At 34.6% G+C, this 115,343-nt stretch carries 84 protein-coding genes (1 of these 84 cut by a window edge); 26 read left to right on the top strand and 58 right to left on the bottom strand.

Translation table 11 applies throughout. The features are described from left to right. Nucleotides 1-32: 32 nt before the first annotated feature. The 18 genes from ACFSR1_RS01760 to ACFSR1_RS01675 form a co-directional block, all read right to left on the bottom strand. The gene (locus ACFSR1_RS01760; RefSeq protein ID WP_378289026.1) at nt 33-1,352 is read right to left on the bottom strand and encodes a DUF4302 domain-containing protein; all 1,320 of its coding nucleotides are present in this window, start codon (nt 1,350-1,352) and stop codon (nt 33-35) included. A 19-nt stretch (nt 1,353-1,371) separates the two neighbouring features. After that, the gene (locus tag ACFSR1_RS01755; protein WP_378289024.1) at nt 1,372-2,298 is read right to left on the bottom strand and encodes a substrate import-associated zinc metallohydrolase lipoprotein; all 927 of its coding nucleotides are present in this window, start codon (nt 2,296-2,298) and stop codon (nt 1,372-1,374) included. A gap of 8 nt (nt 2,299-2,306) precedes the next feature. Continuing rightward, entirely contained in the window at nt 2,307-3,785 is a 1,479-nt protein-coding gene (locus ACFSR1_RS01750) for a RagB/SusD family nutrient uptake outer membrane protein (protein WP_378289022.1), read from the bottom strand. A gap of 11 nt (nt 3,786-3,796) precedes the next feature. Continuing rightward, complete coding sequence (locus ACFSR1_RS01745) at nt 3,797-7,246, bottom strand: SusC/RagA family TonB-linked outer membrane protein (protein ID WP_378289020.1); 3,450 nt, start codon at nt 7,244-7,246, stop codon at nt 3,797-3,799. A 545-nt stretch (nt 7,247-7,791) separates the two neighbouring features. Beyond that, complete coding sequence (locus ACFSR1_RS01740) at nt 7,792-8,586, bottom strand: sugar-binding protein (protein WP_378289018.1); 795 nt, start codon at nt 8,584-8,586, stop codon at nt 7,792-7,794. A gap of 221 nt (nt 8,587-8,807) precedes the next feature. Further along, nucleotides 8,808-11,087 (bottom strand): starch-binding protein, encoded by a 2,280-nt coding sequence (locus tag ACFSR1_RS01735; protein WP_378289016.1) that lies wholly within the window; start codon nt 11,085-11,087, stop codon nt 8,808-8,810. 825 nt (nt 11,088-11,912) lie between these two features. Beyond that, complete coding sequence (locus ACFSR1_RS01730; protein ID WP_378289014.1) at nt 11,913-13,736, bottom strand: T9SS type A sorting domain-containing protein; 1,824 nt, start codon at nt 13,734-13,736, stop codon at nt 11,913-11,915. Nucleotides 13,737-13,763: 27 nt separating this feature from the next. Then, nucleotides 13,764-17,735 carry a galactose-binding domain-containing protein gene (locus tag ACFSR1_RS01725; protein WP_378289012.1) on the bottom strand — a complete coding sequence of 1,324 codons (3,972 nt, stop codon included), beginning with the start codon at nt 17,733-17,735 and terminating at the stop codon, nt 13,764-13,766. Between the two features lie 383 nt (nt 17,736-18,118). Then, nucleotides 18,119-19,936 (bottom strand): acyl-CoA dehydrogenase family protein, encoded by a 1,818-nt coding sequence (locus ACFSR1_RS01720; RefSeq protein WP_378289010.1) that lies wholly within the window; start codon nt 19,934-19,936, stop codon nt 18,119-18,121. A gap of 59 nt (nt 19,937-19,995) precedes the next feature. Beyond that, nucleotides 19,996-20,355, bottom strand: coding sequence for a four helix bundle protein (locus ACFSR1_RS01715; protein ID WP_378289008.1), 360 nt, complete (start codon nt 20,353-20,355; stop codon nt 19,996-19,998). A gap of 48 nt (nt 20,356-20,403) precedes the next feature. After that, complete coding sequence (locus ACFSR1_RS01710) at nt 20,404-21,594, bottom strand: acetyl-CoA C-acyltransferase (RefSeq protein WP_378289006.1); 1,191 nt, start codon at nt 21,592-21,594, stop codon at nt 20,404-20,406. A 92-nt stretch (nt 21,595-21,686) separates the two neighbouring features. Continuing rightward, nucleotides 21,687-24,092, bottom strand: coding sequence for a 3-hydroxyacyl-CoA dehydrogenase/enoyl-CoA hydratase family protein (locus tag ACFSR1_RS01705; RefSeq protein ID WP_378289004.1), 2,406 nt, complete (start codon nt 24,090-24,092; stop codon nt 21,687-21,689). 17 nt (nt 24,093-24,109) lie between these two features. After that, nucleotides 24,110-24,565, bottom strand: a complete 456-nt coding sequence (locus ACFSR1_RS01700; RefSeq protein WP_378289002.1) for a MarR family winged helix-turn-helix transcriptional regulator — start codon at nt 24,563-24,565, stop codon at nt 24,110-24,112. A gap of 193 nt (nt 24,566-24,758) precedes the next feature. Then, nucleotides 24,759-26,531, bottom strand: a complete 1,773-nt coding sequence (locus ACFSR1_RS01695; protein ID WP_378289000.1) for an AMP-dependent synthetase/ligase — start codon at nt 26,529-26,531, stop codon at nt 24,759-24,761. A gap of 277 nt (nt 26,532-26,808) precedes the next feature. Beyond that, nucleotides 26,809-29,220: a M14 family zinc carboxypeptidase gene (locus tag ACFSR1_RS01690; RefSeq protein ID WP_378288998.1), complete on the bottom strand. Its 2,412-nt coding sequence runs from the start codon at nt 29,218-29,220 to the stop codon at nt 26,809-26,811. Nucleotides 29,221-29,390: 170 nt separating this feature from the next. Beyond that, a complete protein-coding gene (purL, locus tag ACFSR1_RS01685; protein ID WP_378288996.1) occupies nt 29,391-33,059 on the bottom strand; it encodes a phosphoribosylformylglycinamidine synthase in 3,669 nt (1,222 codons plus the stop codon). A 153-nt stretch (nt 33,060-33,212) separates the two neighbouring features. After that, nucleotides 33,213-35,036, bottom strand: a complete 1,824-nt coding sequence (locus ACFSR1_RS01680) for an endonuclease (RefSeq protein ID WP_378288995.1) — start codon at nt 35,034-35,036, stop codon at nt 33,213-33,215. Nucleotides 35,037-35,056: 20 nt separating this feature from the next. Next, nucleotides 35,057-36,265 carry an RsmB/NOP family class I SAM-dependent RNA methyltransferase gene (locus ACFSR1_RS01675; protein WP_378288993.1) on the bottom strand — a complete coding sequence of 403 codons (1,209 nt, stop codon included), beginning with the start codon at nt 36,263-36,265 and terminating at the stop codon, nt 35,057-35,059. 76 nt (nt 36,266-36,341) lie between these two features. On the opposite strand from ACFSR1_RS01675, the gene ACFSR1_RS01670 reads away from it, so the two are divergent. After that, on the top strand, nt 36,342-37,403 hold the full coding sequence (locus ACFSR1_RS01670; protein WP_378288991.1) for a WD40/YVTN/BNR-like repeat-containing protein: 1,062 nt from the start codon (nt 36,342-36,344) through the stop codon (nt 37,401-37,403). A 231-nt stretch (nt 37,404-37,634) separates the two neighbouring features. On the opposite strand, the gene ACFSR1_RS01665 is transcribed toward ACFSR1_RS01670, so the two are convergent. From ACFSR1_RS01665 to ACFSR1_RS01625, 9 genes are all read right to left on the bottom strand, one after another. Continuing rightward, on the bottom strand, nt 37,635-38,078 hold the full coding sequence (locus ACFSR1_RS01665; protein WP_378288989.1) for a sensor of ECF-type sigma factor: 444 nt from the start codon (nt 38,076-38,078) through the stop codon (nt 37,635-37,637). Between the two features lie 10 nt (nt 38,079-38,088). Continuing rightward, nucleotides 38,089-38,733 carry a hypothetical protein gene (locus ACFSR1_RS01660; RefSeq protein ID WP_378288987.1) on the bottom strand — a complete coding sequence of 215 codons (645 nt, stop codon included), beginning with the start codon at nt 38,731-38,733 and terminating at the stop codon, nt 38,089-38,091. A 31-nt stretch (nt 38,734-38,764) separates the two neighbouring features. Beyond that, nucleotides 38,765-39,307, bottom strand: a complete 543-nt coding sequence (locus ACFSR1_RS01655; RefSeq protein ID WP_378289674.1) for an RNA polymerase sigma factor — start codon at nt 39,305-39,307, stop codon at nt 38,765-38,767. A 984-nt stretch (nt 39,308-40,291) separates the two neighbouring features. Continuing rightward, on the bottom strand, nt 40,292-42,121 hold the full coding sequence (locus tag ACFSR1_RS01650) for an ABC transporter ATP-binding protein (protein WP_378288985.1): 1,830 nt from the start codon (nt 42,119-42,121) through the stop codon (nt 40,292-40,294). A gap of 30 nt (nt 42,122-42,151) precedes the next feature. Beyond that, nucleotides 42,152-43,879, bottom strand: a complete 1,728-nt coding sequence (locus ACFSR1_RS01645) for a phospho-sugar mutase (protein ID WP_378288983.1) — start codon at nt 43,877-43,879, stop codon at nt 42,152-42,154. Nucleotides 43,880-44,005: 126 nt separating this feature from the next. Next, nucleotides 44,006-44,953, bottom strand: a complete 948-nt coding sequence (locus ACFSR1_RS01640; protein ID WP_378288981.1) for a glycosyltransferase family 2 protein — start codon at nt 44,951-44,953, stop codon at nt 44,006-44,008. A 1-nt stretch (nt 44,954) separates the two neighbouring features. After that, nucleotides 44,955-45,464 carry a DUF4199 domain-containing protein gene (locus ACFSR1_RS01635; protein WP_378288979.1) on the bottom strand — a complete coding sequence of 170 codons (510 nt, stop codon included), beginning with the start codon at nt 45,462-45,464 and terminating at the stop codon, nt 44,955-44,957. Nucleotides 45,465-45,581: 117 nt separating this feature from the next. Further along, nucleotides 45,582-46,109, bottom strand: a complete 528-nt coding sequence (locus tag ACFSR1_RS01630) for a DUF4199 domain-containing protein (protein ID WP_378288977.1) — start codon at nt 46,107-46,109, stop codon at nt 45,582-45,584. Nucleotides 46,110-46,430: 321 nt separating this feature from the next. Next, nucleotides 46,431-46,961: a DUF4199 domain-containing protein gene (locus ACFSR1_RS01625; protein WP_378288975.1), complete on the bottom strand. Its 531-nt coding sequence runs from the start codon at nt 46,959-46,961 to the stop codon at nt 46,431-46,433. A gap of 233 nt (nt 46,962-47,194) precedes the next feature. On the opposite strand from ACFSR1_RS01625, the gene ACFSR1_RS01620 reads away from it, so the two are divergent. The 3 genes from ACFSR1_RS01620 (at nt 47,195) to ACFSR1_RS01610 (ending at nt 49,578) form a co-directional block, all read left to right on the top strand. Then, on the top strand, nt 47,195-47,677 hold the full coding sequence (locus ACFSR1_RS01620) for a hypothetical protein (protein ID WP_378288974.1): 483 nt from the start codon (nt 47,195-47,197) through the stop codon (nt 47,675-47,677). Between the two features lie 140 nt (nt 47,678-47,817). Beyond that, entirely contained in the window at nt 47,818-48,069 is a 252-nt protein-coding gene (locus ACFSR1_RS01615) for a type B 50S ribosomal protein L31 (protein ID WP_025741669.1), read from the top strand. A gap of 327 nt (nt 48,070-48,396) precedes the next feature. Beyond that, nucleotides 48,397-49,578: a GlmU family protein gene (locus ACFSR1_RS01610; protein ID WP_378288972.1), complete on the top strand. Its 1,182-nt coding sequence runs from the start codon at nt 48,397-48,399 to the stop codon at nt 49,576-49,578. 58 nt (nt 49,579-49,636) lie between these two features. On the opposite strand, the gene ACFSR1_RS01605 is transcribed toward ACFSR1_RS01610, so the two are convergent. Both ACFSR1_RS01605 and ACFSR1_RS01600 read right to left on the bottom strand, forming a co-directional pair. Beyond that, complete coding sequence (locus tag ACFSR1_RS01605; protein WP_378288971.1) at nt 49,637-50,707, bottom strand: hypothetical protein; 1,071 nt, start codon at nt 50,705-50,707, stop codon at nt 49,637-49,639. A gap of 119 nt (nt 50,708-50,826) precedes the next feature. After that, entirely contained in the window at nt 50,827-52,452 is a 1,626-nt protein-coding gene (locus ACFSR1_RS01600) for an ABC transporter substrate-binding protein (protein WP_378288969.1), read from the bottom strand. 137 nt (nt 52,453-52,589) lie between these two features. On the opposite strand from ACFSR1_RS01600, the gene mtaB reads away from it, so the two are divergent. Beyond that, nucleotides 52,590-53,906 (top strand): tRNA (N(6)-L-threonylcarbamoyladenosine(37)-C(2))-methylthiotransferase MtaB, encoded by a 1,317-nt coding sequence (gene mtaB, locus ACFSR1_RS01595; protein WP_378288967.1) that lies wholly within the window; start codon nt 52,590-52,592, stop codon nt 53,904-53,906. A 226-nt stretch (nt 53,907-54,132) separates the two neighbouring features. Here the strand turns inward: mtaB and ACFSR1_RS01590 are convergent, their stop codons facing one another. Further along, the gene (locus tag ACFSR1_RS01590; protein WP_378289672.1) at nt 54,133-54,435 is read right to left on the bottom strand and encodes an N-acetyltransferase; all 303 of its coding nucleotides are present in this window, start codon (nt 54,433-54,435) and stop codon (nt 54,133-54,135) included. A gap of 296 nt (nt 54,436-54,731) precedes the next feature. Here ACFSR1_RS01590 and ACFSR1_RS01585 point away from each other — a divergent pair, with 296 nt between their 5' ends. The 3 genes from ACFSR1_RS01585 to ACFSR1_RS01575 all read left to right on the top strand — a co-directional run bounded on the left by ACFSR1_RS01585 (nt 54,732) and on the right by ACFSR1_RS01575 (nt 56,852). Further along, nucleotides 54,732-55,391: an alpha/beta hydrolase gene (locus ACFSR1_RS01585; protein WP_378288965.1), complete on the top strand. Its 660-nt coding sequence runs from the start codon at nt 54,732-54,734 to the stop codon at nt 55,389-55,391. A 72-nt stretch (nt 55,392-55,463) separates the two neighbouring features. Beyond that, a complete protein-coding gene (locus ACFSR1_RS01580) occupies nt 55,464-56,411 on the top strand; it encodes a lytic transglycosylase domain-containing protein (RefSeq protein WP_378288963.1) in 948 nt (315 codons plus the stop codon). Nucleotides 56,412-56,483: 72 nt separating this feature from the next. Continuing rightward, complete coding sequence (locus ACFSR1_RS01575; RefSeq protein WP_378288961.1) at nt 56,484-56,852, top strand: sulfite exporter TauE/SafE family protein; 369 nt, start codon at nt 56,484-56,486, stop codon at nt 56,850-56,852. A gap of 5 nt (nt 56,853-56,857) precedes the next feature. Here the strand turns inward: ACFSR1_RS01575 and ACFSR1_RS01570 are convergent, their stop codons facing one another. The 3 genes from ACFSR1_RS01570 to ACFSR1_RS01560 form a co-directional block, all read right to left on the bottom strand. Further along, the gene (locus ACFSR1_RS01570; RefSeq protein WP_378288960.1) at nt 56,858-57,514 is read right to left on the bottom strand and encodes a hypothetical protein; all 657 of its coding nucleotides are present in this window, start codon (nt 57,512-57,514) and stop codon (nt 56,858-56,860) included. An 18-nt stretch (nt 57,515-57,532) separates the two neighbouring features. Continuing rightward, nucleotides 57,533-58,345, bottom strand: a complete 813-nt coding sequence (locus tag ACFSR1_RS01565) for a TlpA family protein disulfide reductase (protein WP_378288958.1) — start codon at nt 58,343-58,345, stop codon at nt 57,533-57,535. A 148-nt stretch (nt 58,346-58,493) separates the two neighbouring features. Beyond that, entirely contained in the window at nt 58,494-59,009 is a 516-nt protein-coding gene (locus tag ACFSR1_RS01560) for a DUF2892 domain-containing protein (RefSeq protein ID WP_378172242.1), read from the bottom strand. A 172-nt stretch (nt 59,010-59,181) separates the two neighbouring features. On the opposite strand from ACFSR1_RS01560, the gene rpmH reads away from it, so the two are divergent. Next, the gene (gene rpmH, locus ACFSR1_RS01555) at nt 59,182-59,340 is read left to right on the top strand and encodes a 50S ribosomal protein L34 (protein ID WP_081414554.1); all 159 of its coding nucleotides are present in this window, start codon (nt 59,182-59,184) and stop codon (nt 59,338-59,340) included. Nucleotides 59,341-59,449: 109 nt separating this feature from the next. After that, complete coding sequence (gene carB / locus ACFSR1_RS01550) at nt 59,450-62,302, top strand: carbamoyl-phosphate synthase large subunit (protein WP_378288956.1); 2,853 nt, start codon at nt 59,450-59,452, stop codon at nt 62,300-62,302. Between the two features lie 79 nt (nt 62,303-62,381). On the opposite strand, the gene ACFSR1_RS01545 is transcribed toward carB, so the two are convergent. The 13 genes from ACFSR1_RS01545 to ACFSR1_RS01485 form a co-directional block, all read right to left on the bottom strand. Beyond that, nucleotides 62,382-63,479, bottom strand: a complete 1,098-nt coding sequence (locus tag ACFSR1_RS01545) for a T9SS type A sorting domain-containing protein (RefSeq protein ID WP_378288954.1) — start codon at nt 63,477-63,479, stop codon at nt 62,382-62,384. Between the two features lie 100 nt (nt 63,480-63,579). Next, nucleotides 63,580-64,713, bottom strand: a complete 1,134-nt coding sequence (locus ACFSR1_RS01540; protein WP_378288952.1) for a T9SS type A sorting domain-containing protein — start codon at nt 64,711-64,713, stop codon at nt 63,580-63,582. 182 nt (nt 64,714-64,895) lie between these two features. Then, a complete protein-coding gene (locus ACFSR1_RS01535; RefSeq protein ID WP_378288951.1) occupies nt 64,896-65,576 on the bottom strand; it encodes a bifunctional 4-hydroxy-2-oxoglutarate aldolase/2-dehydro-3-deoxy-phosphogluconate aldolase in 681 nt (226 codons plus the stop codon). 1 nt (nt 65,577) lies between these two features. Next, on the bottom strand, nt 65,578-66,582 hold the full coding sequence (locus ACFSR1_RS01530; protein WP_378288949.1) for a sugar kinase: 1,005 nt from the start codon (nt 66,580-66,582) through the stop codon (nt 65,578-65,580). A 19-nt stretch (nt 66,583-66,601) separates the two neighbouring features. Beyond that, a complete protein-coding gene (locus ACFSR1_RS01525; protein WP_378288947.1) occupies nt 66,602-67,363 on the bottom strand; it encodes an SDR family NAD(P)-dependent oxidoreductase in 762 nt (253 codons plus the stop codon). A gap of 56 nt (nt 67,364-67,419) precedes the next feature. After that, a complete protein-coding gene (locus ACFSR1_RS01520; RefSeq protein ID WP_378288945.1) occupies nt 67,420-68,730 on the bottom strand; it encodes an MFS transporter in 1,311 nt (436 codons plus the stop codon). A gap of 4 nt (nt 68,731-68,734) precedes the next feature. After that, a complete protein-coding gene (locus ACFSR1_RS01515) occupies nt 68,735-69,103 on the bottom strand; it encodes a cupin domain-containing protein (RefSeq protein ID WP_378172263.1) in 369 nt (122 codons plus the stop codon). Nucleotides 69,104-69,106: 3 nt separating this feature from the next. Continuing rightward, nucleotides 69,107-71,368 (bottom strand): alginate lyase family protein, encoded by a 2,262-nt coding sequence (locus ACFSR1_RS01510; RefSeq protein WP_378288943.1) that lies wholly within the window; start codon nt 71,366-71,368, stop codon nt 69,107-69,109. A gap of 34 nt (nt 71,369-71,402) precedes the next feature. After that, nucleotides 71,403-72,953 (bottom strand): IPT/TIG domain-containing protein, encoded by a 1,551-nt coding sequence (locus ACFSR1_RS01505; RefSeq protein WP_378288941.1) that lies wholly within the window; start codon nt 72,951-72,953, stop codon nt 71,403-71,405. An 18-nt stretch (nt 72,954-72,971) separates the two neighbouring features. Then, nucleotides 72,972-75,389, bottom strand: a complete 2,418-nt coding sequence (locus tag ACFSR1_RS01500; RefSeq protein WP_378288939.1) for a polysaccharide lyase 6 family protein — start codon at nt 75,387-75,389, stop codon at nt 72,972-72,974. After that, entirely contained in the window at nt 75,389-76,882 is a 1,494-nt protein-coding gene (locus ACFSR1_RS01495; protein ID WP_378288937.1) for a RagB/SusD family nutrient uptake outer membrane protein, read from the bottom strand. The genes ACFSR1_RS01500 and ACFSR1_RS01495 overlap by 1 nt, the downstream gene beginning before the upstream one ends. Nucleotides 76,883-76,966: 84 nt before the next feature. Next, entirely contained in the window at nt 76,967-80,059 is a 3,093-nt protein-coding gene (locus tag ACFSR1_RS01490) for a SusC/RagA family TonB-linked outer membrane protein (RefSeq protein WP_378288935.1), read from the bottom strand. 361 nt (nt 80,060-80,420) lie between these two features. Then, entirely contained in the window at nt 80,421-81,140 is a 720-nt protein-coding gene (locus tag ACFSR1_RS01485; protein WP_378288933.1) for a FadR/GntR family transcriptional regulator, read from the bottom strand. Nucleotides 81,141-81,936: 796 nt separating this feature from the next. Here ACFSR1_RS01485 and ACFSR1_RS01480 point away from each other — a divergent pair. The 13 genes from ACFSR1_RS01480 to ACFSR1_RS01420 all read left to right on the top strand — a co-directional run bounded on the left by ACFSR1_RS01480 (nt 81,937) and on the right by ACFSR1_RS01420 (nt 95,211). Beyond that, nucleotides 81,937-82,578: a GNAT family N-acetyltransferase gene (locus tag ACFSR1_RS01480; protein ID WP_378288931.1), complete on the top strand. Its 642-nt coding sequence runs from the start codon at nt 81,937-81,939 to the stop codon at nt 82,576-82,578. Next, nucleotides 82,566-83,756, top strand: coding sequence for an argininosuccinate synthase (locus ACFSR1_RS01475; protein WP_378288929.1), 1,191 nt, complete (start codon nt 82,566-82,568; stop codon nt 83,754-83,756). Before ACFSR1_RS01480 ends, ACFSR1_RS01475 begins: the two co-directional genes overlap by 13 nt. Continuing rightward, nucleotides 83,753-84,730 (top strand): N-acetyl-gamma-glutamyl-phosphate reductase, encoded by a 978-nt coding sequence (gene argC / locus ACFSR1_RS01470; RefSeq protein WP_378288927.1) that lies wholly within the window; start codon nt 83,753-83,755, stop codon nt 84,728-84,730. Before ACFSR1_RS01475 ends, argC begins: the two co-directional genes overlap by 4 nt. Before the next feature lie 113 nt (nt 84,731-84,843). Continuing rightward, nucleotides 84,844-85,638 carry a pyrroline-5-carboxylate reductase gene (gene proC, locus ACFSR1_RS01465; protein WP_378288925.1) on the top strand — a complete coding sequence of 265 codons (795 nt, stop codon included), beginning with the start codon at nt 84,844-84,846 and terminating at the stop codon, nt 85,636-85,638. Between the two features lie 81 nt (nt 85,639-85,719). Beyond that, complete coding sequence (locus ACFSR1_RS01460) at nt 85,720-86,859, top strand: aspartate aminotransferase family protein (protein ID WP_378288923.1); 1,140 nt, start codon at nt 85,720-85,722, stop codon at nt 86,857-86,859. A 2-nt stretch (nt 86,860-86,861) separates the two neighbouring features. Next, nucleotides 86,862-88,058 (top strand): glutamate-5-semialdehyde dehydrogenase, encoded by a 1,197-nt coding sequence (locus ACFSR1_RS01455; protein WP_378288921.1) that lies wholly within the window; start codon nt 86,862-86,864, stop codon nt 88,056-88,058. Next, complete coding sequence (gene proB / locus ACFSR1_RS01450) at nt 88,042-88,854, top strand: glutamate 5-kinase (protein ID WP_378288919.1); 813 nt, start codon at nt 88,042-88,044, stop codon at nt 88,852-88,854. Before ACFSR1_RS01455 ends, proB begins: the two co-directional genes overlap by 17 nt. A gap of 142 nt (nt 88,855-88,996) precedes the next feature. Continuing rightward, a complete protein-coding gene (locus ACFSR1_RS01445; protein WP_378288917.1) occupies nt 88,997-89,941 on the top strand; it encodes an N-acetylornithine carbamoyltransferase in 945 nt (314 codons plus the stop codon). Between the two features lie 59 nt (nt 89,942-90,000). Continuing rightward, nucleotides 90,001-90,786, top strand: a complete 786-nt coding sequence (argB, locus tag ACFSR1_RS01440) for an acetylglutamate kinase (protein ID WP_378288915.1) — start codon at nt 90,001-90,003, stop codon at nt 90,784-90,786. 40 nt (nt 90,787-90,826) lie between these two features. Next, entirely contained in the window at nt 90,827-91,987 is a 1,161-nt protein-coding gene (locus ACFSR1_RS01435) for a M20 family metallo-hydrolase (protein ID WP_378288913.1), read from the top strand. Between the two features lie 102 nt (nt 91,988-92,089). Continuing rightward, the gene (gene argH / locus ACFSR1_RS01430) at nt 92,090-93,367 is read left to right on the top strand and encodes an argininosuccinate lyase (protein ID WP_378288911.1); all 1,278 of its coding nucleotides are present in this window, start codon (nt 92,090-92,092) and stop codon (nt 93,365-93,367) included. Nucleotides 93,368-93,591: 224 nt separating this feature from the next. Beyond that, a complete protein-coding gene (locus tag ACFSR1_RS01425) occupies nt 93,592-94,473 on the top strand; it encodes a carbohydrate kinase family protein (protein WP_378288909.1) in 882 nt (293 codons plus the stop codon). Between the two features lie 228 nt (nt 94,474-94,701). Further along, on the top strand, nt 94,702-95,211 hold the full coding sequence (locus ACFSR1_RS01420) for a hypothetical protein (RefSeq protein ID WP_378288907.1): 510 nt from the start codon (nt 94,702-94,704) through the stop codon (nt 95,209-95,211). A 16-nt stretch (nt 95,212-95,227) separates the two neighbouring features. Here ACFSR1_RS01420 and ACFSR1_RS01415 read toward each other — a convergent pair whose 3' ends face one another. From ACFSR1_RS01415 to ACFSR1_RS01380, 8 genes are all read right to left on the bottom strand, one after another. Next, complete coding sequence (locus tag ACFSR1_RS01415; RefSeq protein ID WP_378288905.1) at nt 95,228-96,028, bottom strand: 3-keto-disaccharide hydrolase; 801 nt, start codon at nt 96,026-96,028, stop codon at nt 95,228-95,230. A 14-nt stretch (nt 96,029-96,042) separates the two neighbouring features. Further along, a complete protein-coding gene (locus ACFSR1_RS01410) occupies nt 96,043-96,741 on the bottom strand; it encodes a hypothetical protein (protein ID WP_378288903.1) in 699 nt (232 codons plus the stop codon). 72 nt (nt 96,742-96,813) lie between these two features. After that, complete coding sequence (locus tag ACFSR1_RS01405) at nt 96,814-97,875, bottom strand: sugar phosphate isomerase/epimerase family protein (protein ID WP_378288901.1); 1,062 nt, start codon at nt 97,873-97,875, stop codon at nt 96,814-96,816. A 126-nt stretch (nt 97,876-98,001) separates the two neighbouring features. After that, entirely contained in the window at nt 98,002-99,150 is a 1,149-nt protein-coding gene (locus ACFSR1_RS01400) for a Gfo/Idh/MocA family protein (RefSeq protein ID WP_378288899.1), read from the bottom strand. Between the two features lie 2 nt (nt 99,151-99,152). Next, nucleotides 99,153-100,385: an MFS transporter gene (locus tag ACFSR1_RS01395; protein ID WP_378288897.1), complete on the bottom strand. Its 1,233-nt coding sequence runs from the start codon at nt 100,383-100,385 to the stop codon at nt 99,153-99,155. Nucleotides 100,386-100,397: 12 nt separating this feature from the next. Continuing rightward, on the bottom strand, nt 100,398-101,393 hold the full coding sequence (locus ACFSR1_RS01390) for a sugar phosphate isomerase/epimerase family protein (protein ID WP_378288895.1): 996 nt from the start codon (nt 101,391-101,393) through the stop codon (nt 100,398-100,400). A 28-nt stretch (nt 101,394-101,421) separates the two neighbouring features. Next, a complete protein-coding gene (locus ACFSR1_RS01385; protein ID WP_378288893.1) occupies nt 101,422-102,060 on the bottom strand; it encodes a gluconate 2-dehydrogenase subunit 3 family protein in 639 nt (212 codons plus the stop codon). Between the two features lie 10 nt (nt 102,061-102,070). Next, nucleotides 102,071-103,762 (bottom strand): GMC oxidoreductase, encoded by a 1,692-nt coding sequence (locus ACFSR1_RS01380; RefSeq protein ID WP_378288891.1) that lies wholly within the window; start codon nt 103,760-103,762, stop codon nt 102,071-102,073. Between the two features lie 334 nt (nt 103,763-104,096). Between ACFSR1_RS01380 and ACFSR1_RS01375 the strand changes: the two genes are divergently transcribed. Continuing rightward, complete coding sequence (locus ACFSR1_RS01375) at nt 104,097-104,987, top strand: hydroxypyruvate isomerase family protein (protein WP_378288889.1); 891 nt, start codon at nt 104,097-104,099, stop codon at nt 104,985-104,987. Between the two features lie 6 nt (nt 104,988-104,993). On the opposite strand, the gene ACFSR1_RS01370 is transcribed toward ACFSR1_RS01375, so the two are convergent. The 4 genes from ACFSR1_RS01370 to ACFSR1_RS01355 all read right to left on the bottom strand — a co-directional run bounded on the left by ACFSR1_RS01370 (nt 104,994) and on the right by ACFSR1_RS01355 (nt 109,124). Further along, nucleotides 104,994-105,350: a hypothetical protein gene (locus tag ACFSR1_RS01370; protein WP_378288887.1), complete on the bottom strand. Its 357-nt coding sequence runs from the start codon at nt 105,348-105,350 to the stop codon at nt 104,994-104,996. A gap of 250 nt (nt 105,351-105,600) precedes the next feature. Then, the gene (locus ACFSR1_RS01365) at nt 105,601-107,142 is read right to left on the bottom strand and encodes an acyl-CoA carboxylase subunit beta (protein ID WP_378288885.1); all 1,542 of its coding nucleotides are present in this window, start codon (nt 107,140-107,142) and stop codon (nt 105,601-105,603) included. A gap of 3 nt (nt 107,143-107,145) precedes the next feature. Continuing rightward, nucleotides 107,146-108,588, bottom strand: coding sequence for an acetyl-CoA carboxylase biotin carboxylase subunit (gene accC, locus ACFSR1_RS01360; RefSeq protein WP_378288883.1), 1,443 nt, complete (start codon nt 108,586-108,588; stop codon nt 107,146-107,148). A gap of 50 nt (nt 108,589-108,638) precedes the next feature. Beyond that, nucleotides 108,639-109,124 (bottom strand): acetyl-CoA carboxylase biotin carboxyl carrier protein subunit, encoded by a 486-nt coding sequence (locus tag ACFSR1_RS01355; protein WP_378288881.1) that lies wholly within the window; start codon nt 109,122-109,124, stop codon nt 108,639-108,641. Between the two features lie 249 nt (nt 109,125-109,373). On the opposite strand from ACFSR1_RS01355, the gene ACFSR1_RS01350 reads away from it, so the two are divergent. After that, complete coding sequence (locus tag ACFSR1_RS01350; RefSeq protein ID WP_378288879.1) at nt 109,374-111,017, top strand: tetratricopeptide repeat protein; 1,644 nt, start codon at nt 109,374-109,376, stop codon at nt 111,015-111,017. Nucleotides 111,018-111,270: 253 nt separating this feature from the next. Next, on the top strand, nt 111,271-115,343 hold the 5' portion of the coding sequence (locus tag ACFSR1_RS01345) for a BspA family leucine-rich repeat surface protein (protein ID WP_378288877.1). The gene runs 2,710 nt beyond the window's last position; 4,073 of the gene's 6,783 nt are visible here — the first part of the coding sequence; the start codon lies at nt 111,271-111,273; the stop codon falls past the right edge of the window.

The following is a 115,343-nucleotide window of genomic DNA, read 5'->3' as shown; positions in this document are numbered from 1 at the left end:
GATTTTAAAAAATAGGCTAACTCTCGTTTTTACTATATTCCGTAAACAGAGAAATTAAGATTTGGTGCAGCTACACTTGTGAATTTATAAGATGGATTGCTACTAAACTGACTTTCATTTGTTTGTGTCATGTAAAATCCATCGGCGCTAAATAACAAAGCGAATATGTTAATAAGACCATCCGGGTCTCCAAAGAATTCAGAAAAAGTAAAAACTACTCTCTCATTTGCTATAACTTCTCTGGTGAATGTAGCAAAGTTGAAACTTCCATCATTCATATTAAAAATAAAATATGATTGATTAGAAAAGAAAGGATCATCAAGAACCATATCCACTCTATACAGGTCACTTACCTTAGCTAGGTTTATAAAATTCTCTGAAGTTTGACTAAGAAAAGTGCTTCCAAAAGATTCATCAAAGTAAGAGTAGGTTGAAAAATCCACTCCAAAAGAATTTACATCAGCAGAAGCAAGTTCAGGGATGATTTCGGTAGCTACAGGAGCTAAGTCATATCCGATGATGGTAGTCACACCGCTATCTGTAGAGGTATAAGTGCCAAAGTCTTGGTCATATACAAATGTAGTAATGCTTAAATCTCCAAGAGTTAATGGTTGTAAAAAACGAAATCCTTCATCGGTTACCGCAATAGGTAAAGTTTCTGTAGAAATAGATCCAGTTGCCGCATCAAAATTGGTAACACCTGCAGTTCTTTCTAAATCATCAAAATAGGTAAAGGTTCTATTATACAATATCTCATTAGCTTCATTTAATACAACTAAATTTCTAATAAATCTGAAAGTATTATTCTCATCTTCTAATTGTGAATAGAAATCTCTTAAATTTTCAATGATCTCCTGATCTTGTGCAGATGCTTTTTCGAAAATTATTTCTGTTGGATCAGAAATATCTGTTTTACTTCTAAAAATAATCTGATTATCATTAACTTCTTCGAATATAAACTCAAATTCAGCACCAAGACTAAAGTTTTGAGCTTCGAATAAAGCGTGGAACGTAGTATAATTTTCGAATACTAATTCAGGGAATTGGCTAATTCCTACTCTAAAGGTTGTTTCTAAATCATTCTGACCACCTAATACATCTGAAACAATATCTACTGTGTTATCTTCATTAAAATTTAAATAAATATTATTTCCTCCAAAATTGCTTCCTGGCTGATATACGGTTTTCCATCCAAATTCTGAATTAATTAAGGTCTCGCGATAAGATTCTAATAATAGATTTACTCTTGTGTCAGAATCCTGTTCGAATAAGGGTTGAACATCATCATCACTACACGCAAAAACTGCTAATAGTAAAAACAATAATGAACTAATTTTTATATTTCGTAACATATTATTATGTTTTGTATTATTAATTAAGGGTATTTAAAAATTCGTCTCTCACTATTAATAAATCAATACCAACATCTTCCTTCATGTATCGTAAAACAGCGTTATATTTCTCTTGAATTCTTTGACGTCCAATATTTCTTTGAAAACAAGCTTCATCTCCACCGGCACAACTTTCAAGAGTTAAATATGTGTTTTCAAATTCAACCGGATCCGTAGTAATTATTCTGGCAACAATCTCTGCAAAGTCTTCAGCTACCGAAGAAGTACCGTAAGGTGTAACCATACCGCGTGAAATAGCATTGTTTATGGATTGAGTACTGTTTTCACTTCCGGAAATCAAGGTTGTCCAAGTACCTGGAGAAGTGTAATCTTCTCCTGAGATTTCGTAGAATGATTCTACATCAAAATTGAAATTTTGATCAATAATGTGAGCAAATTCGTGGTGTAATGTCCTAAATGATTGTATAATCCATTCATTGTTATCAGGACTATAATCATTAACCTGAGTTAAAGTCACTCGTACCCCGGCATCTGCCGTACCTAAAGTAATAGTACCGTCGCCATTATAGAGAGGAGATCCTAAAAATACAATCTCTGCAGGAAAATATCTCTTCAAAAATTCTTCTCCTTGATCAGATCCCATATTGTACGGCTCTATCCAGGCTTGTTTTATTAATTCTGCAACAGGTTGCACTACATCTCTCCTTGGAGGAACTGCAGTTCTGTTTGGATCGATATAGCGATCTACAAACTTGTAAATAATAACACTTCCGTAAGGGTCTCTAAATTCCTCTTTTAAATAAATATCCAAAGGGTCTGTAGACTCTTGCTCTTGTTCAAAAATACTTTCGGCAGTAATGCTTTTTTCTCTTTCACAACTAATGAGTGTAATACTTAACAAAGAGATTGTAAAAAGCTTTTTTATAAAATTATTTGTTTTCTTCATGTCTAATATTATCTAGGATTAGGTGCGATTCCAAAATCTATTGCACTATCTGGGATTTGAATTGCTTTTCTTAAATCATCTGTAGAAAGCTCTAAGGTCTCTCCTCCAAAATTTTCAGGAAGTCTATGTGATACAGAAAGATTAAATCTTTTTATGTCAAACCAACGAAGACCGTGATCCCAAAATTCTTTTTTTCTTTCGTCCAAAATTAATTGTTCAATGGCATCAATTGCATCAGAGGCATTGTAATAAGTGATTATCTGATTGATATCGTTATATTCTTGATTGTTATATCTCAATCTTGCAAGCACATTGATGTCTGATAAAGCATCGTCTTGCGCTCCAGTAAATAATAATGCTTCTGCACGGTTTAGTAAAACCTCTTCACCTTTTAATTCTATAGAAACGTGATATGGTAATCCAGAGTTAGAACTTAAGTTTTCTCTGAAAAAATATTCTCTTAATCTAGCCGTGTATCTTGCGTCTGTTCCCACATTCCAAATACCTGTTGAAGTCCTTTGATCAAAAGCATTTAATGGATTGTTAAATAATACACTTAAATCAGTGATGTTAAGTCTAAAACCTGTTCCTACTCTTTGATGATTACTGAATTTTTGCATTACTAATACGTTGCTGTCATCAGTTGTTTCATTGTATTTATCTGCAATGTCATTGTATGTTGATCCTTGCAGTTCATCATAATTTTTCACATACAACTCTGGATTTCCATCAAAGAAAAGGTCACTATATTTAATACAATTTACATAATCTCTTTTCCATAGATAAAAACGTGAGGCAAAAGCTAATCCTGCCTTTTTTGTAAAATGATATTTTTTTGATCCAGAGAAAAACTGATCGTTTATTAGGGATAATCCTTCCAAAAGATCTTTTTCTACGAAATCATATACTTCTTGTACCGTGTTTCTTTCATAGGTCGGAAGAAAACGGGTTTCCGGCTGAAGCACATAAGGGATACCCAAATTTGTTGATGCGTTTTGATCATAATGTAAGGCAAACACATTAACCAACATAAAATGGCTATAAGCTCTGGATAATAATGCTTCTCCTTTAATAGCGTTTTTAAAATCAGTACTTCCAGGTAAATCATCGATCACAGCAAGCACCTCATTCGTTTGTGCGATAGCTTCGTAGGATCTGTCCCAGAAATAAGTAGGAGTATCCTGCGAGATTCCGTCAACGTCTTGCCAAGAATATAATTGAAGTGAATTTTGATCGATAAAATTACCTCCGGCATTGGCTATGACACCGCCATTTTCTAATCCGGTTGGACCAGCTAAATCTGTGTACATATCTGTAAAGGCGTAACTACCTTGTGAATAAGAATCAGCAACTACTTTTGCTGCTTTTTCTGCAGTGTCGAGTTCTAATCGGTCATCTGGTAATTCATCTAAATAGTCATCACACGATGTGAATGACAAAATAAATGAAACCAGTAGTATATATGGTGTTAATTTATATTTATTCATTTTTTTAATTTTTAGAAACCAACGTTAAGTGAAAATGTAAATGATCTAGCTATCGGTAGTGCTGTTCCTCCCGAATTGAAGAATTCTGGATCCTGACCATTAAGTGCTTTATCAGAATAAATAAGGAATAAATTCTCTCCCTGAATTCTAAATTGCGCAGATTCAATTCCTAAGCCTTCTATATAGCTTTTAGGAACATCTAATCCTAATGACATAGATCTCATTCTAGCATACGTACCATCCGCAACTCTTGCGTCACTAATGTTATATAGATCATAGGCATTGTCAGCACCAAGTTGATTTTGTATCGTTCTATCGCTTAAGATAGCAGGTATATTGGTTGTGTTTTCATCTCCTGGAAGTCTCCATCGGTTAACCAAATCACCAGATAAAGAGTTGAAATCAGTATAGGAAGGGCCAAAATTACTATTAAGGCGTATTTTATAATCAAATTTAAAGGTGATATTAGCACTTAATGTAAGATTTTTATACTTGAAAGTGTTATTAAAACCACCTGCACCTCTTGGTTGTGTAGGACCTTCGTACTTTAAAATCTGTTCTAGATTTTCTCTTTCCTGAAGATTGATATTTGTTACTATGTTATTATTTTCATCAAAAAATGTTGGAATACCAAACTCATTTAATCCCGCGAACCTGGTTGAATAAAGAGCAGATATCTCTCTTCCAGAGAATGGAGCTCCTGATGGCTGCGTTAACTGAACTAAAGTTGGATCAAAAAGTAGTTCTGTTATTTGCTCCGTATTGTACCCAACGTTAATATTTGTATTCCATTGGAAGTTGGATGTTTTGAAGTTCACTGTAGAAATTCCAAATTCATAACCTTCGGTCTTAAGATCTGCATAATTTCCACTCTGGAACGCCTGTCCACCAACACCACTGGTTTTTACTATCCCAATCAAGTCAAATGAATTTCTATTGTAATATCCAATTTCTCCGCTAAGTCGATTATCGAAAAATGAAAATTCTAATCCTGTACTAAATTCTTTCAGCTTCTCAAACGTTAAATCGTCATTTGCCAATGAATTAATAGCTATTACAGTTTCTTGATCAGTTGGTCTTAAAGGAACTCTACTACGTAAGTCCAATGTCGCACTGGTTAATGGTCCTCTTCCTCCAGAAAGTCCATAAGTAGCTTTTAATCTTAACTGATTAATCCAGTCAGCTGTAATGAAATTTTCTTTATGAATATTCCAAGCACCACTTACATTATAACTTGTAAGATATCTTGATTTTGAACTAGTTCCCTGTAAATTAGATCCGTCGTAACGTAGAGTACCGTTTAAGATGTATTTGTTTTTTAGGGTGTATCCCGCGTTTGCAAAGAATCCAACAAATCGGTCTCTTAGATTACTTATTCCAAAATATTGATCATTCTGATTAGTTAATTGATCAATAGCGTCAGGATCTGTATTTACGATATATCCGTTATCATAAGAAATACCAATACCTGTATACTCTCTGGAATTTCTTGTAGAAGATTTTATTTCCTGTCCCAGAAGAAAAGTAAATTGATTGTCATAATTAATTTCAGGGTTCCAAGAAATCGAATTTCTTATGTAGAAATAGTTTAATACATCTTCGTTATAAATATTCAATCCTCCTTCAGGTAGAATTGAATATGGCGGTCTTGTAGGATTGTCCGGATCTTGATATAAGAAAGGATTAATATCTACTAAAACACCTTCGTCTGCTCTAAAAGCTTCTGCTTGATTAGAATTATCTCCAATTACATGCTCTCTTCTGGTGATAGCTTGTCTGTAATTTACAATAGAATTGAAGGTTAAATTATCCTTTATTTTATAATCTAGGTCAAGTTGTGCAGAAATATCTGCTACATCAATATTAATTCGATTATTATTTAATTCGTTTATAATATTGAAGGGAGCATAGTTTTTTCTAAAATACTCTAAATTACCATTTTCGTCATAAGGAGTAACACTACGACTGTTTGTAAGCGAGTAATTGTACGGATTAATGTCAAACTCACGATTATACTCACCGGTAATTGGATTAAAAGTTCTGTTGTTCGTTCCAGGAACAACTTGATCTCTAATACTAAGCGCCAAGGTTGTACCTAAGGTTACTTTTTCTGAAACCTTAAAAGTATTTCTTAATCTAGTTGTCAATCTTTCTGCTTGATCCCCGATCGTAACACCTTCATCCTTTAAATATCCTAAAGAAAATAGATATGTAGCATTATCAGACCCTCCGGATAAGCTTACCGAATGATTCTGAACCGTAGTTATGTCAGAAAAAAGTACTTTGAACCAGTCTGTATTAGCGGTTTGGTATCTTCTAAAAAAATCATCAGATAATTGTCCATTAGCTCCAATTTCTACATCATTTGTTCCTCTAAGATTAAAATAACTTCCTAAAACCCCATAAGATTCAGCAAATTGTGCTGTAGTAAGATCAATTAAATTTTTATCTACTAATTCTGCGTAAACAGATAATTCTTGTTGTGAGTTTAAGACGTTAAACTGCTCATATCTTGGTCTTAATCTATAAGAGAAGTTACCCGAGTAGTTTATTTTTAAGGCGCCATTTTTACCTTTTTTCGTAGTAATAACGATCACACCGTTTTTTGCTCTTGCACCATATAAAGCAGTTGCAGAGGCATCTTTCAGGATAGAAAATGATTCTATGTCATCCGGATTTAATCCAGCTATCGAAGATCCAATTACAGAACTAATATCTCCTGATCCTAACTCGTTTTGAGATAATTCTACATTATCTTCTAATATAACTCCATCAACAACCCAAATAGGATTATTATTTCCGTTTAAAGAAGTGTTACCACGAATTCTAATACGAGGAGAAGCTCCAAAAGTTCCTGATAAATTATCAACAACTACTCCGGCATCTCTACCTTCTAGAAGTCTAGATGCGTCTCTTGCTCCGTCGATTTTGATATCCTCAGCGTTTAGTCTGGTTGCAACTCCGGCAAATAACTTTTTATAGCTTTTTCTATATCCATCAGTGATAATTACTTCATCCAGAGACTCGACAGCTGATTCCATCTGAATAAAATATTCTTTTTTATCTCCTGTTAAGAGTATTTCCTGATCCAAGAATCCTAAACTCTGAATTTTAATAGTTTCTCCTTTAGAAACAGAAATGGTGAAATTTCCATCAAAATCTGTAATCACTCCGCGTTGGGTACCAACAACCGAAACTGTAGCTCCGGGAAGAGGCATGCCTCTATCATCCGTGATTTGTCCTTTAATTTCAAATTTTCCCTGAAATAGAAATATTTCAGCAGTGCTAAAAGAGTTTTTAGCGGTTAATGAAAATCGTTCTGAATTGTTCATTTCAGTAATACGACTTTCTCCCTTAATTACATTTAGACAACATAAGATAAAAATAGCAGTGAGTAAAGGCTTGCTATATTTTATGCTTAGATTAATTCCAAAATGAAACTTGAGTAGTTTTTTTTCCATAAGCTTTGTTAAGTTTTAAAAATACATTTAGAAATTGGGTGTGCGTAAAAAACTACAATTAATATTTAAAGTTTTATTAGTGCTTTTTTAACGCGGTTGCGAATTTAGCATATTTCATCAATATTTAAGGGTTTTTTGCACATTAAATTTACTGAAAAACCGTAATTAACAATTGTTTGATTGTTTTAATGACACAATAAATCTGTTGAATGTATTGTAAATAAACGGTTATTTGTGTTGTTTTGGCGAAAGAAGTTAAAACCTGTTTATTGTAAAAATTTTGAACTTTTATTGTTGTAATAAGTTAGAATTCTGTTGATTTAGTATTAAACGGGAGGGATTTCATTGCTAAAAAAGATGAATAACAATTGATTGTTTTTACTTTTAAAAAGGTAAATCAGATTTGATTTTGAGAAGTATCTTAGAGAAGTGTTTTAATGATAACCAGTCCCAAATAATCTGTTTTTATTATTTGGGACTGGTTATTATTAAGATTTAGAAGAAGTTAGATTAGGAAAAAGTATTTTAGGTATTTTTAGAATTTTTTACTCCACAAGAACTATAGTCCCAAAGATATCAGCATTGATCCAGCCTTGATTTTTATCTTGTCCGGGAACAAAAACAGAACCCATAAAGTTCTCTCTTTCTTTACTACTGTCATTATCATTGTAGGCAATAGCAAACCCTAGTTTTTGGTCTTTAGATAAAACTACCGGATCATTTGTCTTTCCTTCTTCATAAGTATCATCGTAGACGATTAATTCAAATTCCCAGACGGTAACGTCTCCATCAGTTATACGTTTTGTTGTAACGTGGTTATTATAGAGAACAGGTTTTTTTTGTGAATCCAGATCTACGACATTGCCATCTAACGCAATGTGATACGCAAAAGCATTGTTGTTATACTGATGCTCACCACCAGAGTTGTCTGCGTCTATAAATATCTCTACACAATCATCATCCCACCATAATTTTAAAGGATCTTTATGTTGATCGTACAATATATCATCTTTGATTTCTACCAAAATATATAGAGCTTCTGGAGTCCAGGTCATTTTATATCTGCCTAAAAAATCTTTAAAATCCGGAAATTCTCCAATCCAATTTTGATCCATAGGATACCATTTGGTTTCATTCCAGATCGGGTCATCCATATTGCCATCTACATTTGGAGCTATTTCGGCTTTTTTTATCTGTCGGATTTGGTGATCTTTTTTTTCTTGTTTCTTGAGGGTCGTTTTTTTATTAACATCAGCAATTACTTTTCCTGAATTACTATTACCTTCTTTTTTACAACCTATGATGAAAGCTAAGACTAGTATAATGGTCAATTTTTTCACGATATTACTATTTTGTTTTTTGAATTTACTTTTTAGAATTAAATCGAAAGATATTAAAAACTACTTCTATTTTAGGAAGAATATATTAAAGTTAAGATTTTGTAAAGTTAAAGAAGAGGTAATTACAAACATCATAAAATAAAAAAGCGGTCGTTTTGTGCTAAACGACCGCTTTTTGAATACACTTTTTAAAATGTATTAATGGTTATAGGGACAAAAAATTATTGTTTCACAACTTTTAACTTCTTTAGCATAGTACCATTTAATTTTATTGTACAAAAATAGATACCGGATTCACCTAAATCTTTTGCGCCGATTTCTATAGTCTGATTTCCAGCTTGAGTATTTTGACTGTATACCGTTTTAGTTTGCCCTAATATATTAGAAACAGATACTTCTAAAACACCATTTTCTATTGTGTTTATATTAAGAGTACCTCTATCTAAGATAGGATTAGGCCACATAGTGATATTATTTTCAAATATTGAAGCGTTTTCTTTATCTGCTTGATCCGCTAATTCCATAGCTCGGTTAGAAGGACAATTAGTTGGGCAATTAGTTGACCACGTTCCTGTTCTTTTTCCATTACTCGTACCAGTAACTCTAAACCATCCATCTGTGCCTCTGGTTAGGTCTACAGTTTGATCTCCATTTCCATTATTGAATACAACACCAACATTAGTAGCAGATACTCCGTTTGGTAATGTAAATGTTTTTCTGGACCATGACGTTCCACTTAGGTTATTCATAATCGTTCCTGGCCAACCTGCTGTACCAGAAAGTGTCTGATTGGTAGACTTATTATATAAATATAGGTTTGTATTACCGCCCCATCCACTTGGCTTTAGGAAGTTTAGTGTTACATCATTAGATGGTCCAGGGCCACCAGTACAATCGCTTGGGCATGTATCAGACCAACTGTTGCCTCTATACCATCCATCAGTACTTCTGGATAGGTCATCAGTTTGATTGTTTCCGTCATTGAAAATAACTCTGAGGTTATTAGCAGATACTCCCGCCGGTGGAGTAATGGTAAATGAATACCAGTCTGTTCCAGAAATGTTGGTCATACTATTTCCTGGCCATCCACTAGTTCCTGGTAATGTAGCATTAGCTCCGGCATCATATACATATGCATTGATGTTTGATCCCCAATCTGAAGGTTTAAAGAAGTTAACCGTATAAGGCGGTACTTCTTCAGGAGGAGTTCCACCTTGTGTCCATACTGCATAATCAGTACCCGAAGTTTGTAATGTCCATCCACTACCATTTGGAGACCAGTTTCCGGATCCTAATTTCATAGCAAGTGTTCCTGATTTTCCATCGATATATGCTGCATAAAGATCTCCTCTGGCTTCAGCAATACTTATAGATGAACCAGAATGTACTCTTACACTTTTTCTGGCAGCGATAAGATCTTTAATAGCATTTTGTACTCCTGATCCTCCTTCAAAAAAATGCGTCCAAAATACCATAGGATTTCCTGGATGTGTTAGAATATAAGCATATCCTTTTCTAAGATTTGTTTCTCCACCTGGGAACACATAATTAGATCCACAACATTGTTGTGCAAATCCGGTATCGTGATTATCCAAGAAGGTAACAGATTTAGAAGGGTTGATACCGATCATACCAGAAGGTCTTCCCTGACCGTCTCTCAAATACGATAGATTATTATCTCTAATTGCATTTTGAAGACTTACTTTAGTATTAAAATCAAAGGCAGAAGAAGACTGTTGCGTTCTGTTTACAAAGTTATTAGTCTGAACTCTACTACTTTCTAATAGTTCACCTACTGCAAAATAAGGATTGGTAGCATCATTATATTCTTTATTGTAGATAGGATCATATCCGTGTACGAAATCATATCTCCATCCATCAAAACCAAGATCGTTTTGTAGTTTCTTCATCCATTTAATGATCTCTGCTCTTACTGCCGGGTTTTTATGATCTAAGTCTCTGGCAGCTGCAAAACCACCACTAGAACCATCGGATTTAAGTTCAAAACCTGGAACAAAATCACTATTAATACTAAACTCTACAGGACCATTAACGAAATTTCTACCTTCATCATCCGCAACAATATAAAAAGTTGGCCAAGCTGGATTTGTAAAAGTAACCGCATCATTGGTACCAACTCTATGGTTGACAACAATATCACTAATTACTTTTAATCCCAAACTATGGTATTGATCGATTAGAGTTTTAAGCTGTTGTGTAGTACCGTATGCACTGTCAAAATTGTTAATTTCTCTTGGTAAATATCCTTGAGGCGCCGCAGAATTACTTGGAGGTGGCATCCATATTAAATCAATTCCTGCGTCACTAATGGTATTTCTGACGTTAGAAACAACATTATACCAAGTCTGACCTGCTGGTTGATTTTGCACATTCCAGTCAAATGCCTGAAACATTACGTCCTCATCTTGTGCCTGTAATCCAATAAAAGGCAGGCAAAACAGAAGACTAACTAAAGTTTTTAGAAGGTTTTTTCTTTTCATTTTTAGATTTTTTGTGTTCCATATAGGAACAATAGTTTGTAATAAGTGAGTGTGTGTTCTCTCGCAACTTTTCGTTGCGGGAGGATAATAATCTGAAGAAAAAACTTAGAAAAGTCTCGTACGGAAGTAAAGATGTCTTTTTCTAAAAATGAAAATTGTTTTTAGCTCGTTTCATCAACTACTAAGAAAGATACTGGTTTGAGTATTGTTTTTAGTACCGTAGTATTAATTATGACGACTTTTAAACAGATTTTTTTTCAGGGACTTAGAGTTTAGAAATTAATCTTTGGTTTTCTAACTATTGATATAAAGATTAATCTAATCTCAATTAAAGTAGCTCAAACAATTTTGAAATTTTCGGGAGAGGATAAATTGATTTCATAATTCATAATTTTTAGTTTATAAAAGTGTCTCTTGTGTTATTATTGTACTAAGTTATTACGAATTATTCAATTTGGTTGTTTTGAAAAGCTACTACAACGTTTTCGTGTTGATAAATTCTTATCATTTCACATAATATGTTAAAAAACAAGCTTTAATTAACAGTTGTTTATCTAATTTGTCAGAGTTTTATAGTAATTATTCATGTCATAACTATAATAAGAAGGACTGATGAAATAACGCTGAGAATGATTTTCAATTATAGAATTATTTGATTAATTATAGAGAGAAAACTCTGTTCTTATTATGAATCTGGTTGCGAAATAATGTAAATAAAAAACCGCCTTTCCCCCACAGAAAGACGGTTTTCTTAAATCAAAATATCTTGTTCTAAAATAGCGTTACACCAAAATGTTATTTATGGAATCACACATAATAATAGTTTTACTGTTTAATGATTTTACTAGTATGTACTTTTGATCTATTGGATACTTTTAAGAGGTATAACCCTTTCGCCAATCCATTGATATCCAAAGAAACGGATCCTTCATTGATCACACCTTTAAGTATGGTCTTACCATTCATATCACTGATGGTATATGTAGATGTTTCATTCGTGCCTGAACTAATCGTAAACTGATCCGCTACAGGATTTGGATAAATAAGGACTTCGTTAGTATCTATAATATCAGGATCTTTATTGCTTTCTATTGGAGTAATAATCCAATGCAAGTTTTGACTATTACTTGACGAATCCCAAAGTGCTATATTTTGACTATCTGATCCGCCCGAACCTCCGTCTAGAGCAAATCCAGATGCATTTCGTTTTATTAGTTTAAACGCTCCACCGCCAACATCTACTTTTTGCCATTGCTGGTTTTGGTTATTTTCATAACAAGTCCATAAATATACATTCTGACGCGTCCCTCCACTGTAATTTCCATCAATACAATGGTTAGTTCCTATTTTTTGGTAAGAATAATAACCATTTCCACGATCGATCTCAATCCATTGTTGATTAACATTATTAGGGTTAGCTGACCATAAGTATACATTTTGTCCGTCTGCACCACCTTGATTACCATCTATAGCAAAATTAGAAGCATTGCGTTTTTGAATATGAACTAATGAACTGCCCCCAGTAGTACTACCATCACTTTCAGCGATTTTAATATTAGAAATCGTATATACTTCATCAGCGTAACTCGTTTTGGCTTGGATAATAAGTTCTAATTTATTACCACTAATATTAGCAACTGAAAGCGTTTTCAAAGCAAAAGCATTTACATTTTTAGCAATGGTTTTTTGAGGACCTCCATCTACTTTATAATACACATTGATATAATCCGAATCTTCCATGTTTCCTTCCCCCTTTATATTCAGGCTGATGTCCACTTTTGAAGCACAAGAAATATCGATGGCTCCAGAACTGTAGTTTGCTGTCTCATTAGAAACCGTGAAGTTATTATCTTTCCAAGGTAAACTACATCCAGGAGGAGTAACATCAGAAGGATTTACTATATCATATCCATCTGGACCATTCCAAAGAGTAACATCATCGTAAGTAACCGTTCTTGTCTCTCCACTTACGTACTCTTCATTAGCATAATTATACATACCCCATGAGCCAGGTGTAGAATAGGACTGATTATACTGACCATTTTCGTTCTGATCTCCAAAACCAATAGTCTGACCTGTTTTATTGAGCATTAGTTCATCATCTATCCAAACCTGAACGATACCGTCACTAACATTTTTTAATTTCACATGAATAACCACTTTTACAAATTGATCTTTTGGAAAGTCAGGATAAATAACATATCTGGTAAAGTTTTGTCCCATATTATAACGGTGTTGCCATCTAAGCGACCCATCACCAAAATATTGAAGCATAAAATAATGGTTTGCAGCTCCTTCTCTAAAACCCCAAGTTTGCATTAAGGACATTTCAGTATTTGGATTGTTAGCCAATGTGTTGCTATGTACTTTTAACCAAAACCCAGTCCAGAATTCCTGTTTAAATACATAGGCATTATCCTTAGCTCTAAATTCTGTTTTTTTAGAAGATGTTCCGGTACCGGTATAATCACTAGGTTTCCAGGTACATTCGAGAGCACCATCCTTAAAGGTCATTCTGTTGAGGTTTGTAGTTTCAAATGGTCCCAAAGTACCATCATCGAAGTCGTGTTTTAAGAAATCTTGAGCACTTAGAGTGGAGACTAAGCCTAAGCACAGTGAAAATGCTATTAGATAAAATGATCGTTTCATAATTTATTTGCTATATTTTTTTATGGCTTATTTTTTAATGATTTTACCGGTAAATACCTTGGACCTATTGGATACTTTTAGGAGGTATAAACCCCTTTCCAGTCTATTGATATCTAAAGAAACAGCTCCTTCATTGATCATACCTTTAAGTATGATCTTTCCATTTATATCACTGATGGTGTATCTAGATGTATCTGTACTGTCTAAACTAATATTGACCTGATCAACTACAGGATTTGGATAAATAAGAACTTCGTTAGTATCTATAACATCAGGATCTTTATCGCTTTCTATTGGAGTAATGATCCAGTGCAAGTTTTGACTGGTACTAGATGAATTCCAAAGTCCAACATTCTGAAGATTTGATCCACCAGAAGCCCCATCTAGGGCAAATCCAGGTGCATTGCGTTTTATTAACTTAAACGCTCCACCACCAACATCCACTTTTTGCCAATGCTGGTTTTGGTTATTTTCATTACAAGTCCATAAATATACATTCTGACGAGTCGCTCCACCATTGCCTCCGTCCATACAAAAGTTAGTATCCTTTTTTTGGTAAGAATAATAACCATTTCCCCGATCAATCTCAATCCATTGTTGGTTTTCATTATTAGGATTTTGACTATATAAATATATATTTTGACCATTATCGCCTCCCCAATTTCCATCTATAGCATAACCTTTGGCATTACGCTTCGTAATATGTACTAATTTGGTGTTTGAGATACTAGTCCCATAAACTTCAACCTCAGCTAAATTCATAGTAGGTATTTCATTGGATTGCACTCTAACAGTCTGACCAGTAGCTGATGGAATCTCTATAATCATTAAAGGATTGGGAATATCGGTGAATGTTTTTGAATATGTTGTATTACCGTCACCATCAAAAACTGATACAGTGAAGTTTGTTAATCTTCCGATACAACAAGCATCGGTTCTATTGTACACATGAATCTCATCAATGCTGAATTCATTTCCTAAATCTACTTCCCACCAAGCATTAGGACCCGTAGCCGCAATTACTGAATCTGCACCAAAAGATCCATTAGTATTGCCATCAATTGCATACGCAGCAACTCCACCATTTTGCGTTCCTGATTGCGAGGCTGTTCCATTTAAAGCTAAATTGTCCCCATTATCGATAGAATCTAAAGTAGAAATATACTCAGAGGTTGCCATATATCCTTGTGTGTCAGTAACTGCAAAAAATATTAATTCAGCATTCGTAGGAATAGCTGCAGAAATAGTATTACCGGAAATAGTTGCATTGATTGATTCCCACGATTTGTCATTTAAGTCTATAGTATCACCATCATTGGTATAAAATAATTGAGCACTATTTATTCCAATAGCTGAACTAGCAGTCACATACCCTATGTTTGAGTTAATAGAAATATTTTCTATTTGTGGTAATGCGGTACCTCCATTAACAACAGCATTAGCAAATCGATATACCTCATCACGATTTCTCCATGTTAAATGGCCATGTGCAAAGTTATCTACAAACAATAAATTAGCAGGTCCGTTAACTGCTTGTGAAGATTTCTGGTTTACAGATAGGGAAAAATGAAAATCATTAAGTCCGTTGAGCCACAAAGTAGGAAAGGTTACGTTATCAAAATACGCACTTCCATCGTAATAGGTGTTTACAAAGTCCGCCTCTTCTTGGCTTGTTATAGCATCTCCTTGATGTCCATCTGATTCGGATAAAAACCCTCCGCCATAAACCGGTAAAGCCCAAGCAAGTCGATTATCTACGCCCATGACAGTACTCGTAATGGTTCCGCCCCAGCTAGAACCCATAACTCCAATTTTACTGGCATTAACCTCTGGGAAAGAAGCTATAAGAGAATGTCCTTTCATTACCTGAGCAATAGCGTGATAGTACCATTGTTCTTCTATAGGTAATCGATAATCGTTCCAAACTCCATCGCGTTTTGGACCTGGATTGGGGGTTGGGTCGTTATTAGGATATTGCCCCTCTAAATCCATGCTAATGGCCGCATATCCTTTATCATTCCAGTATTTTACTACTTGAGGAAATGCTGTTCCACCGCCACCGTGAGCGTATACAACAGCGGGCCAACCTCCTGCTGGAGGAGTTCCGCTTGGCGTACTGTAATAGGCAAATACTTCCACTTTTTCACCTAAATAGTCAATAGACTCATATAACATTCCTATCATTCCATCTTGGGCATCCACATCTGAAGTTTTCCAATTTGGAACTTCTTTTAATTCAGTGACGTTCCAGGGACCAATTGTTTCATTATTTTGGTCACCTAAAACCGTTAACACACGTGATCTATCCGGCGCAGCATTATATATATCGTTACCAGCTTGCGAGGCGGTAATATATGACCGCCCTTCTCCAACAATACGAATTTTACCATTTACTATTGTAGCCACACTAGTATTCCCACTAGCATACGTTACTGCCAAACCTGAACTTGCGGTTACTCCCGGGTCAAAATCAGGATCACCTAAACGAATAGTTGGAAATGGTGGAAAAGTAATTACTTGGTCTTGTTTAATATCCCCAACAACCACTAGTGGTCGCTCTGCGGGTACAGCAGATGTAAAAGTCCCTGCACCAGCTTGGGTTGCTCTAATGGTTGTTTTTCCAGGACCTACAATACGTACTTTATCATTAACTATTTTAGCTACGTTGTTATTAGAACTTGTAAAAGATACTGGTAATCCAGAGGTTGCAGTGGCTGCTATAAAATCGGCATCACCCACGTGTTTTGTAGGTATATCGGGAAATTCAATATATTGGGTTTCTCCAACTAAACTAGCACCTTCTGGTCGTGTATAAGGCACATAATCCACTTTTGGATTCATAAGAAGTCTTCGATTAATTTCCTTCATAATAGCCATTTCATCAGACATCATATGACCCGCTCGACCGTCTCCTAAATTTGGTGTTTGGTTGGTGTTTGCAAAAGTAATCATCCCACCATAATCCGTAATTCTTCTAACAAACCTATAGGCTTCTTCGGTATTGAAAACTATAGGTACTTGTGGAGAGTGCCATCTTTCCCTAATAGGAAACCAACCGTGTTTTTGAACTTTTTTGCCGTTACTAGCGGTATAGAACGGTTCCGCCATTATATTGGGTATCATGAACTCTTCATAGGACCATGAGTTTGGCGGAGCTCCTTGTCCCAAAGGTACAATATGTCCATCCGTAAAATCAGGTAAAGGATCATTGGAATCGTGGAGTTTTACATAATAATTGGCAGGGTTTGTGTCATTAAGACCATCTGAATCTACATAAACATCTTCTCCATTATGTGTTAATCTACTTGCTCCTCCAGAAGCAATTAAAGCCGTAGGATCAGCTTCGCGTATCATCGCTACAAAATCTCCAAAATTACCATCGCCTCTCAGGGCAGATGTTGTATCTAACCAGTACCCATCGGCATAACCTGCGGCAGCTTCTACAAAGCCTTTTATGAGATGACGATAAGCCAAATATTCATTTCCGCCAAATTTAGTGGTGTAATAGTTCACCCAACCTTCCTTGAGGTCACCAGTAGCTCTATCTAAATAGTTTGTAGAAATGTAAAGAATTATTTTCTTGCCTGAATTTCTTAAAAGCTGAATTGCTTCTACAGCAACCCCATCATTTTCCACGCTGGGAATCATTGCAGGATGTATTTCATTAGCTACATCAACATTGGTATTTGCTCTTGTGTTGAAATAATGGGAATGTGCAAAATACGACAGGTTGGTAATTACGTGACCTGCTGTAGGAAGCTCATCTACTATTTCTTGAGCACCACTCATATAATCTTTTTGATTCAGATTAATTTCTGTATCCAGTCTTTCTCCTCCAAAAATAGGAAACGTCACTCCCCAAGATCCTTCAAAACTAACTTGAGAAAATGTGGCTGTTTGCGAAGCTATTAATAATAAGATGAATAGGACTAAGGGCTTTGATATATCGAACAGCCGACTTCCGAACTGAGCGAATACATTTTGATTGTGGTTTTTCATAGTTGAGTTTGTGTGGTTTTAGAGTTTTGTATGATTTGTTTCTCAAGCGAATAGTTTTTGAGAGACTAAGCTCATTGCTTGTAATGCGGTTCAGATATTAAAATTGGTTAACCAATTTTAATATCGTACAATTGTACATAATTTACAGATAGAGTAGGATTGTTGTCTAGAATTAGTAAGTATGTAACTAGAATTCGTATGTACTTGAAATACAATTTAATAATGCAGGCAGATGATTTTTGATGATTTAATTTTATTGTGATTCTATTTTAGGATGAGCTAATATATTTAAATAAAAAACCGCCTTTCCCCAACAGAAAGACGGTATCTTAAATCAAAATTAAACAACTTCCTAGTTTTAATCCTTAGGAACGGATATATTATTATGAGAAGCAGTATCCGTTTTCTGCGGCTACTTTATCTGCGATTTTAGTTCTTAATGCAACCACATTTGGTTGGTTCGCATATTTAGTGAAACGTTTAAGTCCCATTAACATCATACGTTGCTCATCACCTTCAGCAAAAGAAACGATTGCTTCTTTTCCTTTTTTGATCACGATATCTACTGCATTGTATAAGTATAATTGGGACATTGCGATCTGAACTTCTTGAGAATTTTCTCCAAAACGCTTTGCATTTTTCTCTGTACGAAGAATCGTAGATTCAGCCATATAGATTTCAATTAAAATATCAGAAGCAGCCATTAATAATTGTTGGTGCTCTTCTAATTTTGGACCATATTTTTGAACAGCAGATCCTGCTACCATTAAGAATACTTTCTTAAGTTTTGCCAGAATTTCTTTTTCTTCTGCAAATAATTCAGAGTAATCAGGTGTGTCAAAAGAAGGAATTCCTGTTAATTCATCAGCAACTTTCATAGCAGGTCCTAAAAGATCTACATGTCCTTTCATTGCTTTCTTTACTAACATTCCTACTGCTAGCATACGGTTGATCTCATTAGTACCTTCATAGATACGAGAAATACGAGCATCTCTCCAAGCAGACTCCATAGGAGTATCTGCAGAGAATCCCATTCCTCCAAAAATCTGTAGCCCTTCATCTGTACAATTCTGAACATCTTCAGAAACTGCTACTTTAAGGATAGAACACTCAATAGCATATTCTTCTACACCTTTAAGCTCTGCTTCCTGGTGCGAGTTTCCTTCCGCTTGACGGATAGCAATTCTATCTTCAATATTTTTTGCAGCTCTATAACTTGCAGATTCATCCGCATAGGTATTGGTAGCCATTTCAGCAATCTTAGACTTGATAGCTCCAAAATTCATAATTGGAGTTTTGAACTGAATACGCTCGTTAGCATATTTAGTTGCTTCATCGATCACTCTACGTTGTGCATCTAAACAGGCAGCAGCCAATTTGATTCTACCAACATTTAGAGCGTTCATAGCGATCTTAAAACCATTACCTCTTTCTGATAACATGTTTTCTACAGGAACTTTTGTGTCACTAAAGAATACCTGACGAGTAGAAGAGGAGTGGATACCTAATTTCTTTTCTTCATCACCTAGAGAAATACCATTAGGGTTTTCAGGATCATATTCTACGATAAATCCTGTAATATTTTTGTCATCTTCTATACGAGCAAAAACAATCATTATGTTACAGAATCCTGCATTAGAAATCCACATTTTCTGACCGGAGATTAAATAATGCGTTCCATCTTCAGAAAGAACTGCTTTCGTTTTACCAGAATTAGCATCAGATCCTGCTCCAGGTTCTGTAAGACAGTAAGACCCCATCCATTCACCAGTAGCTAATTTTGGTACATATTTTTTCTTTTGCTCTTCGTTACCATATAATGTTATTGGCATCGTACCAATACCAGTATGTGCTCCAAAAGCAGTACTGAAGGATCCAGTCGCACCAGAAATATAGTCACATACTAACATGGTAGAAACAAATCCCATTCCAAGTCCATCGTATGCTTCAGGTACGGCCACACCCAAAAGACCAAGCTCACCAGCTTTCTTCATACATTCTTCTGTATACGCATAGTCTTTATTTTCAAATCTTTCCCAATGTGCCCATAATTCACGGTCTACAAATTCCTTTGCACTATCACGCATCATCTTTTGCTCCTCAGAAAAATCTTCTGGAGTAAATACATCTTCAGCTTTCGTTTCTTTTACAAGGAATTGTCCTCCTCTAAGAATGTCTTTGTTTAAAGTTTCTGTACTCATTTTATTTTATATTATTCGGTTTTTGAAAAGAGAGAAAAGAAGAAAGAAAAAGAGACTTTTTAATTATTGAGTCCATTTTGAAAACTCATTGTCATTCTTTGCCATTCTTCAATTTTTTCTTCTAGTTTTTTTAATTTATCGTTATTAATATATTTTCTGTGGTAAGCAACTAGAAGTTGCGTTCCTAATTCAAAAGAAGAACTTAGCGAATAATCAATGAAATTATTAAATGATTTATCCGTTCTTCCTGATCCTTCAGCTATGTTGCTAGGCATAGAAACAGAACATCGACTCATCTGTGAACCCAAGTCATATATTTCATGTTTAGGAAAAGTTATCAAAATATCCGATATGTCATTCGCAATTTCTAATCCTAACTGCCATATCTTTAGATTTTTATAATTATGTCTTTTCCTCAAAGTCTAAAAAATCTTTATTCTATTTTCTTTACTCTTAATTCTTAATTCTTAATTCAAAAATTCAAAAATACCAGCAGCACCTTGTCCTGTACCAACACACATGGTTACCATTCCGTATTTACCTTTCATATCTCGCTTACGCATTTCATCAAAAAGCTGAACAGAAAGTTTAGCTCCGGTACATCCAAGTGGGTGGCCTAAAGCAATGGCTCCACCGTTTACATTTACGATATCCTGATTAATGTTTAGCTCGCGCATTACAGCTAATGACTGAGAAGCAAAGGCTTCATTAAGTTCGATTAATTCAATATCATCTTGTTTTAATCCGGCTTGCTTTAATGCTTTTGGGATTGCCTTTACAGGACCGATACCCATAATTCTAGGTTCTACACCTGCTGCTGCATAATTTACAAGACGTGCAATTGGTTCAAGATTTAGTTCTTTTACCATATCTTCGCTCATCACCATTACAAAAGCAGCTCCATCACTCATTTGTGAAGAATTACCGGCAGTCACACTTCCACCAAGTTCGAAAACTGGTCTAAGTTTGCCTAGTACTTCTTTACTAGTTCCTGCACGTGGTCCTTCATCTTTAGTTACTGTATATGACTTTGATGCTTTTTTACCGTTTTCATCTACATATATTTGCTCTACATTGATAGGAACAATTTGATCCTGAAAACGATTTTCTGCTTGCGCTTTTAATGCTTTCATATGAGAGTTATACGCAAACTCATCCTGATCTTCGCGTGATACATTGAATTGGTGAGCTACTGCTTCTGCAGTATTACCCATTCCCCAATAGTAATCTTCGTGACCAGACTTCGCTAAGTCATAATTTAATTCTGTTTTATAACCTGTCATAGGAACAGAACTCATACTTTCTGCACCACCGGCAATGATACAATCTGCCATTCCAGCTTGTATTTTGGCGGTAGCCATACCAATAGTTTCGATTCCTGAAGAACAAAATCTATTTACAGTTACACCAGGAACATCAATAGACTCTAATCCCATTAGAGAAATTAAACGTGCCATATTCAGACCTTGAGATCCTTCTGGCATAGCATTACCAACAATTACGTCATCAATACGTGCTTTATCTAATTGTGGTAGCTCTTTCATCATATACTGAATCGTTTCAGCTGCCAACTCATCAGTTCTTTTAAATCTGAACACTCCGCGAGGTGCTTTTCCTACGGCTGTTCTATATGCTTTTACTATATATGCGGTTTTCATTTTTTTTAGATATTTTAGATTATTTGATTTTTAGATTGGTTGGATTTTAATGATCTAATGATCCAGCAATCTGGTAATCTAATTACTCAATACTAATTACGTAACGGCTTACCCTTTTTAAGCATATGTTCTATACGCTCCAACGTTTTGCGTTCTGTACATAAAGACAAGAAAGCTTCGCGCTCTAGATCTAATAAATATTGTTCGGTTACAAGTGTTGGTTCTGATAAATCTCCTCCCGCCATTACATAACCTAGCTTGTTGGCTATTTTATGATCGTGCTCAGAAATGTATTTACTAGCTTCCATCGAATCTGTACCTACTAAGAACATACCCAGCGCTTGTTTACCAAGTACTTTTACATCCTTGCGTCTTACGGGTTGTGTATATCCTTGTTCTGCCATTAATTTAGCGTATGCTTTGGCAGTTGCGATCTGACGATCTTTATTCACCACAACGATATCTTTTCCTTTTTGAAGAAGGTTCGTATCAAAGGCTTCATAAGCTGAAGTTGACACTTTGGCCATTCCAATGGTCAAGAAATGTTCCTGAAGTACATTAAGCTCTACATCATCCTTTTTGAAAAGGTCTGAAGCTCTTAGTGCCATTTCTTTGGAACCTCCTCCACCAGGGATCACACCTACACCAAATTCTACTAATCCCATATATGTTTCTGCAGCAGCCACTACTTTATCAGCATGAAGTGCAATTTCACATCCACCACCTAAGGACATACCATGAGGTGCAACTATTGTTGGGATTGAAGAGTAACGCATACGCATCATCGAATCCTGGAAGTATTTAACTGCCATATTCAATTCGTCATATTCTTGCTCTACGGCCATCATAAAGATCATTCCGATATTAGCTCCGACAGAAAAATTAGCTGCTTGATTACCAACTACCAATCCCTGGAAGTCTTTCTCTGCAATGTCAATAGCTTTGTTTAATCCGGCAAGTACATCTCCACCAATGGTATTCATCTTGCTTTGGAACTCTACATTCAGGATTCCATCTCCAAGATCTTCCACAACAACACCGCTATTTTTGAAAACCTCTGATGATTTTCTGATATTATCTAGGATAATAAATGCATCCTGACCAGGAACTTTTACTTGTTCTTTTTTAGGAATATCATAATAATAGGTAGCTCCATCTTTTACGGTGTAGAAAGAAGTGCTTCCAGATGAGATCATATCATTAACCCAAGCAGCAGGTTCATATCCTTCTGCTTTCATCATTTCGATTCCTTTTTCAACTCCAACTGCATCCCAAATCTGAAAAGGACCGTGTTCCCATCCAAAACCAGCTTTCATTGCATCATCAATCTTATATAAATCATCTGTAATCTCAGGGATGCGATTTGAAACGTAAGCAAAAAGAGCTGATAAGTTTTTACGGTAGAATTCTCCTGCTTTATCTTTTCCTGAAACCAATACTTTAAAGCGATCTACTACTTTATCAATAGTTTTAGTTATTTCTAAAGTAGCAAAGGATGCTCTTTTATTAGCTCGGTATTCTAGAGTGTTTAGGTCTAATGAAAGGATTTCTTTCTTTCCTTCTGGAGATACATTTTTCTTGTAGAAACCTTGCCCTGTTTTGCTTCCTAACCATTTGTTTTCCATCATCGTATCGATGAAATCAGGAAGTTTAAATAGCTCGTGTCGCTCATCATCAGGACAATTGTCTGCGATACCGTTAGCTACGTGCACTAAAGTATCTAGTCCTACCACATCTACAGTTCTAAAAGTAGCTGATTTAGGACGCCCAATTACCGGACCGGTTAATTTATCAACTTCTTCAATAGTCAGGCCCATATCTTTTACCATATGGAATAAGCTCATAATACTAAAGATACCTATTCTATTACCTATAAAAGCAGGTGTATCTTTAGCAACTACGGATGTTTTTCCTAAAAATTGCTCACCATAACCGTTTAAGAAGTCAAGTACTTCAGTAGAAGTATTTGGTCCTGGGATGATTTCAAATAATTTCAGGTATCGTGCAGGATTAAAGAAGTGAGTTCCGCAGAAATGCTTCTGGAAATCTTCGCTTCTTCCTTCGTTCATGAATTTTATAGGAATCCCTGAAGTGTTCGAAGTAATAAGTGTTCCGGGTGTTCTATGTTTTTCTAAATTTTCGAAAACTAGCTTTTTGATATCTAGTCTTTCTACAACTACCTCTATTATCCAATCAACATCTGCAACTTTTGCAATATCATCTTCCAGGTTTCCTGTAGTGATACGGTTGGCAAATTTTTGATGGTAAATTGGAGAAGGTTTGGATTTAAGAGCGGCGGTTAGTGAATCATTTACTAACCTGTTACGAACCACTTTACTTTCTAGTGTAAGACCCTTGGCCTTTTCTTTGTCGTTTAATTCTCGAGGAACTATATCTAATAATAGTACTTCGACGCCGATATTAGCGAAATGACATGCAATACCGGAACCCATAATTCCTGAACCGACGACTGCAACTTTTTTAATGACTCTTTTCATTTTTTAACTTCTGGTTGTTAAGATGTTATAGATTCTTTTTTTGTGTAAATTTTCTTTGTTGCAATGAGATCATTTATCAATTGAAATACTTCTAAGAAAGTATCTAGCTTTTCTTTAGGAACATGCTTTCTTACAGCATGGTCAAAAGTAAAAACTACTTCTTTTGAAAAATTTCTCATTTCTACTCCGAAAGGGGTTAGATATATTAGAACACCACGTCCGTCCTGAGGATTTTTCTTTCTAAAGATTAATCCTTTTTCTTCCATGGTTTTTAAAGTACGTGATAAGCTGGTGGCTTCCATTCCCATTTTAGGGCCTAATGAGGTAGAAGGAGTTCCGTTTTCGGGATCAATGCTTATTAATGCAAAACCCGTTGCCATGGTACTACCTTTTTTACCTGCTTCTTCGTTATACATTTTGGCAACAGCCATCCACGTAGCACGAAGTGCATAATCAATTGTTTTTTCTCTCATTCAGAAAATTTGTTATGGTGTAAAGGTAATAAAAATTTACTATGCACGCATAATAAATTACACAAAATATTACGAAAAGAGTAAGTAATTTACATTTTTCTATTGAATTAATAAAAAAACTCCTCATAAAATGAGGAGTTTACTGATTTAAAGTTAAAGTTTTACACTATACATTTGTAATCAGTGAATTGAATTAGCCATAAATTTTACTATATAGATCTTGATATTTTGCTTTGATTACTCTTCGTTTTAATTTCATAGTAGGAGTAAGGTGTCCTGCATCGATGCTCCATTCGTCTGGGGTAAGCTCAAACTTTTTAATACGTTCCCATTTTCCGAATTTTTCATTATGCTCATCTACTTCTTCCTGGAAACGATCAATAACCGTTTGGTTGCTAACGATCTCGTCATTGGTACTTCCAATAGAAATTCCTTTTCTAGAAGCCCAGTCGTTTAAGAATTCATAGTTTGGCTGAATAAATGCTGCAGGCATTTTTTCTCCATCTCCGATTACCATTATTTGCTCAATGAAACGAGATTGTTTCATTGCGTTTTCTATAACCTGAGGTGCTACATATTTTCCTCCGGATGTTTTGAACATTTCTTTTTTACGATCCGTAATTCGCAAGAAGCCTTCACTGTCAATTTCTCCAATGTCTCCAGTGTGAAAATATCCATCTTTTAGAACTTCTTTGCTTTTTTCTTCGTCTTTATAATAACCGATCATTACTTGTGGACCTTTTACAAGAATCTCACCATCTTCGGCAATTTTAACTTCTGTTTCGGGAAGCATTTTTCCAACGGTACCAATTTTAAAACCTCTGTCTCTAATGTCATTTACAGAAACTACAGGTGACGTCTCCGTCAATCCATAGCCTTCCATTACATTTATACCTGCAGCGTTAAAAACTCTTGCCAATCTGGATTGCAAAGCTGCACTTCCTGATGCTATTACTTTTAGATTTCCACCCAATGCTTCCTGCCATTTACTAAAAATTAGTTTTCTGGCAATACCTAATTTTTTCTCATACCACCAGCCATTAGCACCATAGGGTTCATATTTTAGTCCTAGTTCAACCGCCCAGAAAAATAATTTCTTTTTTACACCTGTTAGATCCGCTCCTTTAGCAATGATTTTATCATATACTTTTTCTAGCAATCTAGGAACAGCTGTCATCATATCAGGCTGTATCTCTTTTAAGTTATCACTTATTGTTTCCAAAGATTCGGCAAAGTAAATACCTATACCTCGATATTGGTATAGATACATTAACATTCTTTCGTAGATATGACAAACAGGTAAAAAACTCAATGCTTTGACTTCTCCTCCAAATTCTGCAAATCTAGTGGAACTATGCAAGGCATTAGTTACTATGTTTTTATGACTTAACATAACTCCTTTTGGTCTACCTGTAGTTCCAGAGGTATATATTAAGGTAGCAAGATCATCTTCTTTTACAGAAGCCATTAAATTCTCAACTTCTTCTTGATTACTATCATCCTTACCAAGTTCTAATACTTTATTCCAGCTATCGCAACCTTCTACATCATTAAAAGAGTATACTCCTTTCAAGGAAGGTACATTGCCTTTGATATTATTTACTTTTTGTAAAACTTCATCGTCTGATACAAAACAATATACAGATTCTGAATGGTTTAATACATACTCATAATCTTCTTGAGAAATTGTTGGGTAAATAGGCACATCTTGTGCCGCAATCTGTAAAACACCGATATCAACAATATTCCATTCCGTTCTGTTATTAGATGAAATGATAGCAACCTTATCATTTGGTTTAACACCTAATCGTAATAAACCACGGCTGATCTGATTAGCTTTTTCTACATATTCCTTGGTGGAAGTGGCAACCCACTCACCGTTATATTTTGTAACTAAAGCTTTGTCTAAATTGTATTTCTCTAATTGATAATGTGGGAAATCAAATAATCTAGTAATTGTATTCATACGTTGTTTCAGATATTTTACTCTGTTTTTAAAGACCTTTAAGTTAATCATAATGTTTCAAAAAAACACACGATTAATTGTTGTTATAAAGTTGCACAAAAAGTTTGACTTTTTTCTTTAAAATTCTCTTTCTGTTTTAAAAGTGGAGAATTTAAAAACTACTATGCGTGCATAGTTTCGCAAATTATAAAAAATCTAATAAAATACAACTCTAATATATAAAAAAAGGAGCTATCTTTTGACAACTCCTTAAGTTTTATGGGTTTTAGTTGAATAATTATTGTTTTAAAATTTTAAAAGTTTTGACGCTGCCATCCATTTCTATGGTAAGGAAGTATAATCCAGAATCTAGTTTTAAGATATTAAATTCTTGATTACCAGAAGTGTTATTTTTTTTATAGACTTCTTGACCAATTACATTTCTAAGCCTAAGATTAAATATTTTAGAAGAGGAAGGAGCTATTTTTAAGATATTATTTACAGGATTTGGAAAAACTTTAAATTCTGAGAACACATTATCCCTAACATCTAAGACAGTTTGATTGACAGCATTTATTTTTAGGTCGTCAAAAAAGAAACCATCTTCTTCTGTGGCACTGTCAGAAACAAATTGAAAACGAACTTTTATAGTTTCACCAAGGTAATCACTAAGACTAATTTCTTCTAATACCCAATCTGTTTGAGTTCCGTCATACAGAGGTTCTCCCGTTGGTTGTCCCGAATTTGTACTTCCGGAGTTGGTAAACTTTCCACACTGTGGAATCCAAGAATTTCCATTATCGATTGACACTTCAAATTGTGTGTAATCCCAGTTGTTTTCAATATCCCATTTGGCATAGAATTGAACATTTGCAAATGTAGCATCACTAAGATCAATACTTTGAGTAAGCTCAATGGTTTTGTTCTCATTTGAGTTATAGTTACCTGTTGGAGATTCCGTTATTGACGCATTAGAAGATACAAAAGCGGATGTGGTTGTAGACCAGCCGGATTGCGTATAACCGGTTAAGCTATTTGCATTATTATTGACTATGCTCTGAATAGCTCCATATTTTTTAGTAACATTAATCGACTCCGTAATTAAGCCTCCATTGATCTGAATGGTGTAAGAGATGTCGTCACCTATCTGAATTGAACTATCAACAATTATTTCAATACTATCGGAGATATCCGTTCCGATCTCAGTGTCTGTATAGCTTTTTGTACTACCAACACTAGTGATATTGCCGGATATAGGTAAGATGTTTACCGTAAAATTTCCGTTTCCAGTTACACCTAATCTTTTCAGCGAATAGTTTGCATCGAAAGTAGTAGTTTCTCCAATAAAGATGCTACCGGTGCTTTCTATGTGAGCATAGTTATTCGTCATTTTGGCAGCAGTAAGATTCAGATACATCATTTCTTTACAAATTCCATCAATAAGATTAGATGTCGGCCAGAAATCGGTTCCTACTTCCGGAGTGAAAGAAAAAATTTTGTTGTGAGGTTGTGTTGTCCCTCCATACATGAAATCATCACTATCACCTGAAAAAGGTGCATCTCTTATAGGGTTATAACCATTTTGCGATGTGAGTTCTGCACCTATCGCTACAAAAATATCTTCATCTGGGGTTGGTTTGTTTGCGGCATAGGAGTAAGGAAAGAATAGTAGCTCACCAAAAGTATGATTGTTCAATGCAATCATAAAATCGTGTTGCTCGATAAACCATTTCATTGCTTGATTTTCTACTTCAGAGAAAGCGCTTGTACCGTGATAGGTTGAAGAATTCATATTGCTCGATGATCCCGGACCGCTCCAAATTGCAGTTGCAGAAGTTCCATCAGGATAATGATCATAGTTACGATTATTGTCTACACCACCATTATTTCCCGAAGCATTAAATCTGTTTTTTCTCCAATTTCCAAATCCATTAGGATTAGTTACTTGATTGTATAGATATCCATCGGGGTTTACAACAGGGACAAAATACAATTCTGTATTGTCAACAATTTGTTTGATATCTGTATCAGAGTTGTAATTTTCTAATAGATACCACATATAATAAATAAGCTGCGATAAACTTGCAGGTTCTCTGGCATGATGTATGGCGTCATATAAAATTTCTGATTCATTTTCATCTACATCTGGATTGTCAGAGATACGAACCCATTGAATCGCGTTGCCGCCAATAGATGGAGTAACAGAATTATCTGGGGTGCCATTTGTTAAGAAAGTTCCGATATTTGCTCTTGCAGAAATAAGATTTGGATATTGTGTGCGCATGGCATCCAGATTGTTTAACATTTCCTGGTAGGTCAAATATCCTCCCATAGATCCTAATTCAAAATTAGATGGAGTTGGGTAGTCTAATGTGGTTTCATTACCAGAAGGACAGGTCAGGTTTCGGGTAGTTTTTTGAGTTTTGGCGATTTCATTTCGCCTAAGAAAATCTGCTTCAGCATCTTCAATAATAATGTCTACTTGAAAACCAAGATTTCTTGCAATTTCAATTTCTGTTGAAGAATAATCAGAGATAATAAAGATTCCGCGTTTATGTTGACCGTGATCCATAGGCACGCCTGCCTTCATAAGCCTTTGAAAACCCTCAGGAGTATTGTACGTGATTTTAGCTCTGCTATAGGTTGGTTTTATTTGTGCAACAGAGAAAGCCGAAACCAATAGAAATATGGCTATGAATAGTTTTTTCAAGGTTTGCGTATTTAGGTTTAAAAAATGATATTGTTCATGTAACTGTAAAAATACCAATTAAATTGTCATTGATATATTACAGGTATATCTGTGTAACTGTTATCTGTGTAAAACAGTTTAGTAAAAACAAACCCTAAATTTTTTTAATGCAACGTTAAATGTTCTCTTTATCATTGTTGATTTTCAATCCATAATCGAGCATTAACAAAACCTTCTATCCAAGGCGATACTTCATCTTGTCTGCCTTTTGGGTAATTGGCCCAATTCCATTGAAAAGTAGAACGTTCTATATGAGGCATCATCACCAAATGGCGTCCTGTTGTATCACACATCATAGCAGTGTTGTAATCTGATCCGTTGGGATTAGCTGGATATCCTTGGTAGCCATATTTTGCAACTATATTGTACTGATCTTCAGAAAGAGGAAGGTTAAATTTTCCTTCACCATGTGAAATCCAAACCCCTAAGGTGCTTCCTGCTAAAGAAGATAACATTACAGAATTGTTTTCCTGAATTTTTACCGAAGTAAATCCACTTTCGTGTTTATGAGAATCATTATGATGCATTTTTCCGTGTTCACTATGCTCAGGATTGATTACTTCTAACTCCATAAATAACTGGCATCCGTTACAGATTCCGACGGATAATGTATCTTCTCTTTTGAAAAAGTTTTTGAGAGCTGTATTCGCTTTTTCATTATAAAGGAAAGCACCTGCCCAACCTTTTGCGGAACCAAGAACATCGCTATTCGAGAATCCACCAACTGCTCCAATAAACTGAATATCTTCTAATGTTTCACGACCTGAGATCAGGTCGGTCATATGCACATCTTTTACGTCAAAACCAGCCAGATACATAGCATTGGCCATTTCACGCTCAGAATTACTTCCTTTTTCACGAATAATAGCTGCTTTGGGTTTTGGTTTGGTCCTATCAATTACCGGAAGTTTTCCAGTAAATTGCTTCGGAAATGTATATTGTAAAGGTTGCTTAGCAAAATTGTCAAAACGATCTTTTGCAAGGTTATTTGCAGTTTGCTTTTGATCTAAAAGAAAGGAAGTCTTAAACCATACTTTTCTTAAAGCATCAACATCAAGGCTGTAAGAATCGTCTGAGTTCTTGATTTCTAAGGTTTCTTTTTGGGTTGTCTTACCAATTTTGAAAAACTCAAGATTATTTTTAGAAAGAATAGTTTCAATATCAGAATTTGGCGCACTTTGGAATACAATTCCTGCGTTTTCCGCAAAAAGTAACTTAATAGTGTCTTGTTCTCCTAGTTCCGAAAGATCTAATATTGCTCCTAAATTTACATCAGCAAAACATAACTCTAATAAAGTAGTAATCAAACCACCGGAGGCTACGTCATGACCAGCAACAATTTTGCTATCTCTTATTAGTTGCTGAATAGTATTAAAAGTATTTTTAAAATTCGCCGAATTATTAATACTAGGAGCTTCAGAACCAATTTTATTGATTACTTGTGAAAAGGAAGATCCTCCTAGTTTATACGTATCCTGAGATAAATTAATATAATAGATGTCTCCACCATCTTTTTGAAGCACTGGTTCTACTACCTTGGTAATATCGTTACAATTTGCTGCCGCAGATATAATAACAGTTCCCGGAGAAATTACTTCTTCGTTAGGATATTTCTGCTTCATCGAAAGTGAATCTTTACCGGTAGGTACATTGATTCCTAAATCAATAGCAAAATCAGAAATTGCTTTTACAGCTTTATATAAACGAGCATCTTCACCTTCATTTTTACAAGGCCACATCCAGTTAGCGGATAAAGAAATAGATTGTAATCCATCTTTTAAAGGAGCCCAAACGATATTGGTTAAAGCCTCGGCTATAGAATTTTTACTTCCTGCTTCAGGGTCGATCAATCCAGAAATAGGAGAGTGGCCAATAGAAGTAGCGATACCTTCTTTAGAGGTGTAATCCAATGCCATTACTCCACAATTATTCAATGGTAATTGTAGTGGTCCCGTACATTGTTGTTTCGCTACTTTTCCGCCAACACAGCGGTCGACTTTATTTGTTAACCAATCTTTACAAGCAACTGCTTCTAGTTGTAGTACTTGTTCAAGATAGGTATGAATATTTTCTTTTTGGTATGAAATTTCCTGATAATTACGATCAATTGTTTTATCAGTCATAATAGTTTTAGGAGAACTCCCAAACATATCTTCTAGAGCCAGATCCATCGGTTTGTCACCTTTGGTCTTGGATTCGAAAGTAAAACGGTCATCGCCCGTTACATCTCCTACCTGATACATCGGAGAACGTTCTCGCTCTGCAATACGTTCTAAAGTGTTAATATCTTTCTGTCCGATCACCAATCCCATTCTTTCCTGAGACTCATTACCAATAATTTCTTTGGCTGACAGCGTAGGGTCACCAACAGGAAGTTTATCTAAATCGATTTTTCCTCCGGTTTCTTCTACCAATTCAGAAAGGCAATTAAGATGTCCGCCTGCTCCGTGATCGTGAATAGAAACGATCGTATTTACATCACTTTCTACCATACCACGAATGGCATTGGCAGCACGTTTTTGCATTTCAGGATTAGAACGTTGGATAGCATTTAATTCGATACCACTACTGAATTCTCCCGTGTCTGCTGAAGAAACTGCGGCTCCACCCATACCAATTCGATAATTTTCACCACCAAGAATGACAATTTTATCTCCGGTTTCAGGTTTGTCTTTAAGTGCTTGCTCAGCTTTACCATACCCAATTCCGCCAGCCTGCATAATTACTTTATCAAACCCTAGTTTGCGAGCATCTTCTTCATGTTCAAAAGTTAGAATAGATCCAGTAATTAGTGGTTGCCCGAATTTGTTTCCAAAATCCGAAGCTCCATTCGAAGCTTTGATCAGAATATCTACAGGTGTTTGGTATAACCATTTTCTTTCTTCTACTGCTTGCTCCCAAGGACGGTTTTCTTCTAATCGCGAGTAGGAAGTCATATAAACTGCTGTTCCTGCTAACGGTAATGAACCTTTTCCTCCAGCGAGACGGTCTCTGATTTCTCCACCAGAACCTGTAGCCGCACCATTAAAAGGTTCTACCGTGGTAGGAAAATTATGTGTCTCAGCTTTCAGTGAGATTACACTTTCGAACGGTGTTTCTTGATAGAAATCAGGTTTGTCGGCACTTTTTGGTGCAAACTGAGTTACCTTTGGCCCTTTAATAAAAGCTACGTTATCTTTATATGCAGAAACAATATCGTTAGGATGTGTTTTTGAGGTTTTCTTTATTAATTTAAAAAGAGAAGTAGGTTGTTCTTCTCCATCAATAATAAAGGTTCCATTGAATATTTTGTGCCTACAGTGTTCTGAATTCACCTGAGAAAATCCAAATACTTCAGAATCTGTTAACTTTCTTCCTATTTTTTCTGCCACACCTTCCAGGTAGGCTACTTCTTCACTACTAAGTGCTAGACCTTCTGCTTTATTATAAGCTTCGATATCATCAATTTCCAGAATCGCTTCAGGTTCAATATCAATGGTGTATATGTCTTGATTAAGACCTACATACTTTTGCGAAAGCATAGGATCAAAATCGGTAAAATCCTCTGCTACTGATTGAAACTCTTCAATACGAATGATCCCTTCGATTCCCATATTTTGGGTTATCTCTACCGCATTGGTACTCCATGGTGTGATCATTGCGGCTCGTGGACCAACAAAAAAAGCGTCAATAGACGCCGATGAAATTTTAGGTTGGTTGCCAAATAACCATACTAATTTTTTAATGTTTTCAGTTGAGATTTCATTAGTGGTTTGTACCGCAAATACGTTCTCATTTTGGTTTCCGAAGAAGTGGATCATGCTCCCAGACTTTGTGTTGTTTTTAATAAGCTGCAAATTTACTATTTTATATAGAAAGTATGGTATAAAACTTAAGAGGAATAATCGAGTTATTCACTAAATTTTAAACAATACTATAAATAAAAAAAAGCGGCTTAATTGCCGCTTTTCTTTTTATCGTATGATTACCTTTTTGGTAATACTTCGCTGAGATGAAATAATCTCTACAAGCAGCATTCCTTGAGGCAGGTTTGATAGCTGAATAATTTCTTCGAGATTATTCTTTGCTATGATTCGTCTACCTGTCAAGTCATAAATATTTAATTCAACATTCTTACCATTAGGAATATTAATGGTTATAAAACCATCTGTTGACGGATTTGGATACACCTTCAGATTTTCCAGAGATAAGTCATTCACGCTTAATAAAGGGTCAAAGCAAGTCCAACTAAGGTCGTCCACAGCTACTCTGTTATTGCCACTGTCTTCGGTAATAACAACTACCACATTTCCGCTTACATTAATATCATTTAATATTGTTGTCTGTACGGTATCGTCGTAGGGAATAGTTCCGACTAAACTTCCATTGACATATACATTAAAATTACCAGTTGTACCCGTAAACTTACGTTGGGTAGTTACTGTCAGGTTTCCAATACCACCAGAAATCGATGGCGATGTCAGCGTTCCATTATCTGTTCCTCTTCCGTCAAGGGTAATCGCAGCTCCTGTGATTGTTTGATCTGTTCTGGCCTCTGTGGCAGTCCACATTCCTCCATCATCACCGCTCCACATAACTGTGGTGTAAGAACTGGATGCAGCTCCTATATTAGTAAATGTTTCTGTCGCACAATCACCTCCTCCGGTTCCGGCTAAGGTTGTTCCATTTACAGCGTTGCTCTGTGCAGATTCATTTCCTGCAGCGTCTTTGGCTAAAACTGTAAAAGAATAGGTGGTTTCTGCGCTTAAACCATTTACAGTTGTACTCGTAGTCGCCACTGATTTATTAAATACTGAATTTACATATACATCATATTCGGTTACAGCAGTGTTGTCAGTAGAAGCTGTCCAGGAAACATCAATGCTATTCGAGGTTTCGTTAGATACCATCAAGTTTGTTGGAACTGTTGGTGCTTCAGTGTCTACTGTTACATTCCATATCATTTGCACATACTCGGGATGGTCAATAAATGGGTTTCTGTTATTTTGTCTGGCAAAAATAGCATCATTTCTATCTAATTCTCTCTGTGATACCGGATCTAACAAATGCCAGGTGACAAGAATACTTAAAAAAGTATCATCAAAAACCTGATCACTAGTTCCATTAAACATTGTATATGAATAACCAGCTACATTATCTTCATAGCGAGTCGCAAAATAGAAATGCATTCTAGCGATATCTCCTTTAAACTCATCAATAGGCTCGAAAACCGTAGCAGTATATCCAGCTGAATATCCAGCATCTAGATTATTACCTCTTTTTGAATTATTTGTTGTGGTTAGGTTTGCAGTTTCTACTCTTCCAAATGGGAGACTACCACGTGCACCATTTACAAATTTATCGGAAGGAACTACAAAATGAGCATCTGAACGTTGTGGCGTAACCTGACTAAATACAGATTGCGGAATTATATGTTCACGGTTATAGAATTGACCTTCTGCAGTTCCGCCAGATCCAGGGTCCTGATCGGTAAAATGAGTATATTCTTTCACATCCATACCGGTTGGATTTTCAGTATACATATCTAGAACGGTACCATTATTCTCATAGTAAAAATCAGAGTCAGAAGTGACATACGTTGTGTACAATCCAGCGTAACCAGGGTCTGTGGATTGAAATTCCGGTGTTAAACCATCATTATCACTATCAATAATGTTTTTTAATTGTGTTTTTAAGGTGTATCCTGATCCGGTTGCAGAGTCATAATATCCCGCAGGAACTTGGCTAAAGCCAATGCAAAATGTACAAAGTGCTATTAAAAGTAATTTTGTTTTCATTGTATGTTATGTAAGTTGTGTTATTTTCTTTCTAGCAATGCCATATAAAATCCATCAAATCCAGATTCTGAAGAAAGCACTTTTTTATCTTTTACAAAGATAAACTCTTTTCCTATTTCTTTGGTTAAGAATTCTTTAACCTGATTTTGGTTTTCTGATGGTAAAATAGAACAGGTAGCGTACACCAATTTTCCGCCTGGTTTTACCATTTTAGAATAACTTTCTAATATCTCCGATTGCGTTTGTCTGATTTTATCCAGAAACTCCGGTTGTAATTTCCATTTAGCATCGGGATTTCTGCTTAAAACACCTAATCCACTACAGGGGGCATCGATCAGAACACGATCTGCTTTTCCGTATAATTTCTTAATATCCTTTGTGCTCTCGATGGTTCTAGGCTCTATATTATGTGCTCCTGCACGCCTAGCTCTTCTTTTTAGTTCTTTTAATTTATTGCTATAGATATCCATAGCAATAATCTGACCTTTATTTTCCATCAGTGCTGCCAAATGAAGTGTTTTTCCTCCAGCTCCTGCACAAGTATCAATAACGCGTTGCCCTGGTTTTACTTCTAAAAAATCAGCTACCAATTGGGATGAACCATCTTGTACTTCAAATAATCCATTTTTAAAAGCTTCTGTAGAGAATACATTCGCTCTTTCTGTAAGCTGAAGTGCAGATGGATACCCTTTTATGAACTCTGTATCGATATTTTCATCTTCAAGAATACTTCTAAGTTTGTCTCTGGTTATTTTCAGAGAATTGGCTCTTAGAACTACTGGTGCTTGTTGATTTAAGGCAGCAATTTCTTTATCCCATTTAGCTCCTAATTCTTTTTCTCCTAATTCATCCATCCAGTCAGGAATAGACTCTCTGAATTTTCTGGTATTACTTAGTTCATCAAAACGACCTTTAATACGTCTGGTTGGAGTAGGCTCGATTTGTTTCCAATCTGGTAATGTAATTCCTCTTAATGTTGCCCAAACGGCAAAGATTCTCCATAGATTTTCTCTGGAAAAGGGTTCTGAAACATCAGCAATTTCTGCATACAGACGTTTCCAACGTACAATATCATATACAGTCTCAGCTACAAAACTCCGATCACGAGATCCCCATCGCTTGTCACGTTTTAATAACTTTTGAACTACCTTATCGGCATAAGCTCCTTCATTAAATATTTCGCTAAGTCCATCAATAACAGCAAAGACCAGATTTCTATGTAAACGCATCCTTTATTTTTTTAGGGTTTGCAAAGGTAGTTCTTTGCTTTAGAATAGTATTATATTTGATTCAAAAATATTGGGGATGAGATTTTTAATATTGTTATTGATGGCAGTTTTCTTTATGAACTGTAATTCTGAAGTTCAAAAAGTAATTAGACATGATTTTACAGAAGTTGTCATTGAACCTTTTTTTAATGATTCTATAAGCATCAGAGCTATAGGAGTAAATGATGATCTGTTAATGTTTGCTGGCAATAATGGTATGTATGGAACTTTTGAAATAGACCATGAATTCAAAATAAAAAATAAGATAGTCGAGATTTTGGATTTTGAAGGAAAGAAAATTCATTTTAGAGCTATTGCTGATACTGAGACTGATTTATTTCTATTAAGTATTGTATCACCAGCATTGTTGTACAAAATTGATAAAGATACTAGAGAAAAGAAGTTGGTTTATAAAGAGGATCACGAAAAGGCTTTTTATGATGCAATAGCATTTTGGAATGACAAAGAAGGAATTGCGATGGGAGATCCGACAGACGGATGTTTGTCTATTATTATTACAAGAGATGGAGGAGAAACCTGGAATAAGATATCTTGTAATGAATTACCAAAAACCATGGAAGGAGAAGCTGCTTTTGCGGCAAGTAATGGAAATATAGCAATTGTAGGTGATCACACTTGGATCGTTTCGGGTGGTAAGAAATCCAGAGTATTTTATTCTTCAGATAAAGGAAATAATTGGAGTGTTTCTGAAACACCGATAATTCAAGGTACTGAAACTACCGGAGCATATTCGGTGGATTTTTATGATGAAAATAACGGGATAATTTTTGGAGGTGATTATACAAAACCAAAAGGAAATCAAGAAAATAAAGCGATTACAGTAGATGGAGGTAAGACTTGGAATGTAGTTGCAGATGGAGTAGGAGCAGGCTATAAAAGCTGTGTTAGATATATGCCTAATAGTGGAGGTAAAGAAATGGTAGCAATAGGTTTTACAGGAATATCAATTTCGAATGACTCTGGAAATACCTGGAATGATATTAGTGAAGAAAGCTTTTATACGATCCGATTTATAAATGACAGTATAGCTATTGCAGCCGGAAAGAACAGAATTGCAAAATTGATTTTTAAACCCTGATTATGTATTGGAAAATCTATTACAACTTCTAACCACTGCAAAACATATTGTTTTACTATGTTTTTAAGCTTAACCATTGCAATGCTATGCTGAAACTTATAAAACATCATGTTTTATAGCAGTTGAAACTTTCATAACGGAGTTCCAATACATAATAAGGGTTAAACAAAAAAGTAAATGATAAAGGGATCCCATTTACTTTTTATTCAAAATCAGCAAGATTTTTTATGGTCAATTTCCTTGTCGTCTGTCACGTAACTGTTTTAGAAGCCTTTTATTAAAATCCATTTCAGCTTTTACAAGCTTTAGAATTTTTTTATGGGGAATAATCTGCCTCAAATCTGTGATTAGCTTTTTTCGAGCAATAAACTTTTCCTCTTCAGCTAAAAGGTAATTATTTAAAAAATCTTCAGCTTCTTTTTCATTTAAATTTTCAAAGCCATTTGTCTCTTTAAGCGCCCTTACAGATTTTCGTTCTTTCCTTTTCAAGCTTTCCATCGTATCTTCGTGTTCATTGTAAATTGGCCAAAACTGTTGTGCTTCTTTACTGCTTAAATCCAATTGTTCTGTTATATAAGCTATTTTTAAAGCTTTTACTCTTCCTCTGGGACCTCTTTGGGAATAGGAAACGTTAATGGTAAAAACAATAATAAATAGTAATAGTATCTTTTTCATGTGTTCTTTTTTATTCAACATATATAATCTCATCAGCTAACTCTTCATCCGATAAATAATTTTCTAATTCTTCATCGCTAATTTCATCCTCATTGATGGTATTTACAAAACTAATATTGTCATCCAACAACTCTGCAATTTCTGCATCACTAATTTCTGCGTTCCCTTCTTCAAAGTATTCCTGAATATCAGTAAGAGCTAACGTGTCAAAACTAAATGAGTCAGCTCTATTACTGTTTATTGAAACAGAGATAATCATGGCGATCATAGCTGCAATACCAGAAACGTATAGAATATTCTTTCTAGTGAAGAGCGATACTACTTTGGTGTCTGGATTTGCTCCAATCGTTTTTTGCAAAATAGTGTTTTCTACATTTTCGAAGTAATTGTCAGGAGTCGTTAATCCAGTTTTTAAATTATCAGCAAGAGTAGAAGAATCATTTTTGTCTATATTCAGTTTTTGCATCAGCTGATTCTCAAACGTATCGAAATAACTATCAGGTTCTTTTAAACCAGAAGATATTTTATTAGACACTATGGAATCCTCTTGGTCTTCTTGAGAAATTTTCTCAAAAAGTCTCTTTTCGAATGTATCGAAATAGTTATCAGGAACTTTGAATCCTTCTTTGTTGTTATGTAAATTATTTTTTTTCACTATATATATGACGATGTAAAGGTAAAAAGGTTTAATTTGATTTTAGGAATTCTTCGATTTTTTTAGAAGCTAAATGATAGGAAGCTTTTAAAGCACCTTCGCTAGTTTCCAAAATTTCTGATATTTCCTTGTATTTCAGCTCCTGAAAATACTTCATATTAAATACTTGCTGTTGTTTTTGAGGTAACAAGGCAATAGCTTTCTGTAATTTTAACTGAATTTCATCGCCTTCAAAATAAACATCTGCTTCCAGATTTTGAATAAGTTGTTGCTGTAATTCTTCGTTACTTATATTATATTTTCTTGCCTTTTGATTTAAGAAGGTAATGGACTCGTTAGTGGCTATTCTATACATCCAAGAATACAATTTGCTATCTCCTTTAAACTTAGATATGTTTTTATATACTTTAATGAATACATTTTGTAGTATATCATCTGTATCGTCGTGGTTTTTAACCATATTTCTAATATGCCAATATAATCTTTGTTTATATGCAGCAACAAGTTTGGTAAAGGCACTATTAATGTCTTTATCCGTTTGTAATGCGATAAGTAAATTTTCTTCTTCTTGAATATTCAAAAGTAAAATAGATTTAGAAGGGGTTAGTCTTTATTGATATGGTAGTTAGACTAAAATACGGAAAAAAGGTTTAATAAGATATAAAAAATTATTTTTGTAGGAATTTGTAAGAATATTTGATAATTGAATAGATTAATTACAATTATTTTAGATTAAATACACAAAATGTTTGGTTGTTTGTAAAATTATCGTATCTTTACATCGTGATAAAGAGTTAATACTTTCATTTCCCCCAAGGTGAAAGTTTTTTAAAGAATTATGTTTTCATTTTAGAATAAGCCCCTAGATTAAGATGATTTGTTTGAATTAAAAAAGAGCGTGGAGACGCTCTTTTTTTTATGTCCTGAAATTACACTAAAAATAATTGAGTGAGCATGTTTAATTTTAAAGTAGGAAAAAGATTACTTTTTAGTGATTTAGTTAAGATTAAGTATGATAAAAAACATTATTTTTAGATAAAATGCACAAAAAATTTGGTTAATTAAAAAAAAGTAATATCTTTACATCGTAATAATGAGTTATCACTTTCATTTTCCCCAAGGTGAAAGTTTTTAATAAAAGTGAGTTTTAATTTTAGATTAAGCCCCTAAATTAAGATGATTTGTGTGAAGAAAAAGAGTGCGAAAGCACTCTTTTTTATTTGCAGTACTTTCTTTTTGATTTCCCGTAGGTTTAGAACAACTTTCTTTTTTATATTTTAAAAGTAGGAATAAGATTACTTTTTGTTTCGTTTTTAATTAAACAAATGTTAAAGTACACTTTTTTATAGATAAAATACACAAATTTATTTGGTGGTATGTGAATTGATTGTATATTTACACCGTAAAAATGAGTTATTGCTTTCATTTCCCCCAAAGTGGAAGTTTTTATAAAAGTGAGTTTTAATTTTAGATTAAGCCCCTAAATTAAGATGATTTGTGTGAAGAAAAAGAGCGTGGAGACGCTCTTTTTTATTTTTATATATTTGGTAATCAGTAATTAACTGTCGAACGACTGCATCGTAACCAATTTTTGATAAGCTCCATTTTTTGCAATTAGTTTTTCGTGAGTACCTTGCTCTACTATCTTTCCCTTTTGCATTACGACGATTAAATCTGAATTTTGTATAGTAGATAGTCTATGTGCGATCACGATACTGGTTCGATTTTTCATCATATTTTCTAAGGCGGATTGTACCAATCTTTCACTTTCTGTATCTAATGCTGAGGTAGCCTCGTCCAGAATCATTATCGGGGGATTTTTAAGTACAGCTCGTGCAATAGAGAGTCTTTGTTTCTGTCCACCGCTTAATTTATTACCACTGTCGCCAATATTGGTTTCTATACCTTTAGGTAGGTCTTTTACAAATTCCCAGGCATTCGCAATTTTCAAAGCTGCTATAATTTCATCTTCGGATGCATTCTCATCGCCAATCAATAAATTATTCTTAATAGTATCATTAAAAAGGATAGAGTCTTGAGTCACAAGTCCCATTAATCCTCTCAATGAATTTTTAGTGATATCTCTAATATCAACTCCATCTATTTTTATGGCTCCTTGATTGACATCATAAAATCGTGTTACGAGGTTCGCGATCGTAGATTTACCGCTACCGGATTGTCCAACGAGCGCTACCGATTTTCCTTTAGGAACATGTAAAGTAAAGTTGTTCAACACATACTCATCTTCATATTTAAAAGATATACTCTCTAAAAGAATATCAGTATCGAAGTTCTTTTTATCAACTGCTCCGGGTTTATCTTGTAGTGGAGATGCTGTGTTAAGAATTTCCAATACGCGCTCTGCTGCAGCATTTCCTCTCTTTACTCCATAACTTGCTTTAGAAATTGCTTTAGCTGGAGTTAAGATATTATAAGCAAGACCCATATATACTAGAAATGCACTTGCTTCCAAAGACTTATCAATGAAAACCATCCTGCCTCCATACCATAATAAAATAGCGATTACGCAAATCCCTAAAAATTCACTAGTAGGTGATGCTAAATTTTGTCTGTTTAATAAAGAATTAGAAAATTTATAAAATCTAGAAGTAGATTCTTGGAATTTATTACCAAAGATATTTTCTGCATTAAATCCTTTTATAACCTTCAAGCCGCCAAGAGTTTCTTCAATTATTGAAAGAAAATTACCTTGTTCTTTTTGTACTTTATCAGAGTGTTTTTTTAAAGATTTTCCAATCTTAGATATCAAAAATCCGGAAACAGGGATAAAAATAAAAACGAAAACAGTCAATTTAACGCTAATTCCAAACATCACTATAATAGTGAATATGATCATTAATGGTTCTCTAACAATCAACTCGAGTATAGAAAGAAAAGAATGTTGTATTTCTAATACATCTGTAGAGATTCGTGCAATAACATCTCCTTTTCGTTTTTCGGAGAAATAACCAATTGGGAGATTAGTGATTTTTCCATATAGTTTATCTCTCATGTCTCTAAGAACACCGTTTCTTAAATAGGTAATAAAAAACATAGCCAGATAATTAAAGATGTTTTTTATAAAAAACATAGAAATTACCAACCCTACCATTACCGTTAACACATATATTTCACCGTGTTCTTCTGTTTTTAGAGTTACGAAATAATTTAAATAGTCCTCAAGAAAGGATTTTAATTCTGTTATCCCTTGGTATTTGGGTTCGATGTAAACTGGTTCTGTTTCACCTAACAAAACACTAAGCATGGGAATCAATGAAATAAATGATAGTGTGCCAAACAGCGCATAAAAAATATTACAAATAATATTTAGGATCCCATAAGATTTATAAGGTTTCGCAAAGCGAAGAATTTGTTTGAAATAGTTCATTAATTATTTGGAAACGGCAGCTACCGTTATTTAAGTTAATTGTAAATCTTTTTTGATTTCCAGTATTTTATTATCCAGTTTTTGTTCCACAGTATCAAAAGCTGACAAATCGTCAAGAGATTCTTGTACACTGATATAGAACTTAATCTTGGGCTCTGTTCCACTTGGTCTTGCAGCAATTTTACTTCCGGATTCGGTATAAAAAATCAATACATTAGATTTAGGGACATCGATAGCTTGTTCTGTATGGTCCTGAGTATTTTTGGCAATACTGGATTGATAATCTTCAATCAATACTATTTTTTCTCCATTAAGTTCCTTAGGAGGATCATTTCTTAGGTCAATCATCGTTTGTTTGATCTCTTCTGCACCTTTGATTCCTTTTTTTACAAGGGAAATCAAACTTTCTTTATAAAAACCGTGATCTGTATATAATTTCAGTAATTCTTTATAGAAAGAGCTTCCTTGTGATTTTGTGTATGCTACAATTTCGCAAGCCAATAGGGTAGAAGTTACCGCATCTTTATCCCTCACAAAATCTCCTACCATAAAACCAAAACTTTCTTCCCCACCGCCGATAAAATGTTTTTCAGGGAAGTCTTTGATCAACTTAGCAATCCATTTAAAACCGGTAAGTACTTCTTTATATTCTACTCCATACGCTTCTGCAAGATTTTTCATCATTGGAGTAGATACTATGGTCGAGGCAATGAATTCGTTACCTTTTAATCCTTTTTCTTTATAATATTTTAATAAAAACCAGGTCATTACAACCATAGTTTGGTTTCCGTTCAATAATTGTAATTGTCCGTCATTATTGCGTACTGCAATTCCTAGCCGATCACAATCCGGATCTGTACCGATTACGATATCCGCATCCACTTTCTTTGCCAGATCCATCGCCATCGCCAGTGCTTCGGGTTCTTCAGGGTTTGGAGATTTCACAGTAGGAAAGTTACCATCAGGTACTTCCTGTTCTTTTACAATGTGTACATTGCTATAACCGGCTTTTTTAAGTGTTTCTGGAACAGCAGTAATAGAAGTACCGTGCAAAGATGTGAAAACAATGGTCGTATTGTCTTTTGCTTCCTGTGTTGCGGCAAAACTTCCTTTTTTTACACTGTTTGCTATAAAAGGAACATCAATTTCTTTATCTATTTTCTGGATCAACTCTGAGTTTGCATCAAATTTAATCTCGCTATAGCTTAAGGAATTGATTTCTGCAATGATTTCACCATCCTGCGGTGGGACCAATTGTCCTCCATCTTGCCAGTATACCTTGTATCCATTATATTCAGGTGGATTATGGCTTGCAGTTAATACGATTCCGCAATGACAACCCAATTCTTTTACAGCATAGGATAGTTCTGGTGTTGGTCTCAAATCAGAAAACAGATATACTTTAATTCCGTTAGCAGAAAATACATCTGCCACAAGTTGCGCCAGTGTATCGCTATTATGTCTACAGTCATAAGCGATAACGGTTTTAATTTGTTGTCCTGCAAATTCTTTGTTTAAGTAATTACTTAAACCTTGTGTGCTTTTTCCTAAGGTATATTTATTGATACGATTTGTACCAACACCCATAATACCGCGCATCCCACCGGTACCAAACTCCAGATCTTTATAAAAACTTTCTTTAAGCCCTTCTGGGTTTTGCTGTTGTAATTCTAAAATCTCTTTTTGGGTTTCAGTATCAAAAACAGGTGATAACCATTCTTCAACTCTGGTGTTTATTACGGAATCAGAAACTTGCATTTATTTAGGTTTTATTAGCAAAAATACTATTTAATTTTGGTTTGGCAGCTCCTTTAAAAAGGATGCTTTTTGGGTTACATTTCCGTTTCAAAAATGCTTTTAAAATTAAAATGTAATCCTAATTATTTACAGATGTATCTTCTCTGAAATATTATATCGTTTTTTATCTCTTTTACTGGTAAGCATAATTTCTCCCAGAAATCCGGCTAAGAAAAATTGAGTTCCTAATATCATCGAAGTTAATGCGATGTAAAATTCTGGTCGTTGCGCAATGAGTCTTCCTTTTTTTTCTAGTAGTAACTTATCTATTCCAAGGTATAGCGAAAAGCAAAATCCAACAATAAAAAGAATCGTACCAATCAGTCCAAAGAAATGCATGGGTCTTTTACCAAAACGAGACATAAACCAAATAGTAATAAGGTCTAAGAAGCCATTGACAAAACGACTCATCCCGAATTTGGTTTTACCATATTTTCTGGCTTGATGTAGTACTACTTTTTCTCCAATTTTGTTAAAACCTGCATTTTTTGCAAGCACAGGAATATAACGGTGCATTTCTCCGTGTACATCTACATGCTTTACGACTTGATTTTTATAGGCTTTTAATCCACAGTTAAAATCGTGCAGTTGTAAACCAGATGTTTTTCTTGCCGCTGCATTAAAAAGCTTGGAAGGTAAATTTTTGGCGATTACAGAATCGTATCGCTTCTTTTTCCAACCGGAAATAAGATCATAATCTTCTTTGGTGATTAAATCAAATAGCTCCGGAATTTCTTCTGGATTGTCTTGCAGATCAGCATCCATGGTAATAATTACATCTCCTGCTGCCTCTTCAAAACCTGCATGTAATGCCTGAGATTTACCATAATTTTTTAGAAACCTTATACCTTTTACATTTGGATCTTTTTTGGATAATACTTCAATGGTATTCCAGGACCTATCCGTACTACCATCATCAATAAAAATGATTTCATAAGAGTAGGAGTTAGATTGCATCACTTTTGCAATCCAATCATATAATTCGGTAAGTGATTCTTCTTCGTTCAGTAATGGTATGACAACAGAAATATCCATACTATGTTGATGCTACTTTAGTTTTAAACACAGACCCTGCAATTAGTGATATAACGGCTCCTAAAAATACAAACCAAATCGTGTACATAATCACACCAATATAGGACATGCTGGTATCTTGGTTTTTAAGGTTTTCTTTTACTTGATCCAATTGCTCCGGAGAAAATTGCTCCGTAAACTTTAATTGCATATTTATCTGAAAATCGGGATCAATATACATATCATATACATAGGCCATAGAACAATAACATAATCCTATGATTCCCATAATGATGATACCTGATTTTAAAGCATCTATGATGGTTAAGGTGCCTTTTACTTCTTTGTATTTTTTAATTACATATATGATAATCAAGATTTCTAATATAAAAGCGATTAAAAAAGTAAGATAGTATAGAATAGGAGCGATATCCATCATCCTGGATATATAGTCTACAGCTACTCTGGCGATACCGGATAAAAGAGCGATACCAAGGATATAGTTAAGAAAATTTTTCTGAGTTAATCCCATTGATTATTAAAAAAATGATTTGGTTGACAAATATAGGTATTACATGAATAGGAAATTATATAAAAAAATTGGATTGCCATCACGGCAATCCAATTATACTTTTTGAATGATAATATCTTAATATTGAGGCTCTTTCTTTTTAACAGCAAGACAAGCCAATAATCCGATAATGATATAGACAAGTATTCCCCAGAACCAACCTTTTACTTGATTCCCAAGGCTAAATTGGTTGCTCTCCTCTAATTTAGCTACTTGTTTTTCAATTTCGGACTCCGGCGCTCCAAATTTTTCCATAAACCCAACGGTAGATTCTATAATTTGTTCGTTAATTGCTGTGGCAGCATCAGGATCTACAACTACATAGATTAAGATACTTACTACAGAGCTTATTATAGTACCGATGGCAACTGTGATTAAATAGGAGGTAAATGCTTCTTTAAATCCAATAAATCCTCCTAAAAGTTTTCTGCTTTTTACGGCAGATACAATACCAAAAACAATGATCATAATCGCCAGGCCAATTCCTGCGATCCAGTTGGTATACATACCCTGATAAACGGTATAGGCAAGGACGGTTACCAGAGCTAAGATAACACCTAGTATAACTCCCAGAGAAATAGCACTCGATTTAACAGATTTTTCCATAATTATTTAGTTTAGGTTATTTAAATATAACACATAAGTACATAAATGTAGTGAAATGTTACAAAATGATCGGGAAAAGTTTGTTTAGGAAATCGATCGTGTTAAAAAATATCCATCCCATGTCTTTAATTCTAAGGAGTGATAAAAAAGTCTTTTTAGGTCACTGAGTTCGCTGAAATGGAAGGGAGATGTAGATGGATGTAAAAATGAAATCTCAAAAACAATTACTTCGTCGTTATAGCACAATAAATTGTCTTCTGATTTTATAAGAAGACTAAAAGGAGCTTAATGGTAATGAAATAAATCCAGGGAACTCGATGTTTACTTAAAAGGATCTCGTTTTTTTTGGATGATAAGACCGCCTATTAATGAAAATAAAAAGCCTATAAATATATTTTCTGCTAAAGCACCAATGAGCATTATATGTGGCGATGTAATTTTATTAGTAAGTTCAATTTTTCTATCCATATTTTCTAAAGTAAAATCTTTAGCGTTTTCAGCAATTTTCTTTATTTGATTATCAGCTAATTCGGTTATGATTTCAGGGTCAATTACTTTAAGTAATAAGATTTCCCATATAATAGCCATAAGACCACCTAATACGATTATTCCTACTCCAATTTTTATAGCTTCTCCAAGACTTATGTAATTATCATTATTTTTTCTATATGACAATTGACCAATAATAATACTTGTAATAGTAATGAATAAACGTATGACTAAATGAACTAAGCCTTGTTCCGTATAATTACCCATTAAGTAGGAAGTAAGACTAAAAATAATGCTTGCAATCCCGAAAAGAATACCATATTTTACAATATATTTTTTTATAGGAATACTCTTACTTTTCATTGATAACTTTTAGGTTTGTTTACGATGATTATTGCTCAGATGTAATAAATTGTTGGTACCAAGATAGTTATTTTCTACTATTCAAAGCGATAATTATTAAAAAAAGACTATATTTACATCATGGAATTACGGTTAAACCATCGTTTTGATTGTTTTTTACAAGTCAAACATAATAAAAGTTGAAACACCTTTTAGCCGTTTTTTTAGCTTTTTAACTCCCAAAATATTGGTTTATGAAAACAAAATTACTATACGCAATAAGTTTCTTACTTATTTTTTTTACTTCTTGTTCAGTGGATGAGAGTATTACTGAGTCGTCGATAAATGAAAAAGAAATAAAAATAAAGAGTTTTCTAGACGCTTTTTCTAAAAATGCAGTAAATTCTTCCAGTTATTTTAAATTTGTAAAAGGCATGCAAACTAAATCATCTTCTGGTTTGACAGCCGAAGAAATGGCAGAATTAGAACAAGAATTTTTAAGTCAACAAAGTGCAGAGTTTGTTGCTTTGTACAATTATATTGTCAACTTGAATTTATCAGAAGACGAACTTAGGAATATTATAATAGAATATTTATCTTCAAATAATAGTAATAGCGTCAGTACCAAAAATGATACTGATGAGTGTGCCCTTGGAGATGGAGGTAGTAGTTGGTCTCTATTAGCTTTGGTGATTAAAATCTTTTGTGAAGAGGGAGATACAAGAGAGGATGATTAGTCATCTTTATTAGAAAGGTTAATAAATATTTTTAGACATAGGTAATTTATATTTAGGCTATTGCTAAAATAATTTTATTCAGCGTTGCTATTTTATAAAAAATGTTTAAATTTGCACCTCGAAAATGATAATATAAAATAATGAGAAAAGATATTCACCCAGAAAATTATAGACTAGTTGCCTTTAAGGATATGTCAAATGATGAGGTTTTTTTAACTAAATCTACTGCGAATACTAAAGAAACACTTGAGGTTGATGGTGTTGAGTATCCGTTAGTGAAATTAGAAATTTCAAGAACTTCTCATCCTTTCTATACAGGTAAATCTAAATTAATCGATACTGCAGGACGTATCGACAAGTTTAAAAACAAATACGCTAAATTTAAAAAGTAATTTAGCATATAATAAATTATTTAAAAGCCTTTCTTTTTTAGAAAGGTTTTTTTGTTTTTGTACGTTACCGTATTTTTGAATTCAGATTACTAAATGTAGATATTCGGCGTGAAATTTTACTTGTCTTCGATACAATCCCGATTATGATCGGGATCACTCAGACTGACGTAAAATTTCGTCGTGAAAATCTTCTCGATACGATCCGCTTTGACATATCACTCGAAGTGACAGTTTTCTTAGATTTGACTTTATCTATAATTCATATTGATCTGCTAATAAATATAAAACCAACGAAACCAATTAATACAAACATTTCATTTGACAGCTATGAATTATATTCTTTTTGATGGGGCTTCCAGAAATTCATTACTTCCTTTTACTTATACCAGACCGGTAGCGGATATTAGGATCGGTATTTTAACCATTCGCGAGAAATGGGAAAAGTATTTAGGCTATACCACCTCTACCATCACCGAAGAGTATCTTAGTGAAAAATATCCTATGGTTGAGTTAGAAGAGAATGTAATGATCAATGCATCCTACTTGCCCACAGAGAATCTGGCTATTATGGTACAAAACTTACAACCGGATCAAGCTATCTTTTATGAAGATGAACCGATCGCGTTTTATACAAAAGAGGATAAGGAAGTAGATTTTGATACCTATGATGTGATTCAGTATAATTATGAGGTGTTTACGGTGCAACATACTTGGGATATTTTTTCAAAAAATGAGCGCGCTATCAAAGAAGATTTTGATTTACTAACCAAAGACCGTAAAAGCCAACCCATTCCGGAAAGTAATAATATAATTGCGCCAGAAAATATCTTCTTGGAAGAAGGTGCAAAACTAGAGTTTACAACGCTTAATGCATCTGCTGGGCCAATATATATCGGTAAAGATGCAGAAGTTATGGAGGGAAGCCTTATTAGAGGTCCTTTTGTGCTTTGTGATCACGCCACCATCAAAATGGGAGCAAAAATATATGGAGGTACCACCGTTGGACCACACTCTAAAGTAGGAGGAGAGGTAAATAATTCTGTAATATTTGGATATTCTAATAAAGGACATGACGGGTTTATAGGTAATACGGTACTAGGTGAGTGGTGTAATCTGGGCGCGGATACCAATACCTCTAATCTTAAAAATAACTATGCACCGGTGCGATTGTGGAGTTACGAAACCGAAGGTTTTGCTAAAACAGGATTGCAATTTTGTGGATTGATGATGGGAGATCACTCTAAATGTGGAATCAATACCATGTTCAATACTGGAACAGTTGTGGGAGTCAATGCTAATATTTTTGGAAGTGGATTTCCTCGTAATTTTGTGCCTAGTTATAGTTGGGGAGGAAACAGTGGTTTTACAACCTATTTGACCAAAAAAGCTTTTGAAGTAGCAAAAGTGGTGATGTCCAGAAGAAATATAGAATTAACAGAAGAAGATCAAAAAATACTGGAACACATTTTTGAAGAAACAAAAACGTGGCGTAAAAGTTATGATTCATAAAAAAAAACACCCTTCAAAAAATGAAGGGTGTTTACAGTTTTATCTTCTTTAGAAGAATTTATTTGTTAAAGTGGTATTCTGTTACCACATCAAAATCAAAATTTTGTCCTGTAACTACTAAATTAGTACCATCATTGGTAGAAACGCCGCTAATCTGATGTATGTATCCAGATTCTTCTATATAACTATATTCGGAGTTGTCGTCAAGGGATATTGTCACATTTTCGAATTCTATAAGACTTAATTCTCTATTTTCTTCATTATAAGCCCAATATCCTGTAGATGTTTCTCTTGAGCCAAATTCATCGTTTACTGTTTCGTTCACAACAGTACATGTTGATAATGTTTGCTCATAAATAAATTCTTGTTTTTGAAAAGAAAGATCTGTTAATGTGTAAGTTCCATCATTATTCAATTCTAATTTCATTTCGGATGTAGCGTAACACCATCCTTCGTTTTCTTCAACAGTTAATGTTTCCAGGTTGTTGCAAGTTACTGTGCCAGGTCCTTCACAAAAATTGATTTCGCCTACAGGAGTAGTCACTCCGTTAGCAACTTGTTTAGTGTAGTTCCAGGTTCCGATAAGATTGGTGTTTCCTCCCCAAGCTTCTATTTCTACACATACTTCTACTGGATCACTGATATTACCAGCATTGTCATAAATACAAATTAAATAACAGAATTGACCAGGTTCAACAGTGTCTTCAAAATCTACATCAATTTCTGTATTTCCTTCATTAATTTTCGCACGTTTTGAATTACTTCTTCCAAAACCAGAAGGAACATTAAAATATTCATCGGCAATTCCTTCGTCTGTAGACTTTATTTGGATGTAAGCTCCGGCATATGCAGCAGGTGCATCAAACGTAATGTTAAATCCGTTTTTTAAGAATGCTGATTGTGATGAGTAACTCATCGAAAAGGATATGTTTCCTGTAGATTGTGGTGCATCTCCATTTACTCTTGTGGCACCTTCAATAATAATGTTTTGTGATACTGTCGAAGGATCTAATATGGTTTCTTCTTCTGGGTTATTGGTTTCTGTAGGCATGATATTGGTGTCATCGTCACTACAAGACAGAACTGCTAAAAATAGAGCTGCTACTGCACATAGGTAGGTTTTTTTCATAAGATTAGGGTTAAAAAAATCTGTTAATATAAAAATTAATCGGTTGCGAATATACTTAAAAACATCGATTAAAAGTTGTTTTTAATCGATTAAAAGTTGTTTTTTTGCAAGAGTTTACTTTATTTCTCCTTCCAAACCCGTTTCAAAACCAAGAAGTTCTGTGGGTTATTCGTTAATCCTTTTACATTTTTTTGCACAAAACGGGTTGCCTGATCGTAATATAGAGGTACGATTGGAGCATGTGCAATGACAATGGAGTCCATTTTTATATATAGCTTTTCTCTGAGTTTGTTGTTTGTGACAGAAAAACTTTTTTCATAGAGGCTATCAAATGTTTTGTTTTTAAAATGTGTGTAATTAGGGCCGTTTGGCGTAAAGTTTTTACTATAAAAAGGTGATAAAAAGTTTTCCGCATCGGGATAATCAGCAATCCAACTGGCTCTAAAAGTATCTAATTCGCCGCTCCATTTCTTTTTCCTTATAGTAGAAGGAGTCATTACATCAACAATGACTGTAAGACCTACTTTTTCCATTTCTCGTTGTATAAACTCAAATAGACTTTGGTAGTTATTATCCGTAGCGATTCGGATGGTTGGTTTTTTGTTGCCACTTATTTTGATGTATTCTTTAATAAGCTGTTCAGCTTTTACGGGATTGTATTCATATCCTTTTTGTGCATTATATCCCGGTAACCCATTCGGTATAAAACCACTATTTGCCGGAGTGCCAACGCCATTTTTTAAATAAGTAATCATTTTTTGTCTGTCAAAGCCATAATTGATTGCTTTTCTGATCAATTCAGATTTTACCTCTTCGTTATCACCTTCGAGATAAAAACCTAGATATTCTGAATTTAAGTACGGACTTTTTGTAAACTTAATTTTATCCTTAAACTTCTCCCTTAGTTTTCCACCGGGAGTTAAAAGCTCATCTTTGTAGGAGGCATCAAGACTGTTTAAAAAATCAATATTTCCTTTGGCAAATTGCAGAAATTCAGTTTGTTTATCCGGTAAAAATGTAACGGATACAGCTTCGAGATAAGGTAATTGTTTTCCGTTTTTATCTTTTTCAAAATATAATTCATTACGCCTAAGAACTAGTTTTATATTTTCTTCCCACAGTTTAAATTTAAAAGGCCCTGTTCCAATCGGATGGGCTCTAAAATCAGATCCGTAGAATTCTACAATTTCTTTAGGAACTACAGAGCAATACCGCATACTCATCAATCCTAAAAAGGCGGGAAATGGTTTTTTTAATTGTATCTGAAAAGTGGTGTCATTAGTAGCCTGGTAGTGTTCTACATTTTTTAATACCCAATTTCCGGGAGAGGCAACTTTGGGATCAATGAGCCGATTAAAACTATATTCAAAATCTTTAGCAATTACAAAACGTGTGCTGTCTTGGGTATTAAATGCAGCATGTTTATGAAATCTAACATTGTTTCTTAGCGTAAAGGTATATAGTAAGTTATCATCAGAGATGGTCCACCTTTTTGCAATATCAGGTTGTACGTGTAATGAATCATCTAGCTGTACTAAACTATTGAATAATTGATTTGTGGGCCATATAATAGATGGATTTCTGGCAAATGCCGGATCCAAAGTAAGGATGTTAGAATATTCATTATACCTAAATACCAGATGATCTTTATTTTCTGTGGAAGAATTTTTGCACGAAAAGCATAATGAGCACAGATAAACTATTGCTAAATAATGAATTATAGAAGTTAATTGATTGATTTTCAATTTTAGTAAACGGATTATTGTTGGTATCTTTGACGGCTTTTAATTCTAATACTGACGAAGGTCGGGATCTTTTAATTAAAAACAAGTGTAAATATAAACAGATTTCTGTCTTTGCAGAAATGACTTCATATTTGTTAATGAGAAAAAAAGTTGCTTTTTATACCTTAGGTTGTAAGCTGAATTTTTCGGAGACATCAACGATAGCCAGAAACTTTACAGATGAAGGTTTTGATCGTGTGGATTTTTCTGAAAACGCTGATATATATGTCATCAATACCTGTTCTGTTACTGAGAACGCAGATAAAAGGTTTAAAACCATTGTGAAACAAGCGCAAAAGACAAATCCGGAAGCGTTTGTGGCAGCTGTGGGTTGCTATGCTCAGTTAAAACCAGAAGAATTGGTGGCAGTAGATGGTGTGGATTTGGTATTAGGTGCAACAGAAAAATTTAAAATTACAGATTACATCAACGATTTGTCTAAAAATGAATTTGGAGAAATTCATTCCTGCGAAATTGAAGAAGCTGATTTTTATGTGGGTAGTTATTCTATTGGTGATCGTACCAGAGCATTTTTAAAAGTTCAGGATGGATGTGATTATAAATGTACGTACTGTACGATCCCATTGGCAAGAGGAATTTCACGTAGTGATACGTTGGATAATGTATTAAAAAATGCAAAAGAAATTTCTGAACAAGGAATTAAAGAGATTGTGCTTACCGGAGTGAATATCGGGGATTACGGAAAAGGAGAGTTTGGTAATAAAAAGCACGAACATACTTTTTATGAATTGGTGCAAGCATTGGATGAAGTAGAAGGTATAGAAAGACTACGAATTTCATCGATAGAACCTAATTTGTTGAAGAATGAAACGATTGATTTTGTTTCAAAATCGAGAACGTTTGTGCCTCATTTCCATATTCCACTGCAATCCGGTAGTGATGAGGTCCTAAAATTAATGCGCCGTAGGTATCTAAGCGATTTATATGTAGATCGGGTGAAAAAAATTAAGGAAGTGATGCCACATGCCTGTATAGGAGTAGACGTAATTGTTGGTTTTCCTGGGGAGACGGATGATCATTTTCTGGACACTTATAATTTCTTGTCAACATTAGATATATCGTATTTGCATGTGTTTACATATTCTGAAAGAGAAAATACGGTAGCAGCTTCGTTAGAAAATGTGGTTCCACAAGATGTAAGAAAGAAAAGAAGTAAAATGCTTCGTGGTTTATCGGTGAAAAAACGAAGAGCTTTTTATGAAAGTCAAATAGGAACAAAAAGAACTGTCTTATTTGAATCTGAAAATAAAGAAGGGTACATACACGGATTTACAGAGAACTATGTAAAGGTAAAAATGCCTTGGGATCCTTCTTATGTAAATACGTTGCATAAAGTGAAGCTAACGGTTATAGATGATGACGGAATGGTGAGGTTTGAGTTGTTGGAAGCTTGAAACGATGTGAGTTTGACATAGAATTCGCGGATAATCGGCTTTTATAAGCTTTACTAGTTCTCCTTCTCCTGGTGGGAGAGGAAATTCATTTTTTGATGATGATCTAATTAGAATGAGGGTTGGTAATTTTATAAAGAATTCAAGTTAAAATAACGATTGAACATTACCTTAAGAAACAAAAAAAACCTGCTTTTGAGCAGGTTTTAATTTTTTAAAGAGCTTACTTCTATATATTGATCCCAACTGGAAGTAAATCTTTATATTTTCTTCTGTTCTTTCGCATAAATTTAGCGATAATAGGACTTGTAGGAACTAACCTAATATTACGTTCTTCGATAATATTAAAAACAGCTACTATAAAATCTTCAGAATATCCCTTCTCGATTTGCTCATCACTCATGATAAGCTTGGTAAGGAATATTTTTCTCTCTTGTTGAGCATACTCGATCTTTGATTTTTGACCTTCGATAGTAGTTTCGAATTGTCTTAAGAATTCGTTGTCTACTATTTCTAATTCCACATCGCTCATGTTCTCCATATTTTTTTTAATTTACTATTTAATAAAAATTAAAAGGGGTGTTTCAAAATATATAGTTTTTTGGTTTTCAGAATTCCCTATTTACTCCTGAAGTTAGTATATTGTTCATATGAAATTTTGCTATTGTTATGTAAACCTAACTAAGATTTGTTAGTTAAATTTTTCCCTTTTACAATAATTTAATATAAGCTTTACTTTTTTCTGATAAAGTATTACTATAGTTTTGAGCTGCAAAGATAAGAAAATTAGAACTTTAAAATGTACAAACCATTGTTAAAATACCTAGTATGAAGCAAGTTAACCACGTTTATTTTGTTCCGGGTATGGCAGCAGACGTGTCTATTTTTGAATTTATTAATCTTCCTAAGGATAGATTTGTGAAACATACGATACCCTGGAAGATTCCTGAAAAAAACGAATCCATAGCGGATTATGCAAAACGCATGTGTGAAGAAATAGAACACAAAGATTGTGTGCTGATAGGAGTTTCTTTTGGCGGAATTATGGTTCAGGAAATGAGTAAGTATCTTAATGTGAGTAAATTAATTATAATTTCTAGTGTAAAAAACAGACACGAATTACCCAGAAGAATAAAATTAGTTAGAAAAACTAAGGCGTATAAGTTAATGCCAACTGCCTTGGTGTCCAAGATTGACAATTGGGAAAAACTGGCGTTTGGTGATTTTGCAAAAAAGAGAGCCGCACTGTATCAAAAGTACTTATCAGTTAATGATAAAACGTATTTGGATTGGGCTATAGAAAAAATTGTATGTTGGAATCAGGAAAAGACGATGGAGGGCATTGTACATATTCATGGAAACAAAGATGTTGTATTTCCGATTTCACATATTAAGGATTGTATTACGATAGAGAAAGGTACTCATGTAATGATTATTAACCGTGCTAGATGGTTTAACAAGCATTTGCCAGAAATAATTGAGAATTAATTACCAATATTTCAATATTTTACATTATTTTGGAGACCATAGAAATTATTCCCCAATAAAATCTACTTAAAGATGAAGATGATAAGAAAAGTTTTAGTTTTTTTAGGAGTGCTATTTACCTTCGGTATTTTAGTGAATGCTACACAGCAAGAGCCACAGAAGTCAATTGCCCAAGAACTTTTAGAAGAAAAGTTAATCAATGACTACAATGTTTATGCAGTGCCAATGCCGGATAATATAAATTTTGCAGGAGAATTGGTTCCTGTAGAAAATCCGGATATTCGTGAGCGAATGGATAGAGAACTTTTGGTAAATACCTATTGGCAATCTAATGGACTGTTACTTTTTAAAAGAGCAAATAAATATTTTCCAATTATAGAGCCAATTCTTAAAGAAGAAGGCGTTCCAGACGATTTTAAATACCTTGCTGTTATAGAAAGTAGTTTAACACAGGCAGTTTCTCCTGCAAGAGCTACTGGTTTTTGGCAAATATTAAAAAATACAGGAAGAGAATATGGTTTAGAGGTTAATGACAATGTAGATGAGAGATACCATATTGAAAAATCTACTAGAGTTGCTTGTAAGTACCTAAAAAGTGCAAAAGAACGTTTTGGTAGCTGGACATTAGCAGCTGCAGCATACAATGCTGGTCCTGCAGGTATTAATAAACAATTACAAAGGCAAAATGCAACAACCTATTACGATCTTCTTTTAGGGCAGGAAACGGGAAGATATGTATTTAGAATTACCGCAGTAAAAGAAATTCTTAGTAATCCTAAAAAATATGGATTTAATTTTACTAAGGATGACTTATATGAGTACATCCCAACGTTTAATGTTTTGGTAGATGAGCCAATTGCGGATTTTAATGATTTTGCAGCCAAGTATAATATCAATTATAAAATTTTAAAACTTCATAATCCTTGGTTACGAGAAACGCATCTTAATAACGGAACAGGGAAAGAGTATTTGATAAAAATCCCTAGAGAAGGCTATTATAAAACAGGAGTAGGACAGTAATATCAGACCTTCAGATTAAATATTTTAATCTTTTTTATAGTGCCATAGCTACAATTATTGTAAAATTGTGGTATGGATACGATGACGATTATTTCATTAGTAGTAATTGGTTTGCTAGCCGGTTTTCTAAGCGGAACTATGGGTATAGGTGGCAGTGTGGTGATGATACCACTACTGATATTGTGGGTTGGTTTTACACAGCATCAAGCACAAGGAACCAGTCTTGCAGTGCTATCTGTTCCTGTTACGTTGTTAGCAGCTTTTAATTACTACAAAGAAGGACATGTAAACTGGAAGTTTGCTGCTATTATTGCAGTTACTTTCATTGTAGGAGGTTATCTGGGAAGTAAACTGGCAATTTCTATAAATCAAGCGACTTTGAAAAAAATCTTTGGAGGGATTTTACTATTGGTGGCGTTAAAAATGATTTTCGGTAAATAATGAAACTAGTTTTTTAAACTATTCCACTCTTCTTCAGTATAAATATGAGATAAATAAAGTTCTGTTTCAGAGCGATCCTCGAAAACCCTTTTATATTTAACAAAACCTAAATCTTTTATATAATAACTGTATTGGTCATATGTGTATGTTTCATTTTGATCAGTTATTTTAAAAAGATACTCACCTTTTAGTTTGATTGCATTATATGTCTTATTTAATATTTTAATTTTTTCAATACCCTGATACGTTCTAGTCTTTTCAAAATATATTTCGCCATAACTAGAATCGTATTTAGTTGAATATTTATAGGGTCCGGGATTATTCCATAGGTAAACATTTTTCTCAATAGGTCTGGAAACCCTAGTATCTGTTGAGTCTTCAAAAAGAACAAATTCCAACATCTTTGAGCCGGATGCATCGAATTTTTCTTTAAAATATTCAGTTTGTTTAAAACTAGAGTTAAAGGTTTCTGTGATTAATTCTTTATTTATAGTATCTGAAGTTATTTTCCAATATTCAGTATCCAAAGAATCTTTAGTACTTCTTTTGTATTCATATATTTTGGGTTTTTGAAAATCCTTTAAATCGTAATAGTATGCTTTATAGTCGACTTGATAACCGAATATAAATCCTGGTATTAAGAAGAGGATCAGATTTTTCAAACGGAAGCGATCTAGGTACTAATTTCTATTGTTGTCAAGAGAATCTTTTTCTCTTCTATATCTTTCGTATTCCTCATCAATATCACGCTCTTCTTGTGTTCGTGTATCTCCTTTTAGTTTGGGCTTTTTTTCTTCTTCTACCGTAGGTGCTAATGCTCCTTTGGCGTCAAGGTCTGCAATTAATAAAGAAACTCCTTTGGACAAAGAATTATAATGAATCGTATACGAGTTACTGAGTGTTTCACTAGAATGATGCGTGACTATTTTGCGAATGTCTAATAGCTTATTGTCACTATCCATAAAATACATCATAGGAAAACCAAGAGAGTGTTTTAAATTATTAATGATATAAGAGTTTTGATTGGTTTTTTCATTTACATAGAGTAATTGAATATTCTCACTGTATTCACCAACTTTTTCTTTCAGTCTTTCTTTTGTATCCCAAAACAAGACAATAAAGTCAATTTGATCATGAAATTTATCTGATAGGTCGTTTAAAGCAGGTATTTCTCCTATTCCCGGAACACACCATGATGCATAGGTGATTAAAAAGATCGGTTTTTCAAGTTCTTCAAAAGAAATAGGTTCCCCCTTTATTGGGCTCATCTTAAAATCATCCATATAAGTGCCTACTAAATGATTTTGTACAAGAGAGTCAAAAAGAAACTTAGCATATTCAAGATCTTGATCTTTATACGCTTCATTACTTTTTAGGTTATATTTTTTAATGTGCGCTGCAACAGCTACAGAAAAAGGAACTTTTCTTTCTAGCTGTCCAAAGGCATTGCCAAAATATATAAAGAGTATTCCTAGAATTAATATTTTCTTCATTACAACTTAATTACGGTAGCTAAAGTACTATAAAGTCTTTAAAAATAACAGTTATCTAGGTCTAAACCTTTCTTTTATTAATTTAAATACCGCTACTATTTTACTTTTAAACTAATAGATAACGCAATAATGAGTACAATTAGTGTGCCTAAATCTTCTTCATTTGCTGTTTCATCATGGTAATCTGTTCTTTAAGCATACCATGTTTATCCAGTTTCTTAGCTTCAGTAAGAAGATTTTGAGCTTCTCTTTTTCTTCTTTTAGTCATTGCGATCCCTGCAAGATTCAATTTTGCAACTGCAAGGTCTTGATTCATAGATAGCCCTAATTTTATCGCTTTCTTTAGATATTTCTCTGCTTGAGTAATATTAGTCTGAGATAACATAATACCTAAAAGGTAATTATAATATCCTTGTTGTTTAGTCGTAAGTGCACTCTCTGGGTTTTTAATTCTGTCTAACCATTTCTTTGCACCGGCAAAATCCTGTTTACGTAATCGTAAGAATGCTAAAAGAATTAATTCATTTTTAAAATATAAAAAGACAAAAATTGAAGCTAATAAAATCAGCATAATCCCATTACCGATATATCCTTCTATCATTTGCCAAACGGCTGCTCCAACAATTAATGCTGCAATTACTAGTTTAATATTTTTATTATACATGAAATGTGTTATTTTTTTGTCGCGGCAAAGGTAATAAAAACAATTAAAAATATTTTGATATTTAGGTTTGTGAAAGTAAAAACTCTTCGTATATTTGCCCGCAGTTTTGGGATGAGAGCCCCATTAATTTTACAAAAAGAGATTTCAAGAAGATTTATAAAGATAGATAGCAATGAAAAGAACGTTTCAACCATCGAAGAGAAAGAGAAAAAACAAACACGGTTTTAGAGAGCGTATGGCTTCTGCTAATGGTAGAAAGGTCCTTGCTCGTAGAAGAGCTAAAGGTAGAAAAAAGCTATCTGTTTCTTCAGAATTAAGACATAAGCACTAATGATTCTAGTGCAATGAAAATATTAAGGTGTTACTTTTAGGAGTAACGCCTTTTTTTATATCTGGTCGATTCCTAAAAATATTTTTTAAATTTCAATACCAACACCAAAATGCCAAAAAACGAAAAACTCAAAAGTATATTGATCATCGGATCGGGACCAATCATTATTGGCCAAGCATGTGAGTTTGACTATTCAGGATCACAAGCTTTACGTTCTTTGCGAGAAGATGGAATAGAAACTATCCTCATCAATTCTAATCCGGCAACTATTATGACGGATCCTTCCATGGCGGATCACGTATACTTAAAACCACTGAATACCAAATCAATCATTGAGATTCTTAAAGAACATCCTCAGATTGACGCTGTGTTACCAACGATGGGTGGACAAACTGCTTTGAATCTTTGTATAGAAGCAGATGAGAAAGGAATTTGGAAAGATTTTGATGTTGAGATTATAGGTGTTGATATCGATGCTATCAATATCACAGAAGATCGTGAGCAGTTTAGAGAGTTAATGCTTAAGATTGGGATTGGAATGGCACCTCAAGCAACGGCAGGGTCTTATCTTAAAGGAAAGGAGATTGCTCAGGAGTTTGGTTTTCCGTTGGTAATTAGAGCATCCTATACCTTAGGTGGGGCTGGAGCATCTTTTGTATATAAAGAAGAAGATTTTGATGAATTACTGACTCGAGGATTAGAGGTTTCTCCTATTCACGAAGTAATGATTGATAAAGCACTAATCGGCTGGAAAGAGTACGAATTAGAGTTATTAAGAGATGCCAATGACAATGTTGTAATCATTTGTGCGATAGAAAATATGGATCCAATGGGAATTCATACGGGAGATTCGATTACTGTTGCACCGGCAATGACACTTAGTGATAAGACATACCAACGTATGCGTGATATGGCTATTCATATGATGCGAAGCATTGGCGATTTTGCAGGTGGATGTAATGTGCAGTTTGCAGTTAGTCCCGATGATAAAGAAGAAATTATCGCTATTGAGATTAATCCTCGTGTATCTCGTTCTTCAGCGTTGGCATCTAAAGCAACCGGATATCCCATTGCTAAAATAGCGGCAAAATTAGCGATTGGTTATACATTAGACGAATTGGATAATCAAATTACAAAATCTACATCGGCTTTATTTGAGCCTACACTCGATTATGTAATTGTTAAAATACCTCGTTGGAACTTTGATAAGTTCGAAGGATCTGACCGTAGACTGGGATTACAAATGAAATCAGTAGGAGAGGTGATGGGGATTGGACGTTCTTTCCAGGAGGCATTGCATAAAGCGACTCAGTCATTAGAGATTAAGAGAAATGGATTAGGTGCAGATGGGAAAGGTTATAAGAATTATGATCAGATCATAGAAAAACTTACATATGCCAGTTGGGATAGAGTATTCGTGATCTATGATGCAATCCAAATGGGGATTCCGTTGAGTAGAATCCACGAGATTACCAAAATTGATATGTGGTTCTTAAAACAATATGAAGAATTACATTTATTAGAAAAAGAGATTTCTACATACACTATTCAGTCCTTAACAAAAGAGTTGATTCTCGAAGCAAAACAAAAAGGATTTGCAGATAGACAGATCGCTCATATGGTTGGTTGTTACGAAAGTGAAGTATACAATAAGCGAGATGAACTAGGAATTAACAGGGTATACAAACTTGTAGATACTTGTGCTGCAGAGTTTAAAGCACAAACTCCTTATTTCTATTCTACTTTTGAGGCAGAAATCGAAACTCCTGATGGACAGGTTACCGTAGCGAACGAAAGTGTAGTAACCGATAAAAAGAAGATAGTTGTATTAGGTTCTGGACCTAACCGTATCGGACAAGGAATTGAATTTGATTATTGTTGTGTTCACGGAGTATTAGCATCTGCCGAGTGTGGATATGAAACAATTATGATCAATTGTAATCCTGAAACCGTGTCTACGGATTTTGATACAGCTGATAAATTATACTTTGAACCTGTTTTCTGGGAACATATTTATGATATCATAAGACACGAGAAACCAGAAGGTGTTATTGTTCAGTTAGGAGGGCAAACTGCCTTGAAACTTGCAGAAAAACTAGACCGTTACGGAATTAAAATTATTGGTACAACCTATCAATCATTAGATCTTGCCGAGGATAGAGGAAGCTTTTCTACCTTGTTAAAAGAAAATAATATTCCTTATCCGGAGTTTGACACCGCCGAAACTGCTGATGAAGCGTTAGCCGTAGCAGATCGTCTTAATTTTCCGATATTAGTACGTCCATCTTATGTGTTAGGAGGACAGGGAATGAAGATCGTAATTAATAAGCAGGAATTAGAAGAACACGTAGTTGATTTACTTCGTAAAATACCTAACAATAAATTATTGTTGGATCACTATCTGGATGGAGCAATAGAAGCAGAAGCAGATGCTATCTGTGATGGAGAAAATGTGTACATCATAGGTATTATGGAGCATATAGAGCCTTGTGGAATACATTCTGGAGATTCTAATGCTACATTACCTCCATTTAATCTGGGAGAGTTTGTAATGCAGCAGATTAAAGATCATACACATAAAATAGCATTGGCGTTGAATACGGTTGGGTTAATTAATATACAGTTTGCTATCAAAGATGATACGGTATATATTATTGAAGCGAATCCAAGAGCATCCAGAACAGTACCTTTTATTGCAAAAGCATACGGAGAACCTTATGTAAATTATGCAACCAAGGTAATGTTAGGAGAGAAGAAGGTCACAGATTTTGATTTCAAACCCCATTTAGACGGATACGCTATAAAACAACCTGTATTTTCTTTTAATAAATTTCCGAATGTAAATAAGAAACTAGGACCAGAGATGAAGAGTACCGGAGAAAGCATCTTATTTATTGATGATCTTAAGGATGATCAGTTTTATGATCTATACTCTAGACGTAAGATGTACTTGAGTAAGTAATTATTTCAATTATATAAACATAAATCCCGCTTTTTGGCGGGATTTTTTTTGAGTTTATCTTAAGCAAGATTTTCGACCTCTAATTTGCTTTCACCATTTGCTTTACAGTATAAGTGTTGGTTATAGAATCTGTTAATTTAATGAAATAGGTTCCATCGGATAGATTCTTAATGTCTATCTTATTATTATCACCAATTTCAGATATTTCTCTGATAATTTTTCCTGATGAATCAAGAATAGAGACGTTGTAGCTTTTTATGTTTTCACGAAAGTTGAAATTAACGATTCCTTTTGTGGGATTAGGAAATACAGTAAATAAATCATCTTTGGATACTGAGGGAACAGATAGTTGAGGGTTTTCAGTTATTGAGAAATTTGCAAATAGTACTTCTTCATCTCTTAGATCAGAGGCATTAACAAGGCTTCTGTAAATGCCCCATTTAGGTCGGATAAAATCAGCATTTGTTTTCCACATTCTTAATTCAGAAGAAGAATAATTCAGGATTTCTACTCCTGTATTCATATTAGTAATTATAATAGTATAGGTCGCATTATTAGTCTCCCCATAAGTGACTGTTTCCGAAACTTCTACCCAATTCCCTTTTAATAAAGAAAGATTTACCGAAGTAAGCGTTGATTGAGAAGTAGTGGGGGCATATCTTAATTCTAGTTTATCGGGATTTCCTTTTCTGGCCGTTAAAGTAATCAGTGGTTGACTCTCTTCGGCAGCATCTGCACCTACACTTTTTAGCTGATGAAGATGGGTGAACTTACTAGAAGCTTGAAATCCGGCATCAAGTTTAAATTTCCATTTATACAACACAGTTTCTCCAATAGTTCCTTTTAAGTTGTCAGGTGATTGATTATAAGATTTAATTTCATTTCGCTGACGATCAAAATTTTTACATCTATCATTATCTTCTGATACGTGTATACTAAATTTGAAAACATGATCATTTAATTCACTATTGAAAACCTCAGAAATATGCCTTCCAAAAGAGGAGTGATTATCACAGGAGCCATCTACTTCTCCCGGAGATTCTATAGGATTGTATCCTGAAGCTAAAACGGAGGTAATTAACTCATAGGTATTACCGGTTCCATCGGCATTCAGGGTTACTTGAGCTTGGGTTGCTAGAGTAATTAGAAGGCAAACGAATAAATTAAATGATTTCATTGCAGTTGTTTTTAAAATATATATTGAAGAGAAATACCCTTGTAAAATTTTGCAAGGGTATTTTCTAACTCAAATTAAAATCAAACTATTATAAAGTACGCTAGTTCTTTACTACGGTTTTGGTAATTCGTGCACTTTCTCCGTAAACATTCATATAATATAATCCAGTTGATAAGTTGCTTAAATCAACTACATCCAAGTTATTTTTTTTCTGAACTAGTATTTTTCCTGTTGCATCTAATACTTCGATAGAAGAAATAAGATCGTTTTTAGAATTTATGTTTATAACATTCTTTGTTGGATTAGGGAAAAAGGAGATGTCATCTGTTAATTCTTGTTCTGTTACAGATAATATTGCAGGTACTAGATTTTCTGACCCTATATGATTTATGGATTCACCTTCATAAAACTGAGGAACTGCATCTATTTGATTAGAGCCTCCAGATCTTATAGTGTAATTAGGAAAATCACCACTTGAACTAATATTAGCAACAAGCCAATCAGAAGATACACTATCCGAAATAGTACTTCCAGTTGAATTACCAACACGTGCAACATATTCAATAGGTAGAGAGGCATCTGAAGTTCCTGGGGGATTTAAAGGCAAGAAAAATATATTAGAACCAGCTTGAGTGGAAAAATTGGCATCTCCACTATTATCAGGTTCAGAAATAACAATTTGTGAAGAATAAGCAGCTTCACCATCAGCACCAGCACCGTCATCGTCAATAAGACTTATTGAATCTAAAATTGTCCAGGACAAGAATGTGGCATCATCTATAGTACCATTATTCATACTATCTAAATCATCACTCGTATCAGGGATATCTGTATCTCCAGTAGTTTGTACTATAAACCAATTTTGTGATAAGTTTTCTATATCAGGAGTAGTAGAGGTTACAATAGCAGCTCCTGCATCTATGGTGAATGAGCCTTGAGAGGCAGCTGTGGCAATGACGATAAAACCATTGGCGCCCATTACAAGACCATCTAAGCTTTCAATATAATCTATCCTCCCAGTTCCAGTAGTATTTTCTTTATCTCCCTCTACTGATATAACATATATGTTGTCTAATACTTGGCCAGGAGTACAATCGTCGCATCTTAGTTCGATGTATTCACGATCCGTATCAGTACCTGGCGGAGTTGCTAATATTTCACTGAAGAATATTGACTGAGCATTAATAACTCCAAAACTACCGAAAGTAGCTAATAATAGTAATAAATTTTTCATAATCGAATTATTTGATGATAGAATGAATTTAATTTTTATATGTTTGGTTGACCAAATTGGTTAACCAAATATATAAATTTATTTTTATTTAACACAATTTTTATTGAAAATCATGTGATTCAATTGATTTGTTAGCAATTTGTTATTCGAAATAAGTCTTTAGATCGATGAATGCAGAAAAATTAATGATTGCTACGCTTTAAATCTTTGACAATCCTTAGTGAACTCTTAGTCAATTCTGTTATTTTATGATAATCAAAGTTTCCATTTTCATCTTTCGTAATAAGCTTGGATCCCATTCCTACGCAATGCACTCCTGCATTGAACCAGTCTGTAAGATTTTTTTCTTCTGGAGTAACACCTCCGCTGGGCATAATACTTGTCCACGGACATGGAGCTTTGACACCTTTTACAAAATCGGGGCCACCTACTTGAGCGGCAGGAAATATCTTTACGATTTCTGCCCCTAACTCTTCAGCGTAATTTATTTCAGTAAGTGTTGCACAACCTGGTAGCCAAGCTATTTTACGACGATTACAAACTTTAGCTATTTCTGGATTTAGAACAGGTGAAACGATAAAATTAGCACCCTTCTGAATAAATAGAGATGCAGTACCTGCATCTACTATAGATCCTATTCCCAGAATCATACCCGGTAGTTCGTCGTCAATCCATTTAGATAGTTCTGTAAAAATATCCTGAGCGTGATCACCTCTATTAGTAAACTCAAAAACTCTGGAACCGCCATCATAACAAGCTTTGATCACTTTTTTGGATATATCAATATTCTTATGATAAAATAGGGGAACAATACCTGTGTTTCCCATTACTTGTGCAACCTCAATTCGTGTATATTGTGCCATATTATCTTTTTATTCGACCTGATAAATTACCTTGAATAATACTTAATACTTCTGCTTCTGTTACCAGATTAGCATCTCCTTCTATGGTGTGTTTTAACGCACAAGACGCATTAGCAAATTCCATTGCTTTGGTATCCTCATAATGCATTAGTCCGTGAATTAAGCCTGCTGCATATGCATCTCCCGTGCCGATTCTATCAATTACGTGAGTAATTTCTAATTCATCTGTTTCAGAAAACTTTTCTCCGTTCCACATTCTGGCTTTTATTTTATGCCAACTGGCATTAAGAGAAACTCTTGTTTTATCAAAAACTCCTTCTATATGGTTATATTTCTCCATTAAAAGTTTACTTGCTTTTATAAAGTCATCATTATCATAAGAGAAATTAGTTTCCAGCAATTCATTAATTTCATTAGGGCCACCAATGAATATGTTAGACAAGGCTACTAACTCAGAGAGTACCTCTTTAGCTTTATGACCATAATTCCACAGACCGCTTCGGTATGCGGGATCTGCAGATACGGTGATTCCTTTTTTATGAGCAATTTCTATTCCGTCTTTTAAAGCTTGAAACGCATTCATAGATAGGGCAGGAGTGATACCTGTCCAGTGAAACCAATCGCAGTTTTCTAAAGCAGACTCCCAATCAATTGATTCGGGTTGTATATTACAGAAAGCTGAGTTTGCCCTATTGTAGGCAATGGTACTTGATCGCATGACTGCACCAACCTCCAGGAAATATAATCCCAGAGGATGACGCGAGTCAATAATCAAACCAGTATCTACTCCCAGTTTCTGCAAGTAGCTCTTTGCTGCATCACCAACGAAATCGTTGGATACTGCTGTAATATGTTGTGTTTTGTTTCCGAATTGGGCAAGTGATATTGCTACGTTCGCTTCGGTTCCACCAAAGTAGTATTCTAATTGGTTAGATTGTTTTAATTTTTTATTTCCCAAAGGAGCTATACGCATTAAAACTTCTCCAAAGGTTACTACTTTTTTCATTCTGTATTGTTCTTTATTTTTAAATTCCTAAAGCTTGTCCTCCTCCAATCTGGATAGTTTCTGCAGTTATAAAAGCAGCGTCATTGCTAGCTAAGAAAGATACAACAGAAGCTACATCTTCCGGCTGGCCTAGTCTTCCTAATAAAATATTATTTTTCCAAGATGCAAAAACTTCAGGTTTTGTTGATTTTATTTGGGCATGAAATGGAGTGTCGATAGTACCCGGTGATACTGCATTTACTCTAATACCATACTCAGCCAGGTCTTTTGCCAATGCCCTTGTTATTGCATTAACAGCGGCCTTTGATGTTCCATAAATTCCAGCTCCGGGACCTCCGGCGGTCCATCCTGCGTTGGATGTATAGTTAATGATTGAAGCATTTTCTCCTTTTTTAAGATAGGGAATAGCAGCTCTGGATGCAAAAAATGTTGAGTCCAGATTTAGTGCCATAACAGATCTGTAAAATTCTGTGGTCATTCCTTCAAACCTGGATCTTCCTCCTAATCCTCCGGCATTATTTACCAGTAGATCAATTTTACCATATTTTTCTCCTATAGCCTCTATATTAGAAGTAACTGCTTCTTCGTTTGTAACATCGAATCCATAATACTCGGCAGTTATTCCTTCGGCAGTAAGCTCTTTTACTCTTTCTGCTCCTTTATCGTCTTCTATACCATTTAAAATTACAGTATATCCATCGTTACCTAATCTTTTTGCAACAGCGAAACCAATACCGCCAGTTGCTCCGGTTACGATAGCAATTTTTCCTTTTGAATCCATTTTTTTTATATTAATAGTTATTAGTTGATTAAATATTTATTTTTCTAAGGGTTTTATTATTTCTTAGCAGTTAATGGCTGAATGTTTCCGCATAAAATCCATACACTTGCCAGTACTATTAAGGTCAAAACGCCTCCAACTATAAATGCTGGGGTGTAATTTCCTCCGGCAGTTAAAGTAGATACTAGTGCGGTTAGACCTACTCCAGCAAACTTTGCCGACATTCCGGACAGGCCAGAGAGTGTTCCAACTGTCTTTTTACCAAATAAGTCGCTCGGTAATGTTTGTATGTTTCCAATAGCTGTTTGAAATCCGAAAAGAATAACGGCCATAATAATTACAGCATTGACAGGGCTTCCCGGATCAGATAACAAATAGAAACAAGGAAGCATAATTAAACAACCTAGGGTTATAACAAACTTTCTAGTTTTATTAATACTCCAACCTGACTTAATACGATTCTGTGCCAAAAGTCCTCCAAACCATGCACCAATCATAGCTCCTACATAAGGTACCCAACCATAGATTCCAATTGATTTAACATCCATACCATATACTTCTGATAGATAGATAGGAATCCAGAATACAAACAGCCACCATATAGGATCAATTGCAGCTGAGGAAAAAATTACTCCCCAACTCTCTTTATGAGATAGCATTTTACCAGTTTCTGGATTGTATTCATCAAGTTCGTTTTCATTTTCAATTTGATCTACATTTTCTGATTTCGATTTGTCAAGAATATAATTCCTCTCTTTTTCGGTAAGCCAAGGGTGCTTTCCCGGAGGTGCTTTCATAATTAGCATCCATGGGATCAACCATAGCAATCCCATAGTTCCAATGATAATAAATATCATTTGCCAACTAAAATGAATGGTCATAAAGGCGATGGCAGGAATTGATATGATACCTCCAATGGCGGCACCTGAGTTGAAAATTCCTTGGGCAAAAGCACGTTCCTTAGCCGGGAACCACTCTGCATTTCCTTTTGCAGCACCAGGCCAATTTCCTGCTTCAGCAATACCTAAAATAGATCTGAAGATCGAAAAACTAAGAAAACCTTTTGCTAATGCGTGTAATGCAGTTGCTATAGACCAAAAACCTATTGAAAGGGCGAAACCTAACCGTGTACCTATTTTGTCAAAAATCTTTCCGAAGATAGCTTGACCAAAAGCATAAGAAAATAGGAAAATCGAGGAGATCCAACCGTAAATATCTTTTCGTTCGTCTGCGGACTTATCTGGATATAATTCTTCAGCAATATCTGGCCACAACACACTAAGTGATTGCCTGTCGATATAATTAATCACAGTAGCTAAGGCGATTAAGCCTATAACCCACCAACGTAATCCTTTAATTTTAGTCATCTAATTACTTCTTTTGATGTGAAATTTCTAAAAAATCCTCGCGTATTGGGCTGAATACATCAATAAGAACTCCTGCTTCCAGGCAAACAGCACCGTGAGGAACATTAGGAGGAATAAAGAATCCATCACCTGCATTCAATATTTTTTTTTCATCTCCGATTGTAACTTCAAAACTTCCGGATTCTACATAGGTGGTTTGAGAATGAAAGTGATCGTGGATATATCCAATCGCTCCTTTTTCGAAGTTTACTTTAACCATCATAATATTTACGTCATAACCGATCATCTGTCGTGTAATACCTTCTGCGGCTTGTTCCCACGGCTTATCTTTGGTTATAAAGAATACGTCGCTTTTTATTTTTGAGTAGCTCATTGTTTAGTTGGTTTTTAAATTATAATTTCCCGTCCATTGATATGCTTGGTCATCAATAGTCACTTTATGTTGTTTGTGTGGATCGTGTTCTTGATTAACGATCATTAATGTATAGTGTTCATTATTTTTGAATATCACTTCTACAATGGTGTACATCTCATCAGAATAGATCAATTGAATATTATTAACATCAGAATGCGGATTTTGAACTGATTCCAATTTCGGATCAAAGTTTCCATGAGGTTCTATGATATTGACAAAAACATGATTTTTCTTATTGTTTTCTCTTATCATATAAGAAGCATCATTTCTAAGATTAAAATTAGGATCATTAGCTCCTAATCTTGAAAAAACCATTTTACTGTCGGTATTTACAAGGCTGGAGATAGAGTAGAAGCTATTTTGGTTTAACCAGGTTAACGTAGCAAAGTTTTTATTGCTATTGCCTTCTGCTAATTTCCATAAATGTTGGTATCCATTTTTAACTCCAAGAGGTACTAATGTTTTTTCTTTTAGATACTCAAAATTAGTTTCCATTACTTGTCCTTGATACATAAAGTTAAGATCATATTGATGCGATTCTTGAGCCTTAATTGCGTATACATCAATAATAAAAGGAGGTCTTTCTGAAGCTTCTTTTTTGACTAAAGCCAATGTTCTTTGCATCATAACTCCTTGATATGCATCCTCTTCCTTTGCACTAACAATTTGAAGATTAGCATCTTTTAAGTTGGAAAAAAGTAATTGAGGACTCACTTTACTCGATGTTTTTACATTAGCACCAAACTGAGAAGTTTCATCTACCGTTACTGTGTTGTGGGCAATAGTTTGTTTTGCCCAGGTATTATTTTCAGGAAGATATCGTCCTCCTTCTTTGGATTCTACGTTTAGAAACCTGGCAGCACCGTAGTCCTGTAAAATTTCTTGTTTTCCATCATATAGAAATATGGATAGTCTATCAAAGTGTCCGTGTCCCATTCCTTGCGAAGCGAATTTAAAAACAGAAGTAAGTTTTTGATTATTTCTTCCATTAGGCATTCTTAAGAGTGCTAATCCGCCGTCTTGACCATCTTTGCCATCAGTAATTAGTAATGATTTTTTTTCGTACGCTTTTGGTTTAAAATCTTTCAAAGCTTTAGCAACTTCTAATCCCGCTCCGGAGATACTTACTTTTTTGTGCTCTAAAATGATAGGCAGTAGCGAGGTATCTTTATAATAGGCGTATGCAATATTGCTGGCAAATATCAATTCACTGGTTAAATAGTTTTTTTCTTTTAACGCATCGTTAAATGGGAAAAAAGCACCATTTTCATCAGTTAGTTGCAATACTGTGGTTACCGCTTTACCTAATAATTGATCTCGGTATTCGAAGATGTTTAGATCAGGTTGATTGATTTGGATCGCTTGTGCAAAAAGCATAAAAGGCATCATAGCATATCGCTGGTAATAAGGACCTTCAGAATAATATCCTTCTGGAGAAAAAAGCATATCGATTTGTTTAAGAAAACCGGTTTCTTTATCCTTATTACTTCCGTATAACGCACGATCGACCATATCCTGATCTTTGAGAACATATCCTGTCATACCAACACCCGCTACTGCCCAGGTTCCATGATTATGTATTTTATTAAAGGTTTTTTTAGAATCTACACTGATAAATTCTGCTACTTTCTTGAAGACATTATCTTCGATTATTATTTTGTTTTCTTTAGAAATAGCATCACTTACTAAATTATATGCTTGTATGGAATTAACCAACCATACACTTTCATTGAGTCCTTGCCAGAAAAGTTTTCCGGCAGGATGATTTTCTTTGCTTTTGGGATGTAAAGGTAATTTTGGATACATTTCTGCATATCCTAATAACATATCAGCTACAAATTTGGAATATTTAGTATCTCCGGTTATTGCATAGGTAATTCCTGCAGCATACATTTCCCCATAGTTACGTTTGTGTTTCTCGTGGGTATATCCACCGCCAGGATCCTTAGGCATGGGTATTTCTACACCGTTAAGAATAGCTTTATCTGCTTTTTTCTGATGTTGATCAAAAGAGGTTTTTAAAACCTTGTTTTCAGCTAATAATCCTTTGATTTCTTCTGCTTGAGAACTAGATAACGAAAGCACGGGCTTTTGGTTTTTAAGCTCCGTTTTGTTTTCTGTTTTGCCTTCTTGGTTACAGCTAAAACTAAGAACACTAAGAGTTAGGGTTAGGCAAAGAATGCCTAACCTTAACAGATTAGTATGTAAAGGTGATGGGATCATCTATGATTTTGTATGATTCGTTATTTATTATTTTTTAACCTTGATCTTTCCAAAATGTTTGGTCTGTAATAGAGGCAGCAGAATAATCTACAGCTCCAAATTCCGTCAGTACTCTATCTGTTACAATTATCCAGTCATAGTCAGCAGATCTAGGAATATTATCGGATGAACTACCAGCGGTGAGGCGGAAGTGGAATCTGGAGAAATCAGCAGCGCTATCCATAAATCCATTAAGTCTTACAGCAACCAATACCCATTCTCCTGCTGTATCTAAAAGAGGACCATTGGATTCTCTACGCTGTGCACTCGAAGTTCCCAAGTAAATTTTTGTTCTACAATTTGCACCATTAATTCTCATCCAGAAATGTAATACAGGGTTACCACCAAATCTACCCGCAGGATCGATTAAAGCAGCTGATTCTTCTCCCATTTCTTCGGTACCAAAATCGTCGCTAAAATCATAGCAATATATAGATGCTAAAGTACTGGTTGTAGCTTTTGGATAATCTAAATGCAAATATCTATTTCCAAAAGGTTCTGTCATTCCGGTAAATCTTGGCTGCTCTGATGCATCTTCTCCTAATGATAATACTACTTCTGAAGGATCTCCATTTTTATTATCTCTTACGGTTTCAAGAGCTTTAGTATCAAAGTCGTAATATTCATAATAAGGACCATTAATATAAGGTATATTAAATACCGTTTGGCGCATTTCAGTATCTGTTATAATAACTTCTGCAATACCTGTTGTTACTCCAGATGGTACCATAAAAGTTAATTCTGTGGGCGACGTAGTGATTGTTGCTTCAATACCATCTATAGTTACCGATGTTGTAAAATTAATATTAGCTCCAGTGATGGTTACCATATTATCTCTGGCCATTATTCTAGGTACGTTATCCGGTTCTGGTGTTGGTATGTTTACCAGAAAAGAAGGACTCAATTCTTGTGTAATGTCGCCATTGTTACTATTAAATACTAAATTAACGGTAACAGGATCCAACGTACCGGGATTAGGAACGGTTACTACGATTACATCATTTTCCTGGAAGGAAATTACACCGGCAACTCCTCCAAACGTTACACTTGATACCACACCAAGGTTAGAGCCTTCTATAATCAGTAAGTCGTTTGCTGTAGCTTCACTTGGGATAGTACTTGTTACAGAAGGTACAGGGTAGGATACACTTAAACTTTCTGTTGAGGTAGCCGTAAATTCAAGATTTTCTGCACCTTGTCTACTTAAATCATTGATAAGCACGATAGGACCAGAGATTACCGCTGGATCGACTCTTAATAAAATCTGTGTATCACTTATCTTACTTTTAATTTCAGTTGGTATACCACCGATAGTTGCTCTATCAACAAATTGAAGAAATTCTCCTTCTACAAGTACGTCTTCAAGTATTTCTACATTTAACGGAGAAAAACTGGTGATTATCGGGGTTGCCGATTCTATTTCTTCAACAGTTTGATCTACTTCTATATCCGCATCACAAGATGAGGATATTACAAATATCAACATTAAACAGAAAACCAATAGCCCTGCTAAGATTCTCTTGAAAGATGCTTCGTAATTTTTCATAATTCTATGGTGTTAATTTTATTTTTTTGCTTCCCACTTCAATCCAATGCGTTTTGTTTTAAGCAACGGTGATTTCTCACTTGGAATAAAGTTGTTTTTATCGTCCCATTTAGGGTTTTTATATTGGATATCTTTTGCAGATGCTCCTTTTGTTGTTTTTACCGTACCACATTCAAAAATGACACAATTGCTAATACTATTTTTAGCTCCTTTTAGGTTAACAGGGTTAACCACTTTATAACTTTTTTCGAATACAGAGTTTTTGATATCAACCCAAACAATACCATTAGTTTTAAGAACAGTACCTTTTTCTATATTGCCAACGTTGCTGAATACCGAATTATCTATTACCAGTTTTCCTCCTAAAGTAGACTCATCAGTTCCACCTCGGTAATAGTTTACTGCCCATTGCTCTATATCTTTAAAAATGGTGTTGTCGATATATACTACTTGAGCACTATATTTTCCGGTATCATCTTTCTCTTCTGAAAGGTTTATTCCTCTATAAACATTTTCGATTCTGGAATTAACTATGCTCAACGTGTCTGCAAAGGTTCCTTTGTATCCTTTATATACACTACTACCATTTTTATTTTTAAAATCATGGATGTAGCAATTGTTAATAAATACAGAGTATGGTTCAGATATACCTTTATCAGGAGAAACTACTGCATATTTTATAGGAGTGTTTAATTCTCCTGAAATTTCCAGATTTTTTAGTCGTAACATGGTACCTCCTTCAACTCTAAAGAAATAGGTTGGATTTTTTTCTAATCCTTCTTTTACTTTTAATAAAGGTTTTTTGTCTTCAGAATTTCCTTCAATAGTGATACTATTGCTAACTTTTATTCCTTTTTCTAAAATATATTCTCCAGGCTTTAGTTTAAGAATACTACCGGTAGAAGCTTTTTTAAGCGCTTTGCGCAAAGTTCCTATTCCAGGTTCTACCTCAATAATTTCTGATGTAACTATTGGTTTTTGTGGTGTAACTTTAGAATCCCACGAAGTACCACTTTGTAAAACAAGTGCCTTTGGAAGCTTATTATTTCCAAGATTATATGCTCCGGCAACAAAAGTGTCTCTCTTTGTTCCAGTGATGTCAAGTTTGGTCGGCTTACCTTCAGGTTTAGAATTTTTTATTAATTCCTCATTGGTAGTTTTTGGAATGTAAAGAATATTGTCTAAAGCATCCCAGTTGACTTTTACTTTTGTAAACCCTGACTGATTGAAACCTTTTTCAGAATCAAGAATATTCCCATAGAATTTAAAGCCATCTAATTTATCGTGTACAGTTGCAATATCACCGTTTTTATCATTGAAAATTAAATTGTTGGCAAAAACAGTGTTAATAGGTGCTAAAGATCTTTCTTCATCTTTTCCTGCACAAAGCTGAATAGGAGAACAATTAATGATGGTATTGTTCTGAATGTTAACATCCTTAACCTGATGGTATCTGTTTGCAGGACTGTTAGGTACGCCATTCATAATTACAATTGGGCCTCTAAACCCATCTCCGGTTAGATTCATCATTAGATTATTTCTAACAACATGGCCTGCATTAATTATTCTGATACCGCCTGTATTTGGTTTTTGGTTTCCAATAAATACATTACTTTCAATTAAACACCTGTTACCGTGTCTTAGTGTCAAAACACCTTCACTTTCCAAAAAAAGATTGTTACGGTATACGTTATCACAAGATTTGTTAGAAATAATTTCTACTTCTCCATTACATTTTTCGAAAACATTATCTTCTACAATGGTTCTGGAAGATAATAGAGAATTTTTGCTAGTTCCAATTCGTATCGTTTCTCCTCCATTAAATCCTAAAGAAGGTCTTTCTCCAAAATAATTATGATCAATTCTATGATTATTCTGGATATGTTGTTCTCCTTTTAACCAAACGACCAGTGTAGTACCAGAATTAGTTTTACCTGCAAAATAATTGTGATCTACTCTGTTATTTTTTCCCCAGACACTAACCCACTTGTAATCTGTTGCTTTGGAGCTCGGGTTATAATAGGTGATAGCACAATCAGTAAGTCTGGAATGTGTTGCAAATTCTTTAGAATTCACTCTAAATGAGATCACAGATTTATCTGAAGTAAAACCATTTTTGAACCATAAACCTTTTACAATTAAATGAGTTCCTGCTATCTTTAAGCTAGAATCTCCGGTAATAAATACCTTACCGGATTCTTCTGCTTCAATGACGATTGGGTTTTCTGAAGTTCCCTGACCTTTTACAACTAGTTTAACATCTTTCCACTCTCCATTTTTAAGTATGATACGATCTCCTGCTTTTACAGATTTTATGGCACTATTAAATTCATCAATAGACGCTACTTTAATCTCATTGGCGAAACCGATACATCCAATAAAAAATAGTTGGATTAATACTAATCTAGTTATGATATGTTGTTTAGTTATAATCATTAATAACCTACATTTTGAGCCAGATTCGGGTTTAGATCAATTTCTCTTTGTGGGATTGGTAACAATAACTGAAAATCAGAGATAGGACTTGCATCAAGATCTGGATTATCCGGATTGTTGTATGCAAATTCTGTGATAAAGTGCTCATTTATAACGGTTAAAGCTCTGTTGGTTCTTAAAAGATCGAAAAACCTGTGGTTTTCAAAGGCAAACTCGAGACGTCTTTCGTTCTCTAAGGCAAGTTTAAATGCAAAACTTGAGTTTATATCTGTTTCTGTTAGGGCAGTTAGACCAGCTCGTTCTCTTACTTTGTTTAATTCTATTAAAGCTTCAGAAATTCCTCGGGCATCGATATAAGCTTCAGAGAGCATTAATAGTACATCTGCAAATCGTGTCACAGGCCAATCTACATCTCCATCGTCTAATGCATTAAATTCAGAATTATATTTTGTTACGTGTTTGTTGAAAATCTCAGTTCCGTTAGTAGCGATATAACTATCAGCCATAGATGAAAGCTTTCTTTGGTCATCGGTTACGTATGAGTTAGAAACATCTTCGGTAGGAACATTAAGCCCGTCACCGTTTCCGAAAACTACATTTCCATCACTTTGTAAAGGAGCAAAGAAGTTAGGGAAAGGGGAACCTAAACCAATAAGTCCTTGTTCATATCGTACTGAAAAAATAACTTCACTATTTATCTCATTACCTGGTTGAAAAAGGAGATCGTAATTTGATATAAGATCTCTATCACTTTGATCCCTTACATATTCAAGTTGAGTAATAGCAGCTTCTAGATCTCTTGTAGGACTTGATAAATGAACTTTTCCTAATATGGTTCTAGCTGCAATTCCTGTTGCTCTTCCGAATTCAGAATCATCATATACTTCTGGTAAAAGGATGATTGCTTCGTTTAGATCGTCAATAATGAAGTCATATACTTCGGTTACCGGTCTACGAGATAACTCGAAACCTTCTTCGCCAATTAATACTCTATCTGCAATTACCGTACTTCCATATAATCTTGTTAAATTGAAGTGCATCAAAGCTCTCATAAATCTAGCTTCTCCTTCGTATTGATTTCTTAGATCCTGATCTTCTACCACATCCAAATTAGCCAAAATTCTATTGGCCAATGCAATGGTTTTATAACAAGATGCATAATATTCTTGATTTATAGAATTGTTAGTATCTACCGTAAGACGATCTAATGTAAAACGAGGAGCATCGGATTCTGGTGATCTATCTGGATTGGTAAAGGTATTATCAGAACGCAACTCTGTAACATTCCATTCTACAGCCATTACATCATATAAACTAGAATATGTTGCAATTAACCCTCTATTTAATTCTTCCTGGTTACTGTAGAAATTATTATCTGATCTAAAAGAAATTACATCTTCTTCAAGATCACAAGACATTGTTACTAATGCCAAGCACAATGCATAAATATTAAAATTTATGAATCTGTTTTGAAGTTTAAAAATATGTTTCATTATAAATATTTTTTCGCCTGTATTTCGGTATCCGATATTAGTTTGACTTAATTCTTACTGAAATAGACTTTGATTAATTACTTTTTAGAAATTGATATCCAATCCAAGTGCCAGCTGACGCTGCACTGGTGTAACTCCTCTTTGGTATCCTCTGATTAGAACATTTCCTCTATCTGTATTTCCTTCAGGATTATTTCCTAAATAGTCATCGGCTGCATTATACCATAAATTCTGACCAGAAATATATACTCTCATTTTTTCTAGTCCTATTTTGGTAGCAGAATCGTTAGGGATTGTATATCCTAATACTACTTCTCGTAAGGAAATATAAGACGCATCCTGTACAGCATAATCAGTTTCTAACCAAGGTACTCCGATTCTAACACCTGGTCTGCTTGCAGGAATATTCTCATTGAACCATTGATCTTCTGAGTATACAGCGCTGTAACGTTCTACTTCATTGTAAAATGCTTCTCCCCATACAACTTCACCACCTTGCGATCCTTGAAAAGAGAAGTTAAGGTCTAGATTTCCATAAGTAAACGTATTGGTGAATCCCCAGATGAAATCAGGAAAAGGATCACCAATTACGGTTCTATCATCTTCATTAATAATACCATCACCATTTACATCCACCCTTTTAAGACCACCAACTGCATCAGTGATACCACTTGGACTGTTTGCAAGATCATCAGCATCCTGAAAAATACCGTTTGTTCTATATCCGTAGAACTGAATATATGGCTCTCCAACTCTGGTGATGTATTGGTCGGTTCTTTCTCCATTGTTAATAGCTCTTTCTGAACCACCAAAGGAAATAAGTTTATTTCTATTAAAAGAAATGTTTGCGTTTCCTTGCCATTTCAGTTTACCTTTTCCAAGGTTTGTGGATAGATCGAATTCCCAACCGGAGTTTTGTACTTTTCCAATATTATTCCATTGTTCGTCAAAACCAGTCGTGTTAGATATTTGCTGTCTTAATAGTAGTTTTTCTGATAATTTGTAATAATAGTCAACAGTTAGATTTACTGAGTTATTAAAAAAGCCAAGATCAATACCGTTATTAAATTCTGTGTTTGTTTCCCAGGTGATATCAGGGTTTCCTTGAAGCGGATCTACTTCTCCCTGACCAGTAATTAAACTACCATTTGGACCTATACTATAATTACTAAAATCAATAATCGTTTGTGAAAGAAAAGAGAATAAAGGAGGTGCTGCTCCACTAATACCCCAACTAGATCTAAGTTTTAGATTGTTCACAGTATTTCCAATACTATTTCTCCAGAAGTTTTCGTTAGCTACATTCCAACCAATAGAAACAGATGGAAAAACTCCATATTTATTGTTTTTACCAAATTTATTGAAACCATCTGCTCTTCCTGCTAAAGAAAGTAAATAACGATCTTTATAGGCATAGTTAATTCTGGCTAAGTAAGAAGATAATATGGTTTCATCTTTTAGGGTAAATGTATTTGGTAAATCTATAATAGTTCCTGCATTGAGCGTAGTGATCGTTTCATCATCAAAATTGGTAATTCTTAGATTACTAAGGCGCTCCGCGGTATTCTCATAAGTAATACCTACTAATAACCCAAGATCATGTCCATTAAAATTTCTGTTATAATTTAAAGTATTTTCGTTGATGTATTTAACAGTAAGTTGATCTGCTAAAATACCTTCAGTTTCTCCATCACGATCTCCGTCTGACCCAAAAAATTCTTCAGCAGTACGGTATCTGACATATCCTCCTAATGAGGATCTTAAAGTAAGTCCTTTAGCAATTTTCCATTTTACAGATCCATTGGCTAGTAATCTGTATTCAAAACGATTTCTTCTACTAGCTTCTTGTCTAGAGATAGGATTAAAATTTGATGATGACCATAGGTTTTCTAAATTCCCAGTGTTTTCTGTTTCGCCAGTTACAGGGTCTATATAGTCAAAATTCAGATTTCTAAAATGTAAGGCGTGCGCATAACTTCCTACAGGTTGTCCGGTTAAATCGGATGTATATTGGTTATGTCTTACAGGTATCCAAGTTTCATATCTTCCGGTATCCGTAAAATTAATAGAAGATCTTCTAGTAAGTGTATAAGAAGGGTTGATTTTTAAATCAAAACTTAAATTATCTGATAATTTAGATTTAAGTCTAGCAGATAAATTTAATCTTTCTAAATCATTATCTTTTCTAAGGCCTTCGTCATAAATATAATTTGCAGATATTAAATAGTTAGTTCTGGCTCCTCCACCATATACGTTGAGCTGATAATTATCAATTCTCGCAGGATTTCTTAGGGCTTCTTCTTGCCAATTTGTTGGTCCGCCAATGTTTTGGGCGATAGTTCTTTTACCTATTTGAACATTATCATAATTTATGAAGTTAGGTTCCCTGTTTTCCTGTTGAGCATTAAAATTTTCTACTAGTTGATCTCTATTTCTATCCAAGTCAGAGAATTGGATGGCATCAAGAAGGTCAATGCTTCTTGCTGCTTGCTTGAAACCGGATAAGGATTTAAATTCAAATGAGGTTTTTTCTGCTTTTCCTTGTTTAGTTGTGATCAGTATAACACCGTTAGCACCTCTAGATCCGTAGATAGCTGTAGAACTTGCGTCTTTTAAAACTTCTATAGATTCAATCGTACTGGGATTGATGAACTGAAGTCCATCATCAAAAGGAAATCCATCGACCACAACTAAAGGAGCAGAGCTAAGACTAATAGAACCAATACCTCTTACTATGATCTCCGGTTCATCACCGACATTACCAGTAGTGTTTCTTATTTGAACTCCGGCAATTTTACCTTTTATACTATTAGAAACATCAGAGTAAGGTAATTCATCTAAATTCTTGTTTTCTAATTTGGCTACAGAAGCTGTTAAACTTGATTTTTTCTGAACCCCATATCCAATAACTACAACTTGTTCCAGTTCTGATGCTTCTTCTTCTAGAGCTACATCCAGGGTTGTTTGATTGTCAATTGATACAGTTATTGTTTTCTTTCCGGTAAAAGAAAAAGAAACTACATCTCCTTTTTTTACTTTAAGCTGGTAATATCCATCAAAATCTGTTGTTGTTCCTGTATTTGATCCCAATATTAAAACGTTAACGCCTGGTATTGGAATTCCATCTTCCTGAGAAGTAATTGTTCCTGTTAATGTAACGCCGTCTTGTGCAAGCATTGTACAATGATATAGGACAATCAGGACGACTGTAATGATCTTTTTAACATACATAAGTAATTATTTTTTGTTTTACGCTTTTAATTTTAATCGCCATCAGTTTTATTTTCGACTCAAAAGCAAGATTTGATAATTACTTATTTCTTAACAAAGCTTTAAAATGATAAATCCAAAAGTGTTTATCTATTTTTCCTATCTTTGTGTTAATCTATCTATAAGTAATTATAGTATTAATTTTACTTTTTTAATTAAGTAAAGTTTCGAAAATTAAGGGATAAGTGTGGTAGCTGTCCCTTTTTTTATTGCTGTTTTTTTTTGTTACATATTGTAGTGGTATTAGAATTATTCCCCTTGTTTTTATTTATTCTTGATCATAACAAAATTTATATAAATCTTTAAAGTGATCTTCTAGTTTAGCAACTGCTCTATCAGGATCTTTATCAATAATTGCATCAATGATCGCTTGATGTTCTTTTATTAGTAAGTGGTTTTCATCTTTATTACAAACTTTGTTGGCTACAAAATGTGTAATAATTTCGGGTGTAATTACTAACATAAGAGAGTTGATCACACTATTACCACTTGCTTCAGATAGTTTAAGATGAAACATTAAATCTTCTTCTACTGCGTTTAGTCCGTTTATTGCCTTTTCACTATACGCTTTATGAGCTTCTTGTATTTGAAATAGATGCTCATCGGTTCTTCGGGTTGCAGCTAGGCGCACTGCATTGGTTTCTAATATCAATCTGGTTTCTACCAGTGATTTAAAATCTGGTTCCTGTAATTGTAAAATATCTGACATCATTCCATTTAGGGCAGTTACACCTATATTGGATACACGAGTACCACTTTGAGGATATTTTTTTACTAACCCATAAAATTCTAATTTTTGGATAGCTTGACGTAATTGATTACGGCTTACTCCCAATTTTTCTGCTAATATTCTTTCTGCAGGAAGCTTATCGCCCGGTTCGAGTTGCTTAGAAACAATTAATTCCCTAATTTTAGAGATAATTATTTCTTCGGAACCTTGCTTGGGACTGGACAAGACATCCGTCTCCTTTTCCGTTTTAATATTCATAATACTGGTTTTGATTTTAACTGGTTGACCAATCTGGTTAACCAAAAGTATAGTTTTTTTTTATTTCCACAAAATTTATATGTTAAAAATATTAAGAAAGCTCAAAAAAGTCGTGATTTTTTGATCAAAAACTTATTCTCAATCCTTTTCGTATTGTAAAATAGGTATTTATGATGTGGAATTATGATTAATCAATACTATAATAAAATATCCCTTATTACGAGGATTAATTGACGATGCACCTTACAAAAGATTGAATTATTAGCACATTTTTAATGTTATTAAACAATCATCTCTAAGTAATTTAACTATTTGATAATTAATTTAATGTGATTATTTAATTGAATTTATTAAGATTTAGTCAAAATATGATTTAGTTTTTGTGAAAATGATAATTCTGAAAGAATGTCGGTTTTTTCCTTTCACCTAAAGATTTTTTTTATGTAATATTGTACTATCTAGTTAACGAAAGGGGCTACGGCCGACGATTTAGAGTTACTATTATGAAAACGGCAAATTTTATTATTACAGAAGTTAGTGTTCAATTTTTGAACGGATCAATTAATACCAATATATCTGCACGCCGCTTTCGTCGCCCCTTGGGGGTCTAAAATTATTCTGAAGTAGGTGCGTCCTGCTTCCCCTAAAAAATATTCCAATTTTGCTTTAGTTTGAATTTCTTTTACAGAAGAATTAAGTCTGTATTATTATTTAATTAAACTAAATGTCAATCTCCCACGGAATTATACCCTATAAATTTTAAGTATTGAACTTTTTTGATAAACGTAATTCGTTTATGAAACAGATAGAAATTATCATAGCTAATAATGACCATTTGGGTTATGCACAGGAAATTTGTGACGTAATATCAGACTCTGCCAAAGTTAGAGGAACTGGCATAGCTAAGCGGACACCTGAGTATATACAGACCAAAATGAATAATGGAAATGCAATTATAGCCTTGTGTAAAGGCAAATTTGCAGGGTTCTGTTATATCGAAGTTTGGGGGCACGAAAAGTATGTGGCTCATTCTGGTCTTATTGTACATCCTGATTTTAGAAATCAAGGACTGGCAAAAAAGATTAAAGAATTCACCTTTAATTATTCGTTACAGAAGTATCCGCATTCCAAAGTTTTTGGTATCACCACAGGTTTGGCGGTAATGAAAATAAATTCCGATTTAGGATATAAACCAGTTACTTTTTCTGAGTTAACTGATGACCCTAAGTTTTGGGCTGGATGCAAAACATGCACGAACTATGATATTCTTACTGCTAAAGATCATAAGATGTGCCTATGCACAGGAATGTTATATGACCCCGCTAACGGAATTAAGAAAAAAGAAAAGTGGTACGATAAAAAAGTATTAAAAAGATTAAAAAAAATTAAGCAAACCATGCTTACAAGCAATAAACAATTGTTGTTATGGAAAAAGTAGTAGTAGCATACAGTGGAGGTTTAGATACTTCATACTGCGTAAAATATCTCATTCACGAAAAGAATCTGGAAGTTCATACTATCTTGGTAAACACCGGTGGGTTTTCTGAAGAAGAACTAAAACATACCGAAAAGAGAGCGTATGAATTAGGAAGCACATCACACATAAATAAAACAATTTTGAATGAATTTTATCAAAAAGCGATCAAATATTTGATTTTTGGTAATGTTCTTAAGAATAATACCTATCCATTATCGGTGAGTGCAGAAAGGATTTTTCAGGCCATTGAGGTAATTAATTATGCAAAGAAAGTCGGCGCAAAATATATTGCACACGGTAGTACAGGAGCCGGTAACGATCAAATAAGATTTGATGTTATTTTTCAAACATTAGCTCCCGAAATTGAAATTATCACTCCTATTAGAGATTTAAAATTATCGAGACAAGAGGAAGTTGAGTTTCTTAAAAAATACGGAGTTGACTACAGCTGGGAAAAAGCTCAGTATTCTATTAATAAAGGTATTTGGGGAACTAGTGTAGGAGGAAAAGAAACCTTAACATCCAATAATGCTTTGCCTGAAGATGCTTATCCAAGTCAACTTCAGAAAGAGAACGAAGAAACCATTACGTTAAATTTTGAGAAAGGCGAATTAGTCGGTTTAGACGGAATCAAGGATACACCAGTTAAGAATATTCAGAAATTAGAAGAATTGGCGAGTGCTTTTGCAATTGGTAGAGATATCCATGTGGGAGATACTATTATCGGAATTAAAGGAAGAGTGGGATTTGAAGCAGCTGCACCTTTGGTAATTATCAAGGCACACCATTTATTAGAAAAACATGTATTGACCAAGTGGCAACAATACTGGAAAGAACAATTAGCAAATTGGTATGGAATGCTTTTACACGAAGGAAATTATCTAGATCCGGTTATGAGAAACATCGAAGTGTTTCTTGATGATTCTCAGAAGTCGGTAACTGGCGATGTAATAGTGAAGTTAAAACCATATCATTTTACATTGGAAGGAATTGAGTCAGATTTTGATATGATGAAATCAGATTTTGGTCAATACGGAGAGATGAATAATTCTTGGACCTCTGATGACGCAAAAGGTTTTATCAAAATCTACGGAAATGCAAATAAGATATATCATAACGTAAATCCAAACGAATCATGATCAAAGTCGGAATAATAGGAGGATCGGGATATACCGCAGGAGAATTATTGAGGTTATTAGTTCATCATCCAAAAGTTGAGCTGGATTTTGTTTATAGTACAACTAATGCAGGAGTTTCTGTAAATAAACAACACGTGGATCTGTTAGGGGATATAGATCTTTCTTTTACAGATACCATTAATCCGGATGTAGATGTTTTATTTCTATGTCTTGGTCACGGAAGATCCAGAGCATTCTTAGAAGCACATACTTTTTCTAATGATACTAAAATCATCGACTTGGGAAATGATTTCAGGTTAGAAAATGACAAAAGTTTTCTAGATAGAAATTTTATCTACGGTTTACCAGAATTGCAAAAAGAAGCTATTAAAACAGCTCAGAACATTGCAAATCCAGGATGTTTTGCTACAGCGATCCAGTTAGGATTATTGCCATTGGCTTCAGTAGGGGAATTAAAAGAGACAATCCACGTGAATGCGACAACAGGAAGTACGGGAGCAGGAGTAATGCCTGGTGGAACTACACATTTTAGCTGGAGAGATAATAACTTTTCTAGTTATAAGGTGTTTACACATCAACATTTAGACGAAATAAATCAGAGTATTTCACAATTGCAAAACGATTTTGAAGCTCCGGTTTTCTTTATCCCTAACCGAGGTAATTTTAGTAAAGGAATTTATGCTACCATGTACACGAAGTATGATGGATCCGAAGAAGAGGCTAAAGAGCTCTATACTTCCTTTTATAAGGATACAAAATTTACTGTGGTATCAGATCAAGAAATTCATCTGAAACAAGTTGTAAACACGAATAAATGTATTCTCCATATCAGTAAGAATAATGGAATGTTAGTAATAACGTCGGTTATTGATAATTTAATAAAAGGAGCATCCGGTCAAGCTATTCATAATATGAACTTGATGTTTGGAATAGAAGAAAAAACAGGATTAGAACTAAAAGCGAGCGCTTTTTAAAAGCAACAAGTGTCACACTGGGCTTCCTCCAGAGACGGACAGGTGTCGAAGTGCAATAGCAAAGCTGATAAAATTGAGTCTTCGACAGGCTCAGACTGACAAAAGAAATGAAGATGAATAAAATAACAATCATAGGAGGAGGTAACTTAGGGAAATCCATAATATCTGGATTATCCAATAGCAATCTTTTCGAAGCAAAAAATATTACTGTAGTTGATAAATCGAAGTATAACTTAAAAGAAGTAGAAGAAAAACTAGGAGTATCAACTTCACAGAACATTATAGAATCCATAAAAGATGTAAAATGGGTAATTCTATGCGTACAACCAAGACAATTAAATGCAGTTCTGCAAGAGATTAAAGATGTGTTGACCAAGGATCAGATATTAATTTCTACGGTAACAGGAACTTCTATCGCAGAAATTAATGAGGTAGTTCCCAATAATAAAGTAGTGCGGGTAATGCCTAATACAGGAGCAGCAAAAAAACTGTCTATGACCTGCATCGCAGCTAATGATGATGTGAAAGAGGAATTGTCGATTGTAGAAAAAATGTTTGATACTATTGGAGAAACTTTGATAATTGAAGAAAGATTAATGCAGGCCGCTACTGTTTTAGGAGCTAGCGGTATTGCTTTCTTTTTGCGATTTCTTAGAGCAATGATCCAAGGAGGAATTCAGATGGGATTCCATCCACATGAAGCTCAGATTATCGCGGTACAAACGGCTATAGGGGCGGCAACATTAGTAGCAGAAAATGGAACGCATCCTGAACGTGAAATTGATAAAGTAACCACACCACAAGGATGCACGATCGAGGGGTTAAATGAAATGGAACACCAAGGGTTAAGTTCATCTGTAATAAAAGGAGTGATGGCTTCTTATGAAAAAATTAATACGATTAAGTAAGAGGTAAAGATTTAATAAAATAGAGCATAGACTTTTTATCTATTTTCTCTTCTCTTTATTCTCTTTATAAAAAAGAAAAATATGAAACTATTTGATGTATATCCACTGTACGACGTCGAGCCTGTAAATGCTTATGACAGCATCGTAATAGATAAAAATGGAACTGAATATTTGGATTTATATGGTGGTCATGCGGTGATATCCGTTGGACACGGACATCCACATTATGTAAAAAGACTAAAAGAACAAATAGAAAAAATAGGATTTTATTCTAATGCCGTTCAAAATAGTCTACAATCTGAATTAGCCGAGAAATTAGGAAAACTTTCTGGATATAACGAATACCAGCTGTTTTTATGTAATTCTGGAGCTGAAGCCAATGAAAATGCACTAAAACTTGCTTCTTTCTATACAGGAAAATCCAGAGTAATATCATTTGATAATGGTTTTCACGGAAGAACTTCGGCAGCAGTTGCCGCTACAGATAACCCTAAGATTAATTCACCTCTAAACAAACAACAAGATGTCACTTTTTTACCATTAAATAATTTAGTTTTAGTACAAGCTGAATTAAAAAAAGGGGATGTATGTGCTGTAATTATAGAACCTATACAGGGAGTTGGAGGTTTAGATGAAGGAACAACGGATTTTTTTAAAGGATTAGAAAAACTGTGCAAAGAAAATAATGTTGTGTTAATTCTAGACGAAGTACAGGCTGGGTTTGGAAGGACTGGAAAATTCTTTGCGCATCAGCATCATTCGATTACACCTGATATTATTTCGATTGCAAAAGGAATGGGTAATGGTTTCCCAATAGGAGGAATTATGATCGCACCACACATTGAACCAAGTTATGGAATGTTGGGGACAACTTTTGGGGGAAATCATCTTGCTTGTGTTGCGGCTTTATCAGTTTTGGAAATATTAGAAACTGAGAATTTGATTGATAATGCTAAGCTAACGGGAGATTATTTTATCTCTGAAGCACTACATATACCGGGAGTTAAAAAAGTAAAAGGGAGAGGATTGATGTTAGGGTTAGAATTTGATTTTGAAGTAAGTGATCTTCGGAAGAAACTCATCTATGATGAACATATTTTTACAGGAGGTGCTATGAACAAAAAGTTACTACGAATACTTCCTCCATTAACCATTGGTAAATCAGAAATAGATCAATTTATAAAGGCATTAAAAAAAGTTTTAGTACCAGAAAAGATATAAATATGAGTATTACACTAGATATATCACAAAGAAACGCTGTATTACAAAAGATGGCAGTACTGGTTGATCAACATAGAGATAGCATAATAAGTGCAAATCTAAAAGATCTCGAATCTTATACTGGAGCTGATGTAGCGATGCGTGATCGATTAAAAGTAGATCATCATAAAATAGAAGCTATGATTTCTGCTCTCGAACAACTGGCAAGTCAGGAAGATCCGATAGGAGTAGAGCGTTTTCGATTTACCCACGATAACGGCATGCAGGTATACAATAAAACGGCTTCTTTTGGAACAGTGTTAATTATTTATGAATCCAGACCGGATGTAACTATAGAAGCAGCTGGAATTGCATTCAAATCGGGAAATAAGATTTTATTAAAAGGAGGTAAAGAATCTCTAAACTCTAATTTAGAAATAGTGAAACTTTGGCATCAAGCACTTAAAGAGAATACTATTTCAACAGATTGGGTAGAATACCTTAATTATAATAGAACAGAAACTCAAGCATTTTTAGAAAAACCGACTCAAAATGTGGATCTTATTGTTCCCAGAGGAGGAGAAAAACTGATAACGTTTGTAAAACAACATGCGACTTGTCCTGTTATTGTAAGTGGGCGTGGTAATAACTTTGTTTATGTGCATAATGAGGCAGATCGAGCTTTGGCTTTAGACAATATAATCAACGGTAAAACAGATAAGATTTCTGCTTGTAATGCAGTGGATAAGGTATTGATTGACAAAAACCTTCCTAACAAGGAAGATTTTGTTCGAAATCTCATCACAACACTCAAAAACTTCAATGTGGAAATATTAGGTGATGCATCTTTATCAAAATATGACGAAGTAAGTCCTATTTCTAATGAAGGTATATGGCAAGAAGAATTTTTGGACTATAAAATTGTGATTGGAGAAGCAGAAAATGCTCCAGAAGCAATTTCCAAAATAAATAAATATAGCGGAGGGCATTCTGCTGCAATTATCACCAGAAATCAGAAGCAAGCGGAGACTTTTATGGCAAATGTAGATTGTGCAGCAGTATATCATAATGCTTCCACAAGGTTTACGGATGGTTTTCAGTTAGGATTAGGAGGAGAACTAGCAATAAGTACAGATAAATTACACCAAAGAGGCCCAATAGGGTTACAGCATCTGGTTACAAATAAATGGTATATACATGGAGATGGACAGATCAGATAAAAAGAGAATTATACTCAAGATGGGATCTAATGTTTTGACAAAAGGAACAGATCATATTTCTAGAGGTAAAATAGAAGATATTGGCAGGCAAATAGTTGCCTTGCAGGATACATATGAATTTGTTATTGTCAGTTCAGGTGCAATAGCTGTGGCAAAACAATTTGTAAATCTAGAAAGTAACGGTAAGGAAATTAATGTAAAACAAGCTTTGGCCTCAATCGGACAACCGCATTTAATGCGGATTTTTCAGGAGAGTTTTAGAGATTTAGGGTTACTAACCTCTCAATGTTTATTGTCTTATTCTGATTTTGAAAGAGAACAATCCAAAAAGAATATCGTGAACACCATCAATGTTTTAGTAGCAAATAATTATATACCTATCATAAATGAAAATGATACGGTAGCTACCGACGAAATTCAGTTTGGTGATAATGATAAGTTAGCGGCACTAACAGCTTGTTTGCTAGAAGCTGATTTGCTAGTAATCGCTACTAATACGAATGGCATTTGTACTAAAGAATCTGTAGAGAATAGCACCTATGATACCATAGAAGAAGTTGATGATATAGAATCGTTAGCAAGCGAAATAGTTTCGTCAATTTCTATACATGGTACTGGAGGAATGCAATCTAAAATACAAGCAGCAAGCATTACCCAAAACGCAGATATAGAAACCTGGATCGTTAATGGTCTGGAAGATAATTTTATGGTGAACGCAATTGATAAAAAGATTTCTTTTACTAGAGTTGTTGTAGAAAATAGAAAACAGAGTTTAGAAAATAGAGTATATGAGTAAATGACATAATTATAAAAACCTAAAAATTAGAAATTATGGAGAATAAATTAGAAGAGTTTCAAAGAATGACAATGAGTTTTCAAAACAAACTTTAAAAAGTCTTTACTCTATTTTCTCTATTCTTAAATCTTGGAAAACTACTATGAACAATTACTTTTCAATAAAAGATATAGATTCACTTGATCACTGGGTGAATGAAGCGATTGAACTAAAGAAAGACCCTTTGTCTAATAAGGCATTAGGAACAGATAAAACCATTGGGTTATTATTTTTTAATCCTAGCTTACGTACTCGTTTAAGTACGCAGAAAGCTGCTTTGAATTTAGGAATGAATGTGGTCGTAATGAATTTTACCGGAGAAGGTTGGTCTTTAGAATATGGCGATGGAACCGTAATGGATCAAGGTAATTCAGAACACGTCAAGGAAGCAGCTCAGGTAGTTTCACAATATTGTGATGTGTTAGCAATCAGAGCTTTTGCTAAACTGGAAAGCAAAGAAGAGGATTATGAGGAAAATGTATTAAAAAGTTTTATAAAGTATGCCAGTATTCCAGTAATCAATATGGAAAGCGCTACAGGTCATCCCTTACAGGCATTAACAGATGCAATTACCATCACAGAACATAAAACAACGCATAAACCAAAGATTGTACTATCATGGGCACCGCATCCGAAAGCCTTACCACAGGCAGTTGCAAATTCTTTTGTAGAAATGACGCAGCGTATGGACGCAGATTTTGTAATTACCCACCCTGAGGGATTTGAGTTAGCCAGTCAGATTACTAATGAGGTGCCCATAGAGTACAATCAGGAAAACGCTTTGAAAGATGCCGATTTTGTATATGTGAAGAATTGGAGTTCTTATACACACTATGGAAAGACATCTCAGGATCAAAGTTGGAAAATTACCGAAGAGAAAATGAAGCTAACTAATAATGCAAAGTTAATGCACTGTTTACCGGTAAGAAGAAATGTTGTGGTAGATGACGTTGTTATTGATAGTGAAAATTCGATAGTAATCGAACAGGCTAATAACAGAACCTACGCTGCTCAGTTGGTGTTAAAGAAGATATTAGAAAATAAATAAGCGATCACAGTTTCTTCTTCTTTTTGGGGGAGAAAATTAAGGTGAAAAGAATAATTAGAATGGAAACAAAACAAAAATTATTAGTTGCAAAGATTGGTGGCAACATCATAGAAGATAAAAATGCCTTGGATTCTTTTCTAAAAGATTTCTCTAAAGTTGAAGGTCCAAGAATCTTAATCCACGGTGGAGGAAAATCAGCTACTAAACTAGCTTCAAGATTAGGAGTAAGAACCGAAATGATCGATGGTAGAAGAATAACTTCTGCAGAGAATCTGGAGATTGTAGTAATGACCTATGCAGGTTTATTGAATAAAACTATTGTTGCTGGTTTGCAAAAAAATAACTGTAATGCGCTAGGATTAACAGGAGCTGATGCAAATTTGATAGTAGCGGATAAAAGACCTGCTCAGTTTGTTGATTATGGATATGTTGGTGATGTAACTAGTGTAAATAGTAAAACTTTAAAAGGTTTTTTAGAATTAGGAATAACTCCGGTTTTTTGTGCTGTAACTCATGATACGAATGGTCAATTGTTCAATACTAATGCAGATACGATTGCTTCAGAAATTGCTTCAGCAATGGGGGCATATTATGATGTGTCACTTTTCTATTGTTTTGAACTTAAAGGTGTTCTGGAAAATATAGAAGATAAAGATTCCGTAATTGAGTATATAAATTTAGAAAAGTACTCTGAGTTAAGAGACGCTGAAGCAATTTCGGATGGAATGTTGCCAAAATTGAAAAACTGTTTTGATGCATTGCAGAAAGATGTAAGTAAAGTACATATAGCTAATGCGGATTTTATAAAAGATAATACTATAAAACATACGACTTTGAGTTTGTGAGCATTTTAGTTGTGAGTTCTTGAGTTTTAAAAAATAAGAAATGGAAAGTATTAGAAATAAAAAATATAAATCAGAAATTGATGATAAAGAGAATCTTACATCTGATAACTCAGATACTCAGATACTCAGATACTCAGATATTGAAAAACTAACAAGCAAAGCCATTAAGCTTTTACTTGCATTAATCGAAACACAGTCTTTTTCCTCAGAAGAAGAAGGCACTGCAATCTTGATTGAAAATTGGTTTCACCAATATGATATTCCTTTTGAAAGAGAGAATAATAATATTTGGGCATATAACAAATATTTTGATGAGACCAAACCAACTATTTTATTAAACTCCCATCACGATACGGTAAAGCCTAATGGTAATTATACCAACGATCCCTTTAAAGCATTTGTAGAAGATGGAAAATTATACGGATTAGGAAGCAATGATGCTGGAGGATGCTTAGTTTCTTTAATTGCCACATTTACATATTTCTATAATAAAGAAGACTTGAACTATAACTTTGTTATCGCAGCTTCTGCAGAAGAAGAGAGTAGTGGTCCGTTAGGGTTAAAAAGTATCCTGAAATACTTAAAAAATGTTGAATTCGCTATTGTTGGAGAACCAACATTGATGCAATTAGCGATCGCAGAAAAAGGATTGTTAGTATTAGATGTGTCTGTAAACGGAACAGCTAGTCATGCAGCACATCCTAATGATGATAATGCTATATATAACACACTTGATGTAATTGATTGGTTTAAGAAGTATCAATTCGAAAAGACTTCCGAAACTCTGGGAGATGTAAAAATGACAGTAACACAAATTAATGCTGGTAACCAGCATAATGTAGTGCCTTCTCATTGTAATCTGGTTGTTGATATTAGAGTAAATGATAAGTATAAAAATGAGGAAGTTTTAGAATTGGTTAAACAAGCAATGCCTAAGAATGTCGAGGTGAAACCACGATCCTTACATTTAGGCTCTTCATCAATACCAAAAGATCACGCTATTGTAAAATCAGGAATTGCATTAGGAAGAACAACTTATGGATCACCTACACTATCAGATCAATCGGTATTAAGTTGTCCGTCGTTAAAATTAGGACCTGGAGATTCCACCAGATCACATTCTGCGGATGAATTTATATATGTAGAGGAGATCAAAGAAGGGGTAGCATTATATATTAAAATTTTAGAAGGAATCGTTTAAAAGAAATAGGAAAAATAGAGAAAGGAAATAAGAAAATAGATTGAAGCGCTGGGTTGTCTTTTCGCTATATTCTTTTTTCTGTACTCTTTTAAAAATAGAGAAATGAAACTTTGGGATAAAGGATTACCAACAGACCAAAAGATAGATATGTTTACTGTCGGAAATGATAGGCAACTGGATTTGGTCATTGCAAAATATGATATACAAGCAACCTTAGCCCATGCTAAAATGTTGCATCAGATAGAATTACTTTCTGATCATGATATCTCGGCAATAGAGACAGAACTAGATGTATTGGCAAATCATATTGAAGAAGGAACTTTTGTAATTGAAGATCAGTTTGAAGATGTACATTCTAAAATTGAATTTGAATTAACAAAAAAGATAGGCGACGCCGGAAAGCGGATTCACACTGCGAGATCTAGAAATGATCAAGTGTTAGTGGCTATGCATTTATATTTGAAAGAGGAATTATTAGGTATTAAATCTCAGGTCAAAGAATTGTCTGAAAACTTATTAAACTCTGCAGAAAAATATAAAGAAGTGCTATTACCGGGATATACACACTTTCAGATTGCGATGCCGTCTTCATTTGGATTATGGTTTTCGGCATATGCAGAGAGTTTTGTGGATGATGTATATTTTGTAAATGCAGCATTAAAAGTTGTAGATCAGAATCCTTTAGGTAGTGCAGCCGGATACGGAAGTTCATTTCCCATTGATAGAGAGTTTACCACCAAAGAACTAGGTTTCGAATCGCTAAAATATAATGTAGTAGCTGCACAGATGAGTAGAGGTAAATCCGAAAAATCTACTGCCTTTGCCATGAGTAGTATTGCAGGAACATTATCTAAACTGGCAATGGATGTGTGTTTATATATGAGTCAGAATTTTGATTTTATGGGCATTCCATCAGAATTAACTACGGGTTCCAGTATCATGCCACATAAGAAGAATCCGGATGTATTTGAACTAATTAGAGGAAAGTGTAACAAAATACAGGCATTGCCTTATGAATTAAGTTTGTTAACCAATAATTTACCTAGTGGTTACCATAGAGATTTACAATTGCTAAAGGAAGGAATTGTTCCGGCGATTCAGGATCTAAAAGCATGTTTAGAAATGGCAATCTACGCATTGAAAAGCGTCAGGGTGAATGAAGCCATTTTAGATGATTCTAAATATGATTATCTATTTAGTGTTGATACACTTAATGAATTAGTGATGAAAGGAATGTCTTTTAGAGATGCATATGTAAAAATTGGAATAGATATCGAAAACGGAAATTATAAGCCTGAAAAAAACACAAAACACAGTCATATCGGGAGTATCAATAATTTGTGTTTAGATAAGATCAAAGAGAAATTAAATTCAGTCTAAAAACAATATCATTTTGTCATTCTAGTGCAGGCTAGAATCCATTTTGAATAAAGAATTATAAGATATATTAGAAAAGTTGAAGCTGTTAATTGAGTGTAAGTTGAGTTAGTTTAATTTTTTTGGCTTCAACCTAGACCCTCATCGGAGTAGTTAACCGGTGAGGGTTGTTTTTTTAGTAGGGTAAAAGTTTAATAATTAATATCTTAGATGAAATTTATAAAACCATGAAAATAAGCTGTTTCGGAGAAGTACTTTGGGATATATTTCCACACCATAAAAAAATTGGAGGTGCTCCACTTAACGTTGCTTTACGATTAAAAACAATGGGGATCGATTCTTCTATTATCACTAGAGTTGGTGTAGATGATTTAGGGCATGATCTTATCGCTTATATCGATAAACAAGGGTTGTCTTCAGAAACAATACAGAAAGACTATCAACATCATACAGGAGAGGTATTAGTGAACCTGGATAGTGAGGGTACAGCTTCTTATGAAATCAGTCGTCCGGTTGCTTGGGATTTTATCAATAGTTCGAAGGAAGCTCTTAGGGATGTCAAAGCATCAGATGCAATAATTTTTGGTAGTTTGGCTGCCAGGAATGATATTTCCAGAAAGACTTTATTCGATTTGCTTGATGAAGCGAAATTCAAGATTTTGGATGTAAATCTTCGTCCACCGCATTACGATTCAGCATTGCTTTCTGAATTAATGAAAAGAGCAAATTTTATTAAGTTAAACGATGAAGAACTTGATGAAATCTGTAATCATTTTAGCATTAAAGAAACTACACTGCACAAGCAGATAAAAGAAATAGCAAATCATACAAATACAGATCAAATTTGTGTTACCAAAGGAGGAAAAGGCGCCACATTATTTTATGAAGGATCTTTGTATCATAATAATGGATACAAGATTGAAGTAGTGGATACAGTAGGAGCCGGAGACTCTTTTTTAGCAACTCTAATTTCTAAGCTACTACAAAAAAGTGATCCCCAATTAGCCTTAGATTTTGCTTGTGCAATAGGAGCAATGGTCGCAGGAAGTGAAGGTGCAAACCCTGTTTTTGAAGATAAAGAGATTGAAGATTTTATCGCCAATCAGTGATTAAAGTTTTAGAACTTTTTTAGAATCATAGTTTTTTTATGAATGTTTGTTTTGAATAATAATTGTGCTTTTAGTGTCATTCCGAATTTATTTCCAAATCTCATCCTGCTATCATAATTTATTAGACATTAAGGATAATCAAATAATTTTTATCAGGGGTAGGGTAATTCCAAAGTGTTACGTTTTAATACTATCAATTAAAACTTTTATAACCACAACTAACTACCCATGGATTTACTAATCGGATATGCTATCAGGCTTATTACCTTTCCCGGATTAATTTTAAAAGCTTTTATAAATAAATTAATATGCAATATGTTGGGTTTGCAAGTGCAAAAGGTAAACTATCTTGCATTGGATGAACATGTATTATCCGTTGAACACGAAAAGCCTCGCAGTTATACATATGTTTTAGCAATGGTGCTTATTCCTTTTTTGGAAATGTCTTTATTAGCGATGGTTTTATTTAATATGGGTAAGTATTTAATTCCTAATAGTGAAATCATATTCTTATGGCTGGGAATCTCTGTAGCCACGCATTCTTTTCCGGAGTCCGACGTGGGTCATTTACTTTTCAAAAAAAGCTTAAAACAGATTAAAGATGGAAATTATCTGGCAGCTTTTAATCTACCTCTAGCATTATTGATACAAATTAGTACAAAACCATATTTCTTCTGGTTGCACTTGTTATATGGAACTTTATTATATTTTTTAGTTGTTTTTCAAATGAATATATAATTCAAAAAAAACAGTACTAAAGTTCTCTTACCCAAATATTTCTGTAATGTACAGGATTGCTATGATCTTGTAATTTGATAGGTCCTTTACCATGTGGATCGTTTTTAGGAGGGCCAATATATTCTGTACTTCCTAAAATTTCTACATGATCTTGTACAAGTACTCCATTATGAATCACTGTAAAAAATCCTGATTTGGTTTTTCTACCATCTGTATCAAATTCAGGTGCATGGAAAATAATATCATAGGTTTGCCATTGATCATTTGGTTTGGTAGCATTTACTAATGGAATATGTTGCTTATAAATAGAAGTTGCTTGTCCATTTGAATAGGTACGATTCTGATAACTATCCAAAATTTGTACTTCATATTTATTCTGAAAGAAAACTCCGCTATTTCCTCTTCCTTGTCCTTCTCCTTCAACTACGTCTGGAGCTTTCCATTCTAGGTGTAATTGAACACTTCCAAAATTGTTTTTTGTTTGTATATCACCAGTTCCTGGTTTTACAGTCATGGTTTTATCAGGATTGATAGTCCAGGCGGCGGCTGTGGAATCTTTAGTCGAGATCCATTGATCTAAACCATTTCCGTCAAATAGAATTGTTGCATCAGATGGTACGTTGGAGTCATTAAAAGAGATCGCTTTTGGTTCTGGATCCCAGACTTCGGTTTCTTTGGGGTCGGTGATTTCTTCCTGTTTAGAGGGGGCTTTTGTTTCAATTTTCGTTTCTTCTTTTTGCGGGGTTATGGTTTTATCCTCCTTACAAGAAAGAAAGAAAACAACAATAATTAGCGGGGTTATAAAATTCTGTTTCAATTTTCTGAATGTATTTAATGAATTGTATGGGTTTCTATAATTTCTAGAGTTATTTCTGATAAAAATAAAACAAAAAGAGCATGCTTATCTGGATTAAGAATACTTTGGTTGAATGACATTGCATTAAATACATTCCAATTTGTAACATAAATGTCATTTGAGAAGGCATCAACATTTGGATTTCTACGAGACCTTGGATTATCAAACCCTAATATTGCGTGACACATTTCATGAATCATTACACGTAATCTATTATTATAAGAAGTAGTGAAAAATGGATCATACAAAATAAGGTAGGATCTTTCGTCTTCCGGTTGCCTTCTATGACTATGAGTACCTATGCTTTCGGCATATTCATATCCAGATGAATGTCCTCTCACAAAATCATCTCCGTTAATTGCATTAGCAGATCTATGAACTTCATAGTGTGAGGAGTGTCTATTCAATCTTTGCAAGTTTCTATGGATCAATCTAAAATTCCAATTGTAATTAGAGATATGTGTATGTGGTCTTAAATTACTAGTGCTGGAAAGAAAAGTAGCAAATAAGGAATCTTCTATCAATTGTCTTTGTCGTGGTATTAACGTTCGACCAGGAGTGATAAAGTCGTGCATTAAATAGTAAGCTCTTCTGATAAGTTGTATAGCTCCATGGTGAGCTTCTCTAACCTGCGTGAATTCAGCATCATTAAAATTTGTAATTGTAGTACTCATTGTAAACTTTTATGATATTTGAAATTACCAATTAAGCAGCAACTTGATTAAAGATATGAAATTCAGGCAACATCAAGAGTTGTTAAAACCTAGAATTTCCCGAAGTTGTTTTTTATCAATATCAGCTCCGGCAAAATCATCAAAAGCTTTTTGTGTGGCTTCTATGATATGCTTTTGAATAAAAGGAGCGCCCTCTTTGGCCCCTTGCTCCGGAGATTTGATACAGCATTCCCATTCCATTACTGCCCAGACATCACAACCATATTGCGTAAGCTTAGAGAAAATCGTCTTAAAATCAATTTGTCCATCTCCAGGAGAGCGATAACGTCCTGCACGATCTATCCAATCGCTATATCCGCCAAAAGCTCCTTTTTTTCCGGTTGGATTAAACTCAGAGTCTTTCACATGAAATGCTTTGATAAACTCGTGATAGTGATCTATGTATTCTAGGTAATCCAATTGTTGTAGTACAAAATGGCTTGGATCATATAAAATATTTACTCTTTTATGATTCCCGGTAGCTTTTAGAAAACGTTCAAATGTAATACCATCGTGCAAATCTTCGCCCGGATGAATTTCATAACAAACATCTACGCCTTGTTTATCAAAATGATTAAGAATAGGTAACCATCTTTTCGCTAATTCTTCAAATCCCATCTCCACCAATCCTGCAGGGCGTTGCGGCCACGGATGCATTGTGTGCCATAGCAATGCTCCAGAAAAAGTTGCGTGCACATTTAATCCTAATCGATTACTAGCAGTTGCTGCATTCTTAACTTGTGTTATTGCCCATTCAGTACGCTTTTTCGGATTGTTTTTACAACTATCTGGCGCAAAATTATCAAACATCAAATCATAGGCTGGATGTACAGCTACTAATTGCCCTTGCAGATGTGTGGATAATTCTGTTATTTCTAGGCCGTAATCAGTAATTTTACCTTTTAATTCATCACAGTAGGTTTGACTTTCTGATGCGGTATCAAGGTCTATCAATCTGGTTTCCCAAGTTGGGATTTGTATGCCTTTATAACCTAGATCTGATGCCCATTTGCATAATCCATCCAGTGAATTAAATGGAGCTTTATCATCCATAAACTGAGCTAGAAATATTGCCGGGCCCTTTATTGTTTTCATGTTGTTCTAGAATTTTTTAAAAATCGCGGTTCCTTCTCCTTGCGGAGAAGGTTAGGATGAGGGGATTTTAGTTGAACACCCTCACCTTAATCCTCTCCCTCAAGGTAGAGGAAACTCTATATAATATTAATTCATTTTTATCCAACTTGCATTGTTTTTACTGCTCTCTACTGCAGCATATATAAATTTCATTCCCCTCACACCATCGATTACTGTCGGAAAATCGGGATTAGTTGAAATATCTTTTCCGTTTTTTACACCCAGCAATTCTTTAGCGAAGCTTCTGTAAATAGTGGCAAAACCTTCTAAATATCCTTCAGGATGCCCTGCTGGAATTCTAACGTACGCTGATGACTCGGGATATGTGCCATTTCCACCTGGAGTGTATATTTGCTTTGGTTTGTCTAACCATTTTACGATAAGTTGGTTAGGGTTTTCTTGATACCATTCTACACTACCTTTGGTGCCATAGATTTTTACTCCAAGGTTGTTTTCTTCTCCGGTTGCTATTTGTGAGAATGACATAATTCCTTTGGCACCGTTTTCAAAACGTAATAAAACATTTCCATCATCATCCAGACTACGTCCATCTCCAAAAGCAGTAAGATCCGCGGCAATTGCGTTAATTTTAATATCTGTTATATATTCAATTAGATTTTCAGCGTGAGTACCGATATCGCCTAGTGCGCCTCCAATTCCCGAACGTTTTGGATCCACTCTCCAAGCTGCTTGTTTTTGACCGGTTTTTTCTACTGCTGTAGAAAGCCATCCTTGTAGATAATGCACGTTAATTTTTCGGATAGTTCCTAAATCTCCTTTGGCTATCATTGCTTTAGCCTGTTTTACCATTGGGTATCCTGTATAGTTATGAGTCAACGCAAATACTTTTCCTGAAGATGAAACTGTTTTTTCCAATTCAATTGCTTCATCCAAGGTCAATGATAAAGGCTTATCACAAATCACGTGAAAACCGTGTTCCAACGCCATTTTTGTAGGAGGGAAGTGCATATGATTTGGAGTGACAATAGCTACAAATTCCATTCTTTTTTCTTCGGGAAGCTTAGCTTCTTTCTTGATCATTTCTTCGAAACTTCCATACGCTCTATCGTCTGATATGCCAAGTTCTTTTGCAGAAGCTAGACTTTTTTCCTTACTAGAAGAAAATGCTCCACAAACCAAATCGATCATACCGTCTATACTGGCAGCTTTACGATGAACATCTCCTATAAAAGATCCTATACCACCACCAACCATTCCCATTTTAAGTCTGGACATAACTAGTTTTCTTTATATTCTATTTTTTCATTTTTGAAGAAAATCGCAAATAATATCATCACTACAGCCGCAAAAATAGCTGGGAATATCCATATATTATTCCAATCGTGTTGTCCTTCTGCTACTAGATTAGCATCTGTAATTTTTCCGGCAACATAAAACCCAATAAGCATTCCTAATCCATAAGTGGCAAGTGTAATCAAACCTTGCGCAGCACTTTTAAATTTTTCTCCTGCCTTAGAATCTGTATAAATCTGTCCGGACACAAAAAAGAAATCGTAACAAATACCGTGTAATGCGATTCCAACTAGGAGCATAAAAGCGAACTCCCCAGAGTTTCCATAAGCAAATAACAGATATCTAACAGCCCAGGCTAACATTCCCACTAATAATGTTTTTTTGAAACCAAATTTCTTAAAGAAAAAGGGTAGAAGTAACATAAAAAGTACTTCGGATATTTGACCAATGGTCATTTTTGCGGCAGGGTTAGATACACCAATTTCTCCTAAAAACTGCCCTGCGTGTTGATAATAAAAAGCAAGTGGAATACATATTAATATAGAAGCTAAGAAGAACATTAAAAAGTTTCTATCTTTCAAAAGTTTTATGGCATCCAAACCTAAAATATCTGAAATAGTTACTTGTTGATCTTTACTAACTTTAGGAGGTGTCTTGGGTAGAGTAAAACTAAATATTCCTAATATCCCTGACGCAACGGCTGTCATTAAAAAAGTGTTTTTTAGCATTCCTGAAGCTACACCTTCTGTAGAATCCCAATGGAAAACATAACTTATCACAAGCCCAGCAACAATCCACCCTATAGTACCAAAAACCCTAACAAAAGAAAATTGTTTAGCTGGATCCGTCATCTGATTAAAGGATACAGAATTTACCAATGCCAATGTAGGCATATAGGCAATCATATATCCTAACACATACGGGTAGAATACCGAAAAGTCTGAAGCATTCGCCATTTGATACATTAACAAAGCTCCTATAAGATGTAGTATACCCAATATTCGTTCTGCATTAAAAAATCTATCTGCAATGAGTCCAATGATAAACGGAGCGATAATAGCACCCCAGGATTGAGTAGAGTAGGCCATGGCTATTTCTCCACCATCAGTATTCAAGGTGTTTGGCAAATAAATACCCATAGTTACAAACCAGCCACCCCAAATAAAGAATTCTAAAAACATCATTAGGGATAACTGAAACTGAATGAATTTCTTCATAATAAATAGTGGTTAGTTTAATTGTTTACCGAGGTTTAATAATAAGTCTCGGGTAGCTATAACACCTTCAATTTCACTCATTCGTTCTCCTTCGTATTCTACTCCGATATAGCCTTGATATCCAGATGCTTTGACGATTTCTAGCATTTTTTTATAGTCTATCGTAGTTTCATTTCCATTGGCATCAAAATCATAAGATTTTGCACTTACTCCTTTTGCAAATGGCATCATTTCTTCAATTCCCTTATATTTCGGATACTCCTTAACACACTTAGCGCCCCAACGTTCGCCTCCTTCACGTTCTAAACAAAAATTACCAAAATCAGGCAGTGTTCCGCAATTAGGTTTGTTTACTTTTTGCATTACTTTCACAAGTAAAGAAGCATCAGACGATAAGTACCCATGATTTTCTACAATCACGTTCACTCCTTTTGTTGCAGCATAGTCAGATAGTTTAGTGAGTCCATCGGTAGCTACTTCTACCCATTTTTCAGGATCATTAGTGCCAAAAAGGTTGACCCGGATCGAATGGCACCCCAGAAATTGGGCTGCGTCCACCCATTTTTTATGATTCTCTACGGTTTGATTTCTTTCTTTTTCATCTAGCACAGCTAAATCTCCTTCTCCATCTACCATAATTAACAGATTCTGTACGTTATGTTTTTCACTTTTTGATTTTAAGGAATCGAGAAGTTGTTGTAAGGCTGTTTCAGGATTTTTCGCGTCTTTATATTTACCAGTATACAACTGACTTACATACTCGATTCCGGTAAATCCTAATTCTCTTGCTTTTTCAGCAAAATCTATCGGATCTAATTTACCGGATTGTATTTCTCTATGAAGTGACCATTGTGCCAGTGATAATTCAAAGAAAGGCTCGGATGTAGTTGGTTTTTCTATAACTTTTTCTTCTTCTTTTTCCACTGAAGTGGTGTTTTCAGTTGTTTTATTCTTGCAAGAACTAATAATTAATATGCATAGTAGTCCTTTAAAGATGGTTTTGTGCATAATGTTAAGTTTAGTTAGGTTGTTGTTATTATAAAGCCCAGTCTTTTCCTCCGGTTAGATTTTGAACAGAATCGCAGCCCACATATTCTCCTGGAACAGGTAAATAATTAAGCACATTTTCTGCAATATCTTTTGAAGTCTTAAATCCGAAAATGGATAAACTTCTAACAGAAGAAAGATAGCTAAAAGATATAGCTTCTTGTGGAACATTGGCTAAATCTTCGGGAGTTTTTACTTTCGATATTGCTTCCCAGTGTTCTTTTTGTTTTTCTTTAGGAAGTTTTAAATAGTTGGATAATAGCGCATCATATTCTTCAATAGTAACATCATCTATACTTTTTTCTTCGCTTACTCCCAGTTCTTTCATAATAATACCTGCACCATATTTAAACATTTGTGCTTCTTCTACTTCCTCAAGAGCGTTATTAATAAACTTGTCAATAAACATAGGAACGTGCAATGATTTGGCACCTGGTATATCTGTTTCAGGAATGATCAAATCTACAATTTGTTCTAAAGCTTTTCCTTCGTCTATGGATAAAAGTTCTGGTGTCCAGTCTAATACGTATTCTTTTTGACAACTTTGCAAAAGACTAAATATTGTGGGAGTAGCGGCAATGTATCCTGCTGATAATCCTATGTTTTTTAATGCTTCTCTTCTGTTCATAGTATGGAGATTAAGCGTTTTTTTGTAGTTGTTTTGCAGCGTGATCTGCGGCTCTGGCTGTAAAAGCCATATAGGTTAATGATGGATTTACACAACTTGCAGAGGTCATAAAAGCTCCATCGGTAACATATACATTAGGCACTGCATGGATTTGGTTATTTCCGTTGAGTACAGATGTTTTTGGATCTCTACCCATTCTGGCAGTCCCCATTTCATGAATCCCAAGTCCCGGAGCACCAATACTATCCCAAGGCTGAACATCAGTAAAACCTGCTTTAGTAAGCATATCCATTGCCTGTTGGATCATATCCTTTCGCATTTCTAATTCATTTTCTTTGAATTCTGCATCAAAGGTCACCGTAGGTAGTCCCCATTCATCCAATTTATCATAATCCAACGTCATTTTGTTTTCATGATAGGGTAGGCATTCACCGAATCCCATAAGACCCACTCGCCATCCACCTGGTTCCAAAATCTTTTCTTTTAGTTCCGTTCCATATCCGAGTTCTGCAATGGTTTCTTCCCAATTGCTTCGACTTGCTCCTCCTTGGTATCCATATCCACGCTTAAAGTTCTTTTGATCGGTTTCGCCACCTATATTTCTAAAACGAGGAATATAAATTCCATTGGGACGTCGTCCTTTGTAATATTTATCTTTAAATCCATTGTATTTTCCGAAGGCACCAGCCTTAAAATGATGGTCCATAATATTATGACCCAATTCACCAGAATCATTGCCCATTCCATTAGGAAAACGCTCTGATTTAGATTGCATTAGTATACTAGCAGATGCGATTGCCGATGCGCAAAGAAATATAACTTTTGCCGTGAATTGTGTTTTTTCTTTGGTTAATGTATCAATCACTTCTACACCAGTAGCTTTCCCTGTTTTATCATCGTAAAGTACTTGATGCACAATAGAGTTAGGTCGAAGTGTCATATTGCCTGTTCTCTCTGCAGCAGGAAGGGTAGAGGAGTTACTACTAAAATAGGCTCCAAAAGGGCAACCTCTCATACAACGATTACGGTATTGACAATTCATCCTTCCTTCGAAGGTTTTGGTTCCTGTAATATGTGCGGTTCTTCCTATGGTAAGAAGACGATCTTTATAATTCTGAGCGATATTCTTTTTTAAATGATCTTCTACACAATTTAATTCCATAGGAGGCAAAAACTGTCCGTCTGGTAACTGCTCTAAACCAAGTTTTTCTCCACTAACTCCAATAAATTCTTCTACTTTATCATACCAGGGAGCAATGTCTTTATATCGTACCGGCCAATCTACTGCTATGTCTTCTTTTTTATTAGCTTCAAAATCAAAATCACATAATCTATAACTTTGTCTACCCCACATCAGAGATCTTCCACCAACGTGATATCCTCTTATCCAATCAAAACGTTTTGTTTCGTTATAAGGATGTTTTAAATCATTAACAAAGAAATGACGATGTGCTTTATCTGTAACATAACCAGTACGATGTTGCTTAGGCTGCTCCGCAATTTCTTCTTTAGAAGGTTCACCTTTTAACTCATAATCCCAAGGATCATCGTTTGCTGTTTTATAATCATCGATATGAGTCACCATACGCCCGCGTTCTAAGACTAGTGTTTTGAGTCCTTTTTCACAAAGTTCTTTGGCTGCCCAGCCACCACTAATTCCTGTTCCTACAACTATTGCATCATATTGAGGTTCTTGTTCCATACTTTTTTGATATTTTCAGACAATCCATAATTAAATTTCAACGAGTACATTCTTGCGATAGAATGAATCGTCATCACAGTCATATTAACTTAATACAACATACATAGAGTTATTATAAGCTCTATTTTAAGTTCTGATAGTAGTTTTATTTGTCTGTTTTCTTCTTGTTCAGGAAGAAAAAGGTATTATAGTATGACACACATATTGTGTTTTGTCAAAGAATTTGTAGCGAGCAAATTCCGGTTCTAATATAAGAAGTTTGTATGCTTTTTAACAATACAATTAACAAATCATTAATTAAATTAGTAAAAGATTAAAAATAAAATCAAAATCAATGTTAAAAGTTAATCGAAGAAAAGCTATTAAGAACCTGTCTTTTGGTATAGGTGCATTAGGCTTTGGAGGAACAATAATGGGGCATTCAGTTTCAGAAAAAGTATTGGGTTCATTTCAAAGCGCTTTAAAAGGGAATATTAATCATTCAGTCTGTCGGTGGTGTTACCAGAATATTCCTCTAGAACGTTTTGCAGAAAAATCAAAAGATATGGGTATTAAAGCAATCGATTTATTGAAGCCGGAAGAATGGAGAATTGTCATGAAACAAGGACTAAGCTGTTCTCTAGCTACGGATACTTTTGCTAGTATCACTAATGGATTTAATGATCCAAAAAATCATTCAGAATTACAGAGAAAATATCAAAACCTTATCTCTCAAGCATCTCACTCGGGAATACAACAGGTGATTGTTTTTTCTGGTAATCGTAAGGGTATTTCTAATGAAATCGGCTTGGAAAATTGTGCTAAAGGATTGAATCCTTTGGTAAAATATGCCGAAAAAAATAATGTCACTCTCATTATGGAATTGCTAAATAGTAAAGTAGATCATAAAGATTATCAGTGTGATCATACTCCTTGGGGTGTTAGTCTCGTGGATAAAATTGGTTCTACCAGTTTTAAATTGCTGTACGATATCTATCATATGCAAATTATGGAAGGAGATATTATTGCAACAATTAACAAATATCACGAGTATATTGCGCATTATCATACCGGAGGTGTTCCGGGAAGACACGAGATCAATCATACGCAAGAGTTAAATTATCCTGCCATAATGAAAGCGATCTTTACGAATGGATTTACCGGATATGTAGCTCAGGAGTTTATTCCAACCTATAAGGATAGTTTGGAAGCACTAAAAGAAGGAATTATGATATGTGATGTGTAATAGTTATTAAGGAATCATTGTTTTTAAATCCTGAATGACATTGATATTATGCCTGATATACGCAAAAAGTATAAATAAGATAATGATCGCTACTATAAACCCTAACAAATTTCCATTTTTACTGCTAGAGACTTTTTTCGAAGTTTTTAAATAGACTTTAGATAATTTTTTTGTGTATTTAGAAACTAATGCAAAAGCCGGGGCAAAGATTAGAATGACAATAAGCATATCTATTAATACCAATAAATAGCCTTCTACATTCACATGCTTTTTTACATAATTAATAATGAATTGATTAATTAAAGCAGCACATAACACTGCGATTGCATAAATTGCAAATTTGGTAAGTTGTCTTTTATTCATGGGGCTATGTCTATTTTTTAATATGGTAAAAATAGAAAATGTTACGAAACTATATTAGCTTGTTGTTCATTTAGAATGAAATGTAAAAGAAAAGCGTCGATTCGAGTGATTTTGTGTAATGAAATGAAGAAAAATTGCCTGTCTACCTGGTATTTCGGTAGACAGGCACTTCTCCTTTTAGTCGAAGCACTCGAATTGACGGATTTTGATGAAAAAAATCTAAATGCAAAACGAGTTATATTAGTAAACTTTATAAAGGAATATTACCATGTTTTCGTTTAGGTCTATCAATTTTTTTGTTTTCCAACATACTGAATCCTTTGATGAGTTTTCTTCGAGTATTTTCTGGTAAGATAACTTCATCTATAAAGCCTCGTTGTGCCGCCCTATATGGATTGGCAAATTTATCGGCATATTCGGTTTCTTTTTCTGCTAGTTTGGCAGCAGGTTCTTCTGCAGCTTTGATTTCTCTTCTAAAGATTATTTCACTGGCACCTTTAGCACCCATAACTGCGATTTCTGCAGTTGGCCATGCAAAGTTAAGATCTGCACCAATATGCTTAGAATTCATTACATCGTACGCACCACCATATGCTTTACGAGTAATCACAGTTACTTTTGGTACGGTTGCTTCGCTTAATGCATACAGCAATTTAGCACCGTGAACTATAATTCCATTCCATTCCTGATCCGTTCCGGGTAAAAATCCAGGAACATCTACCAATACTAATAATGGGATATTAAAACAATCACAGAAACGAGTAAAACGTGCTGCTTTTTTAGAACTATTTACATCCAAAACACCTGCCAGGAACATAGGTTGATTGGCAACAATACCAACACTTCTTCCGCCAAGTCTTGCAAAACCTACAATGATATTCTCTGCATAGTTTTTATGAATCTCATAAAACGAATCAGTGTCAATTATACCACTGATTACTTCATGCATGTCATAAGGTTTATTTGGGTTATCAGGAATAATTTCCGAAAGAATATCTCTTTTTTCATCAGTTAATGGATAAGAGATATTTTTAGGAGTTTCCTGATTGTTTTGAGGTAGATAACTCAATAATTTCTTTACATCTTCCAGGCACTCTACGTCATTGGGAGAAGTGATATGAGCAACTCCGGATTTTGTAGAATGTGTACTGGCACCTCCTAATTCTTCAGAAGTTACCTCTTCATTAGTTACCGTTTTTACTACATTAGGTCCGGTAACGAACATATAACTAGTATCTTCTACCATGATAGTAAAATCAGTCATAGCAGGAGAATAAACGGCTCCACCAGCGCAAGGTCCCATAATAGCAGAAATCTGAGGAATCACACCTGATGCCTGTACGTTTCTATGAAAAATATCTGCATATCCGCCTAAAGATCGCACTCCTTCCTGAATTCTGGCACCACCAGAATCATTTAACCCAATAATAGGAGCTCCAACATTGACAGCAAGATCCATTACTTTACATATTTTTTCTGCGTGAGTCTCAGATAAAGCACCACCAAAAACAGTAAAATCTTGTGCGAAAATATACACTAACCTTCCATCTACTGTTCCATAACCTGTTACTACACCATCTCCATAATAGATTTCTTTCTCCATTCCGAAGTCGGTTGTTCTATGGGTAACCAGAATACCTATTTCTTCAAAAGATCCTTCATCCAAAAAGTAATCTACACGTTCTCTTGCGGTCAATTTTTTCTTTTGATGTTGTTTTTCAATGCGCTGTTCACCACCACCTAAATGCGCTTGATCTATTTTTTCTTGTAGAGCTTTTATTTTCGAATTCATATGTTAGTGCGTTGGTAATCTTAGTGTTTTTTGATCTTCTTGATATTGTTTTAAAGCAACTAAAGCCGCTACTTTAGCTTCAGCTTCCATTTCTAATTTTAATACCTCTGGAGTGTAATGTTTTTTTACAAAATGCGTATCAAATGAACCAGATCTAAAAGCTTCATGCTGGCATACGAACTTTCCAAAAGGTAAAGTAGTTTGTACACCTTCTACAATGTAATCACCGATAGCTTTAATCATTAGTTGGATAGCTTCTTCACGAGTCTTTCCATAGGTTATTAATTTTGATAGCATAGGATCATAATAAATAGGTATATCCATACCTTCTTCAAAACCATTATCTACTCTAATACCGTCTCCAGATGGGATTCTATAAGTATCCAAATGCCCTACGCTAGGTAAGAAATCATTTAATGGATCTTCTGCATAAACTCTTAACTCTAATGCGTGTCCTTGGATTGTGAGATCTTCTTGTTTAATTGAAAGTTCTTCGCCTCTAGCTACTTTAATTTGAAGCTCTACTAGGTCAGTTCCTGTAATCAATTCAGTTACCGGATGTTCTACTTGCAGACGTGTATTCATTTCCAGGAAGTAGAAATTATGGTTTTCATCTAATAAAAATTCTACTGTTCCGGCACCTACATAATCACAAGCTTTTGCGACTTTAACGGCTGCTTCACCCATCTCAGTTCTTAATGTTGGAGTTAACACTGCAGAAGGAGCTTCTTCTACTACTTTCTGATGTCTTCGCTGTACGCTACATTCTCTTTCAAAAAGGTGAATCACATTACCGTGAGTATCTGCCATTACCTGAATCTCGATATGTCGGGGAGAAGCTACATATTTTTCAATAAATACAGATCCATCGCCAAAAGCCGAAATAGCTTCACTAATAGCACGCTGCATCTGTGATTCCAGATCACTTTCTTTTTCTACTACGCGCATTCCTTTTCCACCGCCGCCGGCAGATGCTTTTATTAAAATAGGAAAACCAATTTCGTGAGCAATTTTTTTCGCTTTGACAACATCAGTTATCGCTTCATCTATTCCTGGAACCATAGGAATGTCATATGCTTTCACAGCTTCTTTGGCAGCTAATTTACTTCCCATGACCTTGATCGCTTTGGATTTCGGACCAATGAATATGAGATCGTTCTTTTCAACGGCTGAAGCAAAGTCTGCATTTTCACTTAAGAAACCATAACCTGGATGTATGGCATCTACATGTAATTCTTTGGCAACTTCAATAATCTTAGATCCTAATAAATAAGATTCACTAGAAGGAGCTTCACCTACACAAACAGCTTCATCGGCAAATTTTACATGTGGAGCATTTCTGTCTACGGTAGAATAAATAGCAACAGTTTTGATCCCCATTTTGCGAGCTGTTTGCATCACTCTAATGGCAATTTCACCTCTATTGGCAACTAATATTTTTTTCATAGTATACTAGAACTTATGATATGTCTTTTGATTTTATCTTGGGTAAGGTTTTATTCGAATTCGATTAATAATTTTCCTTTATCGACTGCATCTCCTTTAGTAACAGCAATAGATTTAATTGTTCCCTCTCTTGGAGAAGTAATGATATTTTCCATTTTCATGGCTTCTAAGACCAATAGATAATCATCTTCCTTTACAGTTTGACCAACTTCTACCTGAATGTCTATAATAAGTCCAGGCATTGGAGATTTGATAGAGTTTACTTGTTTAGAAGCACCAATGGAAAAGCCCATTTCAGAAATCATCATATCCAATGAGTTCGATATGTCTACTTCATATGTATTAGAGTTAACCTTTACGGTGTATTTCTTATTATTAAAATCAGATTCTAAAATCTCTGAAAGATAAGACTGATTATCGTTAATAATATGGAATTTCGAATCAGGAGTTTTAATAATATCGGTTGTAGAAATATCATTCTCGGATAGTATAGCTTCAAAATCTTTATTAACTTTTACTTTATAGTTTGCGCTCATAAATAGACCCTTCAATTGATGGATAAATATAAGTATTTAAAGTTATCGTTAATATTTGTTGTGAAATTTTTAAAACATGTTTCGTTAAAGCCTTTGTTTTTACGATAATTTCAATAAAAGGTCTACAGAAAATAAGTAGAAGGGTTGCAAAAAGGTGTCAAAAGAGTTTCATTATGGTTGCAAAGAGATTATGATGTATTTTTGAATAGTAACCTAAAATATCTCTTAACAATTAAAACCTGTCTTCCTTTGAAAACTTTTAATGTATTCATCATCGCCCTTTTGTTGTCTCTAAGTTGTTACGCTCAATCCCATGATAGTCTTGTAAGGGAATTGAAATATAAAATAGAAAAAGCAACAACCGATTCTGCTCAAATAAAATATAAAATTGAATTGGTTAAACAGATTCACCGGTTTGATATTGATACTTCAGTGATAGTACTAAAAGAGGTTTTAGATGTTCTTGAAAATCTGGAAGAAAGCAATTATTATCAGAGCCGTAAAGCAGAAGCTCTTAATTATCTGGGGATATTGAATAGTAAACAAAGCGAAGTTGAAATTGCGCTCAATAACTACTTAAAAGCTTTGGATATAACTCAAACTATTGGGGATTCTGTTGGTGTCGGATTAACACTGCATAATTTAGGGATGTTTTACAGGCGGCAAAAAGATTATAAAAAAGCCAAACAATACCTAAAAAAAGCAATAGCAATAAAACAACAAAGCAAAGATGTCGAAGATTTAGCACTATCTCACCATATGTTGGCGGTTACCTATTATACAAATAAACAGATGGATTCTGCAAGGTATCATATATCTGTTGTAAAAAGTATGCCTTGTTCAGGTATTCGTAAATCGAAGGCCAATGGCACTTTAGCAGCACTATACTTTTCAGAAAAGAGCTATGACAAGTCTATTAATATCTACAAAGAAAATATTGGGATATCCAAAGATGTAAATGATCAAAACGAATTAAGTATCAGTTATTTGAATGTCGCTGTATTATATAATGCACTTAAAGAATATGAAAAAGCAGTTCCTTACCTTGATAGTGCAATAGCAGTTGCAGAAAAAACAAAGAATAAAGGATTGTTGCGAACTCAATATTACAGTAGAAGTAACCTCAATGAAACTAGAAAAGAGTATCAACAAGCCTTACAAGATTATAAAATCTATAAAGCCTATAATGATTCGATCAATGATACCGAAAAAGTAAAACGAATCACAGCTTTAGAATTGAATTATAAATTCGATAAAGAAAAGCAAGCAGATCAATTACGATTGGAAAGTGAGGCAGCAAAAAAACGATTATACCTCATATTATTTGCAATTGCTGTGATTTTGGGAAGTATCATTTTTTGGCTAACGAGAAAGAATGCCAAACATCGTTTAGCATTATCAAATAACAAATTGCAAAGAGAACAATTAGAGAAAGTACAAGCAGAATTGGCTTTGGTTACCAAGGAAAAGGAATTGAAGAGAGTTGTTATAGAAGGATCTTTGCGTCAGGAGATTTTAAATAAAACGTTGGGAGAAATAAAAGATATTATCGGACTTGAAAATGAAAAAGAACGTAAAATCGCTTTGCAATCACTTTCAGCTTCTTTACTTTCTGAAGAGGTTACTAAAAAGACGACTTCAGAAATACAATCCTACTTGGATAAGGTAAGTCTTGATTTTAAAGTGATTTTGGATTCGAATTTTTCGCAGCTTAGCGAAAAAGAAAAAGAGCTTCTGTGTTTAATGACACTAGAATTGAATGCGACTCAAATCAGTAAATTACAAAACAATACGGTGTCTGCAATTAAATCTTCCAGATCGCGAATTCGTAAAAAAATAGGAGTTGGTTCTAAAGAAGATATTATTGACTTTATACAGAATTCAAGAACCTAAATCAAAGCCTACATGATTTCCAAATATAGGCAGATAGTCACCTTGAGCCGGTTGAAGGTTTTTGTCTATAGCATTTGCTTCGTAAGCTTAACATAATAGTCTATCATTTGATCAGCAATAGGTTATAGATTTCTAAATTAACAAACTGCAACCCCTTTGCAACCCCTTAAACCTTTGTAATTCTTAAAACTATCTTAATTTTGCACTCGATTTTAAGGAAAAATTTCAATTCTTGAACCCAAAATGTCCCCTTATGAAACACCTTTACCTTACCTTATTATTTATTGTCAGTTTTTTTAGTACTGTATTTGCACAGGATGAATTCATTTTCAGAGTTCAGACTACTGCAGTCAACGAAACCTTTACCATACCAACTTTTAGTGGAGAAACTTATCTATACAATGTTTTATGGGCAGAAGCAGATAACTCTATTTCTTTAAATTCTAATATAACTGGTGATACCACCCATACTTTTGATACACCTGGTATTCATACAGTGTATATTAGTGCTGTTCCTGGTAATGTTCTTGCTTCGTTTTTTCCAAGAATCTATTTTAATAATTCTGGTGATAAGAATAAAATTATTTCTATCGAGCAATGGGGGAATAACCAATGGACTTCAATGGCTAACGCTTTTAATGGTTGTTCAAATCTAAAAATGAATGCTACAGATAGCCCCGATTTATCTCAGGCTACATCTCTAGAAAACATGTTTAAAGATTGTGTTACTACAGATTTTAGCTTAGGAAACTGGAATGTCAGTACGATTACAGATATGAGTGGCATGTTTGACGGAGCTATGCTTTCTTTAGCCAATTATGACAGAACATTAAACAGATGGGTAACTCAGAATTTACGTTCTAACGTACTGTTTAATGCTGGCTATAGTACCTATTGTAGTGCTTTCTTATCCAGAAGGTTCCTTACAGATCCGACAACAGGATTTAACTGGACCATTATGGATAGAGGGGAGTTATGTGAAGAAGATAAATTTATTACTACCTGGCAGACGACTTCTCTTAATGAGAGTATCACCATACCCACTACAGGTTCAGGATACAATTATACGGTAGAATGGGGGGATGGCGCATTTTCTATTGATACTACAGGAAGTACTACCCATACTTATGAAACAGCAGGAATTTATACTGTAAAGATTTACGGTGATTTTCCACGGATTTACTTTAATAACACAGGGGATAAAAGTAAAATACTAACTATAGAGCAATGGGGGAATCAACAATGGACAAATATGAATTCTGCTTTTGACGGATGTAATAATTTAGTCCTAAATGCAGATGATACACCAGATCTAAGTTCGGTAACTTCTATGGAAGAAATGTTTAGAAGAACATCTAATCTAGAAGATTTAAAAGATGTGATTGGAAGTTGGAATACGGGAAATGTAATGGATATGAGCAGACTTTTTCGTTTTTCAGGTTTCAACGAAAATATTAATGGGTGGAATGTAAGTAATGTTCAAAATATGCGTTTGATATTTGGCAATACTTCTGAGTTTAATCAACCCTTAGACAATTGGGATGTACGAAATGTAACATCATTAAATCTGGCGTTTTCTAATGCAAGGAGATTTAATCAGGACATTAGTTCCTGGAAACTTCAAAGTCTTGCAAATACCTTAGGAATAGAAAATTTATTTCTTAATGCTATAGATTTTAATCAAGATTTGGGTGCATTAGATTTAAGCAATATTCCTGATAATAGCCAGCTAAATAGCTTTTTTGTAGGAACAAGTATGTCTCAAGAAAATTATGATGCAACTTTAATCGGATGGACAACTTTAGACACTGCCAATGGAGAAACTAGAGTGCCAAGAGATGTGTTTTTGGATTCAAATGGAATAAGTTATTGTAACGCAGCTGCTGAAAGACAAAGGCTGATCACTGAAGAAAGCTGGAGTATTACTGGAGATACAATTAATTGCTTAGAAGCTGATAAATTTATTACTACCTGGCAAACCACCACGGATAACGAAAGTATTACCATAAGAACCTCAGGAGATGGTTACGACTACATCGTAGAATGGGGCGATGGAACCATTACTAGTGAAATTGGAAATGCTACGCATACCTATGCAACAGCAGGAACTTATACCGTTAAAATTTCTGGAGCATTTCCACGACTGTATACCAATAATTTTGGTAGCATAGGAAACAAAATGCGTTCGGTAGAACAATGGGGAACCGTTAAGTGGTCTTCATTCGATAGAGCCTTTGAAGGCGCCAGAAATGTAGTAATTAATGCTACGGATATTCCAGATCTTTCGAATGTGACTACTATGTTTGAGGCCTTTAAGGATTGTGAAAACCTAGTGGATAACGGAGGACAAATGCAAAACTGGGATGTGAGTACAATTGAAAGTTTTATCAGTATGTTTCAAGGCGCTAGTTTGTTTGACGAAAATCTAGGGAATTGGGATCTGAGTAGTGCAAGGACATTAGCAAATATGCTAGATGGTAGTAATATAAGTACTGCTAACTATGATGCTACCCTAATAGGTTGGGCCGAGAATCCTAATACTCCGAATAATGTAGGTCTAGGAGCCGTTGGTCTGCAATATTGTTTAGGAGAAGCTGCAAGAAATACCTTGACTACCGTACCTTATAATTGGGGTATTGGAGATGCTGGATCAAATTGCTCTGAAGCTTTTATAATTACCTGGCAAGCAACAGATGATCAAAAAGAGCTTTCTATACCTACCTCTGGATCTGGTTACGACTATATCATAGACTGGGGAGATGGAACACTAGATACGAATCAAACAGGATTTGCCAGTCATACATATACTGCTAATGGCACGTACACCATAAAAATACAAGGATCATTTCCTTCGGTCGCATTCGGGAATAATCCTAATTTTAGAATCCCTGCACAATTGATATCTATAGAGCAATGGGGAACAAATGTCTGGACAGATTTGACCAGAGCTTTCGCAGGGTGTTCCAATTTGGTCATTAATGCTACTGATACACCGGATTTGAGTAACGTTACTTCTATGGAAAAAATGTTTGAGGGAACGACAAGCTTTAGAGATAATGGAGGAGAACTTGGCAATTGGGATGTTTCCAACGTAGAAAATATGACTGATATGTTTAGAATTTCAGACATGAATGAAGCTATTGGTTCGTGGAATGTTGGTAATGTGTCGGATTTTACGGGTATGTTTAGCGGTACCAGATCATTTGATCAAAATATTGATGGATGGAACATTGGAGAGTTTGTGACCGACACTATTAATATGCAAAGGATGTTTGATTCTGCCAATAGTTTTAATAGTCCTTTAAATAGCTGGGATATAAGTAAAGTGACCAACACGTCAAGTATGTTTGGTTTTGCTATGGCTTTTAATCAACCACTTGATGCTTGGAATACTACTAATATAGAAAATATGGGTGGTATGTTCTTTGGGGCATCTAGATTTAACCAAAATGTTGGGGACTGGAACCTTTCTAGTGTTACCTCTATGACCAGTATGTTTCAACAATCTGGTCTTTCTACTACAAATTATGATAAGATATTAATCGGCTGGGCTACTCAGGATGTAGGAGAGACAATTCCATCTAATATCAGTATCAGTTTTGATGGGAGTCAATATTGTTTTGGAGCTGAAGCTAGAAGTATTTTAACGGATGATAGTGGGTTAAATTGGTCTATAGCTGATGATGGAGCAGCCTGCGCTTCCACAGATTTCTTTATAACTACCTGGCAAACTACTACCGATAACGAAAGTATTACAATTCCAACAACAGGAACGGGATATAACTATGACATCGATTGGGGTGATGGAACCGTCGAATATGGTAATATAGTAAATGCTTCACACAGTTATGATGTAGCAGGATCGTATACAGTAAAAATATTAGGAGATTTTCCTCAGTTTGCTTCCTTAGCAGGGGGAGTAGCTAATGCTGAAAAATTGAGAACTATAGAGCAGTGGGGAAATATTCAATGGAGAAGTATGCGCCAGGCATTTGCTAGGTGTAGTAATATGAATGTTACCGCCACAGATGTTCCTGATTTATCTCAGGTGTCAGATATGTACCAAATGTTTTTCCAATGTTTTGAATTACAGTCACCTGATTTTTCAAGCTGGAACACAGCAAACGTTACTGTTATGGATTTTATGTTTTTGGGTGATAGAAATTTCAATGGAAATATAACAACTTGGGATGTAGGCAGCGTTACAGATTTCACACTAATGTTGGCTGGAGCGAGTAACTTTAATCAGGATATCAGTGGTTGGAATATCGGAGAAAATGTAGCAGGCACAATCAATATGAATAGTATGTTAGCAAGTACTTCAAA

The organism is Aquimarina rubra, assembly GCF_042684305.1.
Classification (GTDB): Bacteria; Bacteroidota; Bacteroidia; order Flavobacteriales; family Flavobacteriaceae; genus Aquimarina; species Aquimarina rubra.
The sequence above is the reverse complement of the archived record's forward strand: the minus strand, read 5'-3'. Positions and strand labels throughout refer to the sequence as shown.

Excerpts from the sequence above, each read along its gene's own strand:
- ACFSR1_RS01665 (WP_378288989.1), bottom strand. The coding sequence starts at position 38,078 with ATGAAAAAGATACTATTACTATTTATTATTGTTTTTACCATTAACGTT.
- ACFSR1_RS01505 (WP_378288941.1), bottom strand. The coding sequence starts at position 72,953 with ATGAAAAATTACGAAGCATCTTTCAAGAGAATCTTAGCAGGGCTATTG.
- ACFSR1_RS01760 (WP_378289026.1), bottom strand. The coding sequence starts at position 1,352 with ATGTTACGAAATATAAAAATTAGTTCATTATTGTTTTTACTATTAGCA.
- ACFSR1_RS01520 (WP_378288945.1), bottom strand. The coding sequence starts at position 68,730 with ATGACTAAAATTAAAGGATTACGTTGGTGGGTTATAGGCTTAATCGCC.
- ACFSR1_RS01510 (WP_378288943.1), bottom strand. The coding sequence starts at position 71,368 with ATGATCCCATCACCTTTACATACTAATCTGTTAAGGTTAGGCATTCTT.
- ACFSR1_RS01485 (WP_378288933.1), bottom strand. The coding sequence starts at position 81,140 with ATGAATATTAAAACGGAAAAGGAGACGGATGTCTTGTCCAGTCCCAAG.
- ACFSR1_RS01730 (WP_378289014.1), bottom strand. The coding sequence starts at position 13,736 with ATGAAACGATCATTTTATCTAATAGCATTTTCACTGTGCTTAGGCTTA.
- ACFSR1_RS01480 (WP_378288931.1), top strand. The coding sequence starts at position 81,937 with ATGAAACAGATAGAAATTATCATAGCTAATAATGACCATTTGGGTTAT.
- ACFSR1_RS01390 (WP_378288895.1), bottom strand. The coding sequence starts at position 101,393 with ATGCACAAAACCATCTTTAAAGGACTACTATGCATATTAATTATTAGT.
- ACFSR1_RS01700 (WP_378289002.1), bottom strand. The coding sequence starts at position 24,565 with ATGAGAGAAAAAACAATTGATTATGCACTTCGTGCTACGTGGATGGCT.
- ACFSR1_RS01370 (WP_378288887.1), bottom strand. The coding sequence starts at position 105,350 with ATGAATAAAAGACAACTTACCAAATTTGCAATTTATGCAATCGCAGTG.
- ACFSR1_RS01735 (WP_378289016.1), bottom strand. The coding sequence starts at position 11,087 with ATGAAAAGAAAAAACCTTCTAAAAACTTTAGTTAGTCTTCTGTTTTGC.
- ACFSR1_RS01565 (WP_378288958.1), bottom strand. The coding sequence starts at position 58,345 with ATGAAGAAAATATTAATTCTAGGAATACTCTTTATATATTTTGGCAAT.
- ACFSR1_RS01745 (WP_378289020.1), bottom strand. The coding sequence starts at position 7,246 with ATGGAAAAAAAACTACTCAAGTTTCATTTTGGAATTAATCTAAGCATA.
- ACFSR1_RS01635 (WP_378288979.1), bottom strand. The coding sequence starts at position 45,464 with ATGGGATTAACTCAGAAAAATTTTCTTAACTATATCCTTGGTATCGCT.
- argH (WP_378288911.1), top strand. The coding sequence starts at position 92,090 with ATGAAACTTTGGGATAAAGGATTACCAACAGACCAAAAGATAGATATG.
- ACFSR1_RS01650 (WP_378288985.1), bottom strand. The coding sequence starts at position 42,121 with ATGAACTATTTCAAACAAATTCTTCGCTTTGCGAAACCTTATAAATCT.
- ACFSR1_RS01355 (WP_378288881.1), bottom strand. The coding sequence starts at position 109,124 with ATGAGCGCAAACTATAAAGTAAAAGTTAATAAAGATTTTGAAGCTATA.
- ACFSR1_RS01380 (WP_378288891.1), bottom strand. The coding sequence starts at position 103,762 with ATGGAACAAGAACCTCAATATGATGCAATAGTTGTAGGAACAGGAATT.
- ACFSR1_RS01425 (WP_378288909.1), top strand. The coding sequence starts at position 93,592 with ATGAAAATAAGCTGTTTCGGAGAAGTACTTTGGGATATATTTCCACAC.
- accC (WP_378288883.1), bottom strand. The coding sequence starts at position 108,588 with ATGAAAAAAATATTAGTTGCCAATAGAGGTGAAATTGCCATTAGAGTG.
- ACFSR1_RS01645 (WP_378288983.1), bottom strand. The coding sequence starts at position 43,879 with ATGCAAGTTTCTGATTCCGTAATAAACACCAGAGTTGAAGAATGGTTA.
- ACFSR1_RS01540 (WP_378288952.1), bottom strand. The coding sequence starts at position 64,713 with ATGAAAAATTTATTACTATTATTAGCTACTTTCGGTAGTTTTGGAGTT.
- ACFSR1_RS01535 (WP_378288951.1), bottom strand. The coding sequence starts at position 65,576 with ATGGCACAATATACACGAATTGAGGTTGCACAAGTAATGGGAAACACA.
- ACFSR1_RS01680 (WP_378288995.1), bottom strand. The coding sequence starts at position 35,036 with ATGAAAACAAAATTACTTTTAATAGCACTTTGTACATTTTGCATTGGC.
- ACFSR1_RS01495 (WP_378288937.1), bottom strand. The coding sequence starts at position 76,882 with ATGAAACATATTTTTAAACTTCAAAACAGATTCATAAATTTTAATATT.
- ACFSR1_RS01365 (WP_378288885.1), bottom strand. The coding sequence starts at position 107,142 with ATGAATTCGAAAATAAAAGCTCTACAAGAAAAAATAGATCAAGCGCAT.
- ACFSR1_RS01525 (WP_378288947.1), bottom strand. The coding sequence starts at position 67,363 with ATGGATTCAAAAGGAAAAATTGCTATCGTAACCGGAGCAACTGGCGGT.
- ACFSR1_RS01625 (WP_378288975.1), bottom strand. The coding sequence starts at position 46,961 with ATGAAAAGTAAGAGTATTCCTATAAAAAAATATATTGTAAAATATGGT.
- ACFSR1_RS01640 (WP_378288981.1), bottom strand. The coding sequence starts at position 44,953 with ATGGATATTTCTGTTGTCATACCATTACTGAACGAAGAAGAATCACTT.
- ACFSR1_RS01435 (WP_378288913.1), top strand. The coding sequence starts at position 90,827 with ATGGAAAGTATTAGAAATAAAAAATATAAATCAGAAATTGATGATAAA.
- ACFSR1_RS01405 (WP_378288901.1), bottom strand. The coding sequence starts at position 97,875 with ATGAAAACAATAAAGGGCCCGGCAATATTTCTAGCTCAGTTTATGGAT.
- rpmH (WP_081414554.1), top strand. The coding sequence starts at position 59,182 with ATGAAAAGAACGTTTCAACCATCGAAGAGAAAGAGAAAAAACAAACAC.
- ACFSR1_RS01500 (WP_378288939.1), bottom strand. The coding sequence starts at position 75,389 with ATGATTATAACTAAACAACATATCATAACTAGATTAGTATTAATCCAA.
- ACFSR1_RS01750 (WP_378289022.1), bottom strand. The coding sequence starts at position 3,785 with ATGAATAAATATAAATTAACACCATATATACTACTGGTTTCATTTATT.
- ACFSR1_RS01420 (WP_378288907.1), top strand. The coding sequence starts at position 94,702 with ATGGATTTACTAATCGGATATGCTATCAGGCTTATTACCTTTCCCGGA.
- ACFSR1_RS01620 (WP_378288974.1), top strand. The coding sequence starts at position 47,195 with ATGAAAACAAAATTACTATACGCAATAAGTTTCTTACTTATTTTTTTT.
- ACFSR1_RS01705 (WP_378289004.1), bottom strand. The coding sequence starts at position 24,092 with ATGAAAAGAGTCATTAAAAAAGTTGCAGTCGTCGGTTCAGGAATTATG.
- ACFSR1_RS01630 (WP_378288977.1), bottom strand. The coding sequence starts at position 46,109 with ATGGAAAAATCTGTTAAATCGAGTGCTATTTCTCTGGGAGTTATACTA.
- ACFSR1_RS01610 (WP_378288972.1), top strand. The coding sequence starts at position 48,397 with ATGAATTATATTCTTTTTGATGGGGCTTCCAGAAATTCATTACTTCCT.
- ACFSR1_RS01590 (WP_378289672.1), bottom strand. The coding sequence starts at position 54,435 with ATGAGCGATGTGGAATTAGAAATAGTAGACAACGAATTCTTAAGACAA.
- ACFSR1_RS01695 (WP_378289000.1), bottom strand. The coding sequence starts at position 26,531 with ATGAATACAATTACTAGATTATTTGATTTCCCACATTATCAATTAGAG.
- mtaB (WP_378288967.1), top strand. The coding sequence starts at position 52,590 with ATGAGAAAAAAAGTTGCTTTTTATACCTTAGGTTGTAAGCTGAATTTT.
- proB (WP_378288919.1), top strand. The coding sequence starts at position 88,042 with ATGGACAGATCAGATAAAAAGAGAATTATACTCAAGATGGGATCTAAT.
- ACFSR1_RS01605 (WP_378288971.1), bottom strand. The coding sequence starts at position 50,707 with ATGAAAAAAACCTACCTATGTGCAGTAGCAGCTCTATTTTTAGCAGTT.
- ACFSR1_RS01720 (WP_378289010.1), bottom strand. The coding sequence starts at position 19,936 with ATGAGTACAGAAACTTTAAACAAAGACATTCTTAGAGGAGGACAATTC.
- ACFSR1_RS01385 (WP_378288893.1), bottom strand. The coding sequence starts at position 102,060 with ATGAACAGAAGAGAAGCATTAAAAAACATAGGATTATCAGCAGGATAC.
- ACFSR1_RS01725 (WP_378289012.1), bottom strand. The coding sequence starts at position 17,735 with ATGAAAAACCACAATCAAAATGTATTCGCTCAGTTCGGAAGTCGGCTG.
- ACFSR1_RS01455 (WP_378288921.1), top strand. The coding sequence starts at position 86,862 with ATGAGTATTACACTAGATATATCACAAAGAAACGCTGTATTACAAAAG.
- purL (WP_378288996.1), bottom strand. The coding sequence starts at position 33,059 with ATGATCCACTTCTTCGGAAACCAAAATGAGAACGTATTTGCGGTACAA.
- ACFSR1_RS01580 (WP_378288963.1), top strand. The coding sequence starts at position 55,464 with ATGAAGATGATAAGAAAAGTTTTAGTTTTTTTAGGAGTGCTATTTACC.
- argC (WP_378288927.1), top strand. The coding sequence starts at position 83,753 with ATGATCAAAGTCGGAATAATAGGAGGATCGGGATATACCGCAGGAGAA.
- ACFSR1_RS01515 (WP_378172263.1), bottom strand. The coding sequence starts at position 69,103 with ATGAGCTACTCAAAAATAAAAAGCGACGTATTCTTTATAACCAAAGAT.
- ACFSR1_RS01400 (WP_378288899.1), bottom strand. The coding sequence starts at position 99,150 with ATGTCCAGACTTAAAATGGGAATGGTTGGTGGTGGTATAGGATCTTTT.
- ACFSR1_RS01670 (WP_378288991.1), top strand. The coding sequence starts at position 36,342 with ATGAGATTTTTAATATTGTTATTGATGGCAGTTTTCTTTATGAACTGT.
- proC (WP_378288925.1), top strand. The coding sequence starts at position 84,844 with ATGAATAAAATAACAATCATAGGAGGAGGTAACTTAGGGAAATCCATA.
- ACFSR1_RS01445 (WP_378288917.1), top strand. The coding sequence starts at position 88,997 with ATGAACAATTACTTTTCAATAAAAGATATAGATTCACTTGATCACTGG.
- ACFSR1_RS01530 (WP_378288949.1), bottom strand. The coding sequence starts at position 66,582 with ATGAAAAAAGTAGTAACCTTTGGAGAAGTTTTAATGCGTATAGCTCCT.
- ACFSR1_RS01375 (WP_378288889.1), top strand. The coding sequence starts at position 104,097 with ATGTTAAAAGTTAATCGAAGAAAAGCTATTAAGAACCTGTCTTTTGGT.
- ACFSR1_RS01560 (WP_378172242.1), bottom strand. The coding sequence starts at position 59,009 with ATGTATAATAAAAATATTAAACTAGTAATTGCAGCATTAATTGTTGGA.
- ACFSR1_RS01475 (WP_378288929.1), top strand. The coding sequence starts at position 82,566 with ATGGAAAAAGTAGTAGTAGCATACAGTGGAGGTTTAGATACTTCATAC.
- ACFSR1_RS01585 (WP_378288965.1), top strand. The coding sequence starts at position 54,732 with ATGAAGCAAGTTAACCACGTTTATTTTGTTCCGGGTATGGCAGCAGAC.
- ACFSR1_RS01575 (WP_378288961.1), top strand. The coding sequence starts at position 56,484 with ATGGATACGATGACGATTATTTCATTAGTAGTAATTGGTTTGCTAGCC.
- carB (WP_378288956.1), top strand. The coding sequence starts at position 59,450 with ATGCCAAAAAACGAAAAACTCAAAAGTATATTGATCATCGGATCGGGA.
- ACFSR1_RS01490 (WP_378288935.1), bottom strand. The coding sequence starts at position 80,059 with ATGCTTGCACAAGACGGCGTTACATTAACAGGAACAATTACTTCTCAG.
- ACFSR1_RS01395 (WP_378288897.1), bottom strand. The coding sequence starts at position 100,385 with ATGAAGAAATTCATTCAGTTTCAGTTATCCCTAATGATGTTTTTAGAA.
- ACFSR1_RS01710 (WP_378289006.1), bottom strand. The coding sequence starts at position 21,594 with ATGAAAACCGCATATATAGTAAAAGCATATAGAACAGCCGTAGGAAAA.
- ACFSR1_RS01675 (WP_378288993.1), bottom strand. The coding sequence starts at position 36,265 with ATGCGTTTACATAGAAATCTGGTCTTTGCTGTTATTGATGGACTTAGC.
- ACFSR1_RS01410 (WP_378288903.1), bottom strand. The coding sequence starts at position 96,741 with ATGAGTACTACAATTACAAATTTTAATGATGCTGAATTCACGCAGGTT.
- ACFSR1_RS01755 (WP_378289024.1), bottom strand. The coding sequence starts at position 2,298 with ATGAAGAAAACAAATAATTTTATAAAAAAGCTTTTTACAATCTCTTTG.
- argB (WP_378288915.1), top strand. The coding sequence starts at position 90,001 with ATGGAAACAAAACAAAAATTATTAGTTGCAAAGATTGGTGGCAACATC.
- ACFSR1_RS01460 (WP_378288923.1), top strand. The coding sequence starts at position 85,720 with ATGAAACTATTTGATGTATATCCACTGTACGACGTCGAGCCTGTAAAT.
- ACFSR1_RS01615 (WP_025741669.1), top strand. The coding sequence starts at position 47,818 with ATGAGAAAAGATATTCACCCAGAAAATTATAGACTAGTTGCCTTTAAG.
- ACFSR1_RS01545 (WP_378288954.1), bottom strand. The coding sequence starts at position 63,479 with ATGAAATCATTTAATTTATTCGTTTGCCTTCTAATTACTCTAGCAACC.